Annotated in this window: 107 protein-coding genes and 6 pseudogenes (2 of these 113 running past the window's edge); 48 read left to right on the forward strand and 65 right to left on the reverse strand. The window is 57.7% G+C overall.

The annotated features are described in order from the left end of the window. Positions 1–183: the end of a DUF3742 family protein gene (locus tag A7D21_RS07160; protein ID WP_069551343.1), read on the forward strand. The gene continues 201 nt to the left of window position 1, outside the view; only the last 183 of its 384 coding nucleotides appear in the window; its start codon lies off the left edge, out of view; its stop codon occupies positions 181–183. 9 nt (positions 184–192) lie between these two features. Here A7D21_RS07160 and A7D21_RS07165 read toward each other — a convergent pair whose 3' ends face one another. The 5 genes from A7D21_RS07165 to A7D21_RS07185 form a co-directional block, all read right to left on the reverse strand. Further along, a complete protein-coding gene (locus tag A7D21_RS07165) occupies positions 193–1,737 on the reverse strand; it encodes a conjugal transfer protein TraG N-terminal domain-containing protein (protein WP_069551344.1) in 1,545 nt (514 codons plus the stop codon). A 10-nt stretch (positions 1,738–1,747) separates the two neighbouring features. Continuing rightward, positions 1,748–2,056: a hypothetical protein gene (locus A7D21_RS07170; protein ID WP_069551345.1), complete on the reverse strand. Its 309-nt coding sequence runs from the start codon at positions 2,054–2,056 to the stop codon at positions 1,748–1,750. 3 nt (positions 2,057–2,059) lie between these two features. Further along, positions 2,060–3,442, reverse strand: a complete 1,383-nt coding sequence (locus tag A7D21_RS07175; RefSeq protein WP_069551346.1) for an integrating conjugative element protein — start codon at positions 3,440–3,442, stop codon at positions 2,060–2,062. Then, on the reverse strand, positions 3,439–4,395 hold the full coding sequence (locus A7D21_RS07180; protein WP_069551347.1) for a TIGR03756 family integrating conjugative element protein: 957 nt from the start codon (positions 4,393–4,395) through the stop codon (positions 3,439–3,441). The genes A7D21_RS07175 and A7D21_RS07180 overlap by 4 nt, the downstream gene beginning before the upstream one ends. Positions 4,396–4,500: 105 nt before the next feature. Then, the gene (locus A7D21_RS07185) at positions 4,501–4,755 is read right to left on the reverse strand and encodes a helix-turn-helix domain-containing protein (protein ID WP_069551348.1); all 255 of its coding nucleotides are present in this window, start codon (positions 4,753–4,755) and stop codon (positions 4,501–4,503) included. A 169-nt stretch (positions 4,756–4,924) separates the two neighbouring features. Between A7D21_RS07185 and A7D21_RS07190 the strand changes: the two genes are divergently transcribed. Next, the gene (locus A7D21_RS07190) at positions 4,925–5,182 is read left to right on the forward strand and encodes a LasR-specific antiactivator QslA (protein ID WP_069551349.1); all 258 of its coding nucleotides are present in this window, start codon (positions 4,925–4,927) and stop codon (positions 5,180–5,182) included. A 37-nt stretch (positions 5,183–5,219) separates the two neighbouring features. Here A7D21_RS07190 and A7D21_RS07195 read toward each other — a convergent pair whose 3' ends face one another. Genes A7D21_RS07195 through A7D21_RS07235 form a run of 9 tightly spaced genes read right to left on the reverse strand, consistent with a single transcriptional unit; the run spans position 5,220 to position 12,684 of the window. Continuing rightward, entirely contained in the window at positions 5,220–7,973 is a 2,754-nt protein-coding gene (locus tag A7D21_RS07195; protein WP_069551350.1) for a conjugative transfer ATPase, read from the reverse strand. After that, entirely contained in the window at positions 7,973–8,389 is a 417-nt protein-coding gene (locus A7D21_RS07200; RefSeq protein WP_069551351.1) for a TIGR03751 family conjugal transfer lipoprotein, read from the reverse strand. Before A7D21_RS07200 ends, A7D21_RS07195 begins: the two co-directional genes overlap by 1 nt. Continuing rightward, positions 8,352–9,869 (reverse strand): TIGR03752 family integrating conjugative element protein, encoded by a 1,518-nt coding sequence (locus A7D21_RS07205; protein WP_069551352.1) that lies wholly within the window; start codon positions 9,867–9,869, stop codon positions 8,352–8,354. The genes A7D21_RS07200 and A7D21_RS07205 overlap by 38 nt, the downstream gene beginning before the upstream one ends. After that, a complete protein-coding gene (locus tag A7D21_RS07210; protein WP_069551353.1) occupies positions 9,859–10,671 on the reverse strand; it encodes a TIGR03749 family integrating conjugative element protein in 813 nt (270 codons plus the stop codon). Before A7D21_RS07210 ends, A7D21_RS07205 begins: the two co-directional genes overlap by 11 nt. Continuing rightward, complete coding sequence (locus tag A7D21_RS07215; RefSeq protein ID WP_069551354.1) at positions 10,668–11,309, reverse strand: PFL_4703 family integrating conjugative element protein; 642 nt, start codon at positions 11,307–11,309, stop codon at positions 10,668–10,670. Before A7D21_RS07215 ends, A7D21_RS07210 begins: the two co-directional genes overlap by 4 nt. Next, positions 11,306–11,719, reverse strand: coding sequence for a TIGR03750 family conjugal transfer protein (locus A7D21_RS07220; protein ID WP_069551355.1), 414 nt, complete (start codon positions 11,717–11,719; stop codon positions 11,306–11,308). Before A7D21_RS07220 ends, A7D21_RS07215 begins: the two co-directional genes overlap by 4 nt. A 7-nt stretch (positions 11,720–11,726) precedes the next feature. Continuing rightward, a complete protein-coding gene (locus A7D21_RS07225) occupies positions 11,727–12,098 on the reverse strand; it encodes a TIGR03745 family integrating conjugative element membrane protein (RefSeq protein WP_069551356.1) in 372 nt (123 codons plus the stop codon). 17 nt (positions 12,099–12,115) lie between these two features. Continuing rightward, positions 12,116–12,355, reverse strand: coding sequence for a TIGR03758 family integrating conjugative element protein (locus A7D21_RS07230; RefSeq protein WP_069551357.1), 240 nt, complete (start codon positions 12,353–12,355; stop codon positions 12,116–12,118). Next, positions 12,352–12,684 (reverse strand): RAQPRD family integrative conjugative element protein, encoded by a 333-nt coding sequence (locus A7D21_RS07235; RefSeq protein ID WP_069551358.1) that lies wholly within the window; start codon positions 12,682–12,684, stop codon positions 12,352–12,354. The genes A7D21_RS07230 and A7D21_RS07235 overlap by 4 nt, the downstream gene beginning before the upstream one ends. Positions 12,685–13,110: 426 nt before the next feature. On the opposite strand from A7D21_RS07235, the pseudogene A7D21_RS36570 reads away from it, so the two are divergent. From A7D21_RS36570 to A7D21_RS07275, 9 genes and pseudogenes are all read left to right on the forward strand, one after another. Then, positions 13,111–13,696 (forward strand): annotated as a pseudogene (locus tag A7D21_RS36570) (tyrosine-type recombinase/integrase). Between the two features lie 848 nt (positions 13,697–14,544). Further along, positions 14,545–15,807, forward strand: a complete 1,263-nt coding sequence (locus A7D21_RS07245; protein ID WP_069551360.1) for a reverse transcriptase domain-containing protein — start codon at positions 14,545–14,547, stop codon at positions 15,805–15,807. 104 nt (positions 15,808–15,911) lie between these two features. Continuing rightward, positions 15,912–16,094 carry a zinc ribbon domain-containing protein gene (locus tag A7D21_RS07250; protein ID WP_069551361.1) on the forward strand — a complete coding sequence of 61 codons (183 nt, stop codon included), beginning with the start codon at positions 15,912–15,914 and terminating at the stop codon, positions 16,092–16,094. A 116-nt stretch (positions 16,095–16,210) separates the two neighbouring features. Further along, on the forward strand, positions 16,211–16,672 hold the full coding sequence (locus tag A7D21_RS07255) for a hypothetical protein (protein WP_069551362.1): 462 nt from the start codon (positions 16,211–16,213) through the stop codon (positions 16,670–16,672). Positions 16,673–16,768: 96 nt separating this feature from the next. After that, positions 16,769–17,119, forward strand: a complete 351-nt coding sequence (locus A7D21_RS07260) for a nucleotidyltransferase family protein (RefSeq protein WP_069551363.1) — start codon at positions 16,769–16,771, stop codon at positions 17,117–17,119. A 17-nt stretch (positions 17,120–17,136) separates the two neighbouring features. Then, on the forward strand, positions 17,137–17,841 hold the full coding sequence (locus A7D21_RS07265; RefSeq protein ID WP_069551364.1) for a hypothetical protein: 705 nt from the start codon (positions 17,137–17,139) through the stop codon (positions 17,839–17,841). Positions 17,842–17,884: 43 nt separating this feature from the next. Further along, positions 17,885–18,280, forward strand: coding sequence for a Rap1a/Tai family immunity protein (locus A7D21_RS35175; RefSeq protein WP_141718204.1), 396 nt, complete (start codon positions 17,885–17,887; stop codon positions 18,278–18,280). An 11-nt stretch (positions 18,281–18,291) separates the two neighbouring features. Next, positions 18,292–19,107 (forward strand): hypothetical protein, encoded by an 816-nt coding sequence (locus A7D21_RS07270; protein WP_141718205.1) that lies wholly within the window; start codon positions 18,292–18,294, stop codon positions 19,105–19,107. 133 nt (positions 19,108–19,240) lie between these two features. Further along, positions 19,241–19,624 carry a hypothetical protein gene (locus A7D21_RS07275; protein WP_008075291.1) on the forward strand — a complete coding sequence of 128 codons (384 nt, stop codon included), beginning with the start codon at positions 19,241–19,243 and terminating at the stop codon, positions 19,622–19,624. 339 nt (positions 19,625–19,963) lie between these two features. Here A7D21_RS07275 and A7D21_RS07280 read toward each other — a convergent pair whose 3' ends face one another. The 28 genes and pseudogenes from A7D21_RS07280 to A7D21_RS07410 all read right to left on the reverse strand — a co-directional run bounded on the left by A7D21_RS07280 (position 19,964) and on the right by A7D21_RS07410 (position 46,007). Continuing rightward, complete coding sequence (locus A7D21_RS07280) at positions 19,964–20,944, reverse strand: integrase domain-containing protein (protein WP_069551391.1); 981 nt, start codon at positions 20,942–20,944, stop codon at positions 19,964–19,966. Positions 20,945–21,079: 135 nt separating this feature from the next. Beyond that, positions 21,080–21,808, reverse strand: a complete 729-nt coding sequence (locus A7D21_RS07285; protein WP_069551366.1) for a TIGR03747 family integrating conjugative element membrane protein — start codon at positions 21,806–21,808, stop codon at positions 21,080–21,082. Positions 21,809–21,848: 40 nt separating this feature from the next. After that, complete coding sequence (traD, locus tag A7D21_RS07290; RefSeq protein ID WP_069551367.1) at positions 21,849–24,008, reverse strand: type IV conjugative transfer system coupling protein TraD; 2,160 nt, start codon at positions 24,006–24,008, stop codon at positions 21,849–21,851. Between the two features lie 9 nt (positions 24,009–24,017). Beyond that, on the reverse strand, positions 24,018–24,533 hold the full coding sequence (locus A7D21_RS07295; protein ID WP_069551368.1) for an integrating conjugative element protein: 516 nt from the start codon (positions 24,531–24,533) through the stop codon (positions 24,018–24,020). After that, positions 24,530–25,078, reverse strand: coding sequence for a lytic transglycosylase (locus A7D21_RS07300; protein WP_069551369.1), 549 nt, complete (start codon positions 25,076–25,078; stop codon positions 24,530–24,532). The genes A7D21_RS07295 and A7D21_RS07300 overlap by 4 nt, the downstream gene beginning before the upstream one ends. Beyond that, positions 25,060–25,779: a TIGR03759 family integrating conjugative element protein gene (locus A7D21_RS07305; protein ID WP_069551370.1), complete on the reverse strand. Its 720-nt coding sequence runs from the start codon at positions 25,777–25,779 to the stop codon at positions 25,060–25,062. The genes A7D21_RS07300 and A7D21_RS07305 overlap by 19 nt, the downstream gene beginning before the upstream one ends. Before the next feature lie 9 nt (positions 25,780–25,788). Next, positions 25,789–26,445 (reverse strand): chemotaxis protein, encoded by a 657-nt coding sequence (locus A7D21_RS07310; RefSeq protein WP_069551371.1) that lies wholly within the window; start codon positions 26,443–26,445, stop codon positions 25,789–25,791. Beyond that, on the reverse strand, positions 26,442–26,984 hold the full coding sequence (locus tag A7D21_RS07315) for a PilL N-terminal domain-containing protein (protein ID WP_069551372.1): 543 nt from the start codon (positions 26,982–26,984) through the stop codon (positions 26,442–26,444). Before A7D21_RS07315 ends, A7D21_RS07310 begins: the two co-directional genes overlap by 4 nt. Before the next feature lie 106 nt (positions 26,985–27,090). Next, a pseudogene (locus A7D21_RS07320) lies at positions 27,091–27,838 on the reverse strand (ABC transporter substrate-binding protein). A 52-nt stretch (positions 27,839–27,890) separates the two neighbouring features. Beyond that, entirely contained in the window at positions 27,891–28,385 is a 495-nt protein-coding gene (gene radC / locus A7D21_RS07325; protein WP_069551373.1) for a DNA repair protein RadC, read from the reverse strand. 100 nt (positions 28,386–28,485) lie between these two features. Next, a complete protein-coding gene (locus A7D21_RS07330) occupies positions 28,486–28,743 on the reverse strand; it encodes a hypothetical protein (RefSeq protein WP_069551374.1) in 258 nt (85 codons plus the stop codon). A gap of 70 nt (positions 28,744–28,813) precedes the next feature. Then, a complete protein-coding gene (locus tag A7D21_RS07335; protein WP_069551375.1) occupies positions 28,814–29,395 on the reverse strand; it encodes an STY4534 family ICE replication protein in 582 nt (193 codons plus the stop codon). 1,088 nt (positions 29,396–30,483) lie between these two features. Beyond that, positions 30,484–32,451: a DNA topoisomerase III gene (locus A7D21_RS07340; protein ID WP_069551376.1), complete on the reverse strand. Its 1,968-nt coding sequence runs from the start codon at positions 32,449–32,451 to the stop codon at positions 30,484–30,486. 223 nt (positions 32,452–32,674) lie between these two features. Continuing rightward, complete coding sequence (locus A7D21_RS34215) at positions 32,675–33,145, reverse strand: single-stranded DNA-binding protein (RefSeq protein WP_083272166.1); 471 nt, start codon at positions 33,143–33,145, stop codon at positions 32,675–32,677. After that, the gene (locus tag A7D21_RS07350) at positions 33,142–33,660 is read right to left on the reverse strand and encodes a DUF3158 family protein (protein WP_069551377.1); all 519 of its coding nucleotides are present in this window, start codon (positions 33,658–33,660) and stop codon (positions 33,142–33,144) included. The genes A7D21_RS34215 and A7D21_RS07350 overlap by 4 nt, the downstream gene beginning before the upstream one ends. Continuing rightward, entirely contained in the window at positions 33,657–34,412 is a 756-nt protein-coding gene (locus tag A7D21_RS07355; RefSeq protein WP_069551378.1) for a PFL_4669 family integrating conjugative element protein, read from the reverse strand. The genes A7D21_RS07350 and A7D21_RS07355 overlap by 4 nt, the downstream gene beginning before the upstream one ends. Positions 34,413–34,654: 242 nt before the next feature. Next, positions 34,655–35,845, reverse strand: a complete 1,191-nt coding sequence (locus tag A7D21_RS07360) for an STY4528 family pathogenicity island replication protein (RefSeq protein WP_069551379.1) — start codon at positions 35,843–35,845, stop codon at positions 34,655–34,657. Next, positions 35,842–36,390, reverse strand: coding sequence for a DUF2857 domain-containing protein (locus A7D21_RS07365; RefSeq protein ID WP_069551380.1), 549 nt, complete (start codon positions 36,388–36,390; stop codon positions 35,842–35,844). The genes A7D21_RS07360 and A7D21_RS07365 overlap by 4 nt, the downstream gene beginning before the upstream one ends. Further along, positions 36,387–37,973, reverse strand: a complete 1,587-nt coding sequence (locus tag A7D21_RS07370; protein ID WP_069551381.1) for a ParB family protein — start codon at positions 37,971–37,973, stop codon at positions 36,387–36,389. Before A7D21_RS07370 ends, A7D21_RS07365 begins: the two co-directional genes overlap by 4 nt. Before the next feature lie 14 nt (positions 37,974–37,987). Then, positions 37,988–38,197, reverse strand: coding sequence for a hypothetical protein (locus tag A7D21_RS34220; RefSeq protein WP_076964377.1), 210 nt, complete (start codon positions 38,195–38,197; stop codon positions 37,988–37,990). Between the two features lie 85 nt (positions 38,198–38,282). Then, positions 38,283–39,125 (reverse strand): ParA family protein, encoded by an 843-nt coding sequence (locus A7D21_RS07380; RefSeq protein WP_069551382.1) that lies wholly within the window; start codon positions 39,123–39,125, stop codon positions 38,283–38,285. Between the two features lie 4 nt (positions 39,126–39,129). Continuing rightward, positions 39,130–39,360: an AlpA family transcriptional regulator gene (locus A7D21_RS07385; protein WP_020300882.1), complete on the reverse strand. Its 231-nt coding sequence runs from the start codon at positions 39,358–39,360 to the stop codon at positions 39,130–39,132. A 115-nt stretch (positions 39,361–39,475) separates the two neighbouring features. After that, positions 39,476–40,228: a hypothetical protein gene (locus A7D21_RS07390; RefSeq protein ID WP_069551383.1), complete on the reverse strand. Its 753-nt coding sequence runs from the start codon at positions 40,226–40,228 to the stop codon at positions 39,476–39,478. Between the two features lie 248 nt (positions 40,229–40,476). Then, positions 40,477–41,265: a methyl-accepting chemotaxis protein gene (locus tag A7D21_RS36575; protein WP_371101270.1), complete on the reverse strand. Its 789-nt coding sequence runs from the start codon at positions 41,263–41,265 to the stop codon at positions 40,477–40,479. Between the two features lie 69 nt (positions 41,266–41,334). After that, positions 41,335–41,964: pseudogene (locus tag A7D21_RS36580) on the reverse strand (HAMP domain-containing protein); the annotation flags it as partial. A gap of 435 nt (positions 41,965–42,399) precedes the next feature. Continuing rightward, complete coding sequence (locus tag A7D21_RS07400) at positions 42,400–43,398, reverse strand: transporter (RefSeq protein ID WP_047531106.1); 999 nt, start codon at positions 43,396–43,398, stop codon at positions 42,400–42,402. Positions 43,399–43,494: 96 nt separating this feature from the next. After that, on the reverse strand, positions 43,495–44,490 hold the full coding sequence (locus A7D21_RS07405) for a hypothetical protein (protein ID WP_047531104.1): 996 nt from the start codon (positions 44,488–44,490) through the stop codon (positions 43,495–43,497). A gap of 221 nt (positions 44,491–44,711) precedes the next feature. Further along, positions 44,712–46,007, reverse strand: coding sequence for a CdaR family transcriptional regulator (locus A7D21_RS07410; RefSeq protein ID WP_069551384.1), 1,296 nt, complete (start codon positions 46,005–46,007; stop codon positions 44,712–44,714). A 306-nt stretch (positions 46,008–46,313) separates the two neighbouring features. On the opposite strand from A7D21_RS07410, the gene A7D21_RS07415 reads away from it, so the two are divergent. Beyond that, positions 46,314–47,378, forward strand: a complete 1,065-nt coding sequence (locus tag A7D21_RS07415; protein ID WP_020300876.1) for a hypothetical protein — start codon at positions 46,314–46,316, stop codon at positions 47,376–47,378. A 63-nt stretch (positions 47,379–47,441) separates the two neighbouring features. Here A7D21_RS07415 and A7D21_RS07420 read toward each other — a convergent pair whose 3' ends face one another. Genes A7D21_RS07420 through A7D21_RS07445 form a run of 6 tightly spaced genes read right to left on the reverse strand, consistent with a single transcriptional unit; the run spans position 47,442 to position 54,672 of the window. Continuing rightward, positions 47,442–48,923 carry an aldehyde dehydrogenase family protein gene (locus tag A7D21_RS07420; protein WP_047531102.1) on the reverse strand — a complete coding sequence of 494 codons (1,482 nt, stop codon included), beginning with the start codon at positions 48,921–48,923 and terminating at the stop codon, positions 47,442–47,444. 43 nt (positions 48,924–48,966) lie between these two features. After that, positions 48,967–49,815: a VOC family protein gene (locus A7D21_RS07425; protein ID WP_020300874.1), complete on the reverse strand. Its 849-nt coding sequence runs from the start codon at positions 49,813–49,815 to the stop codon at positions 48,967–48,969. A gap of 14 nt (positions 49,816–49,829) precedes the next feature. Then, positions 49,830–51,485, reverse strand: a complete 1,656-nt coding sequence (locus A7D21_RS07430; protein WP_069551385.1) for a bifunctional 3-(3-hydroxy-phenyl)propionate/3-hydroxycinnamic acid hydroxylase — start codon at positions 51,483–51,485, stop codon at positions 49,830–49,832. A 29-nt stretch (positions 51,486–51,514) separates the two neighbouring features. Beyond that, entirely contained in the window at positions 51,515–52,336 is an 822-nt protein-coding gene (locus tag A7D21_RS07435; protein ID WP_047531096.1) for an IclR family transcriptional regulator, read from the reverse strand. Position 52,337: 1 nt separating this feature from the next. Continuing rightward, positions 52,338–53,189, reverse strand: coding sequence for a fumarylacetoacetate hydrolase family protein (locus tag A7D21_RS07440; protein WP_020300871.1), 852 nt, complete (start codon positions 53,187–53,189; stop codon positions 52,338–52,340). Between the two features lie 19 nt (positions 53,190–53,208). Further along, the gene (locus A7D21_RS07445; RefSeq protein ID WP_256556015.1) at positions 53,209–54,672 is read right to left on the reverse strand and encodes an MFS transporter; all 1,464 of its coding nucleotides are present in this window, start codon (positions 54,670–54,672) and stop codon (positions 53,209–53,211) included. Positions 54,673–54,786: 114 nt separating this feature from the next. On the opposite strand from A7D21_RS07445, the gene A7D21_RS07450 reads away from it, so the two are divergent. After that, positions 54,787–56,583 carry an FUSC family protein gene (locus A7D21_RS07450; RefSeq protein ID WP_171902598.1) on the forward strand — a complete coding sequence of 599 codons (1,797 nt, stop codon included), beginning with the start codon at positions 54,787–54,789 and terminating at the stop codon, positions 56,581–56,583. An 18-nt stretch (positions 56,584–56,601) separates the two neighbouring features. Next, a pseudogene (locus A7D21_RS07455) lies at positions 56,602–58,077 on the forward strand (aldehyde dehydrogenase family protein). A 155-nt stretch (positions 58,078–58,232) separates the two neighbouring features. Here A7D21_RS07455 and A7D21_RS07460 read toward each other — a convergent pair. The 3 genes from A7D21_RS07460 to A7D21_RS07470 form a co-directional block, all read right to left on the reverse strand. Next, positions 58,233–59,669, reverse strand: coding sequence for a carotenoid oxygenase family protein (locus A7D21_RS07460; protein WP_047531090.1), 1,437 nt, complete (start codon positions 59,667–59,669; stop codon positions 58,233–58,235). A gap of 236 nt (positions 59,670–59,905) precedes the next feature. Beyond that, positions 59,906–61,231, reverse strand: a complete 1,326-nt coding sequence (gene mdlD, locus A7D21_RS07465; RefSeq protein ID WP_047531088.1) for an NAD(P)-dependent benzaldehyde dehydrogenase MdlD — start codon at positions 61,229–61,231, stop codon at positions 59,906–59,908. 49 nt (positions 61,232–61,280) lie between these two features. Beyond that, the gene (locus tag A7D21_RS07470) at positions 61,281–62,876 is read right to left on the reverse strand and encodes a GMC family oxidoreductase (protein WP_047531086.1); all 1,596 of its coding nucleotides are present in this window, start codon (positions 62,874–62,876) and stop codon (positions 61,281–61,283) included. Positions 62,877–63,167: 291 nt separating this feature from the next. Between A7D21_RS07470 and leuC the strand changes: the two genes are divergently transcribed. Together leuC and leuD are read left to right on the forward strand one after the other, a co-directional pair. Next, the gene (gene leuC / locus A7D21_RS07475; RefSeq protein WP_047531084.1) at positions 63,168–64,580 is read left to right on the forward strand and encodes a 3-isopropylmalate dehydratase large subunit; all 1,413 of its coding nucleotides are present in this window, start codon (positions 63,168–63,170) and stop codon (positions 64,578–64,580) included. A 6-nt stretch (positions 64,581–64,586) separates the two neighbouring features. Next, entirely contained in the window at positions 64,587–65,231 is a 645-nt protein-coding gene (gene leuD, locus A7D21_RS07480; RefSeq protein WP_069551387.1) for a 3-isopropylmalate dehydratase small subunit, read from the forward strand. Between the two features lie 14 nt (positions 65,232–65,245). Here the strand turns inward: leuD and A7D21_RS07485 are convergent, their stop codons facing one another. Then, complete coding sequence (locus A7D21_RS07485; RefSeq protein ID WP_047531080.1) at positions 65,246–65,992, reverse strand: IclR family transcriptional regulator; 747 nt, start codon at positions 65,990–65,992, stop codon at positions 65,246–65,248. A 265-nt stretch (positions 65,993–66,257) separates the two neighbouring features. On the opposite strand from A7D21_RS07485, the gene A7D21_RS07490 reads away from it, so the two are divergent. The 5 genes from A7D21_RS07490 (at position 66,258) to A7D21_RS07510 (ending at position 72,104) form a co-directional block, all read left to right on the forward strand. After that, on the forward strand, positions 66,258–67,646 hold the full coding sequence (locus A7D21_RS07490; RefSeq protein WP_081997922.1) for an MFS transporter: 1,389 nt from the start codon (positions 66,258–66,260) through the stop codon (positions 67,644–67,646). 18 nt (positions 67,647–67,664) lie between these two features. Continuing rightward, positions 67,665–68,726 (forward strand): cupin domain-containing protein, encoded by a 1,062-nt coding sequence (locus tag A7D21_RS07495; RefSeq protein WP_047531077.1) that lies wholly within the window; start codon positions 67,665–67,667, stop codon positions 68,724–68,726. Next, on the forward strand, positions 68,707–69,564 hold the full coding sequence (locus A7D21_RS07500; RefSeq protein WP_047531075.1) for a fumarylacetoacetate hydrolase family protein: 858 nt from the start codon (positions 68,707–68,709) through the stop codon (positions 69,562–69,564). Before A7D21_RS07495 ends, A7D21_RS07500 begins: the two co-directional genes overlap by 20 nt. Then, positions 69,561–70,736, forward strand: coding sequence for a 3-hydroxybenzoate 6-monooxygenase (locus A7D21_RS07505; protein WP_020300857.1), 1,176 nt, complete (start codon positions 69,561–69,563; stop codon positions 70,734–70,736). The genes A7D21_RS07500 and A7D21_RS07505 overlap by 4 nt, the downstream gene beginning before the upstream one ends. A gap of 105 nt (positions 70,737–70,841) precedes the next feature. Beyond that, positions 70,842–72,104 carry an OprD family porin gene (locus tag A7D21_RS07510; protein WP_069551388.1) on the forward strand — a complete coding sequence of 421 codons (1,263 nt, stop codon included), beginning with the start codon at positions 70,842–70,844 and terminating at the stop codon, positions 72,102–72,104. Between the two features lie 435 nt (positions 72,105–72,539). On the opposite strand, the gene A7D21_RS34225 is transcribed toward A7D21_RS07510, so the two are convergent. Further along, positions 72,540–72,812, reverse strand: a complete 273-nt coding sequence (locus tag A7D21_RS34225; RefSeq protein WP_081997921.1) for a response regulator transcription factor — start codon at positions 72,810–72,812, stop codon at positions 72,540–72,542. Between the two features lie 223 nt (positions 72,813–73,035). Between A7D21_RS34225 and A7D21_RS07520 the strand changes: the two are divergent. The 3 genes and pseudogenes from A7D21_RS07520 (at position 73,036) to A7D21_RS07525 (ending at position 76,344) form a co-directional block, all read left to right on the forward strand. Further along, positions 73,036–74,214: pseudogene (locus A7D21_RS07520) on the forward strand (IS3 family transposase). Between the two features lie 228 nt (positions 74,215–74,442). Continuing rightward, a complete protein-coding gene (locus A7D21_RS34230; protein WP_076961359.1) occupies positions 74,443–74,628 on the forward strand; it encodes an acyl-CoA dehydrogenase C-terminal domain-containing protein in 186 nt (61 codons plus the stop codon). 63 nt (positions 74,629–74,691) lie between these two features. Further along, positions 74,692–76,344: a methyl-accepting chemotaxis protein gene (locus A7D21_RS07525; protein WP_020300852.1), complete on the forward strand. Its 1,653-nt coding sequence runs from the start codon at positions 74,692–74,694 to the stop codon at positions 76,342–76,344. Here the strand turns inward: A7D21_RS07525 and A7D21_RS07530 are convergent. The 3 genes and pseudogenes from A7D21_RS07530 to A7D21_RS07540 form a co-directional block, all read right to left on the reverse strand. Then, positions 76,332–77,858, reverse strand: a pseudogene (locus tag A7D21_RS07530) (DHA2 family efflux MFS transporter permease subunit). The gene A7D21_RS07525 and the pseudogene A7D21_RS07530 sit on opposite strands and share 13 nt — an antisense overlap. Beyond that, positions 77,851–79,032, reverse strand: coding sequence for an HlyD family secretion protein (locus A7D21_RS07535; RefSeq protein WP_020300850.1), 1,182 nt, complete (start codon positions 79,030–79,032; stop codon positions 77,851–77,853). Before A7D21_RS07535 ends, A7D21_RS07530 begins: the two are co-directional and overlap by 8 nt. Further along, on the reverse strand, positions 79,025–79,504 hold the full coding sequence (locus A7D21_RS07540) for a MarR family winged helix-turn-helix transcriptional regulator (RefSeq protein ID WP_047531071.1): 480 nt from the start codon (positions 79,502–79,504) through the stop codon (positions 79,025–79,027). Before A7D21_RS07540 ends, A7D21_RS07535 begins: the two co-directional genes overlap by 8 nt. Between A7D21_RS07540 and A7D21_RS35185 the strand changes: the two genes are divergently transcribed. From A7D21_RS35185 to A7D21_RS07555, 4 genes are all read left to right on the forward strand, one after another. Then, a complete protein-coding gene (locus tag A7D21_RS35185; RefSeq protein WP_128706716.1) occupies positions 79,491–79,691 on the forward strand; it encodes a hypothetical protein in 201 nt (66 codons plus the stop codon). The genes A7D21_RS07540 and A7D21_RS35185 overlap by 14 nt on opposite strands. A 122-nt stretch (positions 79,692–79,813) precedes the next feature. After that, a complete protein-coding gene (locus tag A7D21_RS07545) occupies positions 79,814–80,755 on the forward strand; it encodes a Rieske 2Fe-2S domain-containing protein (RefSeq protein WP_020300847.1) in 942 nt (313 codons plus the stop codon). 17 nt (positions 80,756–80,772) lie between these two features. Continuing rightward, complete coding sequence (locus A7D21_RS07550) at positions 80,773–81,804, forward strand: aromatic ring-hydroxylating dioxygenase subunit alpha (RefSeq protein WP_020300846.1); 1,032 nt, start codon at positions 80,773–80,775, stop codon at positions 81,802–81,804. Positions 81,805–81,828: 24 nt separating this feature from the next. Then, positions 81,829–82,608 (forward strand): SDR family oxidoreductase, encoded by a 780-nt coding sequence (locus tag A7D21_RS07555; protein ID WP_020300845.1) that lies wholly within the window; start codon positions 81,829–81,831, stop codon positions 82,606–82,608. Here the strand turns inward: A7D21_RS07555 and A7D21_RS07560 are convergent. Continuing rightward, positions 82,605–83,012, reverse strand: coding sequence for a VOC family protein (locus A7D21_RS07560; RefSeq protein ID WP_020300844.1), 408 nt, complete (start codon positions 83,010–83,012; stop codon positions 82,605–82,607). The two genes, A7D21_RS07555 and A7D21_RS07560, sit on opposite strands and share 4 nt — an antisense overlap. 192 nt (positions 83,013–83,204) lie before the next feature. Here A7D21_RS07560 and A7D21_RS07565 point away from each other — a divergent pair, with 192 nt between their 5' ends. Genes A7D21_RS07565 through A7D21_RS07585 form a run of 5 tightly spaced genes read left to right on the forward strand, consistent with a single transcriptional unit; the run spans position 83,205 to position 89,372 of the window. Beyond that, positions 83,205–85,442, forward strand: coding sequence for a CoA transferase (locus A7D21_RS07565; protein WP_047531069.1), 2,238 nt, complete (start codon positions 83,205–83,207; stop codon positions 85,440–85,442). Positions 85,443–85,492: 50 nt separating this feature from the next. Next, entirely contained in the window at positions 85,493–86,230 is a 738-nt protein-coding gene (locus tag A7D21_RS07570) for an SDR family NAD(P)-dependent oxidoreductase (protein ID WP_020300842.1), read from the forward strand. 24 nt (positions 86,231–86,254) lie between these two features. Next, entirely contained in the window at positions 86,255–87,550 is a 1,296-nt protein-coding gene (locus tag A7D21_RS07575) for an acyl-CoA dehydrogenase family protein (protein ID WP_020300841.1), read from the forward strand. After that, a complete protein-coding gene (locus A7D21_RS07580; RefSeq protein ID WP_020300840.1) occupies positions 87,547–88,599 on the forward strand; it encodes a phosphotransferase family protein in 1,053 nt (350 codons plus the stop codon). The genes A7D21_RS07575 and A7D21_RS07580 overlap by 4 nt, the downstream gene beginning before the upstream one ends. A 17-nt stretch (positions 88,600–88,616) precedes the next feature. Then, positions 88,617–89,372, forward strand: coding sequence for an SDR family NAD(P)-dependent oxidoreductase (locus A7D21_RS07585; protein ID WP_020300839.1), 756 nt, complete (start codon positions 88,617–88,619; stop codon positions 89,370–89,372). Positions 89,373–89,400: 28 nt separating this feature from the next. On the opposite strand, the gene folE is transcribed toward A7D21_RS07585, so the two are convergent. The 5 genes from folE to A7D21_RS34235 form a co-directional block, all read right to left on the reverse strand. Next, a complete protein-coding gene (gene folE, locus A7D21_RS07590) occupies positions 89,401–89,958 on the reverse strand; it encodes a GTP cyclohydrolase I FolE (protein WP_020300838.1) in 558 nt (185 codons plus the stop codon). 36 nt (positions 89,959–89,994) lie between these two features. Further along, positions 89,995–90,624, reverse strand: coding sequence for a TetR/AcrR family transcriptional regulator (locus A7D21_RS07595; RefSeq protein WP_020300837.1), 630 nt, complete (start codon positions 90,622–90,624; stop codon positions 89,995–89,997). After that, positions 90,621–91,802: an acetyl-CoA C-acetyltransferase gene (locus A7D21_RS07600; protein WP_020300836.1), complete on the reverse strand. Its 1,182-nt coding sequence runs from the start codon at positions 91,800–91,802 to the stop codon at positions 90,621–90,623. The genes A7D21_RS07595 and A7D21_RS07600 overlap by 4 nt, the downstream gene beginning before the upstream one ends. A gap of 70 nt (positions 91,803–91,872) precedes the next feature. Next, a complete protein-coding gene (locus tag A7D21_RS07605; protein ID WP_047531066.1) occupies positions 91,873–95,436 on the reverse strand; it encodes an indolepyruvate ferredoxin oxidoreductase family protein in 3,564 nt (1,187 codons plus the stop codon). 196 nt (positions 95,437–95,632) lie between these two features. Next, positions 95,633–96,082 (reverse strand): hypothetical protein, encoded by a 450-nt coding sequence (locus A7D21_RS34235; protein ID WP_076961360.1) that lies wholly within the window; start codon positions 96,080–96,082, stop codon positions 95,633–95,635. Positions 96,083–96,313: 231 nt separating this feature from the next. On the opposite strand from A7D21_RS34235, the gene A7D21_RS07610 reads away from it, so the two are divergent. From A7D21_RS07610 to A7D21_RS07645, 8 genes are all read left to right on the forward strand, one after another. After that, positions 96,314–97,984, forward strand: a complete 1,671-nt coding sequence (locus tag A7D21_RS07610) for a DUF1302 domain-containing protein (protein WP_032904486.1) — start codon at positions 96,314–96,316, stop codon at positions 97,982–97,984. A gap of 65 nt (positions 97,985–98,049) precedes the next feature. Next, positions 98,050–99,402 (forward strand): DUF1329 domain-containing protein, encoded by a 1,353-nt coding sequence (locus A7D21_RS07615; RefSeq protein ID WP_020300833.1) that lies wholly within the window; start codon positions 98,050–98,052, stop codon positions 99,400–99,402. Between the two features lie 64 nt (positions 99,403–99,466). Continuing rightward, entirely contained in the window at positions 99,467–100,285 is an 819-nt protein-coding gene (locus A7D21_RS07620) for an SDR family NAD(P)-dependent oxidoreductase (protein WP_081089279.1), read from the forward strand. 33 nt (positions 100,286–100,318) lie between these two features. Then, a complete protein-coding gene (locus A7D21_RS07625) occupies positions 100,319–100,768 on the forward strand; it encodes a nuclear transport factor 2 family protein (protein ID WP_047531064.1) in 450 nt (149 codons plus the stop codon). 38 nt (positions 100,769–100,806) lie between these two features. Beyond that, positions 100,807–102,171: a phosphotransferase family protein gene (locus A7D21_RS07630; protein WP_047531062.1), complete on the forward strand. Its 1,365-nt coding sequence runs from the start codon at positions 100,807–100,809 to the stop codon at positions 102,169–102,171. Positions 102,172–102,230: 59 nt separating this feature from the next. Beyond that, complete coding sequence (locus tag A7D21_RS07635; protein ID WP_047531060.1) at positions 102,231–103,052, forward strand: SDR family oxidoreductase; 822 nt, start codon at positions 102,231–102,233, stop codon at positions 103,050–103,052. 11 nt (positions 103,053–103,063) lie between these two features. Next, positions 103,064–104,311, forward strand: coding sequence for an MFS transporter (locus tag A7D21_RS07640; protein ID WP_047531059.1), 1,248 nt, complete (start codon positions 103,064–103,066; stop codon positions 104,309–104,311). A gap of 94 nt (positions 104,312–104,405) precedes the next feature. Then, positions 104,406–105,332 (forward strand): zinc-binding dehydrogenase, encoded by a 927-nt coding sequence (locus A7D21_RS07645; protein ID WP_047531056.1) that lies wholly within the window; start codon positions 104,406–104,408, stop codon positions 105,330–105,332. Positions 105,333–105,392: 60 nt separating this feature from the next. Here A7D21_RS07645 and A7D21_RS07650 read toward each other — a convergent pair whose 3' ends face one another. Continuing rightward, positions 105,393–106,298 (reverse strand): AraC family transcriptional regulator, encoded by a 906-nt coding sequence (locus A7D21_RS07650; protein ID WP_060765608.1) that lies wholly within the window; start codon positions 106,296–106,298, stop codon positions 105,393–105,395. Between the two features lie 142 nt (positions 106,299–106,440). Between A7D21_RS07650 and A7D21_RS07655 the strand changes: the two genes are divergently transcribed. Then, on the forward strand, positions 106,441–107,352 hold the full coding sequence (locus tag A7D21_RS07655) for a LysR family transcriptional regulator (RefSeq protein WP_069551389.1): 912 nt from the start codon (positions 106,441–106,443) through the stop codon (positions 107,350–107,352). A 5-nt stretch (positions 107,353–107,357) separates the two neighbouring features. Here the strand turns inward: A7D21_RS07655 and A7D21_RS36150 are convergent, their stop codons facing one another. Next, positions 107,358–107,693 (reverse strand): TetR-like C-terminal domain-containing protein, encoded by a 336-nt coding sequence (locus A7D21_RS36150; protein WP_311775936.1) that lies wholly within the window; start codon positions 107,691–107,693, stop codon positions 107,358–107,360. Positions 107,694–107,729: 36 nt separating this feature from the next. Further along, the gene (locus tag A7D21_RS36155) at positions 107,730–107,981 is read right to left on the reverse strand and encodes a TetR/AcrR family transcriptional regulator (protein WP_224788047.1); all 252 of its coding nucleotides are present in this window, start codon (positions 107,979–107,981) and stop codon (positions 107,730–107,732) included. Between the two features lie 239 nt (positions 107,982–108,220). Between A7D21_RS36155 and A7D21_RS07665 the strand changes: the two genes are divergently transcribed. From A7D21_RS07665 to A7D21_RS07685, 6 genes are all read left to right on the forward strand, one after another. Continuing rightward, on the forward strand, positions 108,221–108,934 hold the full coding sequence (locus A7D21_RS07665) for a cytochrome P450 (protein WP_052193594.1): 714 nt from the start codon (positions 108,221–108,223) through the stop codon (positions 108,932–108,934). Continuing rightward, positions 108,873–109,139, forward strand: coding sequence for a ferredoxin (locus tag A7D21_RS35745; RefSeq protein WP_224788048.1), 267 nt, complete (start codon positions 108,873–108,875; stop codon positions 109,137–109,139). The genes A7D21_RS07665 and A7D21_RS35745 overlap by 62 nt, the downstream gene beginning before the upstream one ends. A gap of 52 nt (positions 109,140–109,191) precedes the next feature. Next, on the forward strand, positions 109,192–110,097 hold the full coding sequence (locus A7D21_RS36160; RefSeq protein ID WP_232243801.1) for a GMC family oxidoreductase: 906 nt from the start codon (positions 109,192–109,194) through the stop codon (positions 110,095–110,097). A gap of 93 nt (positions 110,098–110,190) precedes the next feature. Then, complete coding sequence (locus tag A7D21_RS36165; RefSeq protein WP_256556020.1) at positions 110,191–110,835, forward strand: GMC family oxidoreductase; 645 nt, start codon at positions 110,191–110,193, stop codon at positions 110,833–110,835. Next, the gene (locus tag A7D21_RS07680; protein WP_047531050.1) at positions 110,832–112,322 is read left to right on the forward strand and encodes an aldehyde dehydrogenase family protein; all 1,491 of its coding nucleotides are present in this window, start codon (positions 110,832–110,834) and stop codon (positions 112,320–112,322) included. The genes A7D21_RS36165 and A7D21_RS07680 overlap by 4 nt, the downstream gene beginning before the upstream one ends. 64 nt (positions 112,323–112,386) lie before the next feature. Beyond that, a protein-coding gene (locus tag A7D21_RS07685; RefSeq protein ID WP_047531047.1) for a DUF1302 domain-containing protein crosses the window boundary here: on the forward strand, positions 112,387–113,132 show its beginning. It continues 922 nt past the right edge of the window; the window shows 746 of its 1,668 coding nt (coding positions 1–746); the start codon lies at positions 112,387–112,389; its stop codon lies off the right edge, out of view.

Consider the following 113,132-nt stretch of genomic DNA (forward strand, 5'->3'; position numbering starts at 1 on the left):
CTCCTTCTAGTGAGCTTATGGTTCACCGTATCGGTGATGATCCTTATTGTCTTGTGTTGGGCCATGGCCAATGGAACGCCTATCAAACTTAAGGATGCTCTTCGGTACAAAGCATATGACGACCCATATGGTGAGTATGAGTATGGCCGCGCACCCGGTCAGCCTGATTTAAAAGACCTGTAGTAGAGATTTTCACCCCTTCCTCAAGGCTTTTCCAGCAGACATCAGAGCTCCAGCACCCCTTGCACCAGCGTCCTGCGCTTGAGCTGCTCCTTTGCTAAGCATGCCGTCGGCAATTGAGCCAACGCTATATCCTGCCCAGCTCATCGCAGCCAAAAATAACATCGGAAGCACGACGAACATTGCCCCCATCACATACTCGATCACTTGCGCGGTGACAGTCCCATCCATAAACCCGGATGTGGGCAGCGATAACAGCACCTGATTGGGTGCCGAAACTTGGTTGTACAAAGTGTCGAGCATGCTGGAGTCGACCCAGCGTGCCAGCTCCCACCAGAAGCTCAACATGTGCAGCGTGAACAGCGCGAACGTCACCGTCATGACGGTCTTCAGCTGGTAGGTACTGACCAGCAGGATCAACGGCAAGCTGATGATGATGCCCATGATGAGGAAGGCCTGCACCATTGGCAGAGCGGCGCGTAGCGCATTCATCGCCGGGAAGTTGCTGAAGGAGCCGAGGGCCAACCCGGTGTTGGTGGCCAGGTTATTGAGCCCCTGATTGATCGAGCCGCCACGAGCACTGGAGCCATAGTCCTGGTAGACCTGTCCGGGCGACATGGACATCGATTGCTGGCGCGGGCTGACCAGCTCACGCAGTGTGGCATCCTCGATCTCGTTGCTCGAACGGCCAGTCAACCAACCTTTCAGCTGAGTCAGCAGCGAAGGATCGACCTGCTCGATCAAGCGCCCGCGCAAGCCTACACCGCTGTCGCTCCACCACTGCTTGCAGGTGGGGTAGCCCGCGCCATTCTCTAACCGAGGTAAGGAGACATCGCGGTTTTCATTATAGGGCCAGTTGACGCGCGGCGTGCGTGAACGATCCGTATCGTAGTAGCCGGGCGTATCGAGAAAATAGCTTGAGCCGATCCAAGACGCGTCGTGACTTTGTGCCTTATCCAACTGCGGGCGGTTGGTGAACAGCCGAGAACGGGAATAGCCATAGCAGTCGCGGGTGAAGTCGGCGACTTCCTGCAGCAGTACCTGGCTGTCGATGCGCGAACTGTCGATCTCCATGCGCATCTGCCGGATATCCTGAGCGCAGGGAATGGAGGCGGTGGCTGCGGCGGTTACCCCTTTGCTCAAGGCATGCACCAGAAACCACCAGATCGGTACGTTGGCGGAGCGTTCGCCGATAGTATTGAAGGTCGCCCCCCAGGCGGTTTCCGTCGGTTGGGCCACACTCACGCCGCAGCGCTGACTCGCCGCATCATCGAACGTCATTGACGAGAGGCTCAACGGAAACACAGGCGCGCAACCGAACAACACGACGATGTAGGCCAGCCACAACCGGTTCTCGATCCGCGGTACCGAGAGCAATCCCTTGTTTCCCTCATCCGCGCCTTGCTGACGGGCTGACAGCCATTCTTGCAGGATGATTGCTCCAAAGGGCGCGGCGAATAGCCCGGTGTCGGACAGGACACTCCAGAGGCCGTTGTTGATGATCCAGGCCAGCAGAGAGAGGTAAAACTCCAGGTAGCTGTTGGTGCTCATGAGCATGGTGGTGACCTCACAGTCGGGTGAGTTCGACGCAGGTAAAGAGCACGAGCCCTAATGCTCCGATGCGTTTCACGCGCAGTCGATCCTGTGGTCGATGTCGGTAGCGCCGAAGCAGATCCCACCAGAGCGCAAAGAGGGCGGCGTAGAGCAGGGCGCGCCACCACCGCAGATAAGGTCGTGCGGATTCGAGTGCCGGCTGCCAGACCTCGAAATTACCCAGCGCAGTTCGGCCGATCCAGGCGACCAGTGCGGCGGTCAGGATCGTCACCGCGGCAATCCCCAGACCTGAAAGCAGACTGAATAGCGGTGAGCGTTTCATGGCTCACTGACGCCTAACGTCAGCATCATTGAGTCGGCCCGGCTCAGGGTCGCCTTGCTCGACGGTACGCGAAGCATCGGCACCACCGGCATGCCGATCGAGCACCAGGCTGGCGGTATTGGTGGCCAGCATCTGCCGTACCTGCAGCTCGGTTTGTAGCAGACGTATTTCGCGCTCCAGGGCGTCGATATTTTTTCTCAAGGCGGTTTGGGCCGGCTCAGCGGAGGCGATGTTCGGTTCGTGACTGCCTGCCAGCAGCGTGCGCAGTAGCAGAAGCGCTTTGTCGAGCACACTGGACAAGGCCGTTTCACTGGCCAGGCGCCGTGCCAACAGATCCTGGTCAGGGTCGTCACGCAGGGCTTCGATCACGCCACGGGTCACCGGCAGCATCGGGCTCGAGGCTTTAGCCAGATTGTCAGGGGTAGGCGGCAGAGAGCCAGACAACAGCCCTTGCAGGGCCTTGAGGCGCTCGTTATAGGCCTCCTGGATCAGCGGCGTCAGTCCGCTGCCAGCGGTGGCACGCAGGGTTTCGCAGCTGTCGCAGGTCGCGACTTCGCTCTCACCCAACACTCGAATGGCCCACTCGGATTCCTCTTGGGGCGAGGTCCAAGTCTGGCAAATAGCCCCTCCCAGGCATTCGCTGCTACTGATCGAGGCACTGTCATCCACCCTACGGTTATGCAGCAGGTTATAGCCCGCGCGCACCACGTCGGCGGTCACCCGTATGGGCGTCTGCCCATTACCTCCAGCCTTCGAGCCACCGACCCAGGACACTCCATTGTTGCCGTTATGGGCCTCGGTGTTTTTCACCGCGGCCACTGCATCACCGCCGGTTTGCTCCAGATTGCCTTGCATCTCCTGGTTCTTGGCCAGCGCGCCCCAGCCGGCCTGACCGACCTTGTCCGCCATCTTCTCGGCCATGGCCTGGCAGGTCAGTTTGGAACGATCGAAGTCGATTCGCCCCTGCATCACCCCGTTACTCAGTAGCTCATAGAGCCCAGGGTTGGCGCGCTGAATGATCAATGCTGGCAGCGACATCACTGCCTGAGTCGCGTTCTGCACAATGCTGCCCATGATCTGCTGGAAACCTTCGGTGGCACCGTTCAGCTGGTTTTGCAGGGTATTAGTGAGGCTCATGTTTCCGCACATCATGTTCGCTCGCCAGGACCCGCCGACACCGAGACCACTGGGTCGGTAGAGCGAGCTCGGTGAGCCGACTGCCGAGCCGCCACCGATGGTGTACATTACCCGGTCGTCGAGCACTTCGCCTTGAGTGCCCAGGCGGTAATCGCCCTCGGCGGCGTGGGCATGAGTGGCCATAGCGAGTAGCCCGTAGAGCAACAGACTCATCACGCCCAACCAGGGGCGCGCGAGAAACTGGCTCATGAAGCACCTCCTTCGAAGTCGATGCTGAACAGAAAGGTCTGCCCCTCACGTTTGCAGCAGCTATAGGGACGCCACAGCGACCAGGCGTAGCTGCCATCCGAGCTCTGTACCGGATCGCTGGGGAAGGTGGCGCACGTGGGCTGAACCTGGGGGTAGAGCAATTGCCATTTGTGGGTCGAAGCGTCGTTTTCAATGATCGGGCCAGGCGGCCAGTAACCGTCGCGTTTGGCCGGCGTGAGCGGTACATACACATGCGGTTGCCCGTTACGGGTGATGACATCGCCGGCCCGTTGCGCCATGACTGCGGCGGCTTTGAAGTCGTCAGGCTGCACGAGAAAACCCTGACGGGGATAGACGTTGCCCCACATGTTTCCTGAGGCCTGACGACCGATTTCACGGATCCCCGGCATGAGCGACTCGGGGTAAAAACTTTCCGGTATGCCATGGCGCCAAGCCAGCGAGTCCAGGGTGCTCAGGTAGTAGGGCATGACCGCAGTCGCGCCACTGGCGCAGGCGTAGCCGGATTTCGAAGCCAGTTGCGTGGCGAGCCAGCCACCGGGGTGGCCGATGCCATCGACGTTCTTGAAGCGGGGCAGGTTATCGCGGTAGGTGTTAGGGGTGATCAGGTTGCCGCCACCCTCCGCGCCTCTGATGGGAGCGGAGAGGGCAGCCATCTCGGTCCAGGGGTTATTGCCGGTGGTGGCGTAGCTCGAGACCACCAGTTCAGGAATGAAATGACGAACCTTGGTCGAGGTTTTGACTGTGCAGCCGAAGGGGGTGCAGAACAGCCAGAAACAAATGCCGACGACCCTGTAGTCGAGGCAGTTTTGCGAAAGCACGGAGGACGTGATGCTGGCGGTGTCCAGCGCCACGCTTGGGCCGCACGCCAGCAGGATGCTCAGCGCCAGGGGCCTTAGCTTTGTGGGCGAGATTGACGAGCAGGCAACAGGCATGATCCAGGCTCTCGGTGTATGGCCTGGGCAGGTTCGATTACGGACTGAAGACTGTCAGTGGAAATTATGAAGGCGGATCTATCGGATTTGTGAGCCGTGAGATTATTATTTGACGTGAAGGGCGCTGCGCAGAGTATCGGGTTCTGCAAGTAGCTGATCTGTGGTGATTTCGAGAATATTGGCGAGCTTGCACAGGACCAACAGCGACGGATTGCCCGTGCATCGTTCGATTTGACTGACGTACGTGCGATCCACCTCGGCCATGAGCGCGAGCTGCTCTTGGGTAAGGTTTTTCACGCGTCGCATCAAGCGGATGTTTTCCGCCAGCTGAAGACGAAGCTGTTCGTAGTCTTGAGTCATGCGCGCAAATTGCGCCTTGAGGGACTCTCAATCCACGGGATATAGTCTACATTGGCATTGATCTAGGCCATTTGATGCTCATGCCTGTTATCGAGCGTTCATTTGGCTTCGTTAAGCTTTTCGAAGCTGGGCCCAACGTCTAACAATAAATCAGAAATCTAGGGTGTGTATGGACGAAAACTACATTTCAATTCCTGCGGCGGATGGTTGCCCAAGTCTTCTGACACCTTGGGGCAACGAGTTTGCCTCGATGATCGAGCGTGGCGTGCAATGTGCTCAGGCTTGGCTTGATACGCCCGGCGAGATTCCCCTGTGGTGGGAGCTGGCGCAAACCCGCAAGACCTTTCCTGTCGGTGACTGCCAGGATGCCTTCGAAGCCGGATTCCTGTTGAGGATTCAGCAGCGGCTCCGGGGCGTGCCGCAATAACCGGTCACTCGCTTTAGAGCGCGAGGAATAGATTCCCCTATGCGGGTTCTATTCCTCGCGCTATATCGATCCGTTCAGCTACCCTATACGCCGCTTCCAGTTCTGAGCAGCCGTTCTCTTGCATCAGTGTCCAGCGCTCGGCTTTTTCCTCGGGCTCCGTCATGGCCAGGGCGAGATAAAGACTCGGCGGCACGGCCCGAAACAACGTTTCGAGCTTCTTCGATAGCACGACCCCCTCAGTGTATTTACCCGGCTCCTTACTGGCGGAGAGCAGCAAGGCTTTCTGTGCCGGCGTGAGTTTCTTGAACCGTGCGATCTCTTCGATTTCCGCGGGCGGCATGTTCAAACAAATCCACCATTCGATCATGTTGAGCATGGTCTGCGCGGCAGTGGGAAAGTCGGCTAGGTTTTGCGTCGCCAGCCAGAACCAAGCGCCGAGCTTGCGCCACATCTTCGTGCCCTTGACCACGAATGGCGCCAGCAGCGGGTTTTTGGTGATGATATGGCCTTCGTCGGTGACCATGATGATTGGCCTCCCCAGGTACTGGTCGCGTTCGGCTAGGTTGTTCACGGTGTTCATCAGGCTGATGTAGCTGATGGACATCTGCGCCTCGTAGCCTTCGCGAGCGTAAGTGGCGAGATCGACAATGGTCACATCGCTCTCGGGCCAAGGCGTGCCCTCGCGATCGAACAGTTCACCCTCGAAACCTTGGCAAAACAGGTCGATGGACTCGCCCATTTCCTGGGCACGCTCACGACGCTTCTCCGGCAAATGCGGGTCGGCGGCGACACGCAGCAACGCGTCGCGCACGTCGCGGGTCAGCACCTGGCGGTTCGCTGCGACACAGGTCTGCGCCGCATCGAGAATGCACTCGCGAATCAGGCTGCGATCGGCTCGACTCAGGCGCGCCTCTTCCTTGGCCTCGCCGCCGGTGATCATCAAGCGAGCGGTGATTTCCAGTTCGCCGAGCACGTCGCGCTGGTCTTCGCGACCGGCTACCACCTCATCGTCCAGCTCTCCGATCGACAGACTCGCCACCTGATCCGGCTGTTCGACCAGGCGCCAGGCATCGGCGAACGGGGCGAGACTGACCGAGGCGCCAGGCTTCAATTGGACCTTGTTGACCGACAGGCCCTGTGTCGCGAGGTAGTCGCCCTGCAAACCGAATGAGTTGCCGGCCTCGACGATAAACAGGCGAGGGCGGTACACGGCCATGACCTGCATCAGCAGGGTGACCAGGGTGGCCGACTTGCCGGCACCGGTGGGACCGAACAACAGCAGATGACCGTTCATGGCCCTGTCCAGGCGTGACAACGGATCAAAACTCAACGGCGAGCCTCCACGATTGAACAGGGTGATACCCGGGTGGCCGGTGCCGGTGCTGCGGCCCCACACCGGAATCAGATTCGCCAGGTGCTGGGCAAACATCAGGCGGGTGTACCAGTTGCGCGTGTCGCGGGCCGGGTTGTAAGCCATCGGTAACCAACGCAGGTAACTGTTGCAGGCGGCGACTTCATCGCCTTCGCTTACCGGCTGCAGGCCCGCACCCAGTAGTGCGTTAGCCAGGCTGACCGAGCGCTGGTGCAATTGTTGTTCATCGTGACCGCGCAGGTAGAACGCCAGGGTGCCGCGGTACAGCTTGTGCTGGCGACCGATGATTGCACGAGCCTCTTCAACATCTTGGCGGGTCTGGGTCGAGGCCAGGTTTTCACCGATGGCTTTGCGCGCCAGTCGGTTCAACTGCTCCTCAAGTACATCCTGCGGTTTGACCACCAGGGTCAGGCTCATCACCGTACCTTCGGGTAACTGATCGAACAGCGCATTCACCGCATCGCCCTTGCGGGTTTCGCCAGTGAGTTGGCCAATCAAGGGCGCTCGGCGCAGTTTGTCCACCACCATGACCCGGTGGGGCTGATCGTCGAAGAACCAGAGTCCGTGCTGCGCATCCGAACGCGGTTCGTTGAAGAACAGCCGCTCGGAAAAGTCATGATCGAAGGGCAATTCCAGCGACTCACCGTCGCCTGGCTCCGGATAGGCCACCTGGCGGTAGAACTCCTCGGGCGCTTCATCGGTGAGCTTGGGGGCCGGATTGAACCAGGGCACTAGCCAGGCATACAAACCTCGTCCATCGACTCGCATCGATTGCACTTCACACGCCTGCAGCGAAGCCGTAACCCGTTCGCAAGCCTGTTGCAGGGATTGCACCGGGGGGAGTCCCGTCGCCTCTGCGTCAGACTCAAGCCAGCGATAGACCACCAGACGCACCCGGCGGTTATTGCCACGCCAGGGCAGGCGTGTAACCACCTTATCCTCAAACAGACCGCCGGGCTTGGCGATGGCCTTCAGATGACGGCGGCTGAGCTCCAAATACGCCTCGGTGAAGACCGTGCCTCGCGCGCTGTCATGAATATAATCGGTGAGCCGGGTCAGGTAGGGGGTGAAGTCGTTGTCGTCCTGGCAGAAAAACTGCGCTACCCAAGGCGCTTGATCCTGCTCCTCAAAGCTGTCCTGCAGGGCATCCTCGAGGGCATCGCGGGCGGCCATCAACCAATCGGGTTCGCGCCCTTCGGTGCCGATGGGCAGTAACTCGAACACCGCCCCCACCGAACGATTGTCATCCAGCAGAAAACACTGCTCGGTGTCGAGGTATTCGACCCACGGCAGGTGATCGGTGAAGCTGGGGTTATGCGCATAGAGTGCAGCGTCATCGGCCAAGGTGGCGCGAGGGCGTAATGGGTGGCGCCAGGCTCTCCACGCGGCAGTGCGGTTGCCCGAGTCGCCGCTACGCACTACAAGTCTTCCTGACGTTCACCCGGCAATGCGTACTGCACCCGTTGGTAGAACGGAAAGACGGTCGAGTAACCCGGCACCGGTGCCTGCTCGGTACCACTCAAATGCGGATACACGTACAGCACCAGATCGGGATTGGGCAGGCGCGGGAACAGGTTGTGGATCTCGTTCGCCGCTGTGCGAGTGTACGGTTCCTGGAGAGCAACGGAGACATCTGCTTGAGCCAACGGGCGGCGTAGCTGCTGCCGAGCATCCAGCAGTTGCTGCTGAGTGCCTTGCGAACCGGCGCCGTTCCAGATGTCTAGCATGGTTTGCTCGCCATGGGGCAGCAGCGTCTCCTTATTGGTGGAACACCCTGCCAGGACCAAGGAAAACACGCTAATCAAGGTCAGGTAGGGAAGCATGGTCTTTTTCATGGCGAACGCTCCGGCCCCTGGGCTCGTAGTCGATGGTGATCTCATGGTCGAGGTGCAGCGCGACTTGTGCTGCCGGTGGTACGTACACGGCGGCAAAGGCTTCGCCATAGAGTTTGTTGACCCACTCGCGGATGTCGCTGACCCCACCGCTGAGAATTGAATTCAGCGCGCTGTTGCCCGTGCTGTTGGTGACTCCGAGCGTGCTGCCGCCCGAACTGATCACGCTGCTGTTGTTCTGCTCATCCCCGAGCAAGGCGGCGACACCGGCGCCGGCGGCAGTGATCAGGCTCTGGCTGCCGAGGTACTGTTGGGCGTTCGAGCGGCGCTCGCCGGTGATGCAAGGAATGCCATACGGATCGGACAGGTAGCCGAGTCCACCACGGATCTTGTCGGTGCTCGAGCTCTGGGCGGTGGAGGCATTGTGGCTGGCTACTGCCTTCGGCTGAGGCACTGTACGGATGGTGCCATCGGTAAACACAAAGGTGATTGACTCGACTTGTCCGCGTACGCAAGACAGGGTCCAGTCACCGGATGCCGTGCCGCTCATTACGGCACCCGCGACGTCCGGCAGGTCGATGCCGTTGGCCGTCAGGTTCTCGGGACCGACCAGCACCTTGAAAGGATAGGGATCATTCACGGTGCCATCCACCGGGACTCGGCCGATCAGCGCGGTCATGGCGACCGAGCCCATCAACGTCGCGTTTTCGGGAATGGTGTAGACCGGCTTCGCGCCTTCGGTACGATCAACGGATCGCGTTAGGTCACGCTCACCCTTGCTGACGGTACGTAGTTGTTTCTGGCTGCGATCAATCGTGTTGTCTTTCAAGCCTTCCAGTGAGTCGAAAGCGGTAGGCAGATTTAGTGTGGATGCGGTTTTGGTTTTGCCTCGGGCGTCGGTGGACGGAGCATCCGAGGGTTCAATCCACTGCATTGTGTCACCGGCAGGATGGCCTCCTTCGAACTGAGCCCCATCGCCCGGCTCAAGCCCCAAGCCGATCGGCATATCCTTGCCTTTGCCGGTCAGCCCCGACAATTGCTCCTGCAATTGCGTCAGCAGACCTCGAGCTTGGCGACTGTCTTGTTCCGCTTTGAGCCGAGCCTCGTTGGCTTGGCGGCGGCCTTCGTCGACCTGTTGGGTCACGCTGCCCAGCGCCGTCTGGATGCGTGAATCGACGCTGTTTTCCCGCTCGCGTAGGCGGTTGTTTTCCGTCTGCAGCGAATCGTTGTGTTTTTTCAGGCCGAGCATGTCGCTGCGCATGGCCTTCACCTGGCCGACCAGGGTGGCGACCGTGTCGCGTGGGGTATCGCCCGCAATGCCGAGCGACTTGGCTTGCTCGGCGGATAACTGAAGGTTGCCCTGATCAACTGGGTGCTCTGGAGAGGAAGTGTTGCTACCCGCGACCCAGGTTTTCAGGATGATCACCACCACGCCCAGCAACGCAGCCGGTACCAGCCATTTGAGCAAGGCGTTAGCTTTCATCGTCAGCACCTCGCGCAACGGGCGGGAGCCGCACGGCTTGCTCGAGGCCGGCACCGCGGGTGACAAGGTAGGCGATCGTGGTGTCTTCAGCGCTGCCGACAGGCCCGAGGAAAGCATGCTGGAAAGCCGCGGCGAACAGCTTGGCCTGAAGTCGACGTGGATCGAGTTGCACCGTCTCTGAACCACGATTGCGCAATTTCACCGCCGTCACCCAGTAATCACCGAGTCGCCAGACGGCGATGGGTGTGCTGGACACGTTTTCCGTCGGCAGCAGGGTTGGCAGTTCGGTGCGCAGCTTGAGCGGGACGCGGCGTATACCGGGCAGGGACTCCACGGTGCGTAGCGGCGCGTACAGGCTCTGTGCGGCATAGCGCGTCAACGCGACTGGGATCGGTGTACGTTGTGGAACAGGGACGGTGCTCGATTCAGCCTCGGTAGCCTGCACCGGAGCATTCTTTAGAATACGCACGGGCTCCAGCGGTTGATCGCCGGGCGTGGCCGCGATATCCAGGAGGATGATCTCGCCCGTCGTGACTGATTGCAATTGCAGGCGGGTCGGGGCAATGGCTTTTGACGCTAGCAGGTACAACGTGCCGCCGGTTGACTGCACGCGCAGCTTGTCCGTCAGGGTTGAGGGCACGCCGACACGAACATCCTCATCGACAAAGATCACCCGCTCCTGATTGATCACCAGTGGAACCGCCAGGGGGAGGCGTTCCCAGTGCATCAACTCGACGGCCTGCGCTGCAGCTCCCCATAACATCAGTGCGACGGTGAGCCCCAGGGTAGACATCCGCTTCATGGCTCACCTCCAGGTAGGGAGATTTTTTGCGGAGTGCCCTGGTAGCAGTCCAGCGCCAGCCCCCACTTGTTGCGCTCGGGATCCAGGTCAAAACGCACCACGCGCAATGGATAGCGCACCACCACCCGTTTCACCGGTTCAGCGGCGTAATATTCATCGGCGTTGAGGTCGAGCTTGACCAGCCAGCTGTCACGGTCGAGTTGCTTGACCCGGAGTTCAGGATCCTCGCTGTAGCCTCGGCCCAGAATTTCGTAGACGCCACGCACTCGCTGACGCAGTTCACCTGCGGCCTTGCGGTACTCATAATCACCGTCGAGGAAGGCCTTGCAGGCGGGTGTCAGGTAGGACTGCAAGCCATAGATGGCGCGACGATAATCCTTCTCGCCATCCGAGGGCCAGCGGTTGAGCTGGCCAAAGATGTACAGGGCAAAGGCATAGACATTCTCTGAGGGGATATCCCACCACTTGCGCGTGCTGCCCGAGCGCAGATCTGGGGGTACATGCACGGTCAGATCGGTCGGTGCCGAACGCCAGCCGTACCAGAGCCCGGCACAGACCAGGGCAAGGATCATTACCGCCAGACGCAGGCTGAAGATATGCGCCCGTTGGGCATCGACCTTGTTTCGAAATCGGCTCATGGCTGCCACCGGGACAGGGCAGGGCGCAGTCGACGCGAACGGCGAACCGTCCAGGCGCCGGAGTGGAGAATCAAACTTCCGCGCCCCAGGTGCCAACGGCTGGCGAGTACCCATTCGAGTTTGCGGTACAACCAGGTCTCGGGGCGAGCCCGTTTGGCCCGGCGCAGTAGCGTGCCACCGGCAAATAGCACCAGCGCCATGCCTGCGATCATGCCGGTCGGCGCTACGGCAATGGAAGCGGTGGCAATCGCTAGAGGAACGCCCAGCAGTAGGCCAATGACGGCGCCGGTGCCGAGTGCTACCCACATCTCATCATTGGTCAACCCGCGCAATACGGCGGGATCACGATTGAGTCGCTCTGGGAGAAAGACCAAGGTGCCGTCGGCCAGGCGTTCGATAGTGTCGTTCATGCCAACCTCACAGAATCGCGGCCGCCTTGGTCAAAAACCAGATGATGATCACCACCAACAGGGCACCGATGCCGACTACAGCACCCAAGTCCTTCCAGGTCTTGCGCTGGTTCTGCACGTCGGCATAGACGGTCAGCGAATGCCAGGCCACACCGAGAAAGGCGAGCAGGGCGATCAGCAGACCCAGCAGGATGCCGCCGTCGTAGGCGTAGTTTTTGATCGTCTCGATCAAACCAGATCCTTCGCCACGCGAAGGGGCTTCCATGGTCGGGAGTTCGGCAAAAGCCAGGCTTGGACCGAGCACCAGCAACAGACCGATCAAGCGCAGGTTCGCACGATCACGCAGGTTGTTTTTCAGGGGGACAAGGCACTTGAGCATGACGGCGATCTCCTGGTTTAGGAAAGGGTGAAGAACATCAGAACCAACAACGCGAGCAACACGCGTGCAGTGCTGCCACCGAAGAAGCCGAAGCGCACACTGCCTGTCGCCCATCCCCGGTAAGCCGTCCACATCACCCAGGTACACCAAAGCAAAGCCAGGACGAGAACCAGGGACAGCCACAGTGTCGAACTGCTTTGCGCCGAAAAGCCGGAGGCGTTTTGAAAAGCGGAGCTCTGAGCGTCAGTCATGCTCATGGCGACGGCTCCGCGGGCAGTGCGTCCAGACGGTAATCGCCGACCAATTCAGTAGCATCGCGGGGTTGAGCGCGAGAGGGGGACATATAGCCCTGCACCCCCTGGCGAATACGTTGGATGTCCTTAGACAGACGGAGATAGTCGAAGCGATAGCGCTCGACTGGTTCAGCCGTGCTGGCTGCCTCAGCTCGTGTCGCAAGGCGTTCGATGGTGTCGAGTTGCCGCTGGATAAGGCTGAGTTGATCCTGCTCATGAGCCGAGGCGGCATAGCTGCTGCCGTGAACGATAGCCAGCGAGAGTAGTAAGCAGCGAAAGACGGTAGTCGGCATGATGCTGTCCCATATGGAGCTGGGAGCAGAATCAAGTCAAAGGTCGAATTATTCCGTAAGAAACCTGAGGTCTAATGAATCGCTTTTTCTGGGGAGGTACTGGAGATGTTTACTTACAGCTATGTGGTCCTTCGATCTTTGATGGAGGGAGTGGTTGAGGCTCTAGGGAAATTCCACTCTCGATGAGCTTCGTTGATGACGATATCGTCACAACCCATTTTCCGTGAACAGCACGGCACGCGGGCCTGTAAGCTATTCAGGAGGCCCGCTGCCAACTCTCTCAGGATCGTCCGCGATTCGTCACCACTCCTGACAGAGAACCCCATGACTGCACCCATCCGCCGCGCAACATCTCTTCGCCCAGGGCAATTCAAACACCTGATCCGCGTTGCATCCGTTACTGGCCGTCTGCCAGAGCGTGACGTGATGCTTTTGTGGCTCACACACACACCACTGGGATTCGCGTCACCGAACTGGCCTTACTGGAGGTCGCAGACGTGCTGTACCCCAGCGGAGCCATCAAGCCCGAGGTGTATCTACGAGCAGACATCACAAAGGGTTGCCGACCGCGCAATGTGTACCTGACACATGCTCGATGCCTTGCGGCCCTGGACGGCTGGACGGCTGGATCGCGGTTCGCTTGCGACGACGCTGGGGCCTTTCCGGCGCTGACGAATACCGGGGCCTGCGCCCAGGTTCAAAGCTGGTTACCACACACAAGGGCCAAGCCTTTGAGCTGGCATTCAAGCACCGCGAGTTGAACAGTGGGTCGGAGGTGTACCGGGCCTGTGATTCACTCCAGCAGGCGATCAGCCGGCTCTACCGGCAGACCGGTATCAAGCAGGGGGCATCGCACAGCGGCAGACGCTCACTCGCGGCAAAGGTGTTGGCCGCGACAGGCGACGTTGAGACCGTACAAACCATTCTTGGCCATTCCTGCCTCGATCACAGCAAGCCGTATCTGAGCGTTGACCAGCTTGTTATCCGTAGGGCATTTGAGCTTGCGCTGTAGACGACTATCGCTAGCGTTAGAGTCTGGCGCCTGATTGGGGGCATTCACTTTCGCGATATTTTTTAAGCGAATAGTCTTGTGGACCCAATCCTCATCCTATCGCTTTCCAATAAACGAGCCGCCAAATAGATGGCTTTTGGCCGCATGGCTGATTAACATCGGGATGCCTCGCCTGCTTGCTGGTGCAGCCGCCTCACAGCACTGAACCAAGTTTGACAGACGCCAGCCATCTCTCTTCGGAGGTTGTTGTCCGGGTCGCGACCAAGATCGCCGTTAAGGCTTCGCGGTCTCCCGAAGGTAAAGGGCACCGCTCGACTGCTGCGTCAATAACCGTAACTCTGTCTGTACGTTGGGGTCACCAGACGGTTAGCAGCTTTATTTTCAGCGCGGTGTTCGATGTTCAGCCGCATGGCGCGCGCTTGACCGCGAAACCCAAAAAGGTACGATTTGCACCTTGGCGGGGCCTTCGGAGGACAATATGCGGTCGTGCAAAAACGTGCCAACCTGGCGCATGGCGCGAGCTTAACCGCGAGGCCCAAAAAGCTACGATTTATCGTATTTTGACGGAATCTTTGGGGGTAATCATGCGTTTATGCAAAAACGTGCCAGCTTGGCGCTCGCCGCATCACGGAGTTTCGTGACTGCGATCAGCCTCGCCTGCTTGCTGGTGCAGCCGCCTCACAGCACTGAACCAAGTTTGACAGACGCCAGCCATCTCTCTTCGGAGGTTGTTGTCCGGGTCGCGACCAAGATCGCCGTTAAGGCTTCGCGGTCTCCCGAAGGTTGAAGGTCCCCTGTAGCAGTTGGGTGAGAGTTCACTGGTGTCTCCCAACAAACAAGGAGTTTTTGTGGCCTCGTCGCTTTACCGTAGAATCTACAGCGGGGATTCGTTGTATTCGGCCTGGAGGAAGGTCAAAGAAAGCGCCTTTTCTTCATCATCCGAAACTATCCGAAACGAAGCCAAGGATTTCGAGAGCCAACTCCCCAAGTCGCTTTCCGACATCCAGCGCGCGCTATCCAAGAAGACCTTTACCTTCCCAAAGCAGACCGGCGTGGCAAAAACCAAAGCCAACGGAAATTCTCGCCCGATTGTGCTTTCACCTATACCCAACCGGATCGTCCAGCGGGCTCTACTCGACGCCTTATCCCGTATTAAGTTCGTGAAAGAAACGCTGGCTACCCCTACGAGCTATGGGGGCATAAAAAACAAACGGGTCTCGATGGCGATAGCCGACGCCAAAGCAGCCATTGCCAAAGGAGCCGCCTACCATATCAGGTCAGATATCGCCGAGTTCTTCACTAGAATTGACAAGGCCCGTGTGATGAGACTCGTGGCCCCTCACATCAAATGCGCAGACACAGTTGCTTTATTTCAAGCAGCTATCACCACAGAGCTTGCGAACATTGACGTGCTTCGGCGACAGGGTCTCGATGAGATTTTCCCCATTGGGGTGGAGGGTGTAGCCCAGGGATCTCCCCTGTCGCCACTCATAGCCAATTTGTACCTCCACGACTTCGACAAAACCATCAACGATGGTGAGGTCACTTGCCTTCGGTACATCGATGACTTCCTGATCCTCGGGAAGGACATGGGCTGTGTGGACCGTGCTTTTAGCAAAGCACAGACTGAGCTCAAAAAGCTCTCACTTGAAGCATACCGGCCCTTAGCAACAAGCGACAAAGCTTCAAGGGGCCTTACAGCTAAAGGATTCGATTTCTTGGGCTGCTTCGTTTCGGCAGGATTGGTCCAGCCATCTACAGCTACGAGGGAGCGATTCAAGAAACGGATCAAATCCGATTTAGACGCATCGATACGCATGATGAAATTCAGTGTCGAAGCTGGAGATATATCCCCAAAGGGGTCCTACTCTGGCGCGCTACAGAATCTCGACCGAGTAATCCTGGGTTGGGGAAAGGCCTTTTCCTTCTGCAGCAATGGCCAGTGGATAAAGAGCCTGGATGACTACATCACAAGTACATTGGCGCAGTATGAAATAGAGAAAGCGAATCTCTTTCAAAAAACAAATGGCACGGCTCAGCGTAGGATGTTGGGGGTAAGGCTGCTTGCAGCGGTCCACTCGGAGCGCCCTGAGCCAGCGCAGGGCATTTGAAATTGCCTAATGCAGGGCCGTAAATCTCACCGGTGACAACATCCTTGGCATGAGCTTGCGGCTTTGCAGCGTGATTTGCAGCGTCAGGTCTAGGAAAATCGACCATGCCGACCACCAACACCCCGTTTGTGCTGTATGTGTACCGCTGCACCGTTTGTGGCAATGCAGGCACGTTGCATCTGCCTGAATCAGCGCCCGAGGTGACAACAGCCTGCTCCGCGTGCGGTGCCGAAGTACGGGTCGAATGGGACGGCGGCGTAGAGCTGACCACCAACGAACCCGAATGACGGAAAATCCCGCGACACTTCATCTTGTGTCGCCGGCAGCTGCGATCGACACCACATCTAGTGGTACAGAGGAAAAACCCCTGATCGACTACTGAGACCCTTGAGGACCTGAACTTATGCTCCAGCCCACGGTAACAGATGAAATCGTCTCGGCCTTAGCGACGAACGACATACCTGGCCGCAGATTCAAGGCGATTTTCGATTACCTCCTTGAGCAAGGCCTCAAGCCGGAAGGTAAGTCGAATTCCGGAACGCTGGTGTTCCAGCATCGCGATACGGATGGCAACTTTATCGACGTGCTCGCTTTCCGCCGCAAGCTCGAGGATGTTCTTTCGTTCCCGCGCTCGTACTGGGGCAGCCGTTCAGATCGACGCGAGGCGCTGTGCAAACCGTTCGATTATTCAGAAAGTCCTTCGGTGGCGACTGGGGTGGTGGGCTATACAAATTACTCAAGCGGGCAGCTTGCGATCAAGTCGATCACCCAGGAGCGCGTCATGGCTGTTTGCGTCGCCGTGTGCAGCGATCTGAAAAGAGGTGATGAAGCATCGGCCACGGCAGTTGCCCTATTGAGTGAGTGATGCTGGATAACCTGATGATTCCGGCTGTTGCAGCAGGTGTCAGCGCCGCCGTGTACTTCACCTTCGGCAAGTGCGCCGGGAAGTAGGAAAAGGACCATGAACATTGAGACTATGGCAGCAGCCGTCGCGAAATGGGCCAGCTCCGAGCCGCTAATTCGAAAGGCGTATCTCTTTGGCAGCCGAGTTCGTGGCGCGCATAAGCCAGACAGCGATCTGGATGTTGCGGTCGAGATTTTCACCTTGCAGGGCGATAGCAGTCCATTTACTACCTGGACCTGTGAAGCGCAGCGCCTCAAGGCCTCGATAGCTGGAGTTGTTCCTGTGATCATCGATCTTGATTGGTATGGGGGTGAGGTAGAGACGCCCCGCATCCATCAGGCTTTAGAGCAGTCAAGTGTCGTGGTCTATAACGTTGAAAATTCCACCTCAACCATCCCGACCAACTGATCAGGGAAAATCTAACCATGGCACAATTTCCACGCCCGATTTACGTCGATACGCGCAGCAACGTCATGATCGGTGGGAAAAGCTCAGAACAGACTGAAGCTGACCTCGCTGCGGGGGTTGCCCGTGTGGGTGGGTTCTTTCGTGAGCCAAGCTACTTTGAATCCTACTTGCACGCCGCACAGGCGCTGATCGACAAGGGAAGGGCTGACGGGAATCTTGATGACTTGGGCATGCCGGCGTTCTACCTACAGCGTCACACTTTGGAACTGCTCTTGAAGTCGGTGCTGAGTTGGCTCCATAGCATTGATGATCTAAAGAAACGGATACTCAATGTTAATTTTCAGCCAGACCTCGACGCACGCGATAAGAACGTGAATAAGCACAGTCACCGAAAGCTTCTAGATATGGTGCTAGCTGCGGCCAAGGAGCTTGAGTTGCCGGAGCCGCCTTCAGAGCTGGAGACTCTCGTGGAGAGGTTCACGAGTTTTGAACAGACAGGTACGTGGGCTCGCTACAGCTCATCCCGAATGCGCGGGCATGAGAAAGTCCAGCATCTTGAAAACGAAGTAGTGATCCCACTTGTAGATCTACAGTCATCCCTGGCAGATCTGGCAGCAAGGGTGATTTCTAGAGACCTGGATGCACACAGCTACGAAAACGTTCTCGTCGACGAATGGGACTACCTGAACCAGCAGGTAGAAAACATGCGATCGTGCAACTGATGTAGACCGCCAATTTTCATTTCCGTGATCGAGGGAATGCGCAATGAATATAGGCTTCAGAGCTGTATCGTTAACGGTTATTGCAATGCTTTCACCTTGCGCCATTTCAGCTGCTGAACTGGCTCCTGGCGTACTTGATGCCCAATGGTTGGTGAAAAACTGCGGTTCAATTCCCCAAGGCTCAAGCAAACCTAGTGGTATCGGAGCTGCTGCGGAAGCTGGAGCCTGTATTGGATATCTCGGTGCGCTTGCAGAAACAGCACCGCTTCTGAACCGTGTTGTGCCTGCAAATGCTCAAGTGTGTACGCAAGGTCAGGTCAAACCTGCTGCCCTGGCACAGGTCGTCCTTGACTACATCAAAAGGCGACCCGCCGTAGCAGGTGATCCACGTCTTGTGGTCTCACTGGCTGCTCTTTCTGAAAAATATCCGTGCCGATAGGACAGTTCGCAATGCGTGAGGTAACGGAAAAAAGGACAACAGATATGGAAGATGTTCGGGCAGTCGAGTTGTACGCTGAGTTCCGAAGGAGCTACCAGACAAAACGGGTAACCATCTCTGTTTCGAGCCCTGACTTAGCTGACGATCTGACGATGCCCGCATTCCCGATGATGTTCCACCAGGCTGTCTCAGACCCTCTCCGGGAAATGTCGAGAAGCACGAATGACTTCCAGCGTTGGATCAACATGCTCGCGGCCTGGGAGCCGATATACGAAGCCTGCAATCAAGATGAAAAGCTGAGCATTCTAGGCGAACACATTGCGCCCATCTCCGCTCTGGTACTGGGCGCCCCACAAGCTCTACGGGGCCGTATGATATTTGCGGCTGCAACCGGATGTGGTCATGCAAATTATCACCTGTCAGGTACTCGGCCTGATCTGCAATGGAATGGCTCTGGCCATCTGACAATGAGTGTTGCGTCGCGGATTGGCCAGCCATGGGCGAAATGGCGGCAATTGGCCCCAATCCTGGGCGAGTTGGGTAGAGGCTCAATCTCCGAAGACACGGATGACTACCGTAATCAACGGGAACATGGCCATCCCCGCAACATTGGAATGGGACTTACGGCTTCCGTATCCGTGACGGAGGATGCTGGCGGCCGAAGCTGGGGTTTCGGTTCCAAGGAAGCAATACCGCTTGAAACGGTCATTAATGTCGCAGTGGGTCAACATGCAGTTGTCGTCAGGGCCTACGAAGCGCTCTGCGACCTTGCACATGAACAATTCGAGGCCCTGATGGTGTTTGACCGAACCAACACCGCCACGTAGCAGCACAAGAACGACCTTGGCAAACACAACTGAATCCACGGAAAAGCCGCTCCACCGCCAGCCCGCCAATGCGCGGGCTAAGCCCGTAGGAGGGGACCACTTTCGCGTCCACGTTTACAAGGGGATCAGCATTATGAGCACTGCTACCTGCCGCATCTGCGGGCTTCTTTATGTGTCGTCTTTGGTAGAGGATCAAAAAACTCACGCTGCTATTCATAAAAAGCTAGCAAGCGGTTCACAGCCGCAGAAGGTTCGGGACTTTTCCAAAGCCTTTGGCTGGGCGGTAGCTCATAACGATGGCGGTCTTGAGCGAATGAAAGATCAGCATGACCCTGAACTCGGTAAGCTGGTAGTCGCATTTTCTTGGTGGAGTCGCGCTCTTTCGAATGGTGTCCAGGTGAAGGACTTTGACAGTTACATGGAGGCTCACCTTGCATTTGCCGATTCACTCGTCAGTGGTATAGACGTGGATAAAACCAGCGCAGCGATCAAAAAATGGGAAAGGTTCGCAGGCTGATCACCAGCTAGAGGAAACCACGGCTATGACCATGCGCACGTATGAATACTTTGCTTGCCCCAACGGCCACCAGGGCGAAGAGAAAACCACCGAGAACGATCAGCCATATTCGAAGTGCTGGGAGAGTATTTCGATCAAGGGCCTCAGAAACGGGCCAGATGGCTGCTATTTATGCGAAGTGTGCGGGTTGCTGATGTCTCGCGTCCCGAAGCCATCCGCATAGGAAACGACCATGCCATTCCCAAAAATCCACCAGCACAGTTCACACGTACCTACTGGTCCGATCATGCCGGACTACCTTCGCGAGCAGTAGGAACAGCTCCATATCGAATGGCTTGCTCATGTTCGACTACCAATGTAAGTCGATAACAGGTCGATACGGCCGAGCCCCAACTCGTAGCTGATTTGCACTCGGGCATCCTGATCTAGGCGTCGGTCGAGTTGGTAGCAACGGCCACCGTTGATGGGCGCGAGATGATGAGTGATCTGCTCATAGCGTTCGCACGCATAGGCGACCCGAAGTTCGTGGAAGCCTTTGAGGTTGTGCGAATGGAGGATCTCTCGTGCGGGGCGGACGATTTGCCGTTGTAAATCGACATAGCTTTCGTTCGGGGCAAGCAGGTTGCGGCTACCGTTGGGCGAAACCTGTTCGGCAAATTTTAGCGCGTCACGAATAGGATCATTTACCGTGATACAACGAAGCGCCGACGCACGTGAGCGGCCACCTTGGATGCCATCTCGGATGTTGATTTTGCTGCAGTGTTCGGCCTCATGTTTTAGGCGCGGTAGATCGGCCAAAATGGCCTCGCGCAAGCGCATGCCGGTGGCTCGCACCAACTGAACGATGGCCGCTGCACGCGGCATTTGGTGTTCGCAGAGTACGTCGACGATCCGCTTTACCTGTTCGTGGTCTTGGCCTTGCGGCACCGAGCGACGAACACTGGTGCGCTGCATTCCCAATGCCATACTCGGACTCGGCACCTTCACAGACGGATCGCCGCGAAGCGCCGCCATAGTCCGGTTCACGCTGGACAACCGGTTTTGCGCGGTAGCGATACCGATAGCGCCTTGTTCGATTTGTTGGCGCAGATGCCCTGCGTAGTCCAGCAAGGTCTGTCGATCAATCTGCCGCGCATCATTAAATCCCGGCCCATCCTCCGAACGACACCAGCGGACGAACGCCTGCCAGCGATCACTGTGCGCCTTGACTGTGGCGTAATGTCCTCCGCCAAAAAAATCGCGCAATGCTTTCGGTCCGGCATAACTCAGTTGTCGGCCATAGCCAAAATTGCGCCCATCTCTTCTACCAACCAATGCCATGATCAAACTCCTCTCGAAGCCAAACACCTGTGGGGGAGCACTAGCGCGGGACTGGCGGTTCCTTACGACCGGGAGCTTGTGCATCTCATAAGCGGGCCTCCTGAACACTTCTGCAGATAAGCATTCGTGTCGCACTCAGAGATATTTTTTGAATGTCGCCATCGTGATGGCCATGGCGACCCCGAGCATCACGGCGCAAGGCAGAAGTACCGCCATTGGGTTGAGCGAAAAGGGTAGGGACAGGTAAAGGATCCAGGGCACGATCAGCAGTGGGATGACCGCTCGCTTGGCCCGATGATAGACAAAGCTGCTTTCGCGCCCAGCGCCGAATTTACGCAGGTCGCGGCGCATCAAACCATCGATGAAGCCGGTGAACATGGCCAGCAGAAGCAGGGGGGTCGCCAAGACCAGAATGGTCAGACGCACCACGAAAGTGAAAGTGACATACACCGCCGCCAGTACAAAATCCTCGATGCTCACATACAGCTGATTGAGCCCGCTCCAGAAGCCGTTGTCCTGGCTCGACGCCCGCGCCTGCTGGGCGAAATCCGTAAAACCGGTCTTGACCAGTAACCACTGCTGGAGGAAATCCAGCCACTGGACAATCGTCTGCCCAGGCTGTTGGATAATCAGTGAGGATGTGAAGTGCTCACTGAGCCAGCCCAGTTCGCTGCTCAGCATCGCCTGACTGTGTCGCCAGCCTTGATCACCCCAGAACAGCAGCAGACCGGCCCACTCGATCAGAATCGAGAACAGCAACGAGGCGATCAGCAAACCGATGACGTGCAGGACCAGGTTAATCGCCGAGACGATTAGCCCTGGGCGCTGGATGGGTTGCGGTGGAGGGTTCTGAGCTGAAGTCATCCTTCTTGACTCCGCGAGATGCACTGCAGGGCCGACGGCGTCATTGGGCCTCCTGAGCAGGAACACTTGCATCCACCGCTGAAGAAGTGCGTGGAGGCGTAACCCGATCTGGATCGAAGTCGAGCGTCGGGCCGCCACCGCTTGCGCTCCACCATTGTCCCGCCTGCTCGTTGTAGGTCGCCCGCATCCGCTGAGTGAGTTCCTGCAGGTCCTTGGGCATGGCATCGTCGTTGGAGGGTTTTGGCAGCGGCATGCGGACTTTCCAGAGCTGGCCACCGGCCTGGAAGGAGAACATCTGTCCCTTGGGTAGACTGACGATATGCGCTGGCTCGATCAGCGGCACACTGGTGCTGCTGACACGGTCCTGCGAGGAGGAGGTGAAATCCGTGTTGGCTTCAGGATCGGAGGTGTCGGTCGCACCCGACACGAGGGTCTTGGTCAGCACGTTAACCTTGGGCAACTGCTGGGTGAGTAGTTCAGCGGTTGCGGTTTCGCGCACCCGCAGCATCTGCAGAGTGTTGAAGTTACCAATAACCTGGCCAGCTTTGGCGCGGTTGCCGATACGTGCTTCGATATCGCTGAGGGTCTGGGTGTAGGCGGTTACCTGGATACCGGCACCGCCGCCCTTATTGATCAGCGGGATGAATTCATCCCCCATCAACTCGTTGAACTCATCGGCGTGGAGGTTGATCGGCAACTTGTCACTGTTGTTACCCGATTGGGGCAGGCCATGGTCGATGCCGTGTTTGTAGATGTGTCCGGCGACCGAGACCAAGTCGGCAAACATGGAGTTGCCCACAGCGGCGGCCACCTCGGCGTCGGTCAGTGCATCCAGGCCGACATAGACGATGCCACGTTTTCGGATGATCTGCATCCAGTCGAAGATTGGCCGCGGGTCATCTAAGTCAGTGTAGTTGGGGGCCAGTAACTGGGCGGTCTTGCCGGTGGTGAGTTTCTCCAGCAGCGGCAGTAGCGAGGCAACGATTTTGTCGAAGTAAGTACGGTCATATCGTACCGCCGAACGCAGTCCGTCCATTACCGGATCAAATACCCGCTTCACCGCCAGGTACTGCTCGATGGCCACCACACGCTTTTCGCGCCCGATCATATGCCGGGGAATATTTTTCTCGGTGAGCTTGCCTTCAAGCTGGACGATCACTTCCCACGCTTTCGGATCAGTCTTGGCGAAAAACTGCTGGGCGTATTCGATGAACAGTGCGTCGATGTTGACCACATGCCGCTGGATCTGCAGGTAGTCCGGACGTCGTCCTAGCTCGATCAGGGCGCGGGCGATGATGTTGACGAAACGCCAGGCGAACTCGCGGAAGGCCGCGGAGTTACCTTCACCGCTAAGCTGCCCGGCGATGCGTGACGCCACTTCCGAGATACGACCGAAACGTCCCACGGCGTTGTAGCGGGCCGAGATTTCTGGCCACCCCAGATGGAAGACATAGAACTCCTTCTCCCGCCCGGCTCGCTTGGCTTCGACGTACATGCGTTTGAGCAGGTCGGCATCACCCTTCGGATCGAAGACGATCACCACTTCATGTTCGACGCGGTGAATGTCCTGGGTGATGTACACCTCGGCGAGTCGCGTCTTGCCGACACGGGTCGTGCCCAGCACCAGGGTATGTCCGACCCGTTCGCCCAGTGGCAGACTGACCTCCGTTTCGTTGGGCTCGACCCCATGCAACAGCGGCGAGCCACCTACTGGGGGCAAAGGGCGCAACGGATTGAAGGCACTGTCCCAGGCGGTGACACGGGCCAATGTAGAGAGCGGAAACGGTGCATGTTCCAGGCGGCGTTCGAGTCCGCGTGCCAGACGATAGCGGGTCGGTTGGTCGACATAGTGAGCAACAGCCGGATCCTGGGCCTCGACCAAGCGCTGGGTGTGCAGGCGGGTCCAGCGAAAGCCGCGGCCCATGAACAGACGCTTGCGGCTGACCGGAATCTGTTGGCTGGTCAGTTCGTAGCGGGGCAGCCGGCGGATATTGCGCCGATAACGCAGCACCTCCCAGGTTTGTCGCAATCGGATAAGGCCGAACAGGGCATAGGCCAGTGCTGCAACCAGACCGATCTCGGGTGACAGCGCCACGGCCCAGGGCGAGTACACGCACAACACCGCGGCGGCGATGCAGATCGCTACGGTGTACAGCTCCACCGCTGGCCGGAGCTTGGACTCCATCGCATGCTCGGCCATGACCTGGACTCACTGTTCCAGTGAGGTGGCGGTGATCAAGACGGGGTAGTGCTCAATCTGCAGGCGGGTGGCGATGTCGTTGCCGTTGACCGGCAGGATGGTGATGTCCGGAGCGGCTGCGCGAATTCGGGCCAAAGCTTCGGTATCGGTTACTTCAACCGCTAGACCGGCCGCGCCCATTTCCTGCAGTTCAGTCGCGCGTTGACGCAACCAAGCCAGTGACTGGGGGTCGTCACCCACCAGGAAAAAAGGCCGCAAGCCCGGCATGTTCAGGGCGCGAGACGTGATCTTGCCGGGGCTCAAGTGAGAGCTGCGAACGGGCAGTATCCAGGCTTCGTCGGCAAACGTGGACAGGTCCGCAAGCATGGCCCGATCAGGCTGGGTCTTGATGTTTATGGGCGACCTGGCAACCTGAAAATGGGGGCGGGTGAAGTCGCTAGGCTGATCCTCGGCAACGCTCAGTTCCGGCTGGGCGAAAGGTGCCAAGAGCAGGATGCAATAACAGGCAATGGTGATCCGCTTCATGGTGGTGTGCCCTGTTTAAAGGAAATCAGCAGCTGTTCGAGTCTCTTGGAAAAGCCAGCACGGTAGCGTGCTGCCGGCGCGCCTCCTGCCGGACGGTGATAGCGCCCGGCAGCCAAGACCCAATCACCGGTGGCGGCGTGATGCTCCTGCAACAGCGTGGCGGTCACGGCGAGGTTTCGGTAGGGGTCGAGGGCTTCGCAGGGGCTGGAAAAACGTAGTCCGTGATAACCCAGGTTGGTTTGGCCGAGTCCAGCATCGACCCGCTTGGCGTCATGTCGGGCGAGTGCCTGAAGCAAGGCGTGACAGGCGGCCTGGCGAGTGGCGAAGCGGTAGGGGGTTCCGGCGATGTTCAGGGTCCACGGCCAGGGCAGCAGTCGACCACGGACGCGGATACCACTCTCCTGCAGGGCAATCGCGAACAGCACCGTAGAAGGGATATCGGCGTCATGCGCCGCCAGTTGGTAGGCAGGAGGCGGAAGTTCGTCAGCCTGGACGGCGAGCATAGTCAGCATGAGCGCAATACCACTCAGTCGAGGCGTTGCCATTGTCCATTCACCTGTCGGAACGTGGCGGGCAACGGCCCCGGGGCACCCAGGCCGAACCAGCGACCACGGTCATGGTTCAAGGTGATCTGCTGGCGTTGGACCTTGACCGGATCGATGTCCGCTTGCCGAGCCCAGCGACGGACGCGTTCATCCTCGCCTTGGCTGCCCACCAGGTAGATATCGAACGCCGTGTCACTACTTTGCAGACGCTGCGCTTCGGCGGTGCACGCCGGGCAGTGGTCCTCCACAAACAGGGCCTGGCGTGGCATGACCGATGAGCTGGCAGGGGGCGGGGACGCCATGCCCTGGATCGGCAGCAGCCCGGGAAACAGCTTGGTCCAGGCCGCGGTGTAAGCGTTTTGGTAAGCCAACTCGTGCTCGGCACGTTTGGCTTCCAGCGCTACCTGTAATTCGGCATAGCGCTGGCGCTCTTGGTCGGTCTGGGCCTCGACCCCGAGTGCGGTCAATGGATCGAGGTTCGGGCTCCAGAAACCGCGCGGGCCGGCTTGGATCTGTTCGAAGCGCGTCCACTCCTGCTCCGTCAGACCCCAGCTCGCTGCCTGTTCAGAGTCAGAGCGCGCCAGCGGAGCAGACTGCGTGTCCTGGGTCCGTGACTGTGTCGTGACGGGGTTACCCATTGCAACGCCTGTGGTCAGCAGCGAAACGAGACAGACAACGGCGGGCAGTTGCGCTCTGTTCATGATTGCGTCTCAAGGGAGGTGCACGGTCTGATCTGGCTGAGCGGCCACCGCGAAGATGGCTGAGTTCGGCTCCAGTATTTTCAGGCGCCAAGCCCCTTGCTGCTCACCGCTATGTAGCAGCCGGACATCCGTGAGCGAGCGACTGTCATGAGGTGCGACCACCAGAAAGCGCTCACCACCGCGGGACTCGACACTCAATACTGAAAACGGTGGCGAGAGTGGGGCGGGGTTGGGGCGAACGGTCTTTTTCGGTTTGGTCGAAGAAGGCGTCGGTGGTGGAGGGAATGACTTTGTCTGCTGCTCGACCTGTTCAAGGCGTGCGCGCAGCGCTGTCAGGTCTGCCTGGGTGGCGCAGACTGCGAGACCATCGCGCAGTTCCTGTATCTCTTGCGCCCACTGATCCAACATGGGATCGAGGGTATTGGCCTGTTGCTCACCGGTATCGACCATCTGCTTCAGGTCTTTCAGCGCGTACTGCAACTTCTCCTGGGCGTCCTTGAGGGCGCTTGAATCATGTTGCAGGGTGTCCAGGGTTTGTCGGTATTGCGTGTTCGTGCTCTGCAGTTCGGCCACGCGTTGATACTGGTTATACAAACCACCGCTCAGGCCGGCGACCGCCAGGCACAGCAGCCCAATGATGAGGGTTTGAAACGTCGAGGCTTTCATGGGCGTGACTCCGACTGATGGGGCGCGTCGGGTGTGCCCCGCACGACCCCGGCATCCATTTTCTGCTGTTCGAAGCAGACCGAACGGCCAACTTCATCGGTCTTGAGTTGCCAGGCGGGGCCAGCGAGCACTTGCAGCGCGCTGTGCAACGGGATTGGGCCAAGCCGGTAATGAGCTGCGGGCAGAGGGCGGGTAAACAGCACCTTCACCGACGCGGAAACTGGACAGAGCGAATAGCCCGAGCGCTGCAATACATACTGCAACGCATCCTGCACTGAAGGGCTCAGGCTGGATGGGATGCTCACGTCAATAATTTGGGCAAGAAGATCGCGTTGTTCCGTGGTGGGCTCGGTGCTGACCAGTGTGTAGCGGCCATAACGAAGTTCTGCCGGATGCCTTTCGTCGGCTGTGGCCCTGGAGTGCTGGGCCCGATTGGAGCCACTGTCTATCTCTGGATTGGTCGGCAAAGGGTCGGGGATTTGCGCGGTACAGGCGCTCAACAAACCCAGCAGGCAGACAGGCGTGAAAAAACGCTCCATGGGAAAAACCTCATGTCAGATTCAGTGCAGAACCTGACACGAGGTGAAGGAACGATTCAGTGAGAAAGTTGATTCAAGGTGGGTCGTGTTAACGCTGAACACGTTGCTATTCATCGAAAATGGCGAGCCCATCCAAGACGGCAGCGTCGGGGTCGAAGATCAACAATCGCACATCCGCCAATGCCGCCAAATACAGTACGTTGACCAAGGCTTCCGGTGTGCCTGCGTCGAGTTGTTCTTGTCTCAAGCTCGAATGACGGTTGCCCTCAATGTTCAACAAGTTATCGTCCGTCCATGGCGTGCCGATCAGTTTGCACCCGATACCGCAGCAATCTGGCAACGTGAACAGCTCGAACAAGAGGCCGGTTTTGCCTCGGAGCCGAGTGACTGACCCACGCCTCAAGACACAGCATCGCTTCATCGGGAAGGTGTGCGGTACTGATTTCCCAGGCTCGACTGTAGTGTCCCGTTTCGAAGCTTAGGCGATGGACCATGGCTTGGGCTTCTTCCAGGGAGTACAGGTCGCCGACGTGATGCCGCTTGTTGAGCACTTCGCCCATCACGGCGTAGATCACTTGGCGCACCAGCCCGGTGGATTGGCAGCGTTCATCCAACTCCTCCCGAATGGATTGGCCTTCGCTGATCAACGCGAAATCGTCATTGAACAGGCAGGGGAACAGTTGCAGTTCATCGTCGGGCAGATGGGCCTGTGCGTCGTGTAGTGGTCGAAAGCAGGGAGGGCAGTCGTCTTCGTAGGTGATCAGTAGCAGCCGTTCGATATGCAGGTTGCCGTAACCGCGAGTAAATGGGTTTGAGGCCATCAACAGGGCTGGGGCTTGGTGTGTGGGGTTCATGAGCGTTCTCCAGGATGAAAATGAATAAGGCGCCCGAAGGCGCCTGTGAGGGTTACAGCCAGCCATGTTCGGCCAGGGAAAGCGGACGACCTTCACCCACGATGAAGTGATCCAGTACGCGGACTTCGATCAAGGCCAAGACCTCCTTCAATCGGGCGGTCAAGACGCGATCCGCCTGGCTGGGTTCCGTGCAACCAGAGGGGTGGTTATGCACAAAAATGGCGGCCGCGGCGTTATGCACGAGAGAGCGCTTAACCACTTGGCGGGGGTAAACACTGGCGCCATCAATGCTGCCGTGAAAGAGGACTTCGAACGCCAACACCCGGTGCTGGGCATCGAGAAATATCACACCGAAGACTTCATGCTCTTGTTGCACAAGATGCAGTTTTAGGTATGAAGCCACGGCGTCAGGCGACATCAGGTTAGGGCCGCGGGCGAACAGCCGACGATCCAGAATATGCAGTGCTTCGTCGATCACCTGGTTTTCTTGGACGATACGATCAGCCTCGAAATCCGAGGTCTCAATCAGTGTGAGTTGGGTGCTCATGGTAGTACCTCCGAAGGGAACAATCAGGGGTACACGCCCGAGGGGTGTATTGTCCCCGAGGTGGGTGTGGAGTCGCGGGCGTTAGCAGATGGCGCGCTGTTTACAGCCGCGTGAATCGGTGGCGTTGACCGTGTAGGGACGAACCACAACCGTCGCAGGGCAATGGGGAAAAAGCTTTTATTCCCCAGCCAGTTTCGGGATCGAAGTCGGCACTGATGGGCATTAACAGAACCAGTCCTCGATGGATGCCGGCGATGCGTTTCTCAATTTCATCCGTCGTGTAATAGAGCGATAACGTGCTGTAGTCCTCGTAAGCAGTAGCGAACACGCAGTCGTCGCAAAGCCAGAAGGAATCCATGTGGTTCTCCTGTGCGGATTGAAGAAAAGGCGCTCGACGGAGCGCCTTGCTGAGGAACATCGTGGACTGTTCAGGCGGACTGAACGGTACGGGTGGCATCACGGCGGGCCGTGCGGGGAGTGGGTGGAGATTCAGGTTCGACCCGAGCCTCTGTTGGGTTTGCGGTCTCCTCAGCTTCGGTATCAGCCGATGAAGGGGATGGCTCACTGTTTGGCGCTTGCTCAGCAGGTGCTGTTACTTCCTGCCTGGCGGGCGCTTTGTATTCGAACGTGCCGTTGACCTTGATCCAGTCAATGAACAGCAAACGACCTTTCAGGCTGGCGCCCGGTTGACCTTGTTTATCGCCTTTCTCGTAGAGATACGGATCGATCCACAGGTCGCCGATACGGAACGACAGCAAGACCTTTTTCTCGGCTTTGACGGCGCCCATATAGAGACGAATCAAGCGTTCAGCTTCACCCCCAGCGACTTTGCAGTCGAAACGGGTGTACTCCACCGCATCGGTGGCACCGTGCAGGGCTGCGATATCGCAAGCCATGAATGGCTGGCCGCGGCGGACTTGTACTTCACGAACACGGTTGAGATAACCGATACCGACGGTGTGCAGATTGAAGTAAGTGGTCGCTTCTTGGGAGTGGTTGGCGTGGGCCATGGTGGTTCTCCTGTTTCAAGGGAAAACGGCGACGCACAGCCCCTGACGGGGAAGTGAGCCCCCGTCAGGGTGGGTAAGGTGAAGGCAAGCGATGAACGACTCGGCACCGGCAAGCCGATGACGATCAGAACGATGCGTCTGGAGAAATAGCGGTGCAGCAGAGGAGCATCTGCGGTGGTGATCCGCAAGCATAGGGTAGTGGGCATTCATCACCGCTGAATCGGTAACCGCGCGAGCTTCCGAACGCTGATCGCACTTGGGTAAACCACCACGAACGTGGCGTAGCCTTGAAGGTTCAAGCTACCTGGGCTGGGCTGTCAACGACAGCGAACCACGCCCTTTGTATAAGCCTGTCATAGGGGAGCGTCAAGACGCTGCCACCCGATTTTTTATGGCCGGAATATAGTGGTAGTCACTGGACTGAAGAAAGTGAAGAGTGCGCCTGGCGGGGTGCCAGGCGAAGAAGAGAAAAGCCACCTTTGACGGTCGTACGCAGTCGACAAGCTCCTCGCAAAACTGTATTCACTGCGTCACGCTTCGCCAACCGACCCTTGTCGTGGCCCGGGTCGGAACATGCTGGCACGCATCCGCGCACAAAGGGTGCCCAGTGTTTCCCCGGTGGGCTCCGGAACTGAATACGATCGCTGAAGCGGATGACCGCTATTGCCTGGTAGAGGCAACAGTGGTCATCCGCCACAGTGATCAGGTCGAGCACAAATCAGGAATGAAATTCCGCAGAAAGAGAAGGCTCCGAACTCAAGGAGTTCGACCGAGCTGCCCGGAGCTATTCGGTCTTGGGTCGCCGTTGGCGATGATCCTGAGACACTACAGCAGAGAGGGTGGGATCACGTCAAGCCAGTGGGCGATCCCGCATAAGCCACTACATTGAGCACGATGAAAGAGGTTACTTACTGCCGAGATGAGCGGCCAATTGTTCGACGGTTGCCAGGATAAAGGCGCGGTCACTTTCTTTGCCTTGGCCCGTGAAATCGGACAACACTTTATCGACTTAAAGAGGGATCAGCCGCCGTTGATGATGCACTGATCAGCACATCACCCCAATACTCATGCCGATCTACAGTGAAGCGTCATGAGCGACGCGTATCTTTTCTGATCGGCACTGTTCCCTTACAGTCGGGGTAGTGGGAGCATGACCAGAACGGCCCTGATTTCCCCTTTCGCCTGCGCATTGAGGCGTTGCAAATGGGGCAGGTCGGGCCGGCTTCGACCGGTACCGCCAAGGTGAGTGCGCCACAGTGTTCGACCAATTGTGCAATCCAGTTCGCCTGCTTGGCGACGAACGTATCCAGGGTCAGTCGTCCCGCTTCGATTTCGTCCAGAGCCTGTTCCCAGATCGCGGTCATACCCGGATCCGCGACAGCAGCGGGTACCGCCTCTATCAGAGTATGGGCCGCTGCGGAGGCCATTAAGGCGCGTTTTTTCTTCAGCAAATAGCCGCGATCAATCAACCCCTTGATGATGCCGGCTCGGGTGGCTTCGGTACCGATTCCGGTGGTGTCCCGAAGTTTCTGTTTCAGGCGTGGGTCGTTGACCAACTTGGCCACGTTTTTCATCGCCTTGATCAGATCGCCTTCGGTGAGAGGTTTGGGAGCGGCAGTGCGCATGGATTTGAGTTCGACGTCGTTCACTGCGCATTGAGTACCCTGTTGCAGGACGGGTAAGACTTGGGACTTTTGACTGGGCTCATCCTCCTCGGTGTTTTCGTAGAGCAAGCCTTTCCAGCCCTGGTTCAGGATCTGTTTGCCAACAGCAGTCAAACGCTCTCCGCCGCACTCCAGTTCGACCTGAGTTCGATCAAACTCATGATGCGGAAGAAATTGCGCGAGGTAGTGGCTACGAATCAGTTCGTAGACTTGGCGTTCTTGTTCGGACATCCGCGCCAGGTTCGCCGGCTCGGTGGTGGGGATGATGCCGTGGTGCGCGGTGACCTTGGCATCGTTCCACACGCGGGAGTGCAGTGATCGATCGAGTCTTCCGAATGTGGGCTGCAGCGCCGGATCCGTTTTGAGCAGGGCATCGAATACCGCGGGTACCTCATTGAACATACTCTCTGGCAAATAACGGCAATCGCTGCGTGGGTAGGTGGTGGCTTTGTGGGTTTCATACAGGGCTTGGGCGATGTTCAGGGTTTCCTGAACGCCGAGTCCCAGCTTGCGCGAGCAGACTTCTTGCAGTGTGCTCAGGTCGAAGGGCAGGGGCGGAGGTTCTCGGAAACGCTCAGTCTGCAGCGAGAGTACTGTGGCGGTCTTACCGCTAGAAATCTCTTGGGTCGCCTGAATGGCCAGCGCTTGTTGCAGGAAACGACCTGCCTCGTCCTGCCCTGAACTGGGAGGTAACCACGACGCGATGAATGGTTGCCCCATTGAGGACAGGTGCACCTCCACTTCCCAGTAGGGCACCGAGACGAAACTGGCAATCGCACGATCCCGATCGACTACCAGACGTAAAGTGGGTGTCTGGACGCGTCCAACCGACAATACACCGTCGTAGCCCGCCCGCCGACCAAGAAGGGTAAACAAACGACTCAGGTTCATGCCGATCAGCCAGTCGGCTCGGCTGCGGGCGAGGGCTGAGTGGTAAAGCAGGAAGGTCTCCTGACCAGACTTTAGTGAGGAAAGTGCGTTGCGAATCGACGCCTCGTTGAGGGCGGACAACCAGAGGCGCTGAACGGGGCCTCGATACCTGCAGAGTTCCAGCAGTTCGCGGGCGATCATTTCACCTTCGCGATCGGCGTCGGTCGCGATGACAACACTTGAGGCTTCACTCAGCAGGCGTTTGATGATTTTGAACTGCGCGGCGGTCTTGGGTTTGACCTCGACCTGCCACTGCACGGGAGTGATCGGTAGATGATCCAGCGACCAGGATTTGTACTGAGCACCATAAGCTTCAGGTGGGGCCGTCTCCAGCAGGTGACCGATACACCAGGTGACGGTTGAGTCGGTGCCGATCAGGCAGCCGTCACCACGCCGGCTGGCTCCGAGCACCTTGGCGATGTCACGACCCTGGGACGGTTTCTCGCAGAGGAAGAGACGCATAGAACTGCTCCGGATTGGGTTCGGAGCAGCGTTGTTCGAAGTAGCAGGGGCGAGATATGAGAAACCTGAATGGCAGGTTCCTCATATTAGTCGGTGAGGGCAGCTTTGAATGGGCCGAGGCTGCTACCTTGTAGGGTGGGTAACAGGGCGGGTTTTCACGAACAGCGAGTAATAACTGGTCGGCAACTTCGCGCAAAGGCGCAATTTTTATGCCTGATGTCTGTCAGGTCGACGGTGGTGGCCCTCTGCGTTTCTTAGGTTTCGACGCCGGTGAACTGGCCTGCTCTGTACTTTTCCCAACGTGTGTCGCAGATGCCGCGGGTTCACTGGATCGTTCCCGCATAATCACGCTGTGCACCCGGTGGGGCAGGACACCGACTCGACGGGCCTCGATCTTGAAGGTTACTCGTGCGTTATCTTCGCTGTCCTCCCACTCGTCGCGTACCGTACGACCTTCGACCAGCACCCGCATGCCTTTCTGATACAGCGTGCTCCAGTGTTCGGCCTCTCGATGCCAGAGCTCAACCGGGGCCCAATAGCCGCCTCGATCTTCATAGTTGCCCTCCCGTGGTACGGGGTTGTCGAAGTACACATTCAGCCGTAGCAAACGCCGGGGCTCGTCATTGCCTGATGGAAACTCCTGGAACTCTGGCGCACTGCCGATATTGCCTTCGCCGACGAAAAAAGTACTCATCGTGATACCTCCGCTGCGGGTGTGAACTGGCACAGCAGCCGTTCGGCGCTGGCCATTTTGATCGCACAGGTCGTGGCCTGGCGGTAGAGCGAATGCACCACACTCATCTGTAGGTTCAGTGCAATGCGCTCGCATTCGAAACGGTGCAATCTCTCCCGTATGGCCTGTGGCAGGGCATTGTTGCAGACCTGGCGTTCCCAGACCGCTACGCCCATACGGGCGAAGTCACGGGTGCGCCAACGCAAAAAGGTGCTGCCTGCGCTGGTGTTCTGCAGCACCAAACGAATGTCCAGCAGCGAGTAAGGGGGCTGCCCAGCCTGCTGTACCACAGCCTCCATCAGGTGACACAACTGTGCCTCGATTTCCCTCGCTACCTGCGCCAGGTGCTCCAACTCCCCCTTACCCTTAAAAGGTTTTAAAAGGCCTTTTAGGGAGGCTGCGTGTTCGAGCTGTCGATAGGCATCGTGTGTTAACACTTCTAGGCTCATCGGTTGAACCGGGGTCATCGGATTCATGCTTCGTCCTCCGGCTCATCCACCGTCGCAGATGGCTCTCCCGGTTCCGCTGCCAACGCGTCAGCGTCATCCACTGGCACAGCGCCACGACGAATGATCGGCGGCGCGAACTGGGAGCGGCGAATACCCTCAAGAATGTCCAGTGGAGGCAGACCCAATTTTTCGGTGGCCGCCAAGGCACGGGCGTTGTTCGCCGCCATGTCATCGCGTGTGACGCCGGAATGCCGATAGCGCTGTGCCTGCCCGAACAGGCTGCGCAGCAGATGGGCGCCGTCGTCGATCCAGGCTTCCATGTCGATGCGACCGATCAGGGCAGTGTGATGGGCCAATAGGGTACGGCGCACCAGGGTGTCGTAGTCGGTCAGCAGGTAGACCGCCAGAAAACCCAGTTGGCTGCCGATGTACAACGGCAAGGTGACGGGGTGGATGTTGAGGTTGTCGCCCATGTCGATCTGTGTCGGCAGGTCCTGTCTGATCCTATCCAACTGTTGGGTCAGTTCCAGCATCCCAGCCTTGGCCTGCATCAGTTTTTCTTCGAGTTGCACGATGGCCCAGTCGGCATAGGGATCGTCCTGGGCCGCGGTTTGTTTGATCAGGTTGGTGACACTGATGTAGCCGGCCATGCCCATGATCGAGTGGACGCCTTCGCGTGCGGTCCGACCTTGCCAGATACGGGCGGCGTGGTGAGTGTGCAGGGTCAGGGTAATGCTGCTGCGCAATGAACCCAGGTTGAGTTGATAGTGATCGGCCACGGTGTTGTCCTCGCATAAGCTTGGACAGGAACGTTGCGACAGATGAGGGGTAGGGACAGCCAAAAAGCTGAATGCGGTCTGTTCGGTTTGGTGTGAGAGGGTTAATTTCGGAGGCGTTCGCGATTGAGGTCACTGGCATCATTTTCATGGTTGGCGATGGCTGTATCGGTCGAATTGCGCAGGTTCGGCCCTTTGCGATTTCACAGTAGAGCTCAGTAGATTTGATGCCACTGGCATCAAATCTACTGACGTCCAGGGCGTTTTTCGCGCAGTTGGCGCAGCTCATTCAGGCACGCTTGGGCGAGGGCGGAGGCGGGTTCGCCCTGTCGTCGGGACGGGCGTGCGGGTGCTGTTGGGGGCAGTTCTGCAACGGGTGAGGGCTCTGTCTGGCCTGCCCAAGGACGAAAGTCGCCTTTCAGTGCGCGCTGGATCAGGCCCATCAGATAGGCCGCGGGCTTGCGAATACCACCGGCCGCACAGCGTGCACCGGCTTCGTTGAGCACCGCCTGCCGATCCGCTGGTTTGAGCTTGTTCAGCGCCACGGCGACGGCCTGACGCTCGCTTGGACTCAGGTGCAACGGATCGGGCCAGTGCAGGTTATCCACCGCTGGGGTCGCGCGCGGTACAGTACAAGTACTTTCTTTTAATACAGTACAGGCGGCGCTCGGATTCCGAACGGTGCCGGAAACACTGGCGTTCAGACTCGGTTCGGAATCCGAACGAGGGCCTGCACGATTCCGAACGAGGGCATTTTCTCCCGGTTCGGAATCGTGTAAAGCGTCATCGGTTGCCTGATCCAATCCTTGCTGCGTCCAGTGCTCGCCCCAGCTGTCGAGCCGGGTGGGGAGTTGACCCAGATCGATATGGGTGTCCTGTCGAATTTCTTCCAAAACATGCTGGGCGACGATACGCACAGCCTTGGTAGCATGGCCGAAGGCATGCCCGACCAGTTCCAAGTAATCTCGATCCAATTCCATGGCTTCGGCGGGGGTTAACGGCTCATCGTGCAGAACATACAGAGAACCTTGAAGACGTCCGCTGAGCTGATCGCGTCCGCGACTCACCAAACTGAGCCAGCGCGTCAACCTGAGCATCGTCAACACCCGAGCAATGGTTTCACGGGAGGCTGACGCACCGTAGGGCACGCTCGACAGGTAAGGCTGCAAATCCTCATAGCGCGGCGTGACCACGCCCTGGCCTTGCAGCATGAGTCGAAACACCTGCCAGGCATTGCGTTCCAATGGAGTCAGCCGATTATCCAACAGCAGGCGACGCGGCACGACTTCGTGTGATTGCCCACTGAACAGAAAACCAGCCTGCAGAGCCTGGTTGGACGGTTGTTCGGTGGTAGGGCGTGCGGGCCAGCGTTCACTCAACTGCTGGGTGCATTGCTGCAGGACACGCTGCCAGCGACTGGAAGGGGCAGTGTTCATGTTCCGTTGCTGTACTGGTCGATCTGCTGCCAAACGATGGTCAAGCTAATCTGTTGCTCCTCCGCCAGCATCATCATGGCGTCGAGCTGATCCTCGGTACCGTCCTGAGCGCGTAGCTGGCACCATCGCTGCCAGAGCGCATGTTCCTGCGCTTCGCTCAAATGCTGAGGACGGCCCTTACGAGTTTCTATCTTGAGCAGACGTCGACGCAAGGCGGTTTCCGAATGCGCCAAGCCGAAGCACTGATACATGATGGTGCTGCTGGCACCTAACTTGAGCGCTCGGTTGATCAACCGTTCGTTCTGCTCGTCGCGTTCGGCTTGCTCGATCAACCGATGCAGCACCGGCGAGTCAATCTTGACCTCAACCCAGGGTACAGTGGCATGGGCCAGGCGCGACAGCGTGGTGGGCGGTAAGGATTGCAACAGATAGATATCATCCTCACCCAGTCCGAGTGCCTTGCAGCGTTGCAGATTACCCAGGCGCAGTTCATGCAGCACCTGGGTCAGCATGGCCTGGTTGAGCACATTGAAGGACAGGCTCATAGCAGCTCCTTCGGTGAGTCGTCTTCAGGGGGAAGTGTTAAGTCGATCAGGCGACGGGCTAGGCGGATCAGGCGATACAGTTTGATTAACAAGCTGTCGGGCAGTCGCTCCAGTCCCACATCCACAGCGGGACGATCTGTCAGGGGGAGTTGATAGATGCCCAACAACAGTTGGCCGAACAGGGCTGAGGGCAGTTGCTTGCGATCCTCCCAGTTCACGTCGTCTTGAGCGCGCAACAGAGCCAGGAGCATTAGGTGAACGCCGGTCGCGCGAGGCGCGGCAAGATCAAGTCGCTCGATGTTCAGAGTGAAACCCAAGCCAAGCTGCTGATCGATGATGCTCTCGGGATGTCCGGCATAGGTCGCCATTTCCCGCGCCAGTCCGGCAATGGCTAAACGCAGTTGTTCGGGGGTATCCAGCGTTGGTGTGATCGTCCAGAGGTCGTCGATTGGGCAGGTTTCGACTGGAGACGTCGCTTTGGTGGCTATCTCGCGATCGATTTGCTCACGAATCTGTTGAACGCGTGATCGAGGATTGACCGCTGGTGAAACATTTGTTTCGGGTTCTGCGAGCAGTTCTTCTGAAACTGACTCTATCCTGCTCTCGACCTGAGTTGATTGTGATTCAGTGTCGGAGGAGGGCGGTTCTGCCGCGGCTTCATGTGCGCTTGGCGGATAGATGTTCTCTGAGGGCGTGGTAGTGACAGCCCCAGGCGTGGATCCGACCCGTTGGGTATCGCTCAGCTCCAGGGCCAGCATACGGTAGGACTGTCCGAGCAAGCGGCTCATGCGTTCGAGTAATTCATCCTGGATCTGCTCAAGATCAAAGGATTCAGGATCGCAATCGAAGTAACCCATGGTTTCCAGCCAGAACTGTGCAAATGCAACTGTGGCGGTTGGATAACGGTTCCAGGTTCGCTCTGCCTGACTACGTAGAGCGATCAGGCGTTCGATCTGGGGCTTGCCCAAACCGGCATACAGGGTTTGTGGAATGGCGGGCAACAAGTGTTCGAGGGTGTCGAGCATCCGGCTGATGTGCGACTGTGAAATAGGGTAACCCCCAGCGGCAAGACGTCGTGCCAGTTCACGTTGCGAGAGCACAGCTCCCTCTGCTTCGAGCATGGTTTTGAGTTTGGCCACCGCCAGAGCCCGTTCGATGAAGGTGAGTTGGCCGTGCAGATCGCTTTCGGCCAGATGGCCGAGCAGGGCAGTGATTTCATTGCTCCAAGGTCGGAACAGGCAATGAATGCGAAAGAAGCGCTCGTCGCGGGTTTCCTGCCACAGCTCGCCGAGAATTGCCAAACGCGTATTACCGCCGTTGCGGATGATGAAATAGGTTTCACCCGGGCGGCGGGTAATCGGTGGCGGTTGATCCAATCCGCGTTCACGGATCGAAGCCTTGATATCGTCGTATAGCGGATTACGGATGAAGCGCGGGTTATGTTCGTAGGGCCGCAACTGCTCCAGCGTGACCAACATCGGCGTGTCAGTAGGTGGATCGGACAACCGCTCCAGTTCTGGCCCTCGAGGGAAATGGTCCTGGTGCAGCTTGTCGGTGATCTCTTGCTGACTGAGCTTCTTCATCGGAACAACCTCAGTTAACGCCGGTTACGCAAATGGTCACCGACCTCGAACTTGACGATCTTGGCAGTCCCCGAACCTTCGAAATGTCTGGAAAGCTCTGCGAGGAGCCAACCCATGGCCGAGCGTCCACCCTGCAGGCGAAAGACGACAGTGCAGTATTCATCGCCAGATGGGTGGTGTGGTCGAGTGAATGGTGGAGCGATGATGGGAAGTTGATCCAACATCAGAAGACTCCTTGCCAAACGCTGTTGGCTATAAGGTCGAGCAAACACAATGATTGGGCGAGAAGTGCCGGCATGGTGAATGGTGTCATTTAACCTCCGTGCACCTGCCCACCCTAGAAATCGCTTCGCGCCATTCCGGAAACAACTCGATGGCCAGCGCTTGCATGGTTTCCATCGCGGATGGCGAGCGTCGTTCCCGTGACTGGCGTGTCTCGACTCGCTGGACCGGTAGGCCAAGGGAGGCGGCGTTGAGGTACGCCACTCGCTCAGGAATTGCGGTGTCTAGAACCGAGATGTTGTTAGCCCCTGCGAAGGTCTCGCGCAGGCCACGGATGATCATCCGGGTGTCCACTCGAATGGCATTCACCTGGTTCAGGAGCAGTCGTAAGGGTGGGGGTGGAATGCCCAGGTGGCGGAAAGGTTCGAGTTCGCTGAGTAGCTTCAAGGTGCCACGCTGCAGTTCGCGGGCGGCGAGCATTTCCGGGGTGATGGGAGAGAGGGCAAGGTCGGAGGCCAGGATGGCCATCTCCAGCAGCACGCTACGCGCACCTTGGGTGTCGATCAAAAGCAGGTCGTAACGGGCGCGGAAGTTGTCGAGCAGATTGCGTAGGCGTAATCGCCCGTCAGGGGCGTGCAGCAGCAAGGTACTCAGTCGACCTTGATCGTCGTTGGAGACGATCAGATCGAGCCCTGCAATCACTGTCCTGGAAATAATCTGGGCAGGCATAGCTAGGTTGAGTGCGATGAACTCGTACGCACCGGCATCAGCCTTCTGGCTCAAGGCGTAATAGCTGGAGAGGGTGGGTTGGCTATCCAGATCCAGTAGCAGGACGCGTAGGCCTGCGTCAGCCAGTAGGCCGCCGAGATTGGCGGCTACTGTGGTTTTGCCCACCCCGCCTTTGGTGGAAACCACCGATACCACACGCATGGCATCAGGCCTGTTTGCCTAAGCGTTCAACGACCCACTGCTCGATTTCTAGCGAGTCCCAGCCGACTGCCCGCAATCCAATGCGTTTAGCCTGAGGGAATTTACCTTCCTTCATCAGGTTGTAGATGTGCGCGCGTTTGAAGCCGGTTTTTCGCTCCACCTCGTCACGTCGCATGATGTGGCGTTCTACCTGCAGTTGAGGTGCTTCAACGATGGGTAAGGATTGGCTGGACATGCTGGTCACTCCTGGCGCCGATTGGCGCGTGGTGGGAAGTGACCTGAATTGAATAGCAGAATTGGGGGAGAGTCATTGCACTGCAATCAGAGGTATTGCAGTGCAATTGCTCCACTCAGATATCTTTTTTGAGTATGCGATTGGCTGCGGCGAACTTTGCATCCAGCGTGCGTTTGCTCAGACCAGGATCGTCTTTGCGATGAGCTGAGATGGAATTGACGATGGAGGATTGACTATCAAATACTGAGTGCGGTTTACCTGATGGCGAGTGTCCTAAGATTAGTTCAAGCAACGCCCCTATGACTTTCAGGTAGCCGATTTCACTGCGGTCACTGAGTTTACTGTTGGACTTTAGTAACTGATGGATATTTTCTCTTTCCAACCCCATTGCCTCAAGCTCATCGAGTAGTTGTTGATAAGACGCTTCTATATTTTTTATCCGCAATTGCATTGCATCTCGGTCGGCTTGTAAGGCCAGATAGGTGCCAGGGCTGATAGCTCCTTGTTGGTTGAAGGACTGTTCGAAAAGAAAGCTTGGTCTTTGGTCAGGGTAGTAGCGCGCCATCCAAACTCTGAGGTCAGTATGACGGATAGTTATCTGACTGCAATCGATGGGCGTGCCAATCGTGACCGACACGCCGAAGCAGCCATAGGCCAGGTCGCCATGGCGAATGGCATCTATAATTTTTTCGGTATTTGCCTGTAGGCAAGGCCATTGGGGGAAGTATTTTGACAGGAGCGCAGGACAGTCCCAAGCCGATTCTAGTATTTGGGTTTCATGAGCCATGAGATTGCACCAGCGTATAGCTGCGTCAATGGGCCGATAAAAAATTTTTGCAAAAACGTTGTAGCTATCGGGTTCATACATAGGAGCAGCCTCATATTTGAGGGAACAGATCCGCTAACTACGTTTTTATGGCCTTTACTAGCTGGGCTTCCGTGCGGCAACTGTCCCTTGATTCGGTTTTATTTGTTGGTAAATCGATATCATTTTTTTCGTGAGAGATCCGAGCATTAAGCACCTAATGAACTCTGGTTATCGAGTTCTTACGCTTGTTTCAATTGACGATTTAGACGCACAGCACCACGGTGCTTCTCCCAATAACCTATGCATCGCTAGACTTTGAAAGAGCTTATTCTGTGGTGCAGCAACTGACTTTGCTTATTCAGGAGTCGTGCTCCATCAGCCAAGTCATTGACATAGTGGGAGACTCCATCACTCAGTCGGTGAATGGTGATGATATTTTCGTTCACCGTTTCCGCGACAGTACTCTGCTCCTGAGCAGCCAAAGCAATGTGTTGGTTCATTTCATTGATGCCCTGAATGTTTTCGCTGATTCGCGTCAGGAACTCACCGACTTGCCGTGAGGTGCCCACCGCATCCTGCAGCGCATTCTGGCAACCCTCCATGGCTTCTCGTGCCTGATGCGCTGCGCCCTGTAACTGGGTGACAATATTTTCAATGACTTCGGTCGACTGGCGGGTCTTTAGCGCCAGGGCACGGACTTCGTCAGCGACCACTGCAAATCCTCGTCCTTGCTCACCGGCTCGTGCGGCTTCGATGGCGGCGTTCAGGGCGAGGAGGTTGGTCTGCTCGGCGATCCCGCGAATAGTGACCACCATCGCACCGATCCCCTCGCTGTCTCGCATCAAGTCACCCAGTTTCAGAGCGGTATGGGCTATCTGTGTCCCCAGGCGTTCGACCATTTGCTGGCTGGCGTCCATCATGGCGTTCCCTTCGCAGACATGGGCTGCCGACTCGCGTGTTTGTGCGCTAGTGCTCGAGGCGTGTCTGGCAACCTGGATGGCGGATCGAGCGAGTTGCTGCACGGAAGCGGCTACGGATTCGACCTGCTGAACCTGCTGGGCGGTAGCGTGCGAGGTGTGACCAGTTGTTATGTCCATTTCACCGGCATGCTGATCGAGAGCGCTAGAGACGAGCCCGACATCCGCAATCAGGTTCGATAGCCGTTCAAGCACTAGGTTGAAGTTGCCAGCCAACTCACCAATTTCATCAGGGCAACTGGCATCTAGGCGTTTACTCAAGTCAGCTTCACCTCGTGCTATCTGCGCCAGGCAAAGGCTGACCTCTTTGACTGGTCGCAGAATGTGACGCCGGGTCAATAGCCACACAGTCCCCAAGGTAGCGAGCAACAAAACTGCGGTGACTGCCAAGTTTTGCAGTAATACAGTTTTCAGGGTCGTTCTCAGCGCCTGGTTGTTGAACTCAATATCCAGCATAGCCAGCGCCTGACCATGATGCATTACCTGTGTGTTGAGCCGGAAGGAGACATTAGCCGCGTTTTTCTGACTGACAGAAGTTGAACGTTGCGTACGGGAATCGCGCACCGTTAGTCCATTAACATCGGGGGCGCGCAACAGTTCATTCAGCAAATTTTCGATCTGAGCCTGATTACCACTCGCGAGCGGTTCGCTTAGGGATTGTGCCGCAAGCTCAAGTAACGTAGTGGCTTGCCTGAGTTGCTGTCTGCTCAACTCCCGAGACGTGAATTGATAGTTGAGCGTCGCGACAGCGAGTGAAACGCAAAGCATGACCAGTGTGAGCGTCATCATCATTTTGCCTGCGAGCGAATATTGCATCATGGATCTCGTTTTATTGGCGTGGTCTTTCAGCAGAAACGATGCAGGGTTAATTTCATCCTGATGCGACTCGCGGCATTGCGGAGTAGGCGAGATAATCGGCGAAACGCGGATCTGAAATTTGTGTAGAATTAAGAATTACTGAGGTAGCACAAGTCATAGGCGATCTCGGTGTGAACGACGGATATGTTCTCGGTAGCGCTAATCTTCAGTGCAGCCGGACAAACGCAAAAGACACACGAACGGCTATTGTGCTCGGTAGGAGTTACCTGCAGATTGCCGTTCAGCTCGTTGAGGCCCACCTTCCATTTGTCGACCCACTTCCATATCCAATATTTATTTCGACGAACGGTTAACTTGGAAGCCAACGCGTCCGTGGCGGTGAAGAGTTGAGCGCCACCTCGACGTATCGCTACATCGAGGATAATGCTCTTGACCTCAAAAGGTGTGCGCGTAACGTACCTGCACGACGTAGTCGTTGCGTGCGCGGTTCTCTACTTCGGTCTCACGATAAGTGTTGAACCAGACACCATCACCATCGCCTACTTTCCAGAACACCCCAGGGCCAATCCCAAGCACTTTTTCGCGAGAGTCGGCGAGGCGGTGACCATTGACCTCATCATCACTTATTTGTTTGAAGTAATACCCATTGAGGCCAACTGAGACGTTGGGTATCACTTCATAGGAGGCAGTAAAGTTAATCCATGCCGCTTTGCCTGCCTGGGTATCACGCACAGGCTGACCTTCGAACAGTTGCACTGAACTGCTGGCTGGGTCCTTGTTTTTAAAGTTTTGCAGATAGTGCAAGCGCCAGCTCACTTCCCAGCGGGGTGCGGGCATCCAGGTCGCCGCCCAGTAAGGATTGATCGAGTAGAAGTTAGATCCTTGGTTGAGGTCCTTGTGTTCATCGTATTTACCGACGGGTAACAACACATCCAGTGCCAGGCGCTGGACGAAAATAGGTCGTCCATGCTCATCGACAATAGGATCGAACTGCACCAGCGGGCCGGTGGTGACGTCGCCAACTCCAGTGGCGTTGTCCTTGAGTTGTGGACCGTTGCTACCAAAGTCACCGTCGAGTGAAACGATCGGCACAATGATGTTCCAGCCCAGGTGTGCGCCCGCGCCAATAGTGTTGGGCGAGTAATAGCTGAGTTGGTTGATCAGGCTGGTGACATTGATCTTCGGGTTATCAAAGTCTTTGATTTCCTTACCCGAGTTATTTCGAATCGAACTGGCGCTGGTGTACTTCAAGTATTGCTGGAACGAAAAGCCGGACAGGCCGGCAAATCCATCGTAAAAACTGGTGCCTCCTAGATTGATCCCGTTCGGCTCCCCAACGCTAGGCGGTGGAGGGCCGTTGGCGGCTACAGTTTCTAGGGACGAGAGAGTGGCGAGGACTAGCAAGGCTGGACAAATTTTTTTTATTGTGTTCATCGTTGTTGGCTCTATTGTTATTTTTTTTGGCGCTATTTGGTAATTCCCAGAGTGCTTTTGCATCAAGCAATCTGGGACCAATGTGCTTTTGGCACATTATTTTTTTGCTTGCGTGGTACCTGGGCTCGCGGCATCAGACGCTGAGGGCTTTGCTCGGAATCGATGGAAAGGGCAACCCGCGACTTTCGCCTGCTCGCTCTGCTGATCTGGTGTTCTAGATGCACCCGCAGAGCGCTTGGCGGCATGCGCCACTTGCCGGCGTTCCGTGAAGGTGTCCTTCGGATCAGGGATCACCTTTTCCCCCATCCACAGAAAACCGGCAGTAAACAAACGCAATGCTTTCCTGGCCAACGGTGAGGGTCGTTTGAGTTCGTAGGCGCGGATCAGATGATCGGGATAAAGACTGATCACCCAGGCAAATACCAGAGAGTGTGAGAACTTTGGAAAATAACGATCGGCGAACTGTTGGATTATTGCTCGCGCCGCCGGTGGGCCCATGTCGTGTTTGGGAACATCCTCACTTTCCCAGCGATCCATGAAGGTCATGATTCCATCAAAGGAATCAGGGAAGCCTGTAATCGCTTCGCCCGTCCCGGCGTTGCGAAAAATGGTTGACATCTGGTGCCAGTATTTAACAGCGGCGAGCTTCTCTTTTTCGCTCATGCCCGCCATACCTACGCGTTGCATCAGGCGATGCATGCCGGCTGCTTCATAGCAAAGCGTGTAGACGTAGGTGTCGTTGCGGCTGAAGCTCTCGCCAAATCGCTGAGCGTAGTGGGAGTGTATTTTGTTTATCGACTCAACGTTTTCGCGGGTCTTGTCGTGGTGTGAACCGTAATGCCACCAAACCTGCATCTTCCAGGATGTGTCATCGGAGCGTCTGAATGAGTTTTTTAGAATTTTCCCGTCACCGTTGTCAATGAGAGGCAACGCGTCCAATTCCCTTACGAAGAAGTGAGGGAAAGTGACGGCGTACACAAGATTCATGATGAAGTCGGTTGGCCGATAAGCCGCAGAGAGTTTCCAGATCTCGTCATAGTCGGTAGCAGGGTCGAGCTGATCAATACGCGCGGCGATCCATTTGCGGGTCATCGGGTTTTCCTCTTATTTTTGTTGTCATCTCACTGGGCGCATGGTCATTGCGCTTCCTGCGGATGGCTTACAAGTTAGAAGAAGTACCGAGCGCAGTCATTAGGCCGGAAAACCAAAATAATGATTGGTTTTGGTATTGCAGTACGGCGGCCCTCAAGCGCTTGAAACGTGCGTTGATGGTCTATCGACTGGGATACATCAATCTCACTGTTTACCTGTTTCTATTCCCTTTCATGCTTGAGGACACGGCCCTCGTACTGGGTGATCAGGTGCAAGGCGCAGCGTATTTCGAGCTCTCGTTGCTTGATAGGGCAACCCAGCAGTAGTTCTATCTGTTGCAGTCTATACACTAGCGTGTTGCGGTGAATACCTAGCGCTTCAGCACCGTGGAGCAAGCTGTTGCCTGACTGCAAGTAAGCGCTGAGTGTTTGGCGGTAGCCGCCGGCTTTCTCTGATTTGTTTGCCAGAGGTCCGAGCACGGAGTCGACATACCACGCGGCCTTTTCAAGATCCTGACCGACCAGGATCGTCAGGACATGGTCAGCCCAGCGCATGACGCCTTTGATTGGGGAAAGGATTGCAACGCTACTGACATCTCTGGCTTGAAGATGGGTACGCCTGAACCCAGCAGGGCCCTTCGCTGGTTCACCCAGTGCACATTGAGTTCCACTTAATTGCCCCAGTGTTTCTTCAAGTCGTTTCAGTTGGGTCGGAGTAGGGGCGCGCGGTGTACTGACCCAAGCCCATGTCAAATGCTGAGTGAAGGAAACTACCAGCGGTGTATCGCCGATGATTGCATCTTGTAAATTGCGTTGTAACTCACCCAAGTCTGAGCTGAGCTTGGTGTTGAGATCAGAAATAATGATACCGACATGGAAATGCTCAAGATCCAGGCCATGATCTTTTTTGATTTGCTTTAGCTCGAATAGTTGAAGCGCGCCCGCATTGCCGATCAACTTTTCCACAAGGGCGCGGCGTCTCGCGATTTGACTTTCCATCAGCACCTGACGCTCGTCCAGGTAGCACAGCACAAAGTGCTCGATGATTTCATCCACCACGCCTGCACCGTTGGTGACTAACCGTTGAACCGTTGAGGGTGCAAAAGTCCTGGACGCCGACGCGGTGAAAAAATGATTGACCCAGATAGTCTGGTTGGCTCGCATGTTTTTGACGATGCTGCTGAACGGTACTTCGCGACGTGCAGCTTGTCGCGCCATTGAAGGGATCAATTTCAGCGTAAAGTGCTCACTGTTTCTCGATAACGAACTCATGAATATATCGAGGATGAGCGTTTCAAGGTTGAGGCGTATCTCTGGCGTCGGCAAGTCAGGCACCGTTTGAAACTCGTCCTGCAAGCGCTTGAGGGAACTGGCGGCCTCCTCAAGCGCCCAGGCCACCGCACCTTCACCCATCTTCAACACAGCATTGGTCAGATGATGCTGACCAATCACCGCCTTGGAAAAAGCTTCCTCGACCGAGCCTTTTGGCTGCAGGTGAGAATAGAGATCAGTAGTCAAACGGTACTCCCTGTGAGTCGTAATGATTATTTATGTACGCATCACGCAGCCGCCCGTGGGGATCCAGCGCACTGTGATTGCAGTATAGCGTCGCGGTGATACTGCAATACCAAAAACGCCGTCGAGCTTGGATGGACAGACCGGAGACTGGCCCGGGGCGAGGCCCTATCGTAAGTGGTGGTGTTTTTAAATCGAGAGCACCCAGACGTTGCGCCATGAGCGCTTCTGTCTGACGACTGAAGGCCGCTGATCAGAGGCCTCTATTTTCGTATTCACTATGTGCACTCAAGCGAAGAGAGGATCTACATGTCTGCCCCTAAAAAGTGGATTCAAGCCAAAATCCAAAGCCTCGACCCAAGCAAGGATTACATTGAAATCTGGCGTTTATCGAACAGCTACGGGCTGAACGACTTCATGCAGAACTTCATCTACGCGTTGACCTTCCCTAATTTTGTCGTCACCGATTGGGGCTCCAGAGCGGTCTGGCGTGAAGACGGTGGCAAAGTCGTTTCACGGTCCACCTCGCGTGTAGAGCAGACCGGCAGCGCCAATGCGCTGTGGTGGTTCTACGGTCCTGAAGACAGCCGCACCATCAAGTCGGTTGAAGGTATTAATAATCTTCATGCGCATTGGGCCAAGCAGTATCCCGGTGCCTTTTCTTATAATGACGATTACGTGTACGTCTGTGCATTCACCGCCATCACAATGCACCGTCTGAAGTTGAAGATGGGCGCCCCGGGCCTCTCCGAGAACGAGAAGATTGCCGCGCACTTGTTCTGGCGTGACATGTGCAAACTCTTCCGTGCTGAAAACGATCAGCCGATCACTGGTTACCCGGATAGTTTCGACGCGCTCGTGGAATTTTGCGAAGCCTTCGAAAATGCTCCAAAACCCAAGCTTGAACGTGGCAATCTCATTATCACGGCGATTCATGAGCAGTTTGTCTTCCGCTTCTTCCCCAAGGAGTTGCATTGGTTTGGCCATCAGTTACTGCGCGCCATGTCATTGACCACCACGCTCGACACCATGCAGGTCGACCGCCCTGACCCCGCCGCGGCCCAGCTTTTGCCGCAACTGGCCGGCTACATGATGGGCATGATGGAAATGAATGCCGACGATCCGACTGAAGCCTATATCGAAGAGCGGATGAACATGTCCAGTGAAGATAAAGCCGAAGTGCGAAAGGGCATCCAGGCGCTGGACAAGCAGTTCCCCGAGCATTACGTCGAAACGTACAAGAACGATCCTAAATTTGTCGGTTGCCCTTTTCATGCCGCTTTGGGCGATGGCGTTACACCGCAAAATGCAGCCGACAAACAAAGCATCAAGTCCATAGAGGCTCAGGTAGCGGCTTTGGGCGGCGACGAGTAACGCCAACTCACCTTGTTGCCCTGCATGACAATCAGCCCCGACAGGGGCTGACTGCGTGGTGCATTAAAAAGGGTAGTGGTGACCACCTGGCTGCCAGGTCACCCAGTGTGCGCGAGTGAATTCATCGACGGCATAATGACCGTTGAAACGCCCGAGCCCGGAGTTCTTTTCACCTCCGAAGGGCGCGTTTGGCTGGTCATCGACGGTGATGTCGTTGATGTGCGTCATGCCGGCGACGATGCCACGAGCGAACTGCAACCCGCGCGCCATGTCTTGGGTGAATACCGCACTGGACAACCCATACTCGCTGGCATTCGCAAGTCGCAGGGCGTGCGCTTCATCGTCGGCTATGAGCATTGGTAACAGTGGGCCAAATGTTTCATCTACCGCCAGGGCGTCATCGGCTTTTACGTTGCCGAAAACATGCGGTGGGAGCAACAGACCGTTGGCTGAAGCGCCGAACAGTTTAGTCAGGCCAGCGCTGTGTGCCTGATCAATCTTGCGTAACAGGCCATTCAATTGCGATTGATTGACGACAGGCCCAATCACGGTGTCCGCATCATTAGGGTTACCCACTTTCAGCTTGCTGACCCTCTCCACCACAAGTTCTGCAAACGCCGGGTATAAGGTGCGATCAACAATCACTCGGTTGACGCTCATGCATATCTGCCCTTGATGCAGGAAACGGCCGACCACGGCTGCGTGAGCTGCCACTTCAACGTCGGCATCATTCAGCACCACCAGTGGCGCGTTACCACCGAGTTCAAGAGCAACGCGTTTGATGTGCTTGCCACCCGTGGCGATGCGCCCGACATTGCGCCCCACGTCCGTAGAACCGGTGAACGAGATCAGCCTGGGTACTCGATGTTCCACGAAGGCGTCACCGATTTCCGATCCGGCGCCCACAACAACGTTGATGGTGCCCGCAGGGAAGCCCGCCGCCTCCAGTAGGTAGGCGATCAACAATCCGCCGCTGACAGCGGTATCACTCGCAGGTTTCAGCACTACGGTATTACCTAATGCCAAGGCCGGAATAACGGAGCGCATGCTTAGATAAAGCGGAAAATTCCATGGGCTGATCACCCCCACAACGCCAAGTGGATCACGGAACACAAAGCTCTGTTCGCCGGGCTTGTAGCTGGTCAAGATCCGACCCTCTACTTGCATCGGCATGCTCGCGCATTCTCGGACCAGGTTCAGCGTGCTTTGCCACTCGATGCCAGCCTTGATTCGAGTGCTGCCCGACTCTTTGATGAGCCAGTCGATAATTTCTTCACTGCGCTGCGCAACGATAACGGCAAGTTTTTCAAGCAACATAACCCGTTGGCCGGCGTGTAGCGCAGCCCACTCCAGCTGTGCCTTTTCGGCGGCCAGATAGGCTTCATCCAGATCGGCGACCGAGGCGAGCGGCATGTCCAACAGCAACTCGTTGTTGAAGGGGTTGCGGTTGTCCAGGCGTTTGGTTGAGCGACCTGGCTGCCAGCGGCCGTTAATGTATTGATGACCTTGAATGGCAAATGGAGCGGGTGCGTTCTGGTTGTTCATTTAGGCGACTCGATCAATTTAATGGATTGACTTCCCTGCAAAATCAGGTGCGCATCCAGGCGCGGCCCCAGGAGTTAAGAGTGTGCTCACTCTGCGGCCATACGCCGGCTTCACGGTCTGCTGGCGCCAGTTCAAGTTCGGCCGAGAATTCCAGTCGGTTCCGATCGGCATCGACCACCATGAAAAACAGATTGTTGCCCGGACCATGACGGCCAGGGCCGAAGAAAATGCTGATGCGCTCCTTGGCAAACCGGTCGCCCCAATCACGAATGTCATTCCACTCATTGGTTTCGTAACAATGGTGGTCCCATTCATTCTTCGACCCACGGAAAAAGGCGAGGGAGTGATGCTCGTCGTCGGAGCGCAGGAAACACACCATGAGCTGGCCGGTTTCCTGGTCGACCACGTTGTCGGAAATGGTGAAGCCAACGGTGTTGACGTAAAAGTCGATAATCGTCTCAAGCTCGGTGGTTTGGAACACAACGTGCTGCAACCTCGACGGCATGCCTTGCAGTTCAGCACTTGTATCGGGAAGTACTACGCCGAATATTGTCTGGCGACCCTGTGGATCCCGAATGGCAAACGCGCCTGGCTCAAGTAAAGGCGAGGTCACCGGATCCATCTGGCATTCACGCTCAATCAGGTTCTGACGCAGCGCTTCCAGTTTGGCGTTGGAGTGGAGGTTGAAGGCAGCGGCCAGCAGGCCGCTATGGTCGGCTGGCGAAATGATTGCCGCTCGTTTCGGCCCCCGCATCACCTGGCTGCCATCTGCTTGTGGCGATGCGCGCATGTCCATCATTCGCGTATAAAAATCTACCTGGCGTTGAGGTTCTTTGCTTGCCAGGTGCAGGTAGCACAGTTGAGCAGGGGTCGAAGTCTGGAGGGTCGTCATGGAAAACTCCGCGATCAAAGAGTAACTGGGGAATGGGCGGTATTGGCAGCCGCGACGGCGACTGTCGTAGCCTGTGCAATGCCCAACAAGGACTGAAGAGCCAGAGCTGTTTCTGACTCCTGAGCCTGGTCAAATATGGCGGCGACATAGCGGTCGGGACGTAGCAGCAGGAAGGTGCTGGCCTCGGCAAACAGTGCGCTTAACTCACCGTTGCGATCATGTACGATCGTGAGTCCCGCCAAAGGGGGCGGAAGCGGAGCGTCTTGTGGAATGATCACGATGCGCTTGGCATCCAGGTGGGTCCAGAGCGGGTGCTGCAGTTGATCCATGCGTTGGCTGCGCAGATCGCCATATTGAATCAAGGCAAAGCCCGGGCCGATATGCTCATCCAACAGTTGCGCGCAGCCGTGAGAGTCGAAAAGAGTCGGCTGCGGCAGCATGGTCCCGGCGCGCAGGTTGCCGGCCTTACCTTGGGATAACACCAGGCCCTGGGTAAAACGAGGCTTTGGTTTAAACTTCATTTGCAGAAAGTAATCGCGCAGAGGCGGGATCAGCCCGATCACGCGGAAGGTGCTGGTAATGAGTTTGGCGTGCAAGGCCGAAGCCGGCGCCATGACCACCCCGAGATTCAGCGCCAGCTTGATCAGCGCCCAGGCATGATCGCGGCGTTCGCTTTCATAGGTATCGAGGGCGCTTTTCGCCATTTGTCCCCGGAGTACCGCCACAAGTTTCCAGGCGATGTTATGCGCATCACGCACACCACTGTTCATGCCTTGGCCCGCATAGGGTGGGGTCAGGTGCGCAGCGTCACCGGCGAGAAAAACACGACCTTCCTGCCAGCGAGAGGCAACCCTGGCGTGGAAGGTGTAGACCACTTTGCGCACCAGCGAATAAGCTTTTTCACCCCGGAACGGCCGCAGCAAGTTGCCAAGGCTAGCGTCGCTGAGCATTTGCTCATCAGTCTCGTCGTCTTTGAGCATGAACTCGAAGCGACGTGTCTGATGAGGGCCGGGGACTTCTACGACAGGTCGCTGCGCGTCGCAATACACACGAGTCTGCCAGAACGGGTCATCGTCCTGATCCAGATCCACGACCAACCATCGGGACTTGAAGCTGGAACCCACCATATCGATACCCAGTTGTTTTCGAACCGGGCTTCTGCCGCCATCACAGGCAACCATGTACTGGGCGTGCACCTCAACCGTGTCACCGGCCGCATTTTGTATTCGAGCGAGAACGCCTGAGGCGTTCTGTGTGAAGTCGATCAGTTCATGGCAGAAAAGCGGAGTCAGGCTAGGGAAACGCTCCATACCTTGCATCAGCGTGCGTTCGAACAGGGGTTGCCTGAACGCATTGCGTTTGGGGTAGCCGTATTGCTTGCCGACAGGTTCGACCTTGCCAAAGCAACGTCCCCCTGGCTTGTCGAAGTAGTGAACGCCGTAGCCTTTGACGACGTCAGCCAACACGGCTTCATCCAGCCCGGCTGCCTGCATGGTTCGCAGCGACTCATCGTCGATCGAAACGGCACGCGGTTCAGTCACGGTGCTGGCTTTACGATCAAGAATGGTCGTACGCACGCCGGCCTGTCCGAGGAGGTTGGCCAACGTGAGTCCTGTCGGGCCGGCACCGATAATCAGTACGTCAGTATTCACGGGTGTAAGGGTTGTCATTTTTATTCCCTCGGTGACCGCCGGGCTGGTCAGTCCAGTACTTCTGGTCTGTGCGCCAGCGCGGTCATGAGTTGTGAAAGATTGTCGGCAAGGGCGAGGATTTGCTGGCCTTGCACTTCATCCTGTTCGCTATCGCGTTGCGAGGTCGGGCGCACGCAGCTGATGCTGCCCACCACTTTGCCGTCGCCATCGAATATGGGGGCCGCGAGGCCAAAGACGTCAGCATCGACTTCGCTGGTGCTCAGCACATATCCCTGGCGGCGCAAGCGTTGGAGCGAGCGCCGGAACACCTCCCACGTCTTGCCAAGGTTGCTGGACTCGATGTCACTCGGGTTTTCCAGAAACAGTTGGCTTTGATGCCGTGAGCCCATGTTGGCGAGGATCGCTTTAGAGGTCGCCCCCATGAACAAAGGTCTTGGCGATCCTCGCGAGTAGCTCACTTGGTTGGAAAGGTTGCCGGTTTGATGGATACAGACCACTTGATCCTTGAACAGCCGACACACCAACCAGGCTTGCTCGGCAACCCATTGCGGAAAGGTCGACTCCAGGGAGTGCGCCGCGCGTACCAACGGATCACTGACGCGCAGTTGGCGATCCCAGGTGATGATTCTCGCGCCCAGCGCATAGCGACCGGCCTCCACCTGAAACAGCAAATTGGCCTCGGCCAGTTCGCGTACATAACGGTAGGCAGTGGAGCGTGTGAACCCCAGCGCATTTCCCATCCCGTCGACCGTCCAGATGGGATGGTGCTCGGTGAACAGGTCGAGAATTCGCAGCATCCGCTCCAGGCTGGAGCCTTTGCTGTCTGCCAGGTGCTCGGTGGTGTCTTCGGAATCAAACGGTCTTTGCATGTCAGCTCTCGTCTACAATACTGTTGCGCAGGATACCAATGCGCTCGATTTCGATTTCGACGATATCGCCCGGCTTCATCCAGACTGGTGGCTCGCGGAATGCACCAACGCCGCCGGTGGTGCCGCTGACGATTACGTCTCCAGGGGCCAGTTCAGTGAACGCGGTGCAGTACTCGATCAACTTGCGCACATCGAAAATCATGTCGCTGGTGCGCGTGTGTTGCATCACTTCGCCGTTCAAACGAGTCGTCAGTTCCAGGTCCTGCGGGTCGACGATTTCATCGCTGGTGACCATCCATGGGCCGAATCCACCGGTGGCCGGGAAGTTCTTCCCTGGAACAAACTGGATCGTGTGCTTCTGCCAGTCACGTACGCTGCCGTCGTTGTAGCAGGCATAGCCGGCGACGTAGTCCAAGGCGTCCTCCGGTTTGACGTGGCGAGCGGTCTTGCCGATCACCACGGCCAGTTCACCTTCGAAGTCAAGCTTGTGGGACACGGTTGGGCGAACGATGGGCTGCAGGTGTGCGGTCTGGCTGTCGGCAAAGCGGGTGAAAATCATCGGGTAGGTCGGCATGTCCCGACCAGTCTCGCGCACATGCGTGGCGTAGTTGATCCCGATGCAGAGCACTTTGCCTGGGTTGGCAATGACCGGCAAAAAGGTGATTTCACTCAATGCCAGGCGAGGCAGGTCTTTCAGCGCATCAGCCCCCAGTTCGCTCAGTCGATTGCGCGCGATGGCTTCTTTGAGGTCCGCACCCAGGTGAGACTTGAGTGATTCCAGGTCAATGACGTGGTCACCTTTAACAATGCCGTACGTGGAACGGTTTTGGTAAACGAAGCTTGCGATTTTCATGGGTATGCCTCTGGTTGCATCAATGATGTGTAACAGACTGTGAGGGTGTGGGTTGTTGTTTGCTCGCGGGGTCAAGTCGTAGCAAGGTAATCGCCGTCAGCGCGATGATTCCCGGAACCAACGCTGCGCTGAGGATCTCTGTCAAAACCCAGCCGGCTGCCAACATCAAGCCGCCGCAAACGGGCCCTGTAATGGAACCCACTCGCCCGACGCCAAGTGCCCAGCCGATGCCTGTGGAGCGTATTTCCTGTGGGTACAACTCGGCGGCCAAAGCGTTAAGACCTGCCTGCGCGCCTTGCACCAAAATGCCCAGCAACAACATTGCGGGGAAAAGCGAATAAATCGAAACAGGCAATTGGCTGAGCGCCAGCACGATTGCCAGGTAGCCCATGAATTCGATGGTCAATACGTTGACCGACCCCCAGCGGTTCATCAGCCAGCCTTGTACGACCGAGCCGATCACACCTCCCAGGCTGAAGAGAATGATGGCGCGAATGCCCATGCTCAGCGGTGCATGGGCTGCCACTAACAGCGTCGGGATCCAGCTCATGATGAAGTACAAAATCAGCAAGTTCATGGCATACGGCAGCCAAAGCAGCAGGGTGCGGCGCCACATGCCGGCTGTGAAAAGACGACTCAGGGAGGTAGAGGAGGTTGCCTGTTGGCGTAGTTGGCCAAGACTGGCGGGCAGTTCTGCGAGGTTGGGTGCGAGCCGTTTAATGATAGCGCTGAGGGCAGCACGACTGCCGGGTTGGCGACTGAGGAACTCAACCGACTCTGGAAGCCGCCACACCACAACGCCGGCGACCAGCAACGGCAGCGCGCCACCGATCAGGAAAAGGTTTTCCCACCCCCAGGTAGCGAGCAGTTGGTCGACCGTCAAGCCAGCCAGCATGGCGCCCAGTGGCATGCCACAGAACAGCAGCGTCAAGGCACTGCGCGAGTAACGTCGCGGGCTGTATTCAGAGATCAGCGCCACCAGGTTGGGAATTGCCCCGCCGAGGCCTATGCCGGTCAGAAAGCGCACGACGAGCAACTGCGAGACGTTGTTAACAAATGCGGTCAGTAACGCGAATGTGCCGAACAGCAGGATCGACAACACCAGAATTCTCTTGCGCCCCAAGCGATCCGCCATAGGGGCCAGTAGCAGTGCGCCGAGCATCAAACCAAATAAACCCGCCGCGAACACCGGTGCCAAGGCTTGGGGCGTTACGTTCAAGGTTGATGCCATGGCAGTCACCAGAAAACCGACGATCTGGGTGTCGAATCCGTCTAGCACTGCGACCAGTACGCAGAGGGCGAGCCCCTCCCATTGCAACCGGCTGACAGGGCGGGCGTCAACGACGTCGCAGAGGATATTGCTGGGTGTAGGCGTATGCATGAACTGGCCTCTTATTGTTTTTATTGTCTGGGCAGGCAGGTGCCCTTGACTGAGGCTAAATCTATTACGAAGCAAAAATCCTGTAAAGATAAAATAAACCAAAATCCCAAATAGCAGGAAATATGATATTTTGGTTTCTCGTCGGCATGCACCATGGCAATGAGAGCCGCGTGCGGCTGCGTTTCCCTCATCAGGCTGCGGATCTCAGTTCATCAAATGAATAAGTGGATCACTCAATCATTCGGTCGCTTGATTGGCCGTTTTGGCATGCAGCCCGAGCTTCAGTGGCCTTCTCGGTCAGCACTGATTTTCAGTCTGCACACAACCACGGCAGCTCTCTTGGCGCTGGTCATCGCTCAAATGCTGGACCTGCACCATCCTTGGTGGGCTGCGATGACAGTCTGGCTGGTGGCGCAACCTACGCGAGGCCTCTTGATCGAACGCATCGGCGCGCGGCTGATCGGTACGGTGGTGGGAGCCATGGCAGGTGGACTTTTGCTGACGGTGTTCTTTGATCAGCAGCACTGGCTAATGCTCGTACTGGCAGCCTGGATCGCAGCGTGCGCCGGGTATGGAAACCTGTTTCGACATTTTCGAAATTACGGTTTTGTGCTGGCAGGCTACACCGCAGCGATCGTCGCGCTGTTTGGTATTCAAGACCCCGTGCTCGATGTGGACCTAGCCCTTGGCAGAATCTATTGCACCGTCATCGGCGTGTTGGCCTCAGCTTGTTTTTCATGGCCGTTTACTGGCAAGTCCGCGTCCCTGGAATCCGTGTACAACCGACTCGATGCGCTGATTGTGGCCAGCGTTCGCTACAGCCTCAAAAGGTTGCAGGCAGGCACTGCACACGATGCCAAAAGTTTTAGTGCGCTGTTGCAGGAACTAGCGGCGCTTGATCTGTGCCTGGATGAAATTGCTGCAGGTTCTCGAACAATGCGTTTACGGGTCTTTCGCACTCGCGACACGCTGGGCGCGCTTGTCGATTTACTCGTAAGTAGCCATTTCGATGTTGGCGAAAAACTCCGATTTCCCTCTGACCTGTTGGTAGCAACTCATCCTGAATCGGCAGCTGCAATGGTGCTCGCGGTGATCAATGAGGTCCACAAAAACACTGAAAACCTTGCCGCAGGCACGCTGTTCGTTGAAAAATTACAACGCGTCTTTGCAGCGTTGAATGCTTGTGAAACGCCAGGCAGGGAAGCGTTGCAATCAACTCAACAGCGCGACTGGCACGCAACATGCCTCGCGGGCTCCAGATCCTTGATTGCGATGTCCATCGCCACCGCAATGTGGTGGGGCCTGGGTTGGTCAGACGGTCCAATGATGGTCATGACGGCCGTGTTGTTCGCCTCGCTGTTCTCCAGCCATAGCCACGCCAGTGCGGCGTTAAAAGACGTACTTGTTGGCTCGACCGCTGGAGCCGTTCTTGGCGTGATCTGCCGTTTTTGGCTGTTACCTGAAGTGGGAACAGTGTGGGAGCTGGCCTTGGTTATCGCACCATTTTTGATGATCGGAGCGTTGCTCATGGCTCGACCCGGTACAGCAAAACTGGCCATCGACCTGAACATGACCTTTTTGTTAATCGCTCAACCTGGATTGCAGGTAGACACCTCCCTTGAACATACCCTGTTGCAGATGTTGGCAATTCTGGGCGGGGTGTTCACTGCCGTGCTGACCTACCGATGGTTGGTTCCTTCATCGCCAGGCTCCCAGCGCAAGCGCCTGTGCAAGCGCATTGCGCGGCTCGCACTGAAGATCTCGGATACACCTGCCCCACCTGCTCAGGCACGAATTTATGATCAAGTCAGGGGTCTTCTGACAAGTCTGATCAGCCTCGAAAAAAAGGCCTCTCCACGGCTCATTGCTGCGTTCGAATGCGCAGCGATTGCTCAGCTTTTCGCTCACCACCGAACTGATGAACATCACACCCTTGCACTGCACCAGCAATTGGAAAACCTCGCGACTTCCAGGCTGGCAAGCAAGAAGAATACTGGCGCTGACATACTTTGAATCAACCGGAGAACACCCATGTCTGACCGCCCAACACCGTGGCAAAACTTTACTGGCCAATACATCGCCGGGGCCTGGCGTTCCGGAAGTACGCGCAAGGTCTTGGAGAACCGCAACCCTTATGACAACGCCCTGCTGACCGAGCTTTCGCTGGGTGATGTTAGCGACCTCGACGACGCCTACCAGGCGGCAGCAACCGCGCAGAAAGCATGGGCGCAGACGTTACCTAATGAGCGCTCAGCCTTGTTCATGCGCGCCGTTAGCGTACTGGAAGCCAGGCACGAAGAAATTGTCGACTGATTGATTCGTGAGTCAGGCAGCACGCGTACCAAAGCCGAAATCGAGTGGTCAGCGGTACGTTCGACCATGATCACGGCCGCGGCCATGCCTTCGAGAGTCGTCGGCCGCATTCTGCCAATCGACACCCCCGACAAAGAAAGCCGCGTTTACCGTAAACCACTGAGTGTGGTCGGGGTTATCAGTCCCTGGAACTGGCCGATGCACCTTTCCAATCGGTCTATCGCACCAGCACTGGCACTCGGTAACGCCGTCGTCGTGAAGCCTGCCGACGATACGCCGGTGACCGGTGGTTTGTTGTTGGCGAAAATTTACGAAGAGGCCGGTTTTCCGCCGAGAGTTTTGAACGTGGTCGTGGGAGACGTGGCTGATTTGGGTGATGCCTTTACCCTGCACCCGATTCCAAAATTCATCTTCTTCACGGGATCGACTCGGGTCGGACGGCACATTGGCGCGTTGGCAGTCACAGGCCCGACGCTCAAGCGAGTCGGGTTGGAGTTGGGTGGGAATGCTCCGTGCGTGGTGCTTGATGACGCGGACCTCGATCTGGCGGTGCACGCCGCCGTTGTGAGGCGCTTCCTGCACCAAGGTCAAATCTGCATGAGCAGTAACCGGATTATCGTCGACGCCTCGTTGCAAAAGGATTTCGTCGAAGCGTTTGTCGAGCGCGTTCGCCAGTTGAAAGTCGGCGATCCTGACCTTGCAGATACAGTCATTGGCCCGCTGATCAACCGTCGCCAGTTGGAGGGCGCAGTGGCTCGGATCGAAGCGGCGAAAGCCGAAAGCATCGAGTTGTTGCTCGGTGGCGCTGCACACGGGCAGGTACTGCCGCCTCATGTGTTCGTCAATGTCGATAACATGAGTGACTTGGCCCAGGCTGAGCAATTTTGTCCTGTAGCGCCGATCATCACTGCGCGTGCCGAGGCACATGCGCTGGAGTTGGCCAACCAGACCGAGTTCGGCTTGTCGTCTGCGGTGTTCACCAAGGATGAAGGTCGGGGCCTGCGTTTCGCTCAACAGATCGAAGCCGGCATGACTCACATCAACGACATCTCGGTCAATGATGATCCGAACAACATGTTTGGCGGCGAGAAAAACAGCGGTATCGGTCGCTTCAAGAGCGAATGGATCATCGCGGAGCTGACCAGCGATCACTGGATCTCGGTGCAACACAAACGTCGCGCTTATCCGTTTTAAGGTCAGGGTTTTAGTGGACTGATCGTATGGCATGAATGCCCCTTGAAAGGGGCGTTCCTTCATACAAAGACTGCCCTGCAGCGATACGTTATTTGCAGGGCAGTCAGTTGTGCGTTGCTGTTGCCAGAACGCTCGGCTAGACCTCTACCGGTGGGTTATGGGATCCAGTTCCCATGAAAACCCAGCGGTATATGATGATCCAGCTTTACCCGTGCCAATGGTGCGCCCGTGAAGTCGCTCGCGTCGTGGATCACCAGTTCGCTTTTGTTTGTCTGGGGATCCCACCAGACGACCAGCAACCAACCATCGTCTTCACTCACCGCATCGGGTTTGGCCACGAATATCGGCTCGGCAGGGGACACGTCCCTGTCACCTTCCAGTGTTTGGTACTCGGTTTTGCCTGAAATAAAATCGTGCTTTATCAGGCAATTGAAATCGTGGCTGTCACTTTTGGGCTGGTGCACACCGGCAAAGTAGCCGTATTGGTGTTTTGCACCCAGGAGTTTTTCATTGATCCTAGGAAATTCGACGGAGAAATTTCCGACCCGTGCTCGTGTCATCTGACCGGCATCGAGATCCAGGGTCCAGCGGTACAGCACGGGAGGTGTGAACGGCGAGCGTCCAGCGTCAGGAAAAGGAAACGGAAAGAAATTCTCGACTTTTATATCATCGACAAACTGGAGGTCACTGACGCAGCCGTCGACGATTATTTTGCCATCTTCCTCGTAGGCGTTGACGAAGTGTGTGGTTTGGTAAGCTTCATCGGTGAACCATTGAGTTGCACCGGTCTGCCGATGGACCACCAGGGTTCGATTGCTCTGCTTTGGGTCAAACGTCCACGCAGATTTGCCTGCAGGAACTCGGTCGGGTGATTCTGGACGCCAGTTGATGGGCCCAAAGAAGAAGACAAAATGATTTTCAGTGAACATGAAGTCGTGAATATAGGCGGGGGCGTCAAGTGTAACGACGTGCTGTTTCAGGATGTTCCCTTGTTTGTCAGCCAGTGCACAGACGAATCGGCGGGTTTCGGGTTCGACCGTATACAATAGTAGTTCATTTTTTGCAGCGTCGGTATGGATATGCGCGGTAACCAGTGCATCAATTGCGCCGTGGAAATCAAAGGTACCAATGGTTTTCAGGGTGTTTCGGTCAAGTTCATAATAGTGTCCACCCGCCTCTTGCAGAGCCAATACGCGTCCGTCGATTTCCACGACATTGACGTTGGCTACTTGCTTGAAAGCAGCCGGCCCCTTTTCAAGCTGTGGTTGAGCTACTTCGTAAGACCCGTAAATACCGTTGTAGAGCGATCTGCCGGCTGCTTCTTCTTCCTTGAAACCATCGGTGCGCACCCATTTATTGCGGTAGTTGACAGCGCCGTTGCTGATATAAAACCCATGAACCATGCCATCTCCGTCGAACCAGTGGTATCGGTCAGGGCGAGCAGGCTCCCAACGCTGGTTGGATCCGGTTCGAAAAAGCACGCCCTCAAGTTCAGGCGGTACAGTACCTTCTATGCGAAGTTCATTGGCGATGATTTCGTTGGAGAGGGGTTGGCGAATACCTTGTAAAAAGGGGCTGCTATTGTTCCACATGATGTATCTCCCGAAGGCTAATAGGGGTGTCTTATTAAGGGTTAATAGATTGCTAGCCTTTGGTGTTATTGCTGTCTCCGGGTTGTGAGTACGAATTCTTATGGAGTGTTGGTACTGAGGTACATGCAGTTGTTTATGTTGAGCTCGTCACGGTTTATGTGGTCGCGCGATCAAGGCAGGATTGCAAAGAATACCTGCCGTTGACCTGCCTCAGGTTCGCGGAGTTGGTGTTTTATTTATACCGGCTTGCCAGACTCAACTATCCGTACAGACTTTTTGTGGGTAAATGCCAGGTAGCTGTATCGGCCGTGATATTCGCCCATCCCTGAACCGCCCACCCCACCGAACGGCAGGTATGGCGAAAACGCGTGCACCAGCACGCCGTTGACCTGAGCATCGCCGGCTTGAATGTGGTCGATGAGGGGGTTGGCATTGGCTATGTGGCCTGTGAACACATACACGGCCAGTGGTTTGGAGTGATGTTGATTGATGAGATCGACTGCGTTATCCACCGAATCAAAAGTCAGCACCGGCAAAATGGGCCCAAACAGCTCTTCGGCCATCAGCGCATCGTCCCATTGCACTTGGTCGACCACGGTGGCGCTGAATACGCGCCGTTCTGGGTCTGCATCGCCGCCGACCAGCACCTTGCCCGCGCTCTTGCTCAACAAGTTTTGAAGACGCGATACTTGTTGGCTCGTGACGACTTTTCCCGTGGAACCGATGTCGGGCAGGTCCTGCTGAATGCGCTGCGTCAGGCGAGTTAGCAGTTCATCCTTGATGCTGCTGTGGACGTACAAGTAATCCGGTGCGATGCAGGTCTGGCCGCTGTTGATGAACTTGCCAAACATCAGCTGCGACACCACCAGATCGACATCGGCATCGGCCAGGGCAATCAAAGGGCACTTGCCGCCTAGTTCCAGGATCACTGGTGTGAGGTGCGCGGCGGCTGCCTGCATCACTATCTTGCCGACGTTAGGGCTGCCCGTGAAAAAGATGAAATCGAACGGCAAGCTCAGCAGGTGAGTATTCTCATCGCGTCCACCCTGAACCACAGCTATGTAGTTGGGAGAGAACGCTTCCTGAATGATTTTCTCGAGGACCAGTGAAGTGTTGGGGGTGGTTTCGGAGGGCTTAAGGATGCAAGTGTTGCCGCCAATGATTGCGCCTATCAGCGGCGTCAGCGTCAGGTTTACGGGGTAGTTAAACGGCCCGATGATGTAAGTAACGCCAAAGGGCTCTTGCGTGACATAGCACTGGGACGGCGCAATCAGGTCTGCGGTGGGTACCGTTTCTGGTGTCGCCCACTCGTCAAGGTGGGCGAGGGCGAAATCGATTTCGTGGAGGACTGCGCCGATCTCCGCGAGGTCCACATCGGCCTTGGGTTTTCCTAAATCTTCGTCCAGTGCGACGTACAGCGCCTCTTTGTGATTGAGCACTGCCTGTTTCAGGCGCTCCAGGCTGTGTTTGCGAAACTCGATGGGGTGGGTTTGGCGGGAGGCGAAATAGGCACGCTGCGACTCGAATACTGCATCGATGGACTCGGAGCTTGGATAGTTCATGGGTTGTCACCTTATCGAATTCAGTGGATGTTTATGAGCGTCACGCAGATCAGCGAAAGTAATCTTCACAGAGCATTTTGGCAGCGTGCAGGGCCAGCGCCTGAGTGGGCGCGTTGGTGTTGCCGCTAGTAATGTTGGGCATGATCGAGGCATCGATGACACGCAGATGCTCCACGCCTTTCACACGCAGGCGACCATCAACGACGGCACCTTCGTCCTTGCCCATGCGACAGGTGCCGACCGGGTGCCACATGGTGGTGGCGACGCGTTTGACCCATTCGCCAATCTGCTCATCGGATTGCACGCTGGGACCCGGTGAGACCTCTTCGTCGATCACCGGCGCTAGCGATTCCTGAGTCAGGACATGGCGCATGGCTTTCACCGACTCAACGGCCACGTTCAAATCGTATTCGTGGCCGATGAAATTTGGGTTGATCAGCGGCATAGAGGTAGGGTCAGCGTCAGCCAAACGTACCCAGCCGCGGCTTTTAGGCTGAAGCACCACTAACTCGAAGGTCACGCCGGGGCGCGTACCGGTAGGGCTCAAGCCGTCTTTGGAAATGATTGGTACGTGATAGCACTGAACGGTAGGGTCGCCCTGTAAGTTCAGGGGATCCCAATAGCTGACCGTCTCGATGCCGCTGCCTGCGGCCGGGCCGTCTTTGGTCAGGATGTAGCGGATCCCTGCCTTCAGCGGCCCAAGGCCCTGGGCAACGCTTTGATAGCCCAAGTTCCCTTTCACATAGGCGCTGAGCGGTACGATAGGGTGGTCATGTAGGTTTTCGCCCACGCCGGGGGAATCGACCATCACCTCAATGCCGAATTCCTGCAACTGGGTCTTGGGGCCTATGCCGGAATGCATGAGAATCTTCGGGCTGTGTACCGCCCCGGCGCTGAGTATGACCTGCTTGCCCTGGATTTGCTGCGTAGTCCCGCCCTGGAGTATTTCGACCCCTACCGCGCGGTGGCTATCGATCAGCACCCGAGTGACCGTTGTGTTCGCCAGCAAGGTGACGCGGCCACTCTCCAGATGACGGCGCAGGTGCGCGACTACGGCACTGCAACGGCGACTGTTCTCGATGTTCGATTGCACCGGTGACACACCGATCTGGCTGGCGCCGTTGTAATCCGGATTGTAGGGCAGGCCGTATTCCTGAAATGCCTTCAGGCAATACTGGTTCAGTTCGTTGATCCCTTTGGGCAGTTGCACGGCCAGATTGCCTTGGGTGCCATGATGTTCATCATGGAACGTGTCGTTTTTTTCTTGCTCGATGAAGGCACGCCACATGCTGGCGTGATTCCAGTCCCCGTCGCCTGCGGTGGCTTCGTCCCACGCATCGAAATCGCGTTTTTGGCCACGCACATACGCCATGGCATTTACCGACGTGCCTCCCCCCAACACCTTGCCGGAGCGAAAGCGTCGCTCAGTACCATGCTGGGCGACGGTGGAATGGGTCCACACGTGTTTATCCTTGGCCAGGATGGTGCCGAAGCCGGCTGGAATGTGGATCAGCGGGTCGGAATCCTTGCCGCCGGCTTCGATCACGGCAATGCTGGCCCGACTGTTCTCGGCCAGATAACTGGCCACCACGCATCCGGCTGCACCACTTCCTACAATCAGCACGTCAAAGCTTTTAGTTGTCATATTTACCCACTGCGGATCGCTCTTGAACGGATGAGTATTGAGGGGGGATAGCGCACTGCCTATCAGACATCGCTATCAAAAGCCGAGATCAGGAATCGTTTAAGCGGGCGCTTTCGCTGTTCAGATTTTACAAATCTGAACAGTACAGTTGGACAACACATAGTACTTTGCCACTCTTTAAAAATCAAAAATAGCGCATTAAGATAAAAGTGCTCTATATTGTCTGAGCAAGCCTGCCTACAATCCGGCCAGGCAGGTCCGTAATGATCGATCTGACAAGAGGAGCCTCCAGTGCCCAAAACGCTGCTGCAAAAACTCTGGGAAACGCACGTCGTACGTCATGACTCGGACGGTTCTGCGATGCTTTACATTGATCTGCAGTTGATCAATGAAGTCACCAGCCCCCAGGCTTTTGAAGGTTTATCGGCAGCGGGGCTGAACCCTTGGCGAAGCGGCACGATCATCGCCACCTCGGACCACAATGTGCCGACTAGGGACTTGGCTCTGGGCATTCAGGATCCGGTAGCGAAAATTCAGGTTCAGACGCTTGAGCGTAACTGCGCTGACCTGAACCTGCGCCACTTTAAAATGGGTGATCAAAGGCAGGGCATTTTGCATGTCATCGCGCCTGAATCTGGCGCCAGTCTTCCGGGAATGACCATCGTCTGTGGCGACTCTCATACCAGTACCCATGGTGCTTTCGCGGCCTTGGCATTTGGCATCGGCACTTCCGAGATCGAGCACGTTCTCGCCACCCAGTGCCTGCGTGTTTCACCCATGGCGGCGATGAAGGTTCAGATCGACGGCGAATTGCAGCCGTTCGTGACCGCAAAAGACTTGGCCCTGAGCTTGATTCGCAAAATCGGTACTGCGGGGGCCACCGGTCATGCAATCGAATTCACCGGCAGCACGGTCAGTAGCATGTCCATGGAAGCGCGGATGACCCTTTGCAATATGGCAATCGAAGCCGGAGCTCGCGTCGGGCTGATCGGTGTAGACGAGACCACACTGGCCTACCTGCACGGCCGACCTCATGCGCCGCGAGACGCAGGCTGGGAGGCCGCCGCTACGTTTTGGCGCACGCTTCACAGCGACCCTGGGGCAATTTTCCAACAGGTGGTGAACCTGGATGCAGCAAAAGTTGCCCCTCAAGTTTCATGGGGAACTTCTCCGCAAATGGTGTGCGATGTTCTAGAAAAGGTGCCCGACCCCGCGGACGAAGTAGACCCCGCTAAACGTCAGGCCTTGGTCAGCGCGCTCGACTATATGGGGATTACAGCGGGCACAGCCATCGTTTCAATCGAGCTCGACAAGATTTTCATAGGCTCCTGCACCAATGCACGCCTCGAGGACCTGCGAGCAGCTGCCCAGGTTGTAGTCGGTCAAAAAGTATCCACGCGTATCAAACAAGCATTGGTGGTGCCGGGATCAGGACAGGTCAAAGCCATGGCTGAAGCCGAGGGCTTGGACAGGATATTCATCGACGCTGGGTTTGAATGGCGCGAGCCCGGTTGTTCGATGTGCTTGGGAATGAACGAGGACCGGCTGCTCCCTGGGGAGCGTTGTGCATCTACGTCCAATCGCAATTTCGAGGGGCGTCAGGGGCAGGGTGGCAGAACTCACCTCGTGAGCCCGGTCACTGCAGCTGCGGCGGCCCTGGCAGGACATTTCGTTGATATAACCGCTGCCCAGATAAGGAGTTGAAAGGCCGTGAAACCATTCAAGCAGTTTTGTGCAGTAGCGGCGCCGCTTGATCGAATCAATGTGGACACGGACGCCATTTTGCCGAAGCAATTCATGAAATTGATCAGCAAATATGGCTATGGCGATTACCTGTTCGATAACTGGCGTTATCTAGACCAAGGCCAACCTGGGGACGACTGCTCGGTACGACCGCTCAACGAGCAGTTCGTGCTCAACCAGCCCCGGTTCAAATCAGCCCAAATCCTGCTGTGCCGAGATAATTTCGGTTGTGGTTCGAGCCGCGAGCACGCGCCGTGGGCCTTGCGTGATTTCGGGTTCAAAGCGCTGCTCAGCACCAGTTTCGCAGATATTTTTTATGGCAACTGCCTTAAGAACGGCGTGCTGCCCATCGTGTTGACCAAGGATGAAATGGATCACCTGTTCTCACTCGCGGCCCGTGATGCTGCGTTGCAACTTGAGATCAATCTAGCGGACCAAACCGTTTCCCAGCCTGAGGGCGTGATCTACCGTTTCGAGATCGATGCATTCCGCAAAAAATGCGTGATGTTGGGGCTCGATGAAATCAGCCTGACGCTCGCTCAAGCCGACGACGTGCGCTTATACGAAAGCAAGCGACGCGCCACCGAGCCTTGGCTGTTTCCAGAGAGCTGACGGCGTTGTGTATTTCATGATCCAGAAGACGCCAACACCGTCATTTTCTGCGTCATCTCGGCCCCGGCCTTCGCAACAATAGGCGCGAGCAGCGTTCTCACTTCCGGGGAGGCATCGACAACGGGTATCACGATGCTGATGCTGCCGATCACCCGTTTATCGTCAAAAACGGCGGCTGAAATACCCGCAGCGCTATTGCCCAATTCGCCTGAAGTGATGACTACGGACTCGTTTCTCAGCGATCTCAGTGTCTGTTTGACTTGCGCCCAATTGGCCCCAAGGCCAAAGCGCTCGAATTCGCCCGTTACGCCTTCGTAGTAGGGTTTGACCTGGCGCAATGGCAGGTGCGCCAGGATGACCTTTGAGGCTGCGCCTTGGTAAAGGGGCCTTGGGAGGCCGCGCTCATAGCTGATGTCTTGCTTGAAACGGGTGGTGAACTCCTCATGCACGCACATGACGTGCTCTTGGAAGTACCGGCATAAAATCGCGATGCTGCCAGCGGGGGCCGCATTCAGCATGTCACCCATGACCAACCTTGCAGCCTGGATCATCGGATCACCCAACCGCATTTTTCTATCCAACGCGATGATTGCTGGGCCCAGCACGTAGCGCCCCGGGATAAAGGCGCTGATGTATCCGGCACCCGACAGGGTTCGAAAGTAACGGTACGTATGGCTCGCCGATAGTCCTAACTCGATCGCCGCTTCGTCCACAGACCAATCAGATTTGCTGTCTCCACTGAACAATTCGAGCAGGCGCATCAAGCGATCCTGGGAGCTGCCTTTGGGATCTTCTGCGCCTGAGACTTGCATGGCTGACGCGCCGGTTACCTGCTGCTTTATCAACCCTGCCCCCTTAGGAAGGTGTGCTTGACGGAGTCCGTCATGTTACCGCCAAGCTCGACCACGAGGTGAACAAAAACAAAAATAGCGCCATAAGATAAAATCGTTGACATTTTTTTGAAAAAACATAATTATCGTATTACAACAAATAATACAAAACACCTTAAGGTGTGAGGGTTCCATCATGAGCGAGCTAGCGCAGCCATCGTCCCCCGTCCTCGACATCGCCCCTATTCTCGATCACGGAGAGTGGACGTCCTATCAAAAGCGAATTCTCTTCTTGGTCGCCCTCGTCATGGTGTTCGATGGCGTGGACGCGCAGGTGCTCAGCCTGTCGCTGTCCTCCATTTCAGCCGAATGGGGTATCAGCCGCGCAGCCTTTGCACCGGTGCTGGGATTCAGTTTCGTGGCCATGGCACTGGGGACGGCCCTCGGGGGCCTGTTGGGCGACCGCATCGGCAGAAAATGGACCCTCATCGCGTCCAGCGTAACGTTTGGCCTGATGACGTTATTGGGCGCGCTCGCCGATGACATCGTCTTTCTGGGCGTCTGCCGAGTGATTGCATCGTTGGGCATGGGAGCAGCCATGCCTAACGTCACGGCAATGCTGGCTGAGTACACGCCTTTGCGCCGGCGCAGCCTTGCCCTCGCCATCGGGATGAGCGCGTTGCCTTTTGGCGGCATCGTCGTTGGCCTGTTAGGGGCGCAAATTCTTCCTGCCCTTGGCTGGCGCAGTTTTTTCGTGATTGCGGGGTGTGCGCCGTTGATCGTCGCGCTGACGCTGATCATTGGCGTCCCAGAGTCGCTGAGATTTCTGGTGGCGCGCGGCATCAAGCCGGCAGCGTGCCTGAACATCATTCGCCACCTGGGGCATGCAGTGTCATTGACCACCACGTTGGAGGACAGCGGCGAAGCGGCTGCAGTCAAGAAGGCTTCGGTGCGAACGTTAATGGCCAGCGAATATGCTGGCGACACACGGGTGCTGGCGGTCGCTTTCTTTACCGTGATTCTGTCTAGCTACCTCATGTTTACCTGGTCCCCCTCCCTGTTCGTCGAGGCCGGTTACAGCGTCAGTATGTCCAGCGCAAGTATGGCGTTGTTCAGCCTCGGTGGCCTGATTGGAGGGGTGGGTGGCGGCTGGCTGTTCAGTCGCTTCGGTTCGCGCAAAACCATGCTCTGCATGGCGGCGGGGGCGTTGGCCTGCTGCGCTGCGCTGATGGTAACGCCGTTGGAACCTGCAGCGAATTCGCTCCCTATCATCACCGTTAGCCTGCTGCTGCTCGGCCTCTGCGTACCGGGCACACAAGCAATCCTATTCGTGCTGGCGGCGCAGATATTCCCTACCTCAATGCGTGCAAGTGGCGTCGGTTTGCCCGCAGCTTTCGGACGGCTGGGCGCGGTGCTGAGCGCTTTCATCGGCCCCTGGATTCTTGCCAGCACAGGCACTCGGTTCTTCGGTTTTATAGCAGCCATGATGTTGATTCTTTTTGTCGCGCTGACCCTCGTCCGTCGCCACATCGCACGGACCGCAAACCAAGACCGTAGCGATGCACGGCTGAACGAAGTTCGATAGATAGGTAAGGAGATATTTGTGAGTAACAATGCCTTTAGAGATCACATTGCCCACGACAACATGACGCCCCTCTGGGAGGTATTGCGCGGGCTCACCCCGCGCGAGCCCAAGCAGACGGCGGACCCCGTAATCTGGCGCGCCGAAACCATTCGCCAAAATATGAAAATGGCCTGTGAGGTCATCTCCGCCGAAGATGCGGAGCGCCGTGTGCTTGTCCTAGAAAACCCTAAGTTTCAGGGCAAGTCGCAGATAACGTCATCCCTCTATGCGGGTATTCAAATGATCCTGCCCGGGGAGGTCGCTCCCAGTCATCGCCATACGGCGTCTGCGCTAAGACTGATTTTAAGTGGCCAGGGTGGGTTCACTACGGTGCATGGCGAAAAGGTACTAATGAACCCGGGTGACTTTGTCATCACGCCCACGAACGTTTTTCATGACCATGGTGCGCAGGGCACGGAACCTGTGATGTGGCTGGATGGCCTGGATGTGCCTGTTGTGCAAATGCTCAACGCCGGTTTCTCTGCTGATGACCCGAATCTACGTCAGGTCCTGACACGCCCGACAGGCGACTCCAATGCGCGATTCGCCGCTGGCCTGAGACCGGTGGGCGACACCCACGGCGGCCCCGTCAGCCCACTTTTTCACTACCCCTATTCGCGCACGCGTGCAGCGCTTGAACAGTTGTCGCTCGTCGATGAGTGGGACGCGTGCAACGGTTTCAAACTGATGTTTACCAACCCAACGAATGGGCTGTCCCCGATTCGCTCGATGGGTGCCTTTATGCAGATGTTCCCTGCAGGGTTCAAGGGCACGAGCTTTCGTGAAACCGACGGAGCTGTTTGCTGCGTGGTTGAAGGCAGCCTGCGTGTTCAGGTCGGTGACCAAACGTGGACAGCCTGCAAGGACGACGTATTTGTTCTTCCGGGTTGGGCATGGCGCTGTTTTGAGGCGGACGAGCAATGCGTACTGTTCAGCTTTTCCGATCGACCGTTGCAAGAACACCTCGGTTTTTGGCGCAGCGAAATCAATCCGAGCGCAACTACTACACCAGGAGAAAACCATGAAAATTTGTCTGTTTAACGATAACCGTTTGGGCCTGATTGAGGGCGACATTGTCTATGACGTTTCCCAAGCACTGCGTATTTTGTCACCTGCCCGTTATCCGTTTCCGCGCCATGACCTGCTGATCGCTAACCTGGCCGAGCTACGCCCCGAAATCTCGCTTGCCAAGGGAAGCGCAGCGGTCTTCAAGTTAAGCGATGTCGAGCTGCTTAGCCCCGTCGGTAACCCAGGCAAAATTGTGGCTGCGCCTGTCAACTATCAAGCTCACCTTGATGAAGCCATCGCAGACACGGAGACGTTTACACGTGCCAATGTCCGCAAAATTCAGGAGACGGGCCTCTTCCTGAAAGCTACCAGCTCGCTGATCGGTGTCAGTAAACCGATTGTGATTAATCTTCCAGAGCGCCGTACCGATCACGAAATCGAGCTAGTCGCTGTTATTGGCAAGCGTGCCAAGGATGTGAAGGCGAAAGACGCACTGGCCTATGTTGCCGGATACAGCATTGGCCTGGACATCACGATCCGCGGGCCTGAAGAGCGAAGCTTGCGCAAATCGTTGGACACTTACTCGGTGTTGGGGCCATGGCTTGTCACGGCTGATGAGCTCAGCGAACCACAGGGCTTGGAGTTGCTGCTGGAGGTTAATGGTGAGAAACGCCAGCACGCCAATACACGGGATTTGATCATGAACGTGGCAGAGCTGATCGAATTCGCCTCGACCTATTACACACTTGAGCCGGGTGATTTGTTGTACACCGGAACGCCCGAAGGTGTGGGTCCCATTGTTCACGGTGATCAGATCAAAGCACGAATTGAAGGGATTGGTGAAATTGTTGTCGAGGTCGTGTCGTCATGAGCCTACAAGATCCGATTGTAATCATTGGGGGGGGCATTGGCGGTCTGGCAGCAGCGCTGGCACTCTCACATAAGGGCTTCAAAACGCTCTTAATCGAACAGGCCGAAGAGTTTCGCGAAGTCGGTGCGGGGATCCAGGTGGGTCCTAACGGTTTTCGCGTGTTGGAGACGCTCGGCGTTGCTGATCAGGTACGCGAACTGACCGTGTTACCCGATGATTTGATCTTCATGGACAGTGTCAGCGCTGAGGTGGTTACCACCATCCCGACAGGCGCAGCGTTTCGGGAACGTTTCAAGTATCCCTACGCCTTGGTGCATCGTGCGGACCTGCATTCGGTTCTTCTGGCCGCGTGTCGCGAGTCCGCTGATGTCGACTTCAGGATCGCCACAAAAGTGGTGGGCTACGAAGATGATGGCCTGTCCGTGTGCGTGACCACTGACCAAGGTGAAACCATTCGGGGTTGCGCACTGATTGGCGCAGATGGATTGTGGTCGAAAGTCAGAGAGAAAATTGTCGGTGACGGTGCGCCTGTGGTCTCCGGGCACATTGCGTACCGGGCGGTGTTGCCCATTGAGGACGTGCCGCTTGAGTTTCGACGCAACTCGATGATTCTTTGGGGGGGGCCAAAGTCCCACCTGGTCCAGTACCCGCTTCGAGGTGGAAAACTATTCAACCTGGTCGCAGTCTTCCACAGCGACCGCTATGTAGAGGGCTGGAACACCGAGGGAGACCCTGAAGAATTACGCCGTCGGTTTGCCGGCACGTGTGACACCGTACAAACGCTCCTGTCCAAAATTGAAAGCTGGCGGATGTGGGTATTGTGCGATCGTGAACCCGTGAAAAACTGGAGTGAGGGACGTACCACGCTTCTGGGCGATGCCGCGCACCCCATGTTGCAATACCTTGCACAAGGGGCGTGTATGGCGATGGAAGATGGCGTCGTACTCGCACAGGAAATCGAAAAGTGTCAGGGTGATTTTGAGTCAGCTTTTAAGGCATATCAGGCTCGCCGATACCTTCGCACTGGCCGTTGCCAGGTGATGGCACGTGTTCATGGAGAGTTCTACCATGCCGAAGGAGTGGCAGCCGAACTGCGTAACGGTATGCTCGCCGCACGCACCCCTGAACAAGCATATGCCGGTCTCACCTGGTTATATGACGCGATAATTTAGAACTCCCAGTGACGGTCAATTATTCAACGTGCTCACGTTGCCGGGTTGATCGTCGCTTTCTGCTGTACGCAATGATCATTCTATAAAAATAAAAAGGGTGAAATCATGTACTACAAAAATTGCGGCCCGCTCGTGTGGCCGGCGTTACTGTGTTTTTGTACGCCAGGCTTGGCATGGGCTGAGGAATCCGATTTTTTCAAAGATTCGACCGCTACACTTCAGGCCAGAAACTACTACTTTCAACGTAACTATTTAGATATTCGCGGGGCCGAGAAACCCAAGGCAGAAGAGTGGGCTCAAGGCTTAATTCTTAATTTCAAATCAGGTTATACCCCAGGCGCGGTCGGCTTTGGTATTGATGCGATTGCCACTCTGGGCCTCAAGCTTGATAGTGGCCCTGGACGGGTAGGGACGGGCTTGCTGCCTATTAAGGATAGCGGGGCTCCTGCCGACGATTACAGTCGCGTAGGGCCAACCTTAAAAGCCAGGTTTTCTAAAACCGAACTGAGGCTGGGTGAACTTCAACCAGACATTCCCGTCTTGCCCTTCAGCGATATTCGTTTGCTTCCACCTTCCTATCAGGGTGCCTCCTTTTCGAGCAGCGAACTTACTGGGCTGACCCTTCAAGGCGGGCGAATCAAATCGACTAGTCTACGAAATGAAGCCGGTGACGAAAAGTTGATCGCGATGTTGGGCTATATTCCGCAACGCACAGCGTCCAGTGATGCCTTCAATTATATGGGCGGTGACTATAGTTTTAATGAGTCACGTACCACTGTCAGTGGTTGGTACGCCCAACTGGAGGACATTTACCGACAGAGTTATGTTGGCATTAAGCATAAGCAGTTAGTAGGGCGTTGGTCGGTGACCGGTACGTTGGCACAGTATGATGCTGTGGAAGATGGTGATCATTTAATAGGGGCGGTCGATAATCGGGCTTTGTATGGCACCCTTGGGGTGGCAAGGTCCGGGCATGCTGTGACCGTAGGGTACCAAAGAATGTACGGTAACACCGCGTTCCCCCGGGTGTTCGCCAATATAGCGCCCTTGGCCAATGAACTACCTACTTATGACTTCTCATCACAAAACGAAGTGTCTTATCAGGTGCGTTACGACTATGACTTCGCTGCGGCGGGTGTACCGGGCCTCCTATTTTCGACTAGATACGTTGTGGGGAACAATGTTGAGACAGGGCGCGGCTATGAGGGTAAGGATAGCGAACGCGATATCGATATGTCTTATGTTTTCCAGAGCGGGCCTGTCAAGGGATTGGGTATCAGGCTTCGCGATGCCGTAGCGCGGTCTAATTACAGAACTGATATTGACGAGTATCGCGTCGTTCTCAGTTATACCTGGAAGCTGCTATAGCCTTGCGCTCTTACCAACCCTGCGCGCCAATGGCCAAATATGTCGTCCGTCAATTGATCTTAATCTGTTCATCTGCGTGCTGATCGTGGGCTATTGCTACCTCAGTCGCTCATAGCGTTGGCGCTGATTGAAAACTGATCAGCCTTTACTGGGTCAGTTTTCGGTCAGCGGCAACACCATCGGAACAGCTCGCGTCCATGTGGTAGCGGGACACCATTGGTGCGTGGATAGCCGGCACGCGCCGGCAAGTCTCTTGTTTCAATTACACATCGCTATACCAACCGGGCTAACCCGATTCAGGAGCGGAACCTCAACCTGGAACTAAGACTATTGCGTCAAGGACAGCCGGCCACCCCCGTCGTCAGGGGGAGGCGTGGATCGAGACAGGGGGGCTGTGAGAGCGGGGATTGGAAGAAAGGGGCCAAAGGCCTGGCGTTAGCCAGTCAACTCGAGAATACCCAACATGTAGGTGCGATCCACGACATGCTTGCGAGTACTCGCCTGGAATTTTCCAAAGAGGTTTTTCAAGTGCCATTTCACGGTTTCTCCAGCGACATTCAACGCCTGGGCAATCTGCTTGTTCGACAGGTTGCGAGCGAGCAGTTGCAAGACTGCTCGCTCCTTGGGTGTGAGCAGGCGGCTGGGTGAAGCAGAGCTTGGAGGGGGCTCCGGGCGCACAACCGGACCTGAGTGAAGCGAGGCCTGCATGGCCGGCCTGGTCGTTTCGCTTGCGATCTTTTGCAACCACTTGACCAGTGCGGGATGGGTGTTCTGAACAATGCGCTGCAGTCTATGTCACGCTCGTTGGCGTAGTAGTGGTGCAATTGGGGACACCAGGCAGCGTCGATTTTGTCGTTACGTGAAGGGTGTAGTGGTCTAATTTCCCCGGACACCCCGATAGGTGGAAAATACACCTATTGAGGAGTTCTCCATGACCGACAAACGCAAAGTATTCGACGACAGCTTCAAGCTGGAAGTTGTAAAGATGATCAAGGACCAGGGCCTGAGTGTTTCACAGGTTTGTCGTGATCTTGATATTGGTGATACGGCCGTTCGACGCTGGGTACAACAGTATGAGGCCGAGAAGTTGGGGCAAGCCGGGATCGGCAAGCCGCTGACCTCTGAGCAACAGCGTATTCGCCAGTTGGAGCAAGAAAACCGTCAGCTCAAGATGGATAACGATGTATTAAAAAAAGCCACCGCCTTCTTTGCCCGCGAGCTGAAGTAACGTACCGCTTGGTTCGCCAGCTGCAACAGAAGGCTTGTTCGGTGGCGTATGTGTGCCGTTTGTTGGGGGTTAGTCGATCCGGCTTCTACGAGGCCAACAAGCGCGCTGGGGCTCCTGCATCGATCTGGCCCGTTGCTCTGCAACTCAAGGCGTCGTTTGCTGAAAGTGGCGGCTGTTATGGCAGTCGCCCATTGCGTAAAGCGTTACGCGCAAAGGGTATGCAAGTAGGCATTTACAAGATTCGCCGCATGATGCGCGTCAACAGCCTGCGTTCGGCCTGGAAGCGTAAATTTGTGCACACCACCGACAGCAAACATGACCTGCCGATTGCTGAAAATGTATTGAACCGCCAATTTGAACCCGAGGCGGCGAACAAGGCCTGGGTAGCAGACATTACCTACATCCGAACCCGCAGTGGCTGGTTGTATCTGGCTGTGGTGCTGGACTTGTTCTCACGCAAGGTAGTGGGCAGGTCAATGGCGCCGAACATGCCCGCTGAACTGGTGTGCAGTGCAATGCAGCTGGCGGTTGCTCAACGTCAACCGCCACCCGGCTTGATCGCCCACTCGGATCGCGGCAGCCAGTACGCGAGTGCGAGCTACAGAGCGCTACTGGCAAGAAGTGACATGCAGCAAAGCATGAGCCGTAAAGGTAACTGCTGGGATACGCAGTGATGGAGCGCTTCTTTCTGAGCTTGAAAATGGAGCGGGTATGGCGACGTGATTACGCCAACCATGCCGAGGCGATACGCGACATCACTGAGTACATCGTTGGGTTTACAACAACGAACGGCTGCACTCGAAACTGGGATATCTGCCACCGACCGTTTACGAACGGGCGATGGCGTCAAAATCACCTATCGAGGTGTCCGGAATTAGTTGACCACTACAGGGTGCGGGTTCCTCCCTGCTTGCCCGGTGACTCCGCATTTAGCGGAATTCCCGGCCTTCATTGAAAAACTTTCCCTCGCCTGAATAGGTAAGCACTTGCTGGAAGCCTCACATGGACGTTCGCTTACGGCTGAGCAGGTCGCCGCAGGCTCGATGAAGCCGCAGGGCTGCGGCATTCATCGGTACTTGCGGCGGAATTAATCAAGGCACTGGCGATTCTGTGGGGGGCGGTATCGAACCTGACCTTGGTCTTTGCAATGCCGCTGCTTACCTGGGCCTGTTCGTTCCAGTGCTGGTTGGCTGGCTTTGGTTACGCCAGGCGTTAGTTGCAGGGCGGAGGCAAGGCACGATGGCGGGACATCAAACTTTTAATATTGTTCTGATAATAGAATTAAATACTGTATAAAGAATAATGCAGGATAAATTGCCTGCCTATTCACGCCCTATAAAAACAAAAACGGTAACCAACATGTCATTTCTGAAAGGCTTCTCAATCGGCGCCAAGCTCCTCGTGCTGCCCGGGTTATTTGTGCTCGCTCTACTGGTTGTCTCGGGTCTGGCCTACCGCGGGCTGGCTAAGCAACAAGCGGTAATCGAGGAAATCGACCAGTTGCGTTTCCAGCAATATCGGCAAGTGTTAGAAACCTCGGCCGCCTCGCAGGCGGCGATGGTCGGCGCATATGCCACAGGCGCGCGCATCCTTGAATCCAGTGGGCAAGCTTCCGCGGAAGACCTTGAGTCATATCTTGAAGATATGCAGGCCAGTGTTGACGACATGCGTGCCGGGCTGGACAAGGTGGCTCGTGAAACTCGCCTGGGCGAAGAAGAGAGAGCGCTCTATCAAGCGGTGCAGGAGCAGGCCGCAGTGGTCGGCGAGGGGCTTGCCGAATTCAAGCGCACTGCTTTGAGTGACCAGATACAGGCTGCCTCGCTGCTGGGTCGGGTGCGTGCCGACAACAATGGCCTGCAAGGTCAATTCAACCGGCTGTTGGGCCTACAAGCCGAGCTGACCTCTGGCGCCTTCGCTGAGGCGGGCGCAACACAACAGCAGGTCTCACGGATGCTCGTCGCGGTGCTGCTGGGTGGCAGCTTACTGGCTGTGTTAGTCAGTCTTTTGTTGCGTGCGCAAATCATCCGGCCCATTCGGGAAATCGAGAGGGCTTCGATCGAGTTGCGCGATGGCGACCTGACCCGACGCGTGCGGGTCATGGGTCGAGACGAGATTGCCCACACGGCTCAGGCATTCAACGAACTCATTGATAGCTTCCAGCAGGCAATGCGCAAGGTAGCCGGAGTCGCGGCATCGGTCGGCGCCTCGGCAGAGGAGCTGGTGGGCGCTTCGGCGCGTGTGGCGCAAAGCTCTACGGCGCAGGCCGGTGCGGTGGGCGCGGTGTCGATGACCATCGAGCAGATGAGCGACGGGATTGCGGCAATCTCCAGTCATGCTGAAAGCCTGCGCAGCTGCGCCGAAGCCAGTTTGCGCGGTGCGCAGGATGGACACTTGGCCTTGTCGCGACTGCTCGAGAAAATCGACAGCGTGCGCCATGCATTCTCCGCCATCCGTGGCTCGGTGGGCGATTTTGTCGAAAGCACTACTGCGATCACCGCCAGCATCGGTCAGGTCAAGGACCTTTCCGCGCAGACCAGCATGCTGGCGCTCAATGCGGCGATCGAGGCGGCACGGGCTGGCGAGAGTGGACGCGGCTTCAGCGTGGTGGCGGACGAAGTGCGTAATCTGGCACAACGCTCTGCGCTGGCAGCCAACTCGATCAACCAGTTGACGGTAAAGCTCGAGAGCCAGTCCGAGGTGGTCGACGAAGCCCTGCGCGCCGGCACGGTGGCATTGGACGACAGCGGCCGACTGCTGAGTGAGTTGGAAAGTACCCTGCAACAGGCAGCGGAACTGGTCGGCGACTCCACGCGTGGGGTGGACCGGATTGCCGATGCGGTGAGCGTGCAGAACGAGGGTGGGCGGGGCATCGTTGCCAACGTCGAGCACATCGCACGCATGGCCGGCGAGGGCGATGCGATCACTCATCAGGTGTCCGGAGCTGTGGTGTCTTTGCGCGAACTGTCCGATGAGCTGAATGTAGCAGTGGGACGTTTTCGCTACGAGGCCTGATTTGCTTGAGACTTCGGTGTCCTGAATATCAGCAGCAGGGGTATGACTCCAATGGATAACCACATCAGCAGCTTGAAGTCATCCAGGTAGGCCACCCAGCTGGCCTGCACAGTGATCATGCCATCCAGCGCCGCACGCCCGCCGGCGGTTAATGGATTGAGTTGGTTGTTTACAGGCCAGGCATCGAACAGGCGGTTGAACGGCGTAACGTATGCGCCGATTTCGGCATGATTGATCTGAGTGTTTTGAGCCAGCAGCACCGTAACGATCGAGATGCCAACGCTTGAGCCGACATTGCGTGACAGGTTGTACAGACCAGTGGCTTCGCCACGCAAATGCGGCGCTAGGGTGGTAAAGGCGATGGTGGTCAGTGGGACGAACAACAGACCCAGGCTCGCGCCCTGAATAAAGCCGACGTACACGATGGTGTTGATGGACACTGCCGGCGTCCAGCCGGTCATCATGTACATCGACCAGGCGGACAGCAACAAACCGCAAAACAGTATCCAGCGAATATCCACTTTGCCGATGATCTTCCCGGCAAGGAACATGCTAAGCATGGTCCCCAGTCCGCGTGGCCCCATGACCATGCCGGCGGTGAGCACCGGGTAACCCATCAGGGTTTGCAGGTAGGGTGTCATCAGCGCCAATGACGCTAAATAGGTAATGCCGATGATGAAGATAAACACGACCGCCACCGAGTAATTGCGGTCCTTGAACAGTTTCAGACTGATAAAGGGCTTGTCGTGGGTGAAGGTGTGGACGATGAAAATGTACGAAGCGATGGCGGCCACCAGCGCCTCCAGGATGATTTCTCCTGAATCGAACCAGCCCAGCTGTTCACCGCGGTCGAGGAACAATTGAATCGACAGGATCGCCACGCTGAGCGAGCCAAAGCCTAGCCAGTCCAAACGGGCGGTTCTGTCGGCCGGGGTTTCCTGAATGAAGCGCATCATGCCGACAAAGGCCAGCAATCCGATAGGCAAGTTGATGAAGAACACCCAGCGCCAGCTGAGGTGTTCTGTTAGCCAGCCGCCGATCATCGGACCCAGCACCGGACCAACCATCACCGACACGCCGAACAAGGCCACTGCCGAGCCACGGTCTTTCTGCGGGTAAATATCCAGCAGAATGCCTTGCGATAACGGCACCAATGCTGCCCCTGCCAGCCCTTGCAGTAAACGGAACAGGATGATTTCTTCCAGGGACCGGGCAATGCCACAGAGCACCGACGCCAATACAAAACCGAAGATCGATCACAGCAATACGCGCTTGCGACCGAAGCGTCGGGCAAGGAATGCCGAGGGCGGCGTCATGATGGCGGTGGCGACGATGTAGGAAGTCAGTACCCAGTTAATCTGGTCGGCACTGGCCGACACACTGCCCTGCATATAGGGTAGGGCGACGTTGGCGATGGTGGTGTCCAAGGCTTGCATGACCACTGCCAGCACCACACACAGCGTAATCAGTACTCGTAGCGGCGAAGGTGGCAGCGGCCCAGTTACTTCACTCATGATGGCGGGCGAGCAGGTTGGCCAGCGGTTTCGGCAGACCACGGGCGGTTCCGGTATCGATCTCTACCAAGGCACTCATGCCGTGGCGCAGCGCGGGTTTGCCTACGGCATCGTCGATACGGATCTTCACCGGAATACGCTGCACAACCTTCACCCAATTGCCCGTGGTGTTCTGTGCCGGCAGTAGCGAAAAGCTGGAGCTGGAAGCCGGGCTGATGCTTTCCACGGTGCCGTGCCAGGTCACGCCGGGATAAGTGTCTACCTCAATGGTTGCGTCCTGGCCGACGTGAGCGTTGGTCAGCTCGGTTTCTTTCGGCGAGGCAGCCACCCATAGGTGTTCGCTGGACACCAGGCTAAAGCCTGATTGTGGGGGTTGCAGGTAGGCGCCCACTTGCAACGAGTCCACGTTGGTCACCACGCCGTCGAACGGGGCGGTCACCACCGAGTTACGCAGGTTGCGTTCGGCTTCATTGAGCGCTGCTTGTGCTTGTAAGTAGGAGGGATGTTGCTCGAGAGGCCTGTCCAGCCGTCCTCCCAGTTGGGCTAATGCCGCAGCAGCCTGGGACTTGGCTACCAAAACCTGCTGGCGGGTATTGTCGAGGTCCTGATGGGCGTCGTCGTAGATTGTCTTGGAGACGGCGGCAACGCTGACAAGTTTTTCCAGCCGTTGGAAATTGGTCTGGTAGTAGGGCAGCCTGGCTTCAGCCTGGGCGATTTCGGCCAGTGACTGGTTGTAGCTGGCCTTGAGGTAAAGGATCTGGTTGCGCGCGCCTTCCAGTTGCGCGCTGGCACTGGCCAAGGCGATTTCAAAGGGTTCTGGCTTCAAGCGAAATAACACTTGGCCCTTGCTCACGACTTGGTTGTCACTGACCTCAATGGCCGCCACGATCCCGGCCACATCGGTCGAAACGCCCACCCGTTCGGCCTGAACGTAGGCGTTGTCGGTACTGACCACTTGGCCACCCAACACATACCAGGCGCCACAGGCCACGACGACAATCGGCGCCAGCAAAAACAGGCCGACGCGCCAGCGTTGCCGTGGAGCGCCGGAGGATTCTGGCCCATGACGATCAAGGGTGGGAGCTTCAGGCGCCTGCGCTTCAGGTTTCGCCAGTGGGTCGAGTGGACGGGCTTCTGCCTGCACCGCATGACGCTGCAATGTGGACTCAGCCATGCGTCACCTCGTCTGCCGCGCAGTTAGTGGGCTCATCCACCGGCTGGCTGCAAGCCGTCAGCAAGTGTTCACGCATGCGTTCGAGGTACTGCAGCAATTGATCGTGCTCCTGAACGGAAAAGTCGGCCATGGTTTCCACTCGAGTCTGCTCGCCAATGGTGCGCATGAATTGCAGCAGCGGATGGGCATCCGGAGTGAGAAATAACAGGGAAAAACGGCGATCGGTGGCGCGGTTGCGACGTTCGATCAGACCGCGCTCCTGCATTTTGTCCAGCAAGCGCACCAGCGTGACCGACTCGATTTCAAGCAAGTCGGCCAGACCCTTCTGGTGAATGCCTTCATGCGTGGACAGTTTGGCCAGAACTTGCCATTGAGAGCGCGTGAGACCGGCTGCGCGGGCCCATTGTTCGAAGCGTTTACGCATCAAACGGGCAACGTCATGGAGGACAAAGCCGAGGATGGATTGGGTCATCGTCAACGCACCTGAAGTGAATGAGCATGCTCATGGTGATCAGGCTTATAGGTTTTCTGCTGATCCTTTTCAAGGAAAAATGGGCATTAAAGTTAAGAATGTTCATATTCAGCGATTTATTTGGCTGATAATCCGTTTTGTTGAGCAGTGTTCGGAGTATTTCTGGGTTCTAGATAGGTTTTTATGAGTATGAACATAAATCATTAAAATGTTTACTTATGGTTGCCATCACAGCATTGTACCGCTACCGTTAGCGTTGATTGCATTGCAAACAAAAGCCCAAAAACACAACAACAATGAGGCAAACCGATGACGACCCCTGGCTGGTGGGCCATGGCGCTTTCCGAGGCTGTGAATGATCAAAAGCCATTGGCCGTGGCCTTTGGTGGCGAGGAACTGGTCCTGTTCCGCAACGCAGCCGGGCAGGCTTTTGCTCTGGAAGACCGTTGTCCACATCGGCGGGTGCCGTTGGCTCTGGGACGAGTTGTCGAGTCTGGTTTGCAATGTGGTTACCACGGCTGGACCTTCGATGGTGCCAGTGGCGGTTGTACAAAAATTCCCAACCTTAATGATGATGAGCGCGTACCGCCACGCTATGCCGTGCGGGCCTTTCAGGTGAGCGAAGCCAATGGCTTCGTCCATGTGTGGTTGGGTGAGGGCGCATCGCAAGGGGAGCTCCCCAGCAGCGATTACCGGCCAAGCGGTCGCGAATTTACCGGTTCCACCGTCGTCAACATGAGTCACGACCAGTATCTGGCGGCGATGCTCGACGGCCCGGAATGCTTGCTCGGCTTTACCCATGTGCGCCTCACCGATTTCTTCCTTGGCGATCTACGCAGAGAGCAGGGCCGCGTGGTTCTGGAGCGCGGTGCGGTATGGTCCACACAATTTCTGCCATCGCAGTTTGTGGTGGACTACCCCTTGATTGTGCGCACCGCAGTACCCCTGAGCGGCGGCAGTATTCGGGTGGATTTGCTCAACGAAGAAGAAATGCCGCTCGTTACCCTGATGATCGCAACCGGGGCCAACCGCCGTGGCACCACCAGCCTGTGCTGGCGAGGATTCGTGACTGAGCACGTGCCGGCCAAGGCACCGTTGCGTTGGCGTATTGCCCGTGCATTCAGCAGGTCGCCGTTCCGGGTGAACCACTTGATTGACGGCGTAGCCGTCGCGGCCCTGCTGCAAGCCCCATCCCGCGACCTGCGTGCCTTTCGCCGACCGCATCTGATTCCCGCAAGCGCGATCGTCTGAGCACAGGAGAACTCACCATGCATTCCGTGCCTTCCTCTACCGATACTCCGTCGCGCAAAGTGCGGGGTGACTGGACACCGATCAACTATGACCTGCGTGACACCTGGTTTCCGGTCTCCCATAGTCGCGACCTCAGTGCCCAGCCAATTCGTCGAATCATTCATGCCCAACCCTATTACCTGTGGCGGGAAAACGGGCAGCCGAGAGCAGCTGAATTCCATCCCTATCGTCTGCGTGAAAATACGTGCGTGCTGACGGCATTCACTGGCGGCAGCGGGTTTTATCCGCTGGTCGAGCGTTACGGCTACATTTGGGTCTGGTACGGCAACCCGGATGCCGCCGATACATTGCTGCTGCCGCATATCCCGTTCCTGCCGCAAGACGGCAGTCTTCCTGGCTACACCCAGCGCACCGTGCGATTCGATGCGACCTCTGCGCTCTCTGTAGAAAACCTGATTGACCTGACCCACGCCGATTTCCTGCATGCCAATACCATCGGCGACGGCATCAGCGAGTCGGACGAGGTCGAGGTGCAATGGACCTCTGAAACGGTGACCCGCACCCGTACAGTCGCACAAAAATCAGTGGCGCCGATCATGCGTTGGGTCGGCGGGGTGCGCGCCAAGTACCAGGATTTTCGCGCGGTGCTGCACATCCATTTGCGCAGTAATGTGTGCATCTCCTACCCGCGATTTCGTCCCGGTTATGACGTTCCTAACTTGCAACCGTTCTTGCCGGTGGGCAAGCATCGCTCGCGCTGTGACGTCACGTTCAATACCACCGCTGCACCGTCACCGTTTCGCTACGTGATGCCGCGCATCAACTACATCATCCAGCCCCAGGACAACTCGGTGGTGCGTCCGCAAAATCAGCGCTATTTCGAGACCGATGAGCGACGTGACCTGCATTCGCGTTTCGATACCCCAGGTACTCGTTATCGCTACCAGATGGAACAACTGGTCGAACGCCAGCGCGCCGGTCAGTTCGCCTACGGCAGCGATGCTGAACCCGGACGCGATATCAGCACGTTGTTGGGCATGAAAGACTGACCCCATCACGCAAGGAGTACGGCTATGGATCTGGGCATTGGCGGGCGCATGGCGGTGGTATGCGCGTCTTCACGAGGGCTTGGCAAAGCCTGTGCGCTGGCATTGGCGCAGGAGGGTTGCGAGATACTGATCAACGGCCGCAATGCCGAGACCCTGGCGCAAACCGCGCAGGACATTTTTCTCGGCACTGGCCGGCTGCCCCGCACGGTGGTGGCGGATCTGTCCACCTCTGCCGGGCGTGCGACATTGTTGGCCGCGTGCCCGGTAGTCGACATTCTGGTGACCAACAACGGCGGCCCAGAGCCGGGTCGTCTGGAGGATTGGGATCACGCGGCCTGGATGGCGGCCATTGAGGCCAACATGCTCTCAGGCATTCTGCTTATCCAGGCTGTGATCGGCGGTATGCGGGCGCGAGGTTTCGGCCGCATCGTCAATATCACCTCGGCGATGGTCAAGTCACCGCGTTTGCCGTTGGGTTTGTCCACCGCTGCACGTGCCGGGCTGACCGCTTTTTGCAAAGCTCTGTCGGTCGAAGTGGCACGGGACAATGTAACGATCAACAATCTGCTGCCGGAGCGCATTGAGACGGACCGTCTGCGCTTTATGACCGAGCAGCTGGCGGGGCTTCGCCAGCTCAGTTTTGAGCAAGCACGGGTGGAAATGCTCAAGCCGATAGCGGCGCGACGATTTGGCCAGCCGAGCGAATTGGCAGCCGCCTGCGCATTTCTCTGTTCGGCGCAAGCCGGCTATATCACCGGGCAAAATTTGCAGATCGACGGCGGCAGTTATGCTGGATTGATTTAGCTTCCCCGGCGTTCCTTCCAGTCGGCGGGCAGCACTTCGCTGGCGTCGAAATCCAACTCCACTTCAACCCCATTGGGGTCCTGCATGAACAGCTGCCACGTGCGATCGGCGCCGGGAGCACGGATCACCTTGAATCGCACGCCGTGCTCATCCAGGTGCGTCCACATTTTCTGCAAGCCCTGGGCATGAAACGCCATATGGTCGAGCACGCCACGTCGCGGCTCCGGCATTTGTGATACGCCCACCACATGCAGTACGGGCTGTTGCCGGGCGTACAGCCAGAAGCCGGGAACCGGGAAGGGCGGGCGTGGCCCGTCGACCAGACCCAGTACCTCCACGTAGAAATCCCGTGTCGCCTCCAGTTGGTTGGTGACGATGGTGAAGTGGTCCATGCGCAGGATCATCGCAACGCCCCTGATCGGCTTTTAGTGATATTTAGACGAATTGTTATTTGCTGTTCATATTCCTGCTTATGATTCTATATTCGGAATACTAATCTATCTATGGAATTTATCATTGATCGCTTAGGGTAACGCCATGGATTCGTTCTGCAGCTCTGCTGCAAAACGCTAAGCGCAGAAGAAGACAGGTGCTGAATGAGCCAGGCAATCCTCGAAGGAATTCGCGTCATCAGTCTGTGTTCCGGCATTGCCGGCTCTGCCGCTGGCATGCATCTTTGCGAAGCGGGTGCCGAAGTGGTGATGATCGAGCCACCCGCCAACCCCGCCAGAGAGAAACAGGCGCTGTTTGCTGTGCTTAACCGTGGCAAGCGCAGTGTCATCCTCAGTCTGGAAAATCCCCAAGATCGTCAGCAACTAAACTCTCTGCTCGCGAGCGCCGATGTGCTGCTACACGACTTCACACCTTCGGTAGCGCAGGCCCATGGTCTGGCCGACGCGCAACTCGCTGCAGACTTTCCTCGCTTGATTATCTCGGCAATTAGCGGCTGGCCCCAACGGCATGCACTGGCGAATGCCATCCCCTGGGAAACTTTGATCCTGGCGCGCCTTGGCCTGTTGGACGAGCAACCGGCGCATCGCCCCGGCCCGGTATTCGTGCGCATGCCCTTTGCCAATTGGCTGGCCAGCTGGTTGTGCGTGGTTGGGGTGATGGCGCGGTTGCTTGCACGCGAACGTGACGGCTGCGGCGGTATCGCTCATACGAGTTTGGCTCAGGCAGCCTTGGTGCCAATGACCATGCATTGGAACCGCGCGCAAACGCCGACGCAGGCCTTTGCCAAAGGCCTGGATAAACACATTCCTATTCCGTTGCACCAATGCGCTGATGGCCGCTGGTTGCATGTGCATTATTCGCCGGACAAATCCCCGTGGATGGCCGCGGCACTCAGTGAGCTCGGCGAAACCGAAGTGGCTCGCTTGAACGCGCTGTGGCCATCGAGCCATGTGGCGCCAAACTTCGGCGCCAACAAGGCGATCATTGCCACACGGCCGGCACAGGACTGGGTCGAGCATTTCTGGCAGCACGACGTGGCCGCGCAAATTGCCGCTCCCTTTGGCGATATCTACTTCGACGAGCAAGCACGCCTGAATGGTTATGTGGTTGAAGTCGACGATGTGCAATTGGGCAAGACCCTGCAACCAGGCCCTGCCTGGCAGGTGCAGCCACCCGCACGAGTTGGCGGTAGCGCACCTCTGGCAGGTGAGGGGAACGCCGGACTGTCAGGCGCCGATGCTGTGATCCCTTCGCAAGTGCCCAGGTCGAGCCCGGCGCCCTTGCCTCCGCTGCACGGTCTGAAAGTACTGGATCTGGGCGCCTACCTGGCCGGGCCGTTTGCTTGCATGCTTCTGGCGGACCTCGGCGCCGAAGTCATTAAAGTCGAAGCGCCCAAAGGCGATGCCATGCGCCGCCTGGAGCGGATTTTCAGCGGCACCCAGCGTGGCAAGTTGGGGGTAGCGCTGCAGTTGGGCGATCAGCAAACCGAGCCCGCCGTAGAAACGTTGGCCCGTTGGGCCGATGTTGTTCACCACAACATGCGGCTGCCGGCCGCACGCAAACTCAAGGTCGACTACGAGAGCCTCAAAGTGCTCAACCCGCAGCTGGTGTATTGCCATGTCAGTGCCTACGGACCGACCGGACCGCGCGCGGATTGGCCGGGTTTTGACCAATTGATGCAGGCTTCCTGCGGCTGGGAGAGGGAGCAGGGCGGGGAGGGGCAGGCGCCGATGTGGCTGCGTTTTGGCGTGGGCGATTTCTTTGCCGGTTTATCCTCGCTCTATGCCTTGCTGCTGGGATTGTACGAGCGCAACCGCAGTGGCGTCGGGCAAATGGTCAGCTCGTCATTGTTGGGCGCTACGTTGCTATCGATGAGCGAAGCGGTGGTGCTTGAAGACGGCAGCCTGACCCCAATCGAACATATGGATGCGCAACAGACTGGTGTGAGTGACGCACACCGTTTGTATCTATGTAGCGATGCCTGGCTGGTGGTGGCAGCGCTGCAACCGGATGAGGTGCAGCGTTTCAAGGCGCTCATGGGTGATCAGCCCGAAACCTGGTTTGCAGGTCTTACCCGGCAAGCGGCGCTCGCAGCATTGGCTGAAGTGCAAGTTCCTGCGCAGGCCGTCCTGGAGGCGCAGATGGATGCCTTTCTCGACAGCCCCGAACACGCCGCCGCGGGTCTGCACGCGCATTACTCACATGCTGTTTACGGCGACTTGCAACAGATCGGCGCGTTCTGGGATTTCGGCAACTTGCCGTTATCGCTGCAGCGCCCACCGCCCGCCCTCGGCCAACATACCCGGCAAGTTCTGGAAGGCCTCGGCTTTACCGGCAGCGAGCTCGAACGATTGGCCTCGGCTGGCCTGGTGGCGCTGTAACGGTGGGCCTATTGGCCGGCAGCATTTTTCGACAAGCACAAGGAATACCCATGTACGAGTTGGATTTCAGCGGTAAAACCGTGCTGGTAGTCGGCGGGTCCAGTGGCATCGGCAATGGCATTGCGCAGAACTTTCGCCAGCGCGGTGCCGAAGTGCATGTCTGGGGTACGCGTGCCTCGGCGGCGGCCTATCACGACTCACCCGACTCTAACCTTGAAGGCTTGCATTACGCGCAGGTCGACGTCGCGGATGCAGCGTTGATCGAAGCGGTCTGTGTGCCATTCACCCGTCTGGATGTGTTGGTGCAAGCGCAAGGCACGGTGCTCTACGACCGTCAGGAATTCCTCGCTGAGGGCTTCAAGCGCGTGCTCGACATCAACCTCACCAGCCTGATGGTCTGCGCGCAGAAATTTCACCCGCTGCTGATGGAAGCCAAGGGTTCGATGATCACGGTCAGTTCGGCAGCAGCGTTCCATTCTACCCGTGGCAACCCTGCCTACAACGCCTCGAAAACCGGCGCTTTCGGGCTGACTCGCACCTTGGCCGAAGCCTGGGCTCGTGATGGTATCCGGGTGAATGGCATTGCCCCGGGGCTGGTGGAAACCAAGCTGACACGGGTGACCACCAGCAACCCGAAACGCCTGGAAGGTGCGCTGCGCGCCATTCCTCAAGGGCGCCTCGGCACGCCTCAGGACATGGCTAATGTGGCTCTGTTTCTCGCCTCGCCGCTGGCCAGCTATGTGCTCGGCCAAACCCTATTGGTCGACGGCGGCATGCTGCTGGCCTGATCGCTATTTGCTAGGAGAAACACCATGGCCTGGGACTTTCAGACCGACCCCGAGATTCAAGTGGAACTGGATTGGATCGAGCAGTTCGTGCGTGAGGAAGTCGAGCCTCTCGACCACGTGTTGGGCAGCCCGTGGAATATCCACGACCCGCTGTTCAAGCAACTGGTCAAACCGTTGCAAGCGCAGGTGAAGGCGCGCAACTTGTGGGCTTGTCACCTGGGCCCGGAACTGGGCGGGGCAGGGTATGGCCAGGTGCGCCTTGCGTTGATCAATGAAATTCTCGGCCGCTCGCTGTTCGGACCGATTGTGTTTGGTTGTCAGGCACCGGACTCCGGTAACGGTGAAATCCTCGCCCATTACGGCACGCCGGCGCAGAAGCAGCGCTACCTGCAACCCTTGCTCGACGGCGATATCGTGTCCTGCTTCGCCATGACCGAACCCCAAGGCGGCGCGGACCCTGCGGTGTTCACCACCGAAGCGGTGCGTGAGGGTGATGACTGGCTGCTGAGCGGCGAAAAATGGTTTGCCTCCAATGCCCGCTACGCCGCGTTCTATATCGTGATGGCGGTCACCGATAAAAACGTGTCGGTGTATGAAGGCATGTCGATGTTTATTGTTGCCGCCGATGCTCCGGGGGTGAGCATTATCCGCAACGTCGGTATCGCCGATGACCCGGCCGCAACCCATGCCTACCTGTCGTTCGACAAGGTGCGAGTGCCTGCTGGCGACATGCTCGGCGCGCCCGGTCAGGCGTTTGTCGTGGCCCAGGTACGACTGGGTGGCGGCCGCGTGCACCATGCGATGCGGGTGATTGGCCAAGCGCAGAAAGCCCTGGATGCACTCTGTGAACGATCCCTGTCGCGTAGTACCCAGGGCAGCCGCCTGGCGGACAAGCAGATGGTCCAGGAAAAAATTGCCGACTCGTGGATCGAGCTCGAACAATTTCGTTTGCTGGTCATGCGCACGGCATGGCGCATCGACCAGTATCAGGACTACAAACGGGTACGCAAAGACATCGCTGCGGTGAAAGCCGCCATGCCCAAGGTGCTGCATGACATCGCCGCGCGCGCCCTGCATGTACATGGCTCGTTAGGGGTAAGCGAAGAAATGCCGTTTACCGGGTACATCGTCCGCTCCTTCCAGATGGGGCTGGCCGACGGGCCCACCGAAGTGCACAAAATCACGGTCGCCAAACAACTGCTACGCGATTATCAACCCTGCGACGAACTGTTCCCCGATTACCACCGGCCCACCGCGGCGGCCCGAGCCCGGGAAAAATACGCCGATGCATTGGCCAGTCTGGGCGAGTACGACGCATGAACGACTGGCAGGATCTGGTCGAACTCGAGCGCCTGGCTCTATGGATGGACTCAAAGGGTCTGGAAAGTGGCTCCATCGAGGCCCCACTGCGATTAACCGGAGGCACTCAGAATCTGTTGCTGCGCTTTCGGCGTGGCACGCGCGAATTCGTATTGCGTCGGCCTTCCAGGGAGTTGCGCGAAGTCGGCAGTAAAACCATTGCCCGTGAAGCACGGTTGCTCAAAGCGTTGGCCGGATCGCCGGTGCCCCATGCCGGCCTGATAGCCGACTGCGCCGACCAAGACGTTCTGGGCGCCAGTTTCTATTTGATGGAACCAGTACAGGGCTTCAATCCCAACTGCGCGGCAGGTTTGCCGACGCCGCACGCGCAGCAGCCAGCAATGCGCCGACGTATGGGGCTGGCCATGGTGGACGCGTTATTGCGTCTGGGAGAAATCGACTATCAGGCGGTGGGCCTGGGGGATTTTGGGCGGCCCGAAGGTTTTCATCAACGCCAGGTCTCACGTTGGCTGGCGCAACTGGACAGCGTCAAAGACTACCCCGGTTGGCCGGGCGCGAGCGGTCTGCCGGGACTTGCCCGGTTGGCCAACTGGTTGAGCGAGCATTACCCGACGCAGTTCCAGACCGGTATCCAGCATGGTGACTTTCACTTGTCCAACGTCATGTTTCGCCACGACAGCGCGGAACTGGCCGCAGTTGTCGATTGGGAGCTGGCGACCATCGGCGATCCGTTGCTCGACCTTGCCTGGCTGGTAGTCACCTGGCCCGGTGCTGATGGTCGTGGTGCCGGCACCATTGAAGTTCGCCCCTGGGAAGGCTTTTGCAGCAGCGACGAACTGGTCGCCCATTACCGCGCCGGCAGCTCGCGCTCGTTGGCGGACTTCACCTGGTACCTGGTGTTGGCCGGCTTCAAGCTCGGCATCTTTCTCGAAGTCAGTTACGCCCGTGCGTGTGCGGGCAAAGCCTCGATGGTCTCGGGTGAAAAACACCACGCCTCAGCGTTGCGTCTGTTCGCTACGGCGTTGCAGCGCATCGATCAAACAGTCTGATATCAGAGGAACAGCCCATGCAGCTGGCCGGTAAACGCATCATCGTCACGGGGGGCGCCAGGGGTATTGGCGCGGCAGTGGTCAAAGCATTTGTGGAGGAGGGAGCCTATGTCGTCAGCCTCGACCTGGGCGAAGCCGCCTCGATGACGGGGGACGGTGGCGGGTGGGCGCATACACGAGTCTGCGATATCGCTGACAGCCAATCCGTGGACGCCGCTTTCGCCTGGGCCAACGAACGGCTCAATGGTCTGGATGTGCTGGTACATGCTGCGGGTATCGCGCCGAATGCCAGTGCCGACAGCATCACGCTGGACGAGTGGGAAAAAGTCTTTGCGGTGAATACCCGTGGCACATTCCTGACCAACCGCGCGGCCTATGAGCTGCTGAAGGGCAGCGGTGGGCGGATCATCAACTTCGCCTCTGGGGCAGGCGTCATCGGACAGCCCGGCAAAGCCCATTACGCGGCCAGCAAGGGGGCCGTGCTGGCGTGGACGCGCACGGTGGCGCGGGAGTGGGGCCCATTGGGCATTACCGTCAACGCTATCGCCCCGGCGATGTGGACGCCGATGTACGAGGCGACTCGCGCGAGCATGAGCGCCGAACAACTGCAGCAGCACGATGCGTACATGGCAGGGCAAGTGCCCATCGGCGGACAACTGGGTGAACCGGCCCGGGATCTGGCGCCAGTGCTGGTATTTCTTGCCGGAGAAGGTTCTCGATTTGTCACCGGGCAGACGCTGATGATTGACGGCGGGATGCTGATGCTCAGTTGAGTTGAAGGTGGGGCGCCTGGCGCCTCGCCTAGCGGCTGCGGATCAGCTGCAAAAATTCCTGACGGGTGTTGTACGACTCGCGGAAGGCGCCAAGCATCACTGAAGTACTCATCACCGAGTTCTGCTTCTCCACACCTCGCATCATCATGCACATGTGTTTCGCCTCGATCACCACGGCCACCCCGGCGGCATTGGTGACCTGGGCGATTGCATCGGCAATCTGCCGGGTGAGGTTTTCCTGGATCTGCAGGCGGCGGGCAAACATGTCGATAATTCGCGCGACCTTCGACAATCCGAGCACTTTGCCTGTCGGTATGTAGGCAACATGAGCCTTGCCAATAAATGGCAAGAGATGATGTTCACACAGCGAATACAATTCGATTTCACGAACGATGACCATCTCATCGTTATCCGACTCGAACAGTGCTCCGTTGACGATCTCTTCCAGCGTTTGCCGGTAGCCATGGCAAAGATAACGCATGGCTTTCGCTGCACGTTCCGGAGTCTTGAGCAGGCCTTCACGCTGTGGGTCTTCACCGACGTGCTGGAGAATTTCCCGATAATTTTTCGTCATTTCTTCGTTCATCGATCGACCTTATTGTTAGTGATGTAAGGGGAGCAGCTAAGCCAGCGGCCTGCTCAAACCGGTCAGCACCATGCTGGTAAACAGACTCGTCAGACTTTCCAGAGGAGGCCGCGCATCCTGCGGGTAACCGGCTACCACGCCATCGAGCAATGCTTGCATGCCCAGCGCCATCGGTGCGCGCTGGCCGGCCGGCAATCCACAACGGCTGAGGATGTTTTCCAGGTCCCGGGTGCGGGTGTCGCGCAGTTGCTCGACGCGTTCGCGCTGCTCCAGGCTGAGGCTGCGAAATTCCATGCGCGTCAGCGTGTGGCGCTGATCGTGCAAGCTGTTGAACTGCAGGTGCACACGTACAAAACGTTGCAGTTGCAGCCGACCCTCAGCATGACGCGCGACCTTGGTTTGCAGTAACGCCAGAAGATCGCTTTCATGCGTCTCGATCAGTTCGAACAGCAGCGCCTGCTTGCTTTCAATGTGGTTGTACAGCGATCCCGGCTGCAAATGCATTGCGGCTGCCAATTGGCGCAGGCTGACACTTTCGAATCCATGCTCGGCAAATAATCTGAGCGCCGTGTGGTACAGCAATTCGTGGGTTCCGACATCGCCATCCGGCTGCCCATGCCAGCGCGGCTGAGGGCCGGCGGCCGTTGCGGGGCGGGCGCCAATCATGGACGTTCCAGCAACAGGGCGACGCCCTGGCCGCCGCCAATGCATAAGGTCGCCAGGCCTTTTTTCGCGTCGCGCTTGAACATTTCGTGCAGCAGCGTGACCAGCACACGACAACCCGAAGCGCCAATCGGGTGACCGAGGGCAATGGCGCCGCCGTTGACGTTCACTTTGTCAAAATCCCAACCCAGCTCTTTACCCACCGCCAACGACTGGGCAGCGAACGCTTCGTTGGCCTCGATGAGATCGAGTTCAGCCAGGCTCCAACCGGCTTTTGCCAGACACTTGCGACTTGCCGACACCGGCCCGATGCCCATGATCGCCGGGTCTACGCCAGTACACGCACCCGCCTTGATCTTTGCCAGAACGGGCAAGCCCAACTCCCTGGCCTTGTCTTCGCTCATCAACAGCACTGCAGCGGCGCCGTCATTGATTGTCGAGGCGTTGCCGGCGGTGACGCTGCCGTCTTTTCTGAAGGCTGGTTTGAGCCCGGCCAGGCTGACAGCAGTGGTTTGCGCGCGAGGTTGCTCATCCACGGCAAACAGCAGCGGCTCGCCTTTGCGCTGCGCAATCGGCACCGGGGTGATCTCCGCGACAAAACGGCCGGCCTCAATGGCTGCGCTGGCAAGTTGCTGCGAACGCAGGGCATAAGCGTCCTGCTGCTTACGGGTCAGGCTGTGAGCGTCGACCAGATTTTCCGCAGTGATGCCCATGTGGTAGTCGTGGAAGGCGTCGATCAGGCCGTCCTGCAGCAGCGAGTCGGCCAGTTGCGCGTTACCCATGCGCAAGCCGGTGCGCGCTTTGGCCAGCGTGTAGGGAGCCAAGCTCATGTTTTCCATGCCGCCGGCAATCACCACCTCGGCATCGCCACAGCGAATCGCCTGAGCCGCCAGCATCACGGATTTCAACCCGGAGCCGCAGAGCTTGTTCAGGGTCATGGCCGATACGCTATGGGGCAGGCCTGCTTTCAGCGCCACTTGGCGTGCCGGGTTTTGCCCACACCCGGCCGTGAGCACCTGGCCGAAAATCAACTCATCGACCAGGTCGACGTCAATCCCGGTTTTTTTCAGCAACGCCTGGACCACCACGCTGCCCAATTCCACGGCACTGGTGGTGGCCAATGCGCCTTGGAAGGTACCGATGGCGGTGCGGGTGGCGGCGACTATCACGACTTCATGCATGCTGTGCTCCAGTTTTCGGTGGATACGGCGTGGTGCCTTTTCAGGCAACCGACGCCTGCCACACTCGGGCTTACAGTTGGGTAACGGCTATTTTGCTGCCGGCCTGACTGGCATCGTGGAACTGCGCGTTCGAGCCATCGCGCCACCGTTCAAGCAATTGCGCCTGACGCTGTTGGGCGTGAACGAGGTAGCGCTCCTTGACCGGGCCATAACCGCGCACGCTGTCTGGCAGCTGTGCCAGGTCCTGGGCCAGGGTCAGGTTGTCGGCGGTCAAATCCATCAAGACTTCGTCGAGGACACGTTCATAATTGGCCAGCCAGTCACGTTCCACCTTGCGTTCGTGAGTGTGGCCAAACGGATCGGCCCAGGTGTTGCGCAGGAACCGGAACCTAGCCAGCAGCTTGAAGCCTTGCAGCATCCACGGGCCGAAGCTGCGCTTTTTCGGCTCACGGCCGCTGCCGTTATCATTCAGCAGCGGTGGCGCCAGGTGGAAACGCAGGCGGTAGTCGCCCTCGAAGCCAGCCTGGATTTTTTCCAGGAACTGGCCATCGGTAAACAGGCGTGCCACTTCGTATTCATCCTTGATGGCCAGCACTTTGAAGTAATAACGGGCGACGCTTGCCGACAGTTTGCCCGGTTGCCCGAGCAGCGCCGTTTCCGCTTTCATGAATTGCTCGACTCGTTGCCGGTAACGTTGGGCATAAGCCTTATTCTGGTACGCCGTGAGAAATGCCATGCGTCGTGCCAGTGTTTCTTCCAGGCTTTGCGACAGCAAGCGATCTGTGTTCTGCACTTTACCTGCTTCCAGTTTGCGCAAGACCCGTGGCAAGTCTTCGGCACTGCGCCGGCCCCAGGCAAAGGCGGCGAGGTTGAAGGGCACCGCAGTGCCATTCAGTTCGATAGCCTGCAGCAGCGCGGCTTCGCCCACCGGTAACCAGCCTTTCTGGTAGGCGTAGCCGAGCATGAAGGTGTTGGTGGCAATCGAATCGCCCGTCAATGCCGTGGCGATTTTGCTCGCGTCGACAAAGTCCGCCTGGGCATGGCCAACCGCTTCGGCGATTTGTGCCGACATGTTGTGGGTGTGGAATTTCGGGTCCGGGTGCTTCAGCAAATCTCCGCTTTCCGCCTGTTGGGCGAAGGTCCGCACGAATGCGCTGGTGATGGTTTCTTCACTGTTGATCAGCGCATGGGTAACGCCTTGACGCAGCTTGGACAAGGTTTCGGTATTGGCACTGACCACCAGATCGCAGCCTAACAGCAAGGCTGCTTCACCTTCGGCAATACGGGGTGCGAACAATTGATCCTGGTGCGCGGCAATGCGGATGTGCGACCACACCGCGCCGCCTTTTTGCGCCATGCCGGCCATGTCCAGATTGAGCGTGCCTTTGCCTTCGATAAACGCTGCCATTCCTAGCAAGGCGCCGATGGTCACCACGCCGGTGCCACCCACGCCGGTCACCAGAATGCTGTAGGGCTCATCCAGCGTAACGGTTGATGGCGTGGGCAATGCCCATAATTCATCCGCTTTGGCTGCCAGCGCTTTGGGTTTGCGCAACGAGCCCCCTTCGACCGTGACGAAACTCGGGCAAAAGCCGTTAAGGCAGGTGAAATCTTTGTTGCACGAGGACTGGTCGATTTCCCGTTTGCGGCCGAACTCGGTTTCCACCGCCACCACCGACATGCAGTTGGATTTGCTGCTGCAATCGCCACAGCCTTCACACACCGCTTCGTTGATCACAACCCGGCGTGCCGGGTCCGGGAACTTGCCGCGCTTGCGACGCCGACGTTTTTCCGCAGCGCAGGTCTGGTCATAGATGATTGCGGATACGCCTTGGAACTGGCGCAGCTGTTCCTGCACTTCGTCCATCTGGTCGCGACGCAGCACCGGCACGCCGTCTGCCAGTTCATGGATGTGCTGATATTTCTCGACATCTTCGCTGACCACCACCACACGCTGCACGCCTTCGGCAACGAGTTGCCGGCTGATTTGCGCCACGCTGAGGCTGCCGTCCACCGGTTGGCCGCCGGTCATGGCCACGGCGTCGTTGTAGAGAATCTTGTAGGTGATCTGCACCTTGGCCGCGATGGCAGCCCGAATCGCGAGAATGCCGGAGTGGAAATAGGTTCCGTCACCGAGGTTGGCGAACACATGTTGAGTAGTGGTGAACGGTGCCTGGCCGATCCACGTCACGCCTTCGCCGCCCATCTGACTGAAAGTCTGGGTTTGCGGGTAGATCCAGGCGGCCATGTAATGGCAGCCAATGCCCGCCAGTGCGCGACTGCCCTGCGGGACTTTGGTCGATGTATTATGCGGGCAACCGGAACAGTAGTGGGGCACGCGTTCCATCAGGTTACTGAATTGGTCTTTGCTAGCCAGTTGCGCATCCAGCACGGCCAGGCGCACTTGCAGCGGGCCACTTTGGTGCAGACGCAGAATACGCTTGGCCAGCGCACGGGCGATCATCGCCGGGGTCAGGTCGTTGATGGCTGGTAGCAACCAACCCGTGTGCGGCAGGCTCCACTCACCCTTGTCGTCAAACTTGCCGACGATGCGCGGGCGTACGTCCTCGCGCCAGTTGTAGAGTTCTTCTTTCAACTGGTATTCGATCATGTGGCGTTTTTCTTCCACCACCACGATTTCTTCCAGGCCCTCGGCAAACTGCCGGACGCCTTCAGCCTCCAGCGGCCAAACCATGCCGACCTTGTAGACCCGCAGGCCAATCTGCTGGGCGAGTGATTCGTCGATGCCGAGGATTTTCAGTGCCTGGCAAACGTCGAGGTACGATTTGCCTGACGTGATGATGCCGATGCGCGCTTTCGCTGAGTCCATCACGACACGGTCGAGGCGGTTGGCCCGGGCATAGGCGAGGGCAGCATATAGCTTGTGTTCCAGCAGGCGCTGTTCCTGTGCCAGGGGCGGGTCTGGCCAACGGATATTCAAGCCACCTTCGGGCAGCGGGATATCGGGAATGATCGGTTGTACGCGATGAATGTCGATGTCGACGACGGCCGCGCTCTCTACGGTGTCGGCCACCGCTTTGAGGGCGACCCAGCAGCCGGAATAGCGCGACATGGCCCAGCCATGCATGCCGTAGTCGAGGTATTCCTGCACCCCCGATGGCGCCAGCACCGGCATCATCACCGCTTTGAAAATGTGCTCGGTCTGGTGCGGTAGTGAGGAGGAGCGCGCGCCATGGTCATCTCCGGCAATGGCCAGCACACCGCCAAATTGCGAGGTGCCGGCGGCGTTGGCGTGGCGGAACACATCGCCGCAGCGGTCGACGCCCGGCCCCTTGCCGTACCACATGCCAAACACGCCATCGTAGGTGGCGCCTTCGAAGAGATTGACCTGTTGCGTACCCCAGATTGAGGTAGCAGCGAGGTCTTCGTTCATGCCTGGATGGAACACCGTGTGGTGTTCCTTGAGGTAGTCGCGCGCCTTCCACAATGCCTGGTCAAAACCACCCAGCGGCGAGCCACGGTATCCGGAAATAAACCCGGCGGTGTTCAGACCATTGGCCAGATCGCGTTGGCGCTGCATCAGTGGCAGACGCACCAGCGCCTGAATGCCGGTGAGCAAGATTTTTCCAGTGTGCTGGACGTATTTGTCATCCAGAGATGGGGGCACACTCATGTTCATCCTCCAGGCTTTATTGTCATGGCGGCGCCAGGAGAGCGGCGTTGCCTAGTTATTGGCTGGAGTCTAGGGAGCGGTTTTGCCATCGTAAAATCACAAAAACAATGGGGCGGTATCGGTTATTCAAATACCGGTATGCACACTGTTCTTCACGCTGTTGTAGATAAAGCCGGTTACCGGTCTGGTGTCATTTTCACCTTGTTTCTGGCTTGATATCCCCACAGAAAATATCCACGTTGCCATCGGCCGGTGTGGTCCTTACCACTAAGTAATATCCACCAGAAAGCAGCTCTGACAGCGCCACTGGCGCACTTCGTGAATAGGTCCAGCCGCGCGTTGCAGAAATGCGATTGGTATTGATCCGGTCATTCATTGCATAGGCGACAGACCCGGGCCGCTCGCAGCTGCCTTTGTTGATAAACGTGTAGAGATTCAAGGGCCGAAGAGTGCCGCTTGGAACTCCACTGACGACAAAGGAAAACGCTGTCTCATTGCCCTGAACGGCCAGCGTTGTATTGGCGATCTGACCGCCGTTGCGTGGTGTAGCGTTCAAGGGAACAGTCACTGTCTGGCTTGATGAATTCGTACAGCCGACGATTATCGCAGCGGCTAGGAGTGCCGCTGTCTGGGTTCCCGATTTCATGGTCACCTCCTGTACTCAAAAAAGCACAATCCAGGGCCTTTGAGTATAGGTCGGGAGTATTTGACCAATACCAAAATGCATTTCAGCAATACTCCCAATCGTTGTCTCAAACCTCCCCGTCCCGTCTACTTCAGTCCATACCGAAAGCCCACGGATCAGCGCTCATTGGCGCGGTCCAGACGGCCCAACGCTTCGGCTGCCAACAACAATAAAAAAGTAATGGGAGTGTTGATGATCGACGCAAAGCTAAAGCCGTTAAGCCTGGCTGTCTGGTTCAGCGTGACCGGGTGTGCCTTGACTGTTGGCGCTGTGCAGGCCGCCGAGTTTGATACCGGCAATCCGGACTGGACCGCGCGCTGGGACAACACCGTGCGTTACAACCTGGGCATACGGGCCGAGGGGCGCGACTCCGCGTTGGCCAATAACGCCAGCTACGACGAGTCCGACGCCAAGTTTGATCGGGGCGATGTGGTGACCAATCGGGTCGATGTGATGAGCGAAATGGAGGTCGCGTACAAGCAGTACAACGGTTTTCGCATCAGCGGCGCGGGCTGGTACGACCAGGCTTACGAAAACACCGACGTCGAAACCAGCCCCGGCAATGTCTACTACCCCGGTGCGTTTCCCGGTACGAGCACGCCGAGCTACAACAACGGTAAATACTCCAGCTTCACCAAGCGCTATCACCGTGGCCCTAGCGGCGAGTTACTGGACGCCTTTGCGTTTACCCGCTTCGATCTCGGCGAGATTCCGGTCAGCGTGCGTGCCGGCCGGCATACCGTGTACTGGGGCAACGGCCTGCTGATTGCCGGGCATGCGGTGTCCTACTCGCAAGCACCGTTGGATGGGCGCAAAGCGGTAAGCAACCCAGGAACCGAGACCCGTGAAATCTTCCTGCCGTTGACGCAGATTTCAACCCAGGCTCAGGTCACCGACAAGTTGTCGCTGGCAGCGCAATACTTCTTCGAATGGGACACCACGCGCGCACCTGAAGGCGGTACCTATCTGGCTTCCGCCGACGTCGCCCTGGAAGGGCCGGACCGTTTGCCGTTGTTCAGCGGTGTTTCGCGGCCGTTGATTGACCCGGTCAAACCCAAGGACAGGGGCAACTGGGGCGTGATGGGCACCTATAGCTTCGACTTCCTGCATTCGGAGGTCAGCGCGTTCTATCGCGAATTCGATGACTACAACCCGTGGGGCCTGCAAGTGGCACCGACTTTCGCCCGTTACGTGTACGCCGAGAACGTCAAGCTCTATGGCCTGGGTTACTCCGCAGGTCCGGTGCTGGGTGGCGGCTCCCTTGGCGTAGACCTGTCGTATCGCCAGAACACCTCGTTGGTCTCCAGCAACATCAGCACTGCCGACAACCAGGGCGCTCGCGGTGACACCTGGCACATGGTGGTCAACGGCCTGTGGTTGCTGCCGCGCACTGATTACTTCGACACCGGCAGCCTGATCACCGAAATGGCGTTCAGTCATGTGCAACGGGTGACCAAGCACGAGGAACTGTTCAAAGGCGAGGGCTATGGCGGCTGCCCGGAGGGGCAGGACAAGCACTACGGCTGCGCCACCAAAAATTATGTCGGCCTGGCCGTGAGCTTTGCACCGCAATGGCTGGGGGTGTTCCCCGGCTGGAACATTTCCACCCCGATGAGCGTGGATTACGGCGTCAGCGGCAATGCCGCAACGGGCGGGGGCAACGAAGGCAAATACACCTGGAAAGCCGGGGTCAAGGGCACCTACGACGAGCGTACTGACGTGACCCTGTCGTACATCGGGTACGGCAGCGAACGCAAATATGGCGATATTGCCGGTGTCGGCAAAACAGTCGTCGGGGGAACCGGCGACGTTGGCCTGACCGACCGCAATTGGGTCTCGCTGACGGTCAGTACCGCGTTCTGAACCGCCCTGAACTGCACTGCAGTGATCACCGGACTCGGCGATCACCCATCTGAATGGAGAACGTAATGACGGTCAATTCTTATGCGATAGGCCTGGTGGCCATTGCTCTGACGGGGGCGACAGTCGCTGATGACACCTCTACCGCAGCCGATCTGGGCGGCAGACTCACGCCGTTCGGGGCGATTGTCGCGGGCAATGCCGCTGGCACCATTCCGGCCTACGACGGTGGTTTAAAAGTCCCGGCCGGGCTGGTCCCAGGCGACGGCAACTGGCCCAACCCGTTTGCCGATGAAAAGCCACGCTTGCGCATTACCGCAGCCAACGCCGATCAGTACGCCGACCAACTGGCAGCCGGACAACTGCAATTGCTCAAGCAGAACCCCGACACCTATTACCTTGAGGTGTACCCCACCCACCGGACAGCAACCTTTCCGGCGAATTTTCTTGCTGCCACCCAGCGCAATGCTGGCCGCAAGGACTGCAAGACCGAGAACGACGGTCTGTCGATCAGCGAAGGCTGCCGGGGCGGTCTGCCGTTCCCACTGCCGCGAGATGGCCGGGAACTGATGTGGAACTACATCCTGAACTACCAGGGTGTGAATGGCTGGGACTGGAACCACAGTGCCTATGTCGTCAATGAGGGTCATGCGACGTTGACCAATACCAACCGGTCCACCGGCGAAAAACCCTTCTACCAGATGGACGTTCCCGGGCGTGATCCGAAAATCGCCCAACGTATATGGTCGCGCATCGTTGCGCCGGCCCGTACGGCCGGGCAGGCATCCGGGTATTGGGATTACCTCGACCCGGTCGCTGACTCTCGATATGCCTGGAGCTACAGCACCGGCCAGCGCCGCGTGCGCAAGGCTCCGGAATTCAACTACGACACCCCCAACTCGGCGTTCGGCGGGGTCGCGTTCTACGACGAAATCTTCCTGTTCTCCGGAAAGATGGACCGTTTCGACTGGAAGCTGGTGGGCAAGAAGGAAATGTTCATTCCCTACAGCAACTACACGCTGAAGTGGGGTTGCGACATGGACAAGAAACTCATGCCCAAACACATCAACCCCGCCTGTGAACGCTGGGAGCTGCACCGTGTCTGGGTGGTGGAAGCGACCCGCAAGGACGGCGTCCGCCACGCGCAGAAAAAACGTCGCTACTACATCGACGAGGACACCTTTGGTGCTGCGGTCTACGACGCCTGGGACGACAGCGGCGCACTGTTCCGTACCGGCTCGCAATACAACATCGAGGCCTATGGCATTCCCAATAACCCGCAACAGGATTCCTACTCGTTGTACGACTTCACCCGTGACCAGTACGGCATGTTCGGCAACGGCCCGACGCGCTACCGCCAGGAACCGGTCGCCGAGCGTGAAGCCAATCCGCAGACCATCGCCGGTGGCCAGACCCGCTGACCTCATGCTCCTTTTCGGCGCTCGTCACGGGCGCCGATTTTTTTATCCGTCCCGAGACCCTTTTATGAGCGAGATTGTGCAACGTTTAGACGGCAAGGTCTGCGTGATCACCGGCGCCGGCAGTGGCATCGGCCGCGCCTCGGCACTGCGTTTTGCCCGGGAGGGCGCCACGGTAGTGGTCACCGACCTTTTCGCCGAATCGGCGCAGGCCGTGGCAGCTGAAATAGGCGCCAAGGCAATGGCCATGCAAGTGGATGTTGGTGAGGAAGACGCCTTGCGGCAGATGGTCGAGCAGACCGTCGAGACCTTCGGTCGTATCGACGTATTGTTCAATAACGCCGTGTACAGAAACCCGGCCACAACCCGCGATATCGACTTCATCAACTTCAACACCGAGCTGTTCCACAACTGCATGCGGGTCAACGTGTTGGGCGGCGTGCTGGCGTGCAAATACGCCTTGCCGCACATGCTCGCCCAGGGCAGCGGTTCGATTCTGTTCACCTCGTCCACCAGCTCGATTGCCGGCGAAATTTCTCAGTTCAGCTACGGCGCCTCCAAGGCCGCGCTCAACTGGTACGTGCAAAGCATTGCCGCCACCTTTGGCAAACGCGGCATTCGTTGCAACGGCATCCTGCCGGGAGTGATTCGCACGCCAGCCATGGAAAGTTGGGCCAACGAGGCGATGAAGTCGGCCTTTCTCGACCTGCAAAACGTACCGCAACTGGGCGAGCCGGAAGACATCGCCGCCATGGCCGCTTTCCTCGCCAGCGACGACGCCGCCTACGTCAACGGCACGCTGATGCGCGTGGACGGCGGCATGAGTTGCGGCACGCCGATGGTGCCGGTGGTGCGCAATTTCCTGTTGCCCCAGGCCTCGGTCTGATCCCGATCCATTCACTGCACTGGAGCCCGTTTTATGGCACTCGAACAGGAACGCTTCATCCTCGACATGCTGGCCGCCTGGGGCGATGGCCGCGACGGCAGCCGCCCCGATATCGAACGCATTATGGCCACCTTCGCCGACGACGCCATCTGGCAACTGTGGGTGCCCGGTGGTCCTGTGATCCGGGGGCGCGACGCGTTACGCCGGGAGATAGAGCGACAGATGAGTTATGTCACGCATAACCGTTGCACCACGCGCCACATCGTCTCTTCGGAGCGCGTGGTGATGACCGAACGCGACGATTACTGCGTCAACAACGGCGTCCCCATGCCGCACTCGATGGTGGCGGTGTATGAGCTGGACGAACACGGACTGATCTGTGCCTGGCGCGAGTACCTGGACACCGCCGACCTAGCGAAGAAAAAGGGCGTGCCGCTGGAGCAGGTAGGCGGGCCGAACGCTGGTAGCACCAGCACCCATTGAGAGCGGCGCTGGACATCAGCGCCTGAGGAAGACCCCGTATGCCAACAACAATAAATGCGACTGTTGATCCAGTCGAAGAAAAGCTGCGCACCTTTGTCGAAGGGCTGCTGGGCGGGAACATCACGGCCATGCAACGCCTGCTGCGCTGGCGCCCGGCGTGGAACCTTGAACTGCAACGCGATGGCGAAACCCTTCAACTGCATATCCGTGGCGAGCGCGGCGGTGATGTCAGTCCATTCCCGGAGCTGCGCCGGGAGGCGGATATTCTCACCTTGCTTGGTCAGCAAGGCGTGCCGGTGCCGCGTATCTACGGCTTCTGCGAAGACCCGCAAGCGATCGTCATGGAGTTGGTGCCGGGTAGTCGTGACGTCAGCACGGCGAACAGCAATGCCGAACGCCATGCCGTCGCACGCCAATGGGTCGACGCCATGGCGCGCATGCACCAACTGCCGTTGCAACCCTTCATTGCGCAGGGCATTCATCTGCCGATCAGTGCCGAGGACATTACCCTCGCAGGTTTGGAAGCCTATTACCCGCTGTATGCGCGCAATAAAACCAGGCCTCAGCCTCTGGCCGAATTCGCCCTCGGCTGGTTGCGCCGCAATGTGCCACAGCACCGTACCCAGCCTGCTTTCGTTCAGTACGACTCGGGGCAGTACCTGTTCGAGAACGGACAGGTGCAGGGTCTCTACGATTTTGAATTCGCCATGATTGGTGATCCGTTGGCTGACCTGGCTTCGGCGCGGATGCGCGACAATTACGAGCCGCTCGGAGACAGTTTCGCGGACCTGTATCGCTACTATCAGCAAGTGACCGGCGAGCCGGCGGACCCTGATGTCGTACGTTACCACACCGCACTGTTCGCCACCGTCAGCACGATGCAATTCTCGGCATCGGTGGCCACGCCACAACCAGGCGACCCGCACGACATCTACACCGAGTTTGATATCGCGTTGCGCCGGGTAGTGGTGCATGCGCTGGCCGAAGCCATGGGTGTGCCGCTGCAAACGCCAACACTGGAGATTGTCAGCAGCGGCCCGAATGCGCAGTTGCTGACCATGCTCGGCGATGCCCTGGCGCAGGTGGAAGTCGGCAGTGACTTCCAGAAAACCAACCTGCGCGCAGTGAGCAAATTGGTTGAGTACCTGGGCCGTGGCGATGCCATGGAATTGCGTTTGCGCGAGCTGGAACAACAGGAGGCGCAAGTCCTGCTCGACCGCACTTTCAGTGACTACAGCGAGATTGATGCAGCGCTGGAAGCCTTGGTCAAAAGCGCCGGGCCCGAATACGACGAACCCTTGCTGCGCCTGTTCATGGCGCAAATCGAACGACGTGTTCTGGTCTACGGCAGCACCGCCATTGGCGCCTCCGCCAGCCACATCGACCTGCCACCCGTCGCCTGACAGGGTGAAACCTTTCTCGCCCGGTGGCTGGTCGCCGGGCCTTCGTTTTCGGAGTGCTTATGTCTGTTTCTGATGATGCCTTTCTGCATCGCTATGGTCCGTGGGCGGTGATTGCCGGTGGCTCCCATGGAGTGGGCGCGGCGTTTGCCCGTACCCTCGCCGAGCGTGGCCTCAACTGCGTGCTGGTGGCGCGCCGTGGCGGCACCCTGGCGCAATTGAAAGGCGAATTGGAGCAACGTTACGCCATCGAAGTGCTGGTGGTGATCCAGGACCTTTCTCAACCCGATGCCTGTGAGCGTTTGCTCGCAGCTGTCGGTGATCGGCAAGTTGGTCTTTTTATCTACAACGCGGGTGGCGATCCTTACATCACACGCTTTCTCGATACCTCGGCCGAGGACTGGGGCGCCTTGCTGCGCCTCAATTGCTTGACCGTGATGCAATGCAGCCACGCCTTTGGCGCTGCGATGCTGGAGCGCGGGCAGGGCGGCTTGCTGTTGGTCGGTTCCCAGGCAGCCTTGGGGGGAATTCGCAAACTGGCGATGTACACCGCAACCAAGGGCTTTGCCCTGAACCTCGGCGAATCGTTATGGGCGGAGTGGAAAGACCTTGGCGTCGATGTGCTCAACCTGCTCATCGGCACCGTCGACACACCCACCATGCGCGATGCCATGGTCAAACTGAACATTGCCGACGCCCTGACCATGACCTTGCCCAAGGCTGAAGACCTGGCGCTTCTGGCGCTTGAGCAACTGAGTAATGGCCCAACGCTGATTCACCCCGAAGACACCCTTGCCCAAGTCGCGAATGCACCTGGCCCGGCACGCCGTGCTCATGTGCTGAGCAAGAGCGCGGAAGCGGCTGTGTTTATCGGCAACGACTGAGGTCACACACCATGAAAGGCTTTGATAACGCAGAATTCAAGCTCGGTTGGCGAGTATTGATTCTGGCGCTGGTCGGCGTCGCCACCAGTTCCAGCTCGTTGCTGCTGTACAGCTTCAGCTCCATGGTGATTCCGCTGGAACAGGCCATGGGATGGGGCAGGGCGGAGTTGCAGGCGGCAATCACCGCATTGTCGCTGGGCACCATCGTCGCGTCGCAATTGGCCGGCTGGCTCAACTTGCGCTACGGCTTGCGCCGGGTCACGTTGCTGTCGCTGCTGGCGTTGTCCCTGAGTGTCTTCACCCTGACCTGTATCAATGGCTCGATCTGGACCCTCTACCTTGGCTTTTTCCTGGTGCCGCTAGCCGGGCTGGGTACGTTGCAGGTGACCTGGTCGCACCTGGTGAACTTGTGGTTCGAGGACAACCGTGGTCTGGCGCTGGCGATCATCCTCAGTGGCTCCGGACTGGCGGCCATCATGCTGCCGTTGATCACCGCCTGGACGATCAGCCGGTGGAATTGGCAGGCGGGATTCCTCGCGCTGGGCGTGTTGCCGGTACTGCTGGCGTTGCCGTTGGCCTTACGCTGGTTGTTGCCGACTGCCGATGTCAGCGCCCACTCGGCGCAACGCCCCGCCGCCAGTGAACAAACCGGTGGGCTGCTACTGCGCGAGGCGCTGCGCTCATGGCGGTTCTGGGTGTGCAACCTGTCGATGACGTTGGTGGTGTCGTGTGTGGTGGGCATGGTCACCAACATCGTGCCGTTGCTGCAGGACCGTGGACTGAGCGCCCTTCAGGCCAGCCAGATTTTCGCCAGCTTCGGCGTGTCGCTGATTCTTGGCAGGCTGCTGGTGGGTTACCTGATTGACCGGTTGTGGGCGCCCGGTGTTGCCTCTGTGGCGCTGCTGATGCCGGCATTTGCCTGCGGCATTTTTGCCTATGGGGATTCCAGTATTGCGATGTACACCCTCGCCACGTTGTTGGTAGGCGTGGGTGCCGGCGCCGAGTTCGATATCGCTGCCTTCCTCATTGCCCGTTACTTCGGCATGCGCGACTACGGCCGTTTGTTCGGCGCGCACCTGGGCTTGATTACCGCAGGTGCGGCGATCTCGCCGTTACTGTTCGCCGGGCTGTTCAAGCTCACCGGTGGCTACTCGGCCATGCTGCTGTTCAGTTTTATCTGCTTTGTGGTCGGCCCCTTGCTACTCCTGACGTTGGGTGGGTATCCGCGATATCAGTCCGAGCCGTTGGCGGCCAATTGAGTAGGCTGCCGAAGTAAATATGGACAAATAATAGATTAATGTTCAATTATTACTTCAAGTGCAGCCTGACAATAAAACAAACAAGGAGAATGCCATGCGTGCAGCAATCATTTCCGAGCGCAATGCGCCGCCGGTAGTGGGCGAGTTTCGTGATCCGCAGCCGCAAGACGGCTCGGTGCTGATCGATGTCGATACCGCTGGCCTTGGGGGCTGGGATGTACTCGGCGCCTACCGTCTGGGTGTTGAATATCCCTGTGTCATTCGCGGCGAAGGCGTTGGCCGTGCGCCGGATGGCCGCCGGGTGTATTTCGGCGAGCGCTCGGTGTTGCCGTTTGGTGCGTGGGCAGAGCGTACCCTGGTGCCGCAAGCCGAAGTATGGAATGTGCCAGACGACGTGGACGATAAAACCGCGATCAGCATGGGCATCGCCGCGACCGGCGCCATCGTGCCCCTGGAAAAAGCCGCGATTCAGAAGGGTGAGAAGGTGCTGATCCTGGGCGCCACCGGCACTCTGGGTCAGATCGCCCTGCAACTGGCGCGCGGTCTGGGTGCGGGCAAGGTGGTCGGTGCTGCGCGGTCCGGTGAAGCGCTGGGCCGGTTGAAATCGCGAGGTCTTGCCGATGAAGTGGTGACCTTGGGTGGCAGCGATGATGTCGCTGCGCTCAAAGACGCGGCCGATGGTGGATTTGATGTGGTGCTCGATCTCGTGTGCGGTCAACCGATGTTGACGTCCCTGAAAGCGACCAATTGGGGTGCCCGGATCATGACCATTGGCACGGGGGCCGGTCGTCAGCTCAATCTGGATATTGCCGATCTGTTGTTTCGCAACTTGTCGTGCATCGGCACTGGCCAGCGTCCGCCCGCAGACCGTGAACAGATCTGGCTGCGTCTGCTGAAGATCGCCAAAGAGCAGCAGATTCAGGTGGATTACCTGGATTTCACACTCGATCAGGCGGCGCAAGCCTGGGCCGCGCAGGTCAATGGGCCGCACGCCAAAATTACCGCCACGATTCGTCGTTAAGGCCTGTATCGCTGATCGACCTGTGGCGAGGGAGCAAGCTCCCTCGCCACAGGTTCAGTGTCAGCGCTGGCGCTGGTGGCGAAATTCCTCGGGTGTGACACCGAGCTCTTTACGGAATGCGGCACTGAAAGCGGCGGCGTTGTTGAAGCCAGCCTGATAGGCCACCTGTTTGATCAGCAATCGTGGGTCAGCCAATAACGCCACGGCTTTTTGCAAGCGAGTTTGCGCCGCGTACTGGCGCAAGGTCATGCCGGTGGTGTTTTTGCAGCGACTGGACAGGGTCCGCAACGGCAGCTCGCAGGCCCGCGCCAGATGACCCAGAGAGCGGCCTTCGTCACTGGCGCTGTCGAGCAGTTCACGCAGGATGTTGAGTTGCCGGGGGCTGAGTTTTTCAGCGTTGAGTGAATCACTGCTCGCTTCGTCGGGCGCGTCGATAAATTCGCGGCGCAGGTCCAGGGCAATGCTGGTGAGCAGGCACTCGGTGTGCAGTTCGCTGGCGAAGCCGGGGTTGGCCACTTCTTCGGCCAGCCGTTGCAACGAGGCGTGCAAGTAGCCGCTTTGCAGATTGAGCATGGCTGCGCTGACGTTGTCCTGCCAGTTCCAGCGATAGCTGCCCAGGACGCCGAGTGAGGAGGGGTCGAATAGACACACAAGGGCCTTTTGCTCTCCGGCATCGTGACGCAGGTGGAACTCGGTGCCGTGGGGAATGAACAATAGCTTGCCCAGGGGTTGGAATTGGGGCGCACCGTGGCTGGAAAAACCGCCGCAGTTAGGCTTGATCTGCGAGCTGGCAGGTAGCATCAAGCGCAACAGGCAACTGTCGCCGGTTTCTATCAAGGCAGTGCCAGTGTTGGACCATTGCGCGTGTTCAACCCGGATGTCGAAGCCTTGCCTGGCCAATGAAGCTTCTGTCAGGAAATTACCTGACGCTTCACAGTCGTACTCGCTGTAGTGGATCGCGTTCATTTTTCAACCTTCAGCCATTTTTATTATTGGCGCTGAAATTCGAAGGATAACGATACGTCAGGGCAGCTACCCGGTCTCGAGTGTAACCAGCCCGTAGACCGAGCTGTTTCATATATTCAGGCGGCAGGTATCAGAAAATCAGATGACGAAAGGCAAAGATATTTCCATGCGTCAACTTCGCTATTTCGTTGCCGCCGCCGACGCCGGCCAGTTTTCCCAGGCGGCGCTGAAGGCGCATGTATCGCAGTCGGCGATTACTGCGGCGGTGTTGCATCTGGAACAGTCCATGGGCGTCAGCTTGTTCGACCGCTTGCCCCATGGCGTGGCGCTGACCGCTGAAGGCAACAAGTTTTCCCAGCATGCGCGGCACATTCTCGACACGCTGCTGGACGCTCTCAGTGAACCGCTGTTTCTCGGCCACGCCATGCAAGGAACCGTGCGTGTGGGTGCCTCCTACACGGTGCTCGGCTACTTTCTGCCAGCGCTGCTGGCACGCTTCAAACGTAGCTACCCTCAGGTAGAGATCGACCTGATCGACATGGACCGCCAGAGCATTGAAGCAGCCCTGAGCAATGGCGACCTCGACTTGGGCCTGGCGATTGTCTCCAACACGCCTAACTTGCACGGTTTTGCTCACCATGTGCTGATTCGTTCGCGCCGCCAACTCTGGCTGGCAAGTCAGCACCCATTGATGTCTGCCACATCGATCAATCTCGAAGACGTCGCCGAGCATGCCTACATCCTGGCCACGGTCGATGAGGGGGAGACCTCCACCATGCGCTATTGGGAATCCCGCGGACTGGCACCCAAGGTGGCTTTTCGCACCTCTTCCATGGAGGCGTTGCGCGGGCTGGTGGGGCATGGTTTCGGTGTGACCATTCTCTCGGACATGCTCTACCGGGCCTGGTCCCTGGAAGGCAAAAAGATTGAAATCCGCCCGTTGGTGGACGTGATTCCACCTATGGAACTGGGGCTGATCTGGCTGCCAGATAACTGTTTGTCGGCGCCGGCCCAGGCATTCCGGCAGTTTCTGATCATGGCCTGCGCCTCTTGATCCCGCTACTGGCGCACGCTGTTGTCAGGCGGCCAGGTGCCGTTGTTCATCAAGCTGTCGAAGGTTTCGGTCATTTCCCGCGCCGGGTTCGGATAGTCGTGGCGCACCCACCACAACCACAGCCCCACCAAGGCACCGACGAAACAGCGCACGGCGGCCTCGCCACGCAGTTGATCGATTTGGTACAGACCCTGTTTCCGGTAGTGTTCCCGGACCTGGATGATCAAGATGTTTTCCAGGTGCGCGAGAATCACGTTCTGTCCCGGGCCGCTGAAGAACGCCGTCGTCAGTGCCGCATGACGTTCGGTGGCGCTGAACAGCCAGGCCGAAACATCCAGCAGGACACGGCGGTCGCCATCGACTTCGGTGACCTTGGTCTAGGGAACGCCAATGGCTTCGTACCCGGCGACGATCAGGTCCTCCTTGTCGCGAAAGTGCGCGTAGAAGGTGGAGCGCGCGACCCCTGTACTGTCCAGTATTTGCTGGACCGTAATTCCCTCGTAGCCCTTCTCCAGCGCCAGGCGATACATGTGGTCCAGCAACAATTCCCGGGTGCGTTGGGAACGCAAGGCGTGGCGTTGACTGGCGTGATTTTTATCGGCTGTTTGCACGGAAGCAAGGTGAGACATTCTGAACCTCGGCAGCGCTTTTTATTGGTTTCATGACGGCGGGTACAAGAGCTTCTCGGCGGTGATCAGCACACAATGACAGAGGATGTTTTGCACCAGTAGGGTTGGTTTTAGAACATTTTAAGTGAAAGTGTTAATTAATTCCGTTTGTGCCGTACAGATTTGCGCTTCTGTTCGTTGTGGCTTTGTTCCTGCGGCCTTACCGTTTCTCCAGTCCGATAGAGACCTGGAGAACAATAATGAATAACGCTCCTGAAACGCCTGCACCTGTTCCTGCGCACATTCCCAAGCACCTTGTCCGCGATTTCGATCTATGGGCAGAGCTCACCGCCCAGGGTGAAAATGCTTACACCTGGGCCGCCGAACTGCACCAGACGACCCCACCGATTTTCTGGATTCCACGTCTGGGCTTTTTACCCGGCACTTGGGTACCTCGGCGTGCCGAGGACCTGCGGCGCATTTTGCAAGACCCTCAGACCTTCAGCAGTGTCGGCTTGACACCCTACGCGATGTTGCTCGGGGAAAGCTGGCGCCTGGCGCCACTGGAAATCGTTCCACCTGAACACGCCAAATATCGCGCATTGCTCAACCCGCTGTTCACACCGAAAAAGGTTGACGCGCTGGAGCAGAACATTCGCCAGTTGGCCAACCAGCTGATTGACGAGGTGCAAGCCGACGGTCGTTGCGATTTCAACGAAGCGTTCGCCAAACCGTTTCCCACGTTGATCTTCTTGACCCTGATGGGCTGGCCGCTGGAAGACCGGCCATTGTTCCAGCACTGGACGCAGACGCTGATCAAAAGCGTCGACCTGCAAACGGTGACCGACAACGCGGGGGCGATCACCGCCTGGATCCGCAACCACATCGCCGAGCGTCGTGCCGATCCCGGTGATGACTTCTACCAGCTATCTGCTGAACAGTCAGATCGACGGTCGGCCGCTGACGGACGATGAAATGCTCGGCATCAACTCCGACTGCGTAGGTCATGCCCGCTGCAACAACGTCGCGCCCGCGCTCTATCCACTCGATGACAACGGCTACATCGCCAGCAGCGGCTTCAGTGTGCCGATTGGGCAAGAGGGGCTGGCAAAACGCGGTGCCCGTGCCTGCCCGGAACGGGTCATCGAGGTTCGCGATACATCCGACGAACACCGGTGAGTACCGCCCTGGAGATGGAAGGCTTACAGCAACCAGCGAAAGAAGAACCACAATGAGCAAAACCTACGACTACATCATTATCGGTGCGGGGTCATCCGGCTGCATCCTGGCCAATCGCTTGTCTGCCGACTCGACCGTTTCGGTGCTGCTGATCGAGAGCGGACCGGATCACACCAGCCCGTTGATTGCCATGCCCCGTGGCATTGGCAAACTGCTCTGCCCTGGCAATCCGCATGTGTGGAGCTACAAGGCCGCACGCGGCGAGGGTATGACCGACGAGCAATGGCTCAAGGGCAAAACAATCGGCGGCTCCAGTTCGGTCAACGGAATGGTCTATGTGCGCGGAGCGCCAGCCGACTATGACCATTGGGAAGCGCAAGGCTGCGCGGGCTGGGGCTGGAAAGACATGGGCCGGCAGTTTGTCGTCCTCGAAGACCACCAGTTGGGCAAGAGCCAATGGCGCGGAGTCGGTGGCCCGCTCAAAGTCACCGTGCACCCGTCGGGCCACGCCCTGTGCGATGCCGTCATCAACGCGGCCGGTGAGCTGGGTGTGGCGCGTACTGAAGACACTAATCATATCGACTCGGTCACCCAGGGTGGCTTTGGCTATCAGCCGCAAACCACTTGGAAAGGCCAGCGATTCAGCGCAGCTAAAGCCTTTCTCGACCCGGTGCGTACACGCCCGAACTTGACTGTTATGACCAGCACGGATGTGCAACGCATCGAGTTCAGCAATCACCGTGCCTGTGCCGTGCTGGTCAACAACAATGCCGGCAAGGGACGCTTCGACGTGCGGCGCGAGGTGTTGTTGTGCGCCGGTGCCATTGAATCGCCGAAGCTCTTGCAACTGTCTGGCATCGGCCCGGCCGCATTGTTGAACTCGCTGGGTATCAGTGTGCTGCACGACGCCCCCGAGGTCGGGCGCAACCTGCGTGAGCACGTGTACATGGCCATGTAGTACCGGGTCACCCGTGGCAGCTTCAATCACTGCTTCCATGGGATTGGGTTACTCGGTGCAGTGGCCCAATACTTTTTGCGCAAGAAGGGACCGATGACCCATGCCGCCCACGAGGCCGGTGGTTTCTTCAAGACGCGCCCGGAGCTGGATCTTCCGGACGCGCAAATCGGCGTCAGCCTCTATTCCATGGACGGCGACGGCAACAAAGTCGAAATCGACAAGCAGCCCGGCCTGACCATCGGTGGCTATTTCCTGCGTCCGCAGAGCCAGGGTGAGGTGCGCATTCAATCGGCGGACGCCACGGTTCCACCCCGGATCAACGCCAATTACTTGAGCGCCGAGATCGATCGTACCTCCGCGATTGCCTTGTTTCGCTGGTTCCGCCGTCTGGCTGCACAGCCGGTGCTCAAGCCATTCATTGTCGGCGAGCTGACACCGGGGCCGAAGGTAGAAAGCGACGCGCAAATTCTTGCCGCGTTCCGCCGCTTCGGCCAGACCGCCTATCACGTTTCGGGGACCTGTCGCATGGGTGCCGACAGCGCGTCGGTGCTCGACCCCGAACTGCGAGTGCGTGGCGTCGAGGGGCTGCGTGTGGTCGACACCTCGGTGATGCCGTGCCTGGTTTCTGGCAACACCAATGCCTCAGCCATGGCCATGGCCATGGCCATGGCCATTGCCATTGCCATGCGCGCTGCAGAAATTATCACCGGCAAAGTCTCAGGAGATCCAACACCATGAGAGTTCCCTTTACCCAGCTGGACAAGCTGTACATCGATGGTGCGTGGGTGGGTGTCAACGGTCCGCGCGAAGCGGTGCTCAACCCGGCCACCGAAGCGGTCATCGGTCATGCACCGAGCGGTGATCTGCACAGCGCCGACGCGGCCATTGCCGCTGCTCGCAACGCCTTTGATAACGGCCCTTGGCCGTGGTTGAGCATGGCCGAACGAGTCGGGTACATGCGGCGGATGCACGCCGCTTTGGTGGCCAAAAGGGAGCAGCTTGCCGCGCTGATCATTGCTGAAGTCGGTTGCTCGCAAGGCGTGACTTACGCCATGCAGGTGGACATGCCGCTGGGCCATGTGCTGACCGCGATCGAGCAGTCTCTGGACAGTGACAGCCTGCAGATTCCGGTGCAGGCCAATCCCAATCCCTTCAACCCGACCGGGCCGATGATCCTCGGCAGCGGCACGGTGGAGCGTGAGGCGATTGGGGTGGTGGCCGGTATCACCGGCTACAACTTTTCGTTTCTGCTCAATCTGGCCAAGGTGTTTCCAGCCTTGCTGGCCGGCAACACCCTGGTGCTCAAGCCTTCGCCATTTACCCCGTACTCGGCGCTGTTGTTCGGTCAGATCGCTGAAGAAATCGGCCTGCCCAAGGGCGTACTCAACATTGTCACCGGCGGTATTGAAGTGGGCAGCCTGCTGAGCAGCGACCCGCGGGTGGACATGGTCTCGTTCACCGGTTCGGAAACGGTGGGCATGAGCATCATGAGTCAAGCGGCGCCGACCCTGAAGCGCGTGCATCTGGAACTGGGTGGCAAATCGGCATTGATCGTGCGCGCCGATGCCGACATTCAGGCCACCGTCTTGGGGGCCGTCGCCGGGCTGGCGGTCAACGCGGGGCAGGGCTGTGCGTTGCTTACGCGCTTCGTGGTGCATCACTCGGTACGTGAGCAATTCGTGCAATGCGCCAAAGCCATTTCCGGGCAGTGGAAGGTCGGTGATCCGGCGGACCCCAGCGTGATGATGGGCCCGCTGATCCGCGAGTCCCAGCGCGCCAAGGTCGAGCATTTCATCGCCAGCGGCCGCGACGCCGGGGCCACGCTGGTGTGTGGTGGGGGGCGGCCTGCGTACCTGAGCCAGGGCTTTTTCAGCGACATCACCCTGTTCGATGACGTGCGCAACGACATGCTGATTGCCCAAGAGGAAATCTTCGGGCCGGTGGGGGGGGTGATCGGTTTCGACAGCGATGACGGAGCCGTGGCCATCGCCAATGATTCGCGCTTTGGCCTCAACGCTGCCGTGGCCTCGGCCGATGCCGCCACCGCCTACGCCCTGGCCAGACGCGTTCGTGCGGGCAGCGTGTACATCAATGGCGGCAGCGGCAGCCTGCCTTATGCGCCGATTGGCGGCTTCAAACGTTCAGGCCTGGGTCGCGAATTCGGGCCGAACTGGCTTAAAGAGTTCACCCAGGAAAAATCCATCATTTACCCCATCGGGCGCTAGCCATGACGCCCTGCGGCCGGGGTGCAGCCAAAACGACTGACAATAAAAACAAAAGGTGGTTTGCATGAAAAAGATGAGTAAACAGGGGCGCATGCGAGCCCAGCGGGCGATGGTACTGCTGGCGGTCGGGGAAATGGCGTTGGGTTACGGTGGCGCGGTGCTGGCGGCGCCGATCGAACTGTCCAACCCGGACTTTCACCTGCGTTGGGACAACACCCTGCGCTACAACCTGGGGATGCGCATGGAGGACCAGGACCGGCGCATCATGAACAACCCCAACTACGATGAATCCGACGGCAAGTTCGACAAGGGCGACATCGTCACCAACCGCATCGACTTGCTCACCGAACTCGATTTTGCCTACCGCAAGGACTGGGGAGCGCGGCTCAGCGCTGCCGGCTGGTATGACCAGGCGTACCACGATAACGATGTGCGCAGTCATGTTGCCGGCTTCCAGACCAGCTACGACAACGATCACTACAGCTCTGAAGTGAAGCGCTACGTCGAAGGGCCGTCGGGGGAAATTCTCGATGCCTTTGTCTGGAAGAACCTGCGCCTGGGCGATGCTTCGGTGAACGTCAAGATCGGCCGCCATACCAATTACTGGGGCGAGGGATTGCTATTCGGCGCCCATGCGATTTCCTATTCGCAAGCACCACTTGATGGGGCCAAGGCGGTGACCAGTCCCGGTATCGAAACCAAGGAAGTGTTCTTGCCCATCGGGCAGATTTCCGTCAAGGCCCAGGCCACCGACAACCTGACCCTGGCCGCGCAGTATTTCTACGAATGGGATTACACCCGTATCCCGTA

Origin of the sequence: Pseudomonas sp. AP19 (assembly GCF_001728855.1) — a bacterium.
Classification (GTDB): domain Bacteria; phylum Pseudomonadota; class Gammaproteobacteria; order Pseudomonadales; family Pseudomonadaceae; genus Aquipseudomonas; species Aquipseudomonas fluorescens.

What these genes read in the sequence shown, in the direction of transcription:
- A7D21_RS07490 (WP_081997922.1), top strand. Translation starts at nt 66,258, where the DNA reads ATGAGCGAGCTAGCGCAGCCATCGTCCCCCGTCCTCGACATCGCCCCT.
- A7D21_RS36575 (WP_371101270.1), bottom strand. Translation starts at nt 41,265, where the DNA reads ATGGACATAACAACTGGTCACACCTCGCACGCTACCGCCCAGCAGGTT.
- A7D21_RS07635 (WP_047531060.1), top strand. Translation starts at nt 102,231, where the DNA reads ATGTCTGTTTCTGATGATGCCTTTCTGCATCGCTATGGTCCGTGGGCG.
- A7D21_RS07385 (WP_020300882.1), bottom strand. Translation starts at nt 39,360, where the DNA reads ATGTCCAGCCAATCCTTACCCATCGTTGAAGCACCTCAACTGCAGGTA.
- A7D21_RS07570 (WP_020300842.1), top strand. Translation starts at nt 85,493, where the DNA reads ATGTACGAGTTGGATTTCAGCGGTAAAACCGTGCTGGTAGTCGGCGGG.
- A7D21_RS07315 (WP_069551372.1), bottom strand. Translation starts at nt 26,984, where the DNA reads ATGGAGCGTTTTTTCACGCCTGTCTGCCTGCTGGGTTTGTTGAGCGCC.
- A7D21_RS07165 (WP_069551344.1), bottom strand. Translation starts at nt 1,737, where the DNA reads ATGCTCATGAGCACCAACAGCTACCTGGAGTTTTACCTCTCTCTGCTG.
- folE (WP_020300838.1), bottom strand. Translation starts at nt 89,958, where the DNA reads ATGAACGAAGAAATGACGAAAAATTATCGGGAAATTCTCCAGCACGTC.
- A7D21_RS07205 (WP_069551352.1), bottom strand. Translation starts at nt 9,869, where the DNA reads ATGAAAGCTAACGCCTTGCTCAAATGGCTGGTACCGGCTGCGTTGCTG.
- A7D21_RS07170 (WP_069551345.1), bottom strand. Translation starts at nt 2,056, where the DNA reads ATGAAACGCTCACCGCTATTCAGTCTGCTTTCAGGTCTGGGGATTGCC.
- A7D21_RS07615 (WP_020300833.1), top strand. Translation starts at nt 98,050, where the DNA reads ATGACGGTCAATTCTTATGCGATAGGCCTGGTGGCCATTGCTCTGACG.
- A7D21_RS07610 (WP_032904486.1), top strand. Translation starts at nt 96,314, where the DNA reads ATGATCGACGCAAAGCTAAAGCCGTTAAGCCTGGCTGTCTGGTTCAGC.
- A7D21_RS07575 (WP_020300841.1), top strand. Translation starts at nt 86,255, where the DNA reads ATGGCCTGGGACTTTCAGACCGACCCCGAGATTCAAGTGGAACTGGAT.
- A7D21_RS07585 (WP_020300839.1), top strand. Translation starts at nt 88,617, where the DNA reads ATGCAGCTGGCCGGTAAACGCATCATCGTCACGGGGGGCGCCAGGGGT.
- A7D21_RS07405 (WP_047531104.1), bottom strand. Translation starts at nt 44,490, where the DNA reads ATGACCCGCAAATGGATCGCCGCGCGTATTGATCAGCTCGACCCTGCT.
- A7D21_RS07420 (WP_047531102.1), bottom strand. Translation starts at nt 48,923, where the DNA reads ATGAACAACCAGAACGCACCCGCTCCATTTGCCATTCAAGGTCATCAA.
- mdlD (WP_047531088.1), bottom strand. Translation starts at nt 61,231, where the DNA reads ATGAACTATCCAAGCTCCGAGTCCATCGATGCAGTATTCGAGTCGCAG.
- A7D21_RS07510 (WP_069551388.1), top strand. Translation starts at nt 70,842, where the DNA reads ATGTACTACAAAAATTGCGGCCCGCTCGTGTGGCCGGCGTTACTGTGT.
- A7D21_RS07550 (WP_020300846.1), top strand. Translation starts at nt 80,773, where the DNA reads ATGCATTCCGTGCCTTCCTCTACCGATACTCCGTCGCGCAAAGTGCGG.
- A7D21_RS07505 (WP_020300857.1), top strand. Translation starts at nt 69,561, where the DNA reads ATGAGCCTACAAGATCCGATTGTAATCATTGGGGGGGGCATTGGCGGT.
- A7D21_RS34220 (WP_076964377.1), bottom strand. Translation starts at nt 38,197, where the DNA reads ATGTTGGATCAACTTCCCATCATCGCTCCACCATTCACTCGACCACAC.
- A7D21_RS07565 (WP_047531069.1), top strand. Translation starts at nt 83,205, where the DNA reads ATGAGCCAGGCAATCCTCGAAGGAATTCGCGTCATCAGTCTGTGTTCC.
- A7D21_RS07645 (WP_047531056.1), top strand. Translation starts at nt 104,406, where the DNA reads ATGCGTGCAGCAATCATTTCCGAGCGCAATGCGCCGCCGGTAGTGGGC.
- A7D21_RS07620 (WP_081089279.1), top strand. Translation starts at nt 99,467, where the DNA reads ATGAGCGAGATTGTGCAACGTTTAGACGGCAAGGTCTGCGTGATCACC.
- A7D21_RS07295 (WP_069551368.1), bottom strand. Translation starts at nt 24,533, where the DNA reads ATGAAGCGGATCACCATTGCCTGTTATTGCATCCTGCTCTTGGCACCT.
- A7D21_RS07270 (WP_141718205.1), top strand. Translation starts at nt 18,292, where the DNA reads ATGCGTGAGGTAACGGAAAAAAGGACAACAGATATGGAAGATGTTCGG.
- A7D21_RS07400 (WP_047531106.1), bottom strand. Translation starts at nt 43,398, where the DNA reads ATGAACACAATAAAAAAAATTTGTCCAGCCTTGCTAGTCCTCGCCACT.
- A7D21_RS07265 (WP_069551364.1), top strand. Translation starts at nt 17,137, where the DNA reads ATGGCACAATTTCCACGCCCGATTTACGTCGATACGCGCAGCAACGTC.
- A7D21_RS07365 (WP_069551380.1), bottom strand. Translation starts at nt 36,390, where the DNA reads ATGAGCCTGTCCTTCAATGTGCTCAACCAGGCCATGCTGACCCAGGTG.
- A7D21_RS36160 (WP_232243801.1), top strand. Translation starts at nt 109,192, where the DNA reads ATGAGCAAAACCTACGACTACATCATTATCGGTGCGGGGTCATCCGGC.
- A7D21_RS07370 (WP_069551381.1), bottom strand. Translation starts at nt 37,973, where the DNA reads ATGAAGAAGCTCAGTCAGCAAGAGATCACCGACAAGCTGCACCAGGAC.
- traD (WP_069551367.1), bottom strand. Translation starts at nt 24,008, where the DNA reads ATGGCCGAGCATGCGATGGAGTCCAAGCTCCGGCCAGCGGTGGAGCTG.
- A7D21_RS07630 (WP_047531062.1), top strand. Translation starts at nt 100,807, where the DNA reads ATGCCAACAACAATAAATGCGACTGTTGATCCAGTCGAAGAAAAGCTG.
- A7D21_RS07415 (WP_020300876.1), top strand. Translation starts at nt 46,314, where the DNA reads ATGTCTGCCCCTAAAAAGTGGATTCAAGCCAAAATCCAAAGCCTCGAC.
- radC (WP_069551373.1), bottom strand. Translation starts at nt 28,385, where the DNA reads ATGAGCACCCAACTCACACTGATTGAGACCTCGGATTTCGAGGCTGAT.
- A7D21_RS07665 (WP_052193594.1), top strand. Translation starts at nt 108,221, where the DNA reads ATGAATAACGCTCCTGAAACGCCTGCACCTGTTCCTGCGCACATTCCC.
- A7D21_RS07655 (WP_069551389.1), top strand. Translation starts at nt 106,441, where the DNA reads ATGACGAAAGGCAAAGATATTTCCATGCGTCAACTTCGCTATTTCGTT.
- A7D21_RS07470 (WP_047531086.1), bottom strand. Translation starts at nt 62,876, where the DNA reads ATGACAACTAAAAGCTTTGACGTGCTGATTGTAGGAAGTGGTGCAGCC.
- A7D21_RS34225 (WP_081997921.1), bottom strand. Translation starts at nt 72,812, where the DNA reads ATGCAGGCCTCGCTTCACTCAGGTCCGGTTGTGCGCCCGGAGCCCCCT.
- A7D21_RS07485 (WP_047531080.1), bottom strand. Translation starts at nt 65,992, where the DNA reads ATGCGCCTGCTCGAATTGTTCAGTGGAGACAGCAAATCTGATTGGTCT.
- A7D21_RS07435 (WP_047531096.1), bottom strand. Translation starts at nt 52,336, where the DNA reads ATGCAAAGACCGTTTGATTCCGAAGACACCACCGAGCACCTGGCAGAC.
- A7D21_RS07340 (WP_069551376.1), bottom strand. Translation starts at nt 32,451, where the DNA reads ATGCGTCTCTTCCTCTGCGAGAAACCGTCCCAGGGTCGTGACATCGCC.
- A7D21_RS35745 (WP_224788048.1), top strand. Translation starts at nt 108,873, where the DNA reads ATGACTTCTACCAGCTATCTGCTGAACAGTCAGATCGACGGTCGGCCG.
- A7D21_RS07380 (WP_069551382.1), bottom strand. Translation starts at nt 39,125, where the DNA reads ATGCGTGTGGTATCGGTGGTTTCCACCAAAGGCGGGGTGGGCAAAACC.
- A7D21_RS07525 (WP_020300852.1), top strand. Translation starts at nt 74,692, where the DNA reads ATGTCATTTCTGAAAGGCTTCTCAATCGGCGCCAAGCTCCTCGTGCTG.
- A7D21_RS07275 (WP_008075291.1), top strand. Translation starts at nt 19,241, where the DNA reads ATGAGCACTGCTACCTGCCGCATCTGCGGGCTTCTTTATGTGTCGTCT.
- A7D21_RS07460 (WP_047531090.1), bottom strand. Translation starts at nt 59,669, where the DNA reads ATGTGGAACAATAGCAGCCCCTTTTTACAAGGTATTCGCCAACCCCTC.
- A7D21_RS07440 (WP_020300871.1), bottom strand. Translation starts at nt 53,189, where the DNA reads ATGAAAATCGCAAGCTTCGTTTACCAAAACCGTTCCACGTACGGCATT.
- A7D21_RS07305 (WP_069551370.1), bottom strand. Translation starts at nt 25,779, where the DNA reads ATGAACAGAGCGCAACTGCCCGCCGTTGTCTGTCTCGTTTCGCTGCTG.
- A7D21_RS07250 (WP_069551361.1), top strand. Translation starts at nt 15,912, where the DNA reads ATGCCGACCACCAACACCCCGTTTGTGCTGTATGTGTACCGCTGCACC.
- A7D21_RS07605 (WP_047531066.1), bottom strand. Translation starts at nt 95,436, where the DNA reads ATGAGTGTGCCCCCATCTCTGGATGACAAATACGTCCAGCACACTGGA.
- A7D21_RS34235 (WP_076961360.1), bottom strand. Translation starts at nt 96,082, where the DNA reads ATGAAATCGGGAACCCAGACAGCGGCACTCCTAGCCGCTGCGATAATC.
- A7D21_RS07300 (WP_069551369.1), bottom strand. Translation starts at nt 25,078, where the DNA reads ATGGCAACGCCTCGACTGAGTGGTATTGCGCTCATGCTGACTATGCTC.
- A7D21_RS07680 (WP_047531050.1), top strand. Translation starts at nt 110,832, where the DNA reads ATGAGAGTTCCCTTTACCCAGCTGGACAAGCTGTACATCGATGGTGCG.
- A7D21_RS07260 (WP_069551363.1), top strand. Translation starts at nt 16,769, where the DNA reads ATGAACATTGAGACTATGGCAGCAGCCGTCGCGAAATGGGCCAGCTCC.
- A7D21_RS07430 (WP_069551385.1), bottom strand. Translation starts at nt 51,485, where the DNA reads ATGACAACCCTTACACCCGTGAATACTGACGTACTGATTATCGGTGCC.
- A7D21_RS07425 (WP_020300874.1), bottom strand. Translation starts at nt 49,815, where the DNA reads ATGACGACCCTCCAGACTTCGACCCCTGCTCAACTGTGCTACCTGCAC.
- A7D21_RS35185 (WP_128706716.1), top strand. Translation starts at nt 79,491, where the DNA reads ATGGATTGGGTCATCGTCAACGCACCTGAAGTGAATGAGCATGCTCAT.
- A7D21_RS07310 (WP_069551371.1), bottom strand. Translation starts at nt 26,445, where the DNA reads ATGAAAGCCTCGACGTTTCAAACCCTCATCATTGGGCTGCTGTGCCTG.
- A7D21_RS07200 (WP_069551351.1), bottom strand. Translation starts at nt 8,389, where the DNA reads ATGAAAAAGACCATGCTTCCCTACCTGACCTTGATTAGCGTGTTTTCC.
- A7D21_RS07330 (WP_069551374.1), bottom strand. Translation starts at nt 28,743, where the DNA reads ATGGATTCCTTCTGGCTTTGCGACGACTGCGTGTTCGCTACTGCTTAC.
- A7D21_RS07210 (WP_069551353.1), bottom strand. Translation starts at nt 10,671, where the DNA reads ATGAAGCGGATGTCTACCCTGGGGCTCACCGTCGCACTGATGTTATGG.
- A7D21_RS07580 (WP_020300840.1), top strand. Translation starts at nt 87,547, where the DNA reads ATGAACGACTGGCAGGATCTGGTCGAACTCGAGCGCCTGGCTCTATGG.
- A7D21_RS07225 (WP_069551356.1), bottom strand. Translation starts at nt 12,098, where the DNA reads ATGCTCAAGTGCCTTGTCCCCCTGAAAAACAACCTGCGTGATCGTGCG.
- A7D21_RS07185 (WP_069551348.1), bottom strand. Translation starts at nt 4,755, where the DNA reads ATGACTCAAGACTACGAACAGCTTCGTCTTCAGCTGGCGGAAAACATC.
- A7D21_RS07555 (WP_020300845.1), top strand. Translation starts at nt 81,829, where the DNA reads ATGGATCTGGGCATTGGCGGGCGCATGGCGGTGGTATGCGCGTCTTCA.
- A7D21_RS07175 (WP_069551346.1), bottom strand. Translation starts at nt 3,442, where the DNA reads ATGAGCCAGTTTCTCGCGCGCCCCTGGTTGGGCGTGATGAGTCTGTTG.
- A7D21_RS35175 (WP_141718204.1), top strand. Translation starts at nt 17,885, where the DNA reads ATGAATATAGGCTTCAGAGCTGTATCGTTAACGGTTATTGCAATGCTT.
- A7D21_RS07285 (WP_069551366.1), bottom strand. Translation starts at nt 21,808, where the DNA reads ATGACTTCAGCTCAGAACCCTCCACCGCAACCCATCCAGCGCCCAGGG.
- A7D21_RS07350 (WP_069551377.1), bottom strand. Translation starts at nt 33,660, where the DNA reads ATGAATCCGATGACCCCGGTTCAACCGATGAGCCTAGAAGTGTTAACA.
- A7D21_RS07235 (WP_069551358.1), bottom strand. Translation starts at nt 12,684, where the DNA reads ATGCCGACTACCGTCTTTCGCTGCTTACTACTCTCGCTGGCTATCGTT.
- A7D21_RS07335 (WP_069551375.1), bottom strand. Translation starts at nt 29,395, where the DNA reads ATGGCCCACGCCAACCACTCCCAAGAAGCGACCACTTACTTCAATCTG.
- A7D21_RS07390 (WP_069551383.1), bottom strand. Translation starts at nt 40,228, where the DNA reads ATGTATGAACCCGATAGCTACAACGTTTTTGCAAAAATTTTTTATCGG.
- A7D21_RS07640 (WP_047531059.1), top strand. Translation starts at nt 103,064, where the DNA reads ATGAAAGGCTTTGATAACGCAGAATTCAAGCTCGGTTGGCGAGTATTG.
- A7D21_RS07220 (WP_069551355.1), bottom strand. Translation starts at nt 11,719, where the DNA reads ATGAACGACACTATCGAACGCCTGGCCGACGGCACCTTGGTCTTTCTC.
- A7D21_RS34215 (WP_083272166.1), bottom strand. Translation starts at nt 33,145, where the DNA reads ATGAGTACTTTTTTCGTCGGCGAAGGCAATATCGGCAGTGCGCCAGAG.
- A7D21_RS07600 (WP_020300836.1), bottom strand. Translation starts at nt 91,802, where the DNA reads ATGCATGAAGTCGTGATAGTCGCCGCCACCCGCACCGCCATCGGTACC.
- A7D21_RS07360 (WP_069551379.1), bottom strand. Translation starts at nt 35,845, where the DNA reads ATGAACACTGCCCCTTCCAGTCGCTGGCAGCGTGTCCTGCAGCAATGC.
- A7D21_RS07500 (WP_047531075.1), top strand. Translation starts at nt 68,707, where the DNA reads ATGAAAATTTGTCTGTTTAACGATAACCGTTTGGGCCTGATTGAGGGC.
- A7D21_RS07560 (WP_020300844.1), bottom strand. Translation starts at nt 83,012, where the DNA reads ATGATCCTGCGCATGGACCACTTCACCATCGTCACCAACCAACTGGAG.
- A7D21_RS36165 (WP_256556020.1), top strand. Translation starts at nt 110,191, where the DNA reads ATGACCCATGCCGCCCACGAGGCCGGTGGTTTCTTCAAGACGCGCCCG.
- A7D21_RS07280 (WP_069551391.1), bottom strand. Translation starts at nt 20,944, where the DNA reads ATGGCATTGGTTGGTAGAAGAGATGGGCGCAATTTTGGCTATGGCCGA.
- A7D21_RS07180 (WP_069551347.1), bottom strand. Translation starts at nt 4,395, where the DNA reads ATGCCTGTTGCCTGCTCGTCAATCTCGCCCACAAAGCTAAGGCCCCTG.
- A7D21_RS07230 (WP_069551357.1), bottom strand. Translation starts at nt 12,355, where the DNA reads ATGAGCATGACTGACGCTCAGAGCTCCGCTTTTCAAAACGCCTCCGGC.
- A7D21_RS07190 (WP_069551349.1), top strand. Translation starts at nt 4,925, where the DNA reads ATGGACGAAAACTACATTTCAATTCCTGCGGCGGATGGTTGCCCAAGT.
- A7D21_RS07545 (WP_020300847.1), top strand. Translation starts at nt 79,814, where the DNA reads ATGACGACCCCTGGCTGGTGGGCCATGGCGCTTTCCGAGGCTGTGAAT.
- A7D21_RS07595 (WP_020300837.1), bottom strand. Translation starts at nt 90,624, where the DNA reads ATGATTGGCGCCCGCCCCGCAACGGCCGCCGGCCCTCAGCCGCGCTGG.
- A7D21_RS07650 (WP_060765608.1), bottom strand. Translation starts at nt 106,298, where the DNA reads ATGAACGCGATCCACTACAGCGAGTACGACTGTGAAGCGTCAGGTAAT.
- A7D21_RS07625 (WP_047531064.1), top strand. Translation starts at nt 100,319, where the DNA reads ATGGCACTCGAACAGGAACGCTTCATCCTCGACATGCTGGCCGCCTGG.
- A7D21_RS07535 (WP_020300850.1), bottom strand. Translation starts at nt 79,032, where the DNA reads ATGGCTGAGTCCACATTGCAGCGTCATGCGGTGCAGGCAGAAGCCCGT.
- A7D21_RS36155 (WP_224788047.1), bottom strand. Translation starts at nt 107,981, where the DNA reads ATGTCTCACCTTGCTTCCGTGCAAACAGCCGATAAAAATCACGCCAGT.
- A7D21_RS07450 (WP_171902598.1), top strand. Translation starts at nt 54,787, where the DNA reads ATGAATAAGTGGATCACTCAATCATTCGGTCGCTTGATTGGCCGTTTT.
- A7D21_RS07215 (WP_069551354.1), bottom strand. Translation starts at nt 11,309, where the DNA reads ATGAGCCGATTTCGAAACAAGGTCGATGCCCAACGGGCGCATATCTTC.
- A7D21_RS07540 (WP_047531071.1), bottom strand. Translation starts at nt 79,504, where the DNA reads ATGACCCAATCCATCCTCGGCTTTGTCCTCCATGACGTTGCCCGTTTG.
- A7D21_RS07255 (WP_069551362.1), top strand. Translation starts at nt 16,211, where the DNA reads ATGCTCCAGCCCACGGTAACAGATGAAATCGTCTCGGCCTTAGCGACG.